General features: G+C 69.9%; 105 protein-coding genes (1 of these 105 only partly in view). 60 read left to right on the top strand and 45 right to left on the bottom strand.

All coding sequences use genetic code 11. The annotated features are described in order from the left end of the window. Nucleotides 1-824 carry the 5' portion of a methyltransferase domain-containing protein gene (locus AC1RN0_RS00525; protein WP_492785468.1) on the bottom strand. Its footprint begins 82 nt before the window's first position, so the window shows 824 of its 906 coding nt (coding positions 1-824); its start codon is at nucleotides 822-824; its stop codon lies off the left edge, out of view. Here AC1RN0_RS00525 and AC1RN0_RS00520 point away from each other — a divergent pair. The 5 genes from AC1RN0_RS00520 to AC1RN0_RS00500 are packed head-to-tail and all read left to right on the top strand — an operon-like array spanning nucleotide 823 to nucleotide 3,755. Further along, complete coding sequence (locus AC1RN0_RS00520) at nucleotides 823-1,605, top strand: ComF family protein (RefSeq protein ID WP_492785467.1); 783 nt, start codon at nucleotides 823-825, stop codon at nucleotides 1,603-1,605. The two genes, AC1RN0_RS00525 and AC1RN0_RS00520, sit on opposite strands and share 2 nt — an antisense overlap. Before the next feature lie 29 nt (nucleotides 1,606-1,634). Then, complete coding sequence (gene grxC, locus AC1RN0_RS00515; RefSeq protein WP_492785466.1) at nucleotides 1,635-1,892, top strand: glutaredoxin 3; 258 nt, start codon at nucleotides 1,635-1,637, stop codon at nucleotides 1,890-1,892. Further along, nucleotides 1,889-2,710: a carbon-nitrogen hydrolase family protein gene (locus AC1RN0_RS00510; RefSeq protein ID WP_492785465.1), complete on the top strand. Its 822-nt coding sequence runs from the start codon at nucleotides 1,889-1,891 to the stop codon at nucleotides 2,708-2,710. Before grxC ends, AC1RN0_RS00510 begins: the two co-directional genes overlap by 4 nt. After that, nucleotides 2,707-3,141: a DUF1178 family protein gene (locus tag AC1RN0_RS00505; RefSeq protein WP_492785464.1), complete on the top strand. Its 435-nt coding sequence runs from the start codon at nucleotides 2,707-2,709 to the stop codon at nucleotides 3,139-3,141. The genes AC1RN0_RS00510 and AC1RN0_RS00505 overlap by 4 nt, the downstream gene beginning before the upstream one ends. 17 nt (nucleotides 3,142-3,158) lie before the next feature. Continuing rightward, the gene (locus AC1RN0_RS00500; protein WP_492785463.1) at nucleotides 3,159-3,755 is read left to right on the top strand and encodes an SMI1/KNR4 family protein; all 597 of its coding nucleotides are present in this window, start codon (nucleotides 3,159-3,161) and stop codon (nucleotides 3,753-3,755) included. A gap of 115 nt (nucleotides 3,756-3,870) precedes the next feature. Here AC1RN0_RS00500 and AC1RN0_RS00495 read toward each other — a convergent pair whose 3' ends face one another. Further along, nucleotides 3,871-4,389, bottom strand: coding sequence for a GNAT family N-acetyltransferase (locus tag AC1RN0_RS00495; protein ID WP_492785462.1), 519 nt, complete (start codon nucleotides 4,387-4,389; stop codon nucleotides 3,871-3,873). Further along, entirely contained in the window at nucleotides 4,386-5,147 is a 762-nt protein-coding gene (ubiG, locus tag AC1RN0_RS00490; protein ID WP_492785461.1) for a bifunctional 2-polyprenyl-6-hydroxyphenol methylase/3-demethylubiquinol 3-O-methyltransferase UbiG, read from the bottom strand. The genes AC1RN0_RS00495 and ubiG overlap by 4 nt, the downstream gene beginning before the upstream one ends. A gap of 174 nt (nucleotides 5,148-5,321) precedes the next feature. Between ubiG and AC1RN0_RS00485 the strand changes: the two genes are divergently transcribed. The 6 genes from AC1RN0_RS00485 (at nucleotide 5,322) to AC1RN0_RS00460 (ending at nucleotide 12,806) form a co-directional block, all read left to right on the top strand. Next, the gene (locus AC1RN0_RS00485) at nucleotides 5,322-6,569 is read left to right on the top strand and encodes an aspartate kinase (RefSeq protein WP_492785460.1); all 1,248 of its coding nucleotides are present in this window, start codon (nucleotides 5,322-5,324) and stop codon (nucleotides 6,567-6,569) included. Between the two features lie 175 nt (nucleotides 6,570-6,744). After that, nucleotides 6,745-9,009 (top strand): phosphoenolpyruvate--protein phosphotransferase, encoded by a 2,265-nt coding sequence (ptsP, locus tag AC1RN0_RS00480; protein WP_492785459.1) that lies wholly within the window; start codon nucleotides 6,745-6,747, stop codon nucleotides 9,007-9,009. A gap of 193 nt (nucleotides 9,010-9,202) precedes the next feature. Beyond that, nucleotides 9,203-10,156, top strand: a complete 954-nt coding sequence (locus tag AC1RN0_RS00475) for a helix-turn-helix domain-containing protein (protein WP_492785458.1) — start codon at nucleotides 9,203-9,205, stop codon at nucleotides 10,154-10,156. 57 nt (nucleotides 10,157-10,213) lie between these two features. Continuing rightward, nucleotides 10,214-11,356 (top strand): flavodoxin-dependent (E)-4-hydroxy-3-methylbut-2-enyl-diphosphate synthase, encoded by a 1,143-nt coding sequence (gene ispG, locus AC1RN0_RS00470; RefSeq protein WP_492785457.1) that lies wholly within the window; start codon nucleotides 10,214-10,216, stop codon nucleotides 11,354-11,356. A 132-nt stretch (nucleotides 11,357-11,488) separates the two neighbouring features. Next, complete coding sequence (locus tag AC1RN0_RS00465) at nucleotides 11,489-11,950, top strand: hypothetical protein (RefSeq protein WP_492785456.1); 462 nt, start codon at nucleotides 11,489-11,491, stop codon at nucleotides 11,948-11,950. Between the two features lie 382 nt (nucleotides 11,951-12,332). Further along, on the top strand, nucleotides 12,333-12,806 hold the full coding sequence (locus AC1RN0_RS00460) for a hypothetical protein (RefSeq protein ID WP_492785455.1): 474 nt from the start codon (nucleotides 12,333-12,335) through the stop codon (nucleotides 12,804-12,806). On the opposite strand, the gene AC1RN0_RS00455 is transcribed toward AC1RN0_RS00460, so the two are convergent. Then, nucleotides 12,803-13,876: a Zn-dependent alcohol dehydrogenase gene (locus tag AC1RN0_RS00455; RefSeq protein ID WP_492785454.1), complete on the bottom strand. Its 1,074-nt coding sequence runs from the start codon at nucleotides 13,874-13,876 to the stop codon at nucleotides 12,803-12,805. The genes AC1RN0_RS00460 and AC1RN0_RS00455 overlap by 4 nt on opposite strands. Before the next feature lie 146 nt (nucleotides 13,877-14,022). Between AC1RN0_RS00455 and AC1RN0_RS00450 the strand changes: the two genes are divergently transcribed. Together AC1RN0_RS00450 and AC1RN0_RS00445 are read left to right on the top strand one after the other, a co-directional pair. After that, nucleotides 14,023-15,624, top strand: a complete 1,602-nt coding sequence (locus AC1RN0_RS00450; protein WP_492785453.1) for a carboxylesterase/lipase family protein — start codon at nucleotides 14,023-14,025, stop codon at nucleotides 15,622-15,624. A 141-nt stretch (nucleotides 15,625-15,765) separates the two neighbouring features. Further along, nucleotides 15,766-16,386, top strand: coding sequence for a TIGR02466 family protein (locus tag AC1RN0_RS00445; RefSeq protein ID WP_492785452.1), 621 nt, complete (start codon nucleotides 15,766-15,768; stop codon nucleotides 16,384-16,386). A gap of 17 nt (nucleotides 16,387-16,403) precedes the next feature. Here the strand turns inward: AC1RN0_RS00445 and AC1RN0_RS00440 are convergent, their stop codons facing one another. After that, on the bottom strand, nucleotides 16,404-17,033 hold the full coding sequence (locus AC1RN0_RS00440) for a DUF998 domain-containing protein (RefSeq protein ID WP_492785451.1): 630 nt from the start codon (nucleotides 17,031-17,033) through the stop codon (nucleotides 16,404-16,406). Between the two features lie 175 nt (nucleotides 17,034-17,208). Between AC1RN0_RS00440 and AC1RN0_RS00435 the strand changes: the two genes are divergently transcribed. Further along, nucleotides 17,209-17,904, top strand: a complete 696-nt coding sequence (locus AC1RN0_RS00435) for a hypothetical protein (RefSeq protein ID WP_492785450.1) — start codon at nucleotides 17,209-17,211, stop codon at nucleotides 17,902-17,904. Between the two features lie 43 nt (nucleotides 17,905-17,947). On the opposite strand, the gene AC1RN0_RS00430 is transcribed toward AC1RN0_RS00435, so the two are convergent. Genes AC1RN0_RS00430 through AC1RN0_RS00415 form a run of 4 tightly spaced genes read right to left on the bottom strand, consistent with a single transcriptional unit; the run spans nucleotide 17,948 to nucleotide 20,036 of the window. Continuing rightward, on the bottom strand, nucleotides 17,948-18,304 hold the full coding sequence (locus tag AC1RN0_RS00430; protein WP_492785449.1) for a hypothetical protein: 357 nt from the start codon (nucleotides 18,302-18,304) through the stop codon (nucleotides 17,948-17,950). Nucleotides 18,305-18,358: 54 nt separating this feature from the next. Continuing rightward, the gene (locus tag AC1RN0_RS00425; protein WP_492785448.1) at nucleotides 18,359-18,895 is read right to left on the bottom strand and encodes a hypothetical protein; all 537 of its coding nucleotides are present in this window, start codon (nucleotides 18,893-18,895) and stop codon (nucleotides 18,359-18,361) included. A gap of 9 nt (nucleotides 18,896-18,904) precedes the next feature. Beyond that, complete coding sequence (locus AC1RN0_RS00420; protein ID WP_492785447.1) at nucleotides 18,905-19,687, bottom strand: SDR family NAD(P)-dependent oxidoreductase; 783 nt, start codon at nucleotides 19,685-19,687, stop codon at nucleotides 18,905-18,907. Nucleotides 19,688-19,712: 25 nt separating this feature from the next. Next, nucleotides 19,713-20,036 carry an Mpo1-like protein gene (locus AC1RN0_RS00415; protein WP_492786405.1) on the bottom strand — a complete coding sequence of 108 codons (324 nt, stop codon included), beginning with the start codon at nucleotides 20,034-20,036 and terminating at the stop codon, nucleotides 19,713-19,715. A gap of 117 nt (nucleotides 20,037-20,153) precedes the next feature. Between AC1RN0_RS00415 and AC1RN0_RS00410 the strand changes: the two genes are divergently transcribed. Continuing rightward, nucleotides 20,154-20,363 carry a flagellar hook protein FlgE gene (locus tag AC1RN0_RS00410; protein ID WP_492785446.1) on the top strand — a complete coding sequence of 70 codons (210 nt, stop codon included), beginning with the start codon at nucleotides 20,154-20,156 and terminating at the stop codon, nucleotides 20,361-20,363. Nucleotides 20,364-20,475: 112 nt separating this feature from the next. Here AC1RN0_RS00410 and AC1RN0_RS00405 read toward each other — a convergent pair whose 3' ends face one another. Further along, complete coding sequence (locus AC1RN0_RS00405) at nucleotides 20,476-20,934, bottom strand: SRPBCC family protein (RefSeq protein WP_492785445.1); 459 nt, start codon at nucleotides 20,932-20,934, stop codon at nucleotides 20,476-20,478. A gap of 10 nt (nucleotides 20,935-20,944) precedes the next feature. Next, entirely contained in the window at nucleotides 20,945-21,298 is a 354-nt protein-coding gene (locus AC1RN0_RS00400) for an ArsR/SmtB family transcription factor (protein ID WP_492785444.1), read from the bottom strand. Between the two features lie 143 nt (nucleotides 21,299-21,441). On the opposite strand from AC1RN0_RS00400, the gene AC1RN0_RS00395 reads away from it, so the two are divergent. Further along, nucleotides 21,442-21,639 carry a hypothetical protein gene (locus tag AC1RN0_RS00395; protein ID WP_492785443.1) on the top strand — a complete coding sequence of 66 codons (198 nt, stop codon included), beginning with the start codon at nucleotides 21,442-21,444 and terminating at the stop codon, nucleotides 21,637-21,639. Between the two features lie 161 nt (nucleotides 21,640-21,800). On the opposite strand, the gene rpoD is transcribed toward AC1RN0_RS00395, so the two are convergent. Together rpoD and dnaG are read right to left on the bottom strand one after the other, a co-directional pair. After that, entirely contained in the window at nucleotides 21,801-23,753 is a 1,953-nt protein-coding gene (gene rpoD / locus AC1RN0_RS00390) for an RNA polymerase sigma factor RpoD (protein ID WP_492785442.1), read from the bottom strand. A 74-nt stretch (nucleotides 23,754-23,827) separates the two neighbouring features. Further along, on the bottom strand, nucleotides 23,828-25,729 hold the full coding sequence (gene dnaG, locus AC1RN0_RS00385; RefSeq protein ID WP_492785441.1) for a DNA primase: 1,902 nt from the start codon (nucleotides 25,727-25,729) through the stop codon (nucleotides 23,828-23,830). Between the two features lie 67 nt (nucleotides 25,730-25,796). Here dnaG and AC1RN0_RS00380 point away from each other — a divergent pair, with 67 nt between their 5' ends. Beyond that, nucleotides 25,797-26,699, top strand: coding sequence for a sulfotransferase (locus AC1RN0_RS00380; RefSeq protein ID WP_492785440.1), 903 nt, complete (start codon nucleotides 25,797-25,799; stop codon nucleotides 26,697-26,699). Here AC1RN0_RS00380 and AC1RN0_RS00375 read toward each other — a convergent pair whose 3' ends face one another. The 4 genes from AC1RN0_RS00375 to AC1RN0_RS00360 form a co-directional block, all read right to left on the bottom strand. Then, a complete protein-coding gene (locus tag AC1RN0_RS00375; RefSeq protein WP_492785439.1) occupies nucleotides 26,700-27,563 on the bottom strand; it encodes a sigma-70 family RNA polymerase sigma factor in 864 nt (287 codons plus the stop codon). It lies immediately after the preceding gene. Continuing rightward, complete coding sequence (locus AC1RN0_RS00370) at nucleotides 27,560-28,114, bottom strand: hypothetical protein (RefSeq protein WP_492785438.1); 555 nt, start codon at nucleotides 28,112-28,114, stop codon at nucleotides 27,560-27,562. The genes AC1RN0_RS00375 and AC1RN0_RS00370 overlap by 4 nt, the downstream gene beginning before the upstream one ends. Nucleotides 28,115-28,116: 2 nt before the next feature. Then, the gene (locus tag AC1RN0_RS00365) at nucleotides 28,117-28,506 is read right to left on the bottom strand and encodes a hypothetical protein (RefSeq protein ID WP_492785437.1); all 390 of its coding nucleotides are present in this window, start codon (nucleotides 28,504-28,506) and stop codon (nucleotides 28,117-28,119) included. A gap of 80 nt (nucleotides 28,507-28,586) precedes the next feature. Further along, a complete protein-coding gene (locus tag AC1RN0_RS00360; RefSeq protein WP_492785436.1) occupies nucleotides 28,587-29,507 on the bottom strand; it encodes a hypothetical protein in 921 nt (306 codons plus the stop codon). A gap of 122 nt (nucleotides 29,508-29,629) precedes the next feature. Here AC1RN0_RS00360 and AC1RN0_RS00355 point away from each other — a divergent pair, with 122 nt between their 5' ends. After that, nucleotides 29,630-30,949 (top strand): amino acid permease, encoded by a 1,320-nt coding sequence (locus AC1RN0_RS00355; RefSeq protein ID WP_492785435.1) that lies wholly within the window; start codon nucleotides 29,630-29,632, stop codon nucleotides 30,947-30,949. Between the two features lie 195 nt (nucleotides 30,950-31,144). On the opposite strand, the gene AC1RN0_RS00350 is transcribed toward AC1RN0_RS00355, so the two are convergent. From AC1RN0_RS00350 to AC1RN0_RS00335, 4 genes are all read right to left on the bottom strand, one after another. Further along, on the bottom strand, nucleotides 31,145-32,902 hold the full coding sequence (locus AC1RN0_RS00350) for an N-acyl-D-amino-acid deacylase family protein (protein WP_492785434.1): 1,758 nt from the start codon (nucleotides 32,900-32,902) through the stop codon (nucleotides 31,145-31,147). Nucleotides 32,903-33,046: 144 nt separating this feature from the next. Continuing rightward, nucleotides 33,047-33,742 carry an HAD family hydrolase gene (locus AC1RN0_RS00345; protein WP_492785433.1) on the bottom strand — a complete coding sequence of 232 codons (696 nt, stop codon included), beginning with the start codon at nucleotides 33,740-33,742 and terminating at the stop codon, nucleotides 33,047-33,049. 173 nt (nucleotides 33,743-33,915) lie between these two features. Then, a complete protein-coding gene (locus tag AC1RN0_RS00340; protein ID WP_492785432.1) occupies nucleotides 33,916-34,158 on the bottom strand; it encodes a DUF1272 domain-containing protein in 243 nt (80 codons plus the stop codon). Between the two features lie 5 nt (nucleotides 34,159-34,163). Then, nucleotides 34,164-35,273: a serine hydrolase domain-containing protein gene (locus AC1RN0_RS00335; RefSeq protein ID WP_492785431.1), complete on the bottom strand. Its 1,110-nt coding sequence runs from the start codon at nucleotides 35,271-35,273 to the stop codon at nucleotides 34,164-34,166. A gap of 177 nt (nucleotides 35,274-35,450) precedes the next feature. Here AC1RN0_RS00335 and carA point away from each other — a divergent pair, with 177 nt between their 5' ends. Then, nucleotides 35,451-36,632 (top strand): glutamine-hydrolyzing carbamoyl-phosphate synthase small subunit, encoded by a 1,182-nt coding sequence (carA, locus tag AC1RN0_RS00330; protein WP_492785430.1) that lies wholly within the window; start codon nucleotides 35,451-35,453, stop codon nucleotides 36,630-36,632. Between the two features lie 95 nt (nucleotides 36,633-36,727). Beyond that, a complete protein-coding gene (locus AC1RN0_RS00325; RefSeq protein ID WP_492785429.1) occupies nucleotides 36,728-37,849 on the top strand; it encodes a patatin-like phospholipase family protein in 1,122 nt (373 codons plus the stop codon). On the opposite strand, the gene AC1RN0_RS00320 is transcribed toward AC1RN0_RS00325, so the two are convergent. The 3 genes from AC1RN0_RS00320 to AC1RN0_RS00310 all read right to left on the bottom strand — a co-directional run bounded on the left by AC1RN0_RS00320 (nucleotide 37,843) and on the right by AC1RN0_RS00310 (nucleotide 38,935). Continuing rightward, nucleotides 37,843-38,193: a hypothetical protein gene (locus AC1RN0_RS00320; RefSeq protein ID WP_492785428.1), complete on the bottom strand. Its 351-nt coding sequence runs from the start codon at nucleotides 38,191-38,193 to the stop codon at nucleotides 37,843-37,845. The genes AC1RN0_RS00325 and AC1RN0_RS00320 overlap by 7 nt on opposite strands. Nucleotides 38,194-38,294: 101 nt before the next feature. Then, nucleotides 38,295-38,510, bottom strand: coding sequence for a helix-turn-helix transcriptional regulator (locus tag AC1RN0_RS00315; protein WP_492785427.1), 216 nt, complete (start codon nucleotides 38,508-38,510; stop codon nucleotides 38,295-38,297). After that, nucleotides 38,507-38,935 carry a hypothetical protein gene (locus AC1RN0_RS00310; RefSeq protein ID WP_492785426.1) on the bottom strand — a complete coding sequence of 143 codons (429 nt, stop codon included), beginning with the start codon at nucleotides 38,933-38,935 and terminating at the stop codon, nucleotides 38,507-38,509. The genes AC1RN0_RS00315 and AC1RN0_RS00310 overlap by 4 nt, the downstream gene beginning before the upstream one ends. A gap of 244 nt (nucleotides 38,936-39,179) precedes the next feature. Here AC1RN0_RS00310 and carB point away from each other — a divergent pair, with 244 nt between their 5' ends. From carB to AC1RN0_RS00290, 4 genes are all read left to right on the top strand, one after another. After that, on the top strand, nucleotides 39,180-42,467 hold the full coding sequence (gene carB / locus AC1RN0_RS00305) for a carbamoyl-phosphate synthase large subunit (protein ID WP_492785425.1): 3,288 nt from the start codon (nucleotides 39,180-39,182) through the stop codon (nucleotides 42,465-42,467). A 43-nt stretch (nucleotides 42,468-42,510) separates the two neighbouring features. Further along, nucleotides 42,511-42,810, top strand: a complete 300-nt coding sequence (locus AC1RN0_RS00300) for a DUF1294 domain-containing protein (protein ID WP_492785424.1) — start codon at nucleotides 42,511-42,513, stop codon at nucleotides 42,808-42,810. Nucleotides 42,811-42,917: 107 nt separating this feature from the next. Beyond that, on the top strand, nucleotides 42,918-43,382 hold the full coding sequence (locus tag AC1RN0_RS00295) for a hypothetical protein (RefSeq protein WP_492785423.1): 465 nt from the start codon (nucleotides 42,918-42,920) through the stop codon (nucleotides 43,380-43,382). Nucleotides 43,383-43,451: 69 nt separating this feature from the next. Continuing rightward, nucleotides 43,452-44,117 (top strand): glutathione S-transferase family protein, encoded by a 666-nt coding sequence (locus AC1RN0_RS00290; protein WP_492785422.1) that lies wholly within the window; start codon nucleotides 43,452-43,454, stop codon nucleotides 44,115-44,117. A gap of 6 nt (nucleotides 44,118-44,123) precedes the next feature. On the opposite strand, the gene AC1RN0_RS00285 is transcribed toward AC1RN0_RS00290, so the two are convergent. Beyond that, nucleotides 44,124-45,428 carry an ammonium transporter gene (locus AC1RN0_RS00285; protein ID WP_492785421.1) on the bottom strand — a complete coding sequence of 435 codons (1,305 nt, stop codon included), beginning with the start codon at nucleotides 45,426-45,428 and terminating at the stop codon, nucleotides 44,124-44,126. A gap of 266 nt (nucleotides 45,429-45,694) precedes the next feature. Between AC1RN0_RS00285 and AC1RN0_RS00280 the strand changes: the two genes are divergently transcribed. Both AC1RN0_RS00280 and AC1RN0_RS00275 read left to right on the top strand, forming a co-directional pair. Then, a complete protein-coding gene (locus tag AC1RN0_RS00280) occupies nucleotides 45,695-46,486 on the top strand; it encodes a glucose 1-dehydrogenase (protein ID WP_492785420.1) in 792 nt (263 codons plus the stop codon). Between the two features lie 30 nt (nucleotides 46,487-46,516). After that, nucleotides 46,517-48,370 carry an acyltransferase family protein gene (locus tag AC1RN0_RS00275; RefSeq protein ID WP_492785419.1) on the top strand — a complete coding sequence of 618 codons (1,854 nt, stop codon included), beginning with the start codon at nucleotides 46,517-46,519 and terminating at the stop codon, nucleotides 48,368-48,370. Here the strand turns inward: AC1RN0_RS00275 and AC1RN0_RS00270 are convergent. After that, on the bottom strand, nucleotides 48,367-48,888 hold the full coding sequence (locus tag AC1RN0_RS00270; protein WP_492785418.1) for a GNAT family N-acetyltransferase: 522 nt from the start codon (nucleotides 48,886-48,888) through the stop codon (nucleotides 48,367-48,369). The genes AC1RN0_RS00275 and AC1RN0_RS00270 overlap by 4 nt on opposite strands. 248 nt (nucleotides 48,889-49,136) lie before the next feature. Here AC1RN0_RS00270 and AC1RN0_RS00265 point away from each other — a divergent pair, with 248 nt between their 5' ends. From AC1RN0_RS00265 to pseH, 6 genes are all read left to right on the top strand, one after another. After that, on the top strand, nucleotides 49,137-49,676 hold the full coding sequence (locus AC1RN0_RS00265) for a hypothetical protein (RefSeq protein ID WP_492785417.1): 540 nt from the start codon (nucleotides 49,137-49,139) through the stop codon (nucleotides 49,674-49,676). Between the two features lie 326 nt (nucleotides 49,677-50,002). Next, nucleotides 50,003-50,479 carry a transcription elongation factor GreA gene (greA, locus tag AC1RN0_RS00260; protein ID WP_492785416.1) on the top strand — a complete coding sequence of 159 codons (477 nt, stop codon included), beginning with the start codon at nucleotides 50,003-50,005 and terminating at the stop codon, nucleotides 50,477-50,479. Nucleotides 50,480-50,649: 170 nt separating this feature from the next. After that, a complete protein-coding gene (locus tag AC1RN0_RS00255; protein WP_492785415.1) occupies nucleotides 50,650-51,606 on the top strand; it encodes a mitochondrial fission ELM1 family protein in 957 nt (318 codons plus the stop codon). A gap of 85 nt (nucleotides 51,607-51,691) precedes the next feature. After that, complete coding sequence (locus AC1RN0_RS00250; protein WP_492785414.1) at nucleotides 51,692-52,210, top strand: hypothetical protein; 519 nt, start codon at nucleotides 51,692-51,694, stop codon at nucleotides 52,208-52,210. 46 nt (nucleotides 52,211-52,256) lie between these two features. Beyond that, complete coding sequence (locus AC1RN0_RS00245; protein ID WP_492785413.1) at nucleotides 52,257-52,976, top strand: cytidylyltransferase domain-containing protein; 720 nt, start codon at nucleotides 52,257-52,259, stop codon at nucleotides 52,974-52,976. After that, a complete protein-coding gene (pseH, locus tag AC1RN0_RS00240; protein ID WP_492785412.1) occupies nucleotides 52,973-53,542 on the top strand; it encodes a UDP-4-amino-4,6-dideoxy-N-acetyl-beta-L-altrosamine N-acetyltransferase in 570 nt (189 codons plus the stop codon). The genes AC1RN0_RS00245 and pseH overlap by 4 nt, the downstream gene beginning before the upstream one ends. Before the next feature lie 117 nt (nucleotides 53,543-53,659). On the opposite strand, the gene pseG is transcribed toward pseH, so the two are convergent. After that, nucleotides 53,660-54,619: a UDP-2,4-diacetamido-2,4,6-trideoxy-beta-L-altropyranose hydrolase gene (gene pseG, locus AC1RN0_RS00235; protein WP_492785411.1), complete on the bottom strand. Its 960-nt coding sequence runs from the start codon at nucleotides 54,617-54,619 to the stop codon at nucleotides 53,660-53,662. Between the two features lie 112 nt (nucleotides 54,620-54,731). Here pseG and AC1RN0_RS00230 point away from each other — a divergent pair, with 112 nt between their 5' ends. After that, nucleotides 54,732-55,598 (top strand): SDR family NAD(P)-dependent oxidoreductase, encoded by an 867-nt coding sequence (locus AC1RN0_RS00230; RefSeq protein ID WP_492785410.1) that lies wholly within the window; start codon nucleotides 54,732-54,734, stop codon nucleotides 55,596-55,598. Here AC1RN0_RS00230 and pseI read toward each other — a convergent pair. Next, nucleotides 55,595-56,650, bottom strand: a complete 1,056-nt coding sequence (pseI, locus tag AC1RN0_RS00225; protein WP_492785409.1) for a pseudaminic acid synthase — start codon at nucleotides 56,648-56,650, stop codon at nucleotides 55,595-55,597. The two genes, AC1RN0_RS00230 and pseI, sit on opposite strands and share 4 nt — an antisense overlap. A gap of 52 nt (nucleotides 56,651-56,702) precedes the next feature. Next, nucleotides 56,703-57,026, bottom strand: coding sequence for a glycine zipper domain-containing protein (locus AC1RN0_RS00220; RefSeq protein WP_492785408.1), 324 nt, complete (start codon nucleotides 57,024-57,026; stop codon nucleotides 56,703-56,705). A gap of 61 nt (nucleotides 57,027-57,087) precedes the next feature. Here AC1RN0_RS00220 and trxB point away from each other — a divergent pair, with 61 nt between their 5' ends. Continuing rightward, entirely contained in the window at nucleotides 57,088-58,095 is a 1,008-nt protein-coding gene (gene trxB / locus AC1RN0_RS00215) for a thioredoxin-disulfide reductase (protein WP_492785407.1), read from the top strand. A 148-nt stretch (nucleotides 58,096-58,243) separates the two neighbouring features. Here trxB and AC1RN0_RS00210 read toward each other — a convergent pair whose 3' ends face one another. Next, nucleotides 58,244-59,446: a cell wall hydrolase gene (locus AC1RN0_RS00210; protein WP_492785406.1), complete on the bottom strand. Its 1,203-nt coding sequence runs from the start codon at nucleotides 59,444-59,446 to the stop codon at nucleotides 58,244-58,246. 131 nt (nucleotides 59,447-59,577) lie between these two features. Here AC1RN0_RS00210 and AC1RN0_RS00205 point away from each other — a divergent pair, with 131 nt between their 5' ends. The 7 genes from AC1RN0_RS00205 to AC1RN0_RS00175 all read left to right on the top strand — a co-directional run bounded on the left by AC1RN0_RS00205 (nucleotide 59,578) and on the right by AC1RN0_RS00175 (nucleotide 68,461). After that, nucleotides 59,578-61,962: a hybrid sensor histidine kinase/response regulator gene (locus tag AC1RN0_RS00205; RefSeq protein ID WP_492785405.1), complete on the top strand. Its 2,385-nt coding sequence runs from the start codon at nucleotides 59,578-59,580 to the stop codon at nucleotides 61,960-61,962. 160 nt (nucleotides 61,963-62,122) lie between these two features. Further along, nucleotides 62,123-63,208, top strand: a complete 1,086-nt coding sequence (gene nadA / locus AC1RN0_RS00200) for a quinolinate synthase NadA (RefSeq protein WP_492785404.1) — start codon at nucleotides 62,123-62,125, stop codon at nucleotides 63,206-63,208. Nucleotides 63,209-63,220: 12 nt separating this feature from the next. Continuing rightward, nucleotides 63,221-63,421 (top strand): hypothetical protein, encoded by a 201-nt coding sequence (locus AC1RN0_RS00195; protein WP_492785403.1) that lies wholly within the window; start codon nucleotides 63,221-63,223, stop codon nucleotides 63,419-63,421. Continuing rightward, nucleotides 63,418-64,938: an L-aspartate oxidase gene (locus AC1RN0_RS00190; protein ID WP_492785402.1), complete on the top strand. Its 1,521-nt coding sequence runs from the start codon at nucleotides 63,418-63,420 to the stop codon at nucleotides 64,936-64,938. Before AC1RN0_RS00195 ends, AC1RN0_RS00190 begins: the two co-directional genes overlap by 4 nt. After that, entirely contained in the window at nucleotides 64,935-65,780 is an 846-nt protein-coding gene (nadC, locus tag AC1RN0_RS00185) for a carboxylating nicotinate-nucleotide diphosphorylase (protein WP_492785401.1), read from the top strand. Before AC1RN0_RS00190 ends, nadC begins: the two co-directional genes overlap by 4 nt. Nucleotides 65,781-65,857: 77 nt before the next feature. Continuing rightward, nucleotides 65,858-67,684: a hypothetical protein gene (locus AC1RN0_RS00180; protein ID WP_492785400.1), complete on the top strand. Its 1,827-nt coding sequence runs from the start codon at nucleotides 65,858-65,860 to the stop codon at nucleotides 67,682-67,684. A 21-nt stretch (nucleotides 67,685-67,705) separates the two neighbouring features. Continuing rightward, on the top strand, nucleotides 67,706-68,461 hold the full coding sequence (locus AC1RN0_RS00175) for an SDR family NAD(P)-dependent oxidoreductase (protein ID WP_492785399.1): 756 nt from the start codon (nucleotides 67,706-67,708) through the stop codon (nucleotides 68,459-68,461). On the opposite strand, the gene AC1RN0_RS00170 is transcribed toward AC1RN0_RS00175, so the two are convergent. Then, nucleotides 68,458-69,579 (bottom strand): acyltransferase family protein, encoded by a 1,122-nt coding sequence (locus AC1RN0_RS00170; protein WP_492785398.1) that lies wholly within the window; start codon nucleotides 69,577-69,579, stop codon nucleotides 68,458-68,460. The two genes, AC1RN0_RS00175 and AC1RN0_RS00170, sit on opposite strands and share 4 nt — an antisense overlap. Before the next feature lie 89 nt (nucleotides 69,580-69,668). Between AC1RN0_RS00170 and ygiD the strand changes: the two genes are divergently transcribed. Next, nucleotides 69,669-70,442, top strand: a complete 774-nt coding sequence (gene ygiD, locus AC1RN0_RS00165) for a 4,5-DOPA-extradiol-dioxygenase (protein ID WP_492785397.1) — start codon at nucleotides 69,669-69,671, stop codon at nucleotides 70,440-70,442. Nucleotides 70,443-70,517: 75 nt separating this feature from the next. On the opposite strand, the gene AC1RN0_RS00160 is transcribed toward ygiD, so the two are convergent. Further along, nucleotides 70,518-71,201 carry a DJ-1/PfpI family protein gene (locus tag AC1RN0_RS00160; protein WP_492785396.1) on the bottom strand — a complete coding sequence of 228 codons (684 nt, stop codon included), beginning with the start codon at nucleotides 71,199-71,201 and terminating at the stop codon, nucleotides 70,518-70,520. Nucleotides 71,202-71,280: 79 nt separating this feature from the next. On the opposite strand from AC1RN0_RS00160, the gene AC1RN0_RS00155 reads away from it, so the two are divergent. After that, nucleotides 71,281-72,219 carry a GlxA family transcriptional regulator gene (locus tag AC1RN0_RS00155; protein ID WP_492785395.1) on the top strand — a complete coding sequence of 313 codons (939 nt, stop codon included), beginning with the start codon at nucleotides 71,281-71,283 and terminating at the stop codon, nucleotides 72,217-72,219. Between the two features lie 77 nt (nucleotides 72,220-72,296). Here the strand turns inward: AC1RN0_RS00155 and AC1RN0_RS00150 are convergent, their stop codons facing one another. Next, nucleotides 72,297-72,956, bottom strand: coding sequence for a glutathione S-transferase family protein (locus AC1RN0_RS00150; protein WP_492785394.1), 660 nt, complete (start codon nucleotides 72,954-72,956; stop codon nucleotides 72,297-72,299). Nucleotides 72,957-73,119: 163 nt separating this feature from the next. On the opposite strand from AC1RN0_RS00150, the gene AC1RN0_RS00145 reads away from it, so the two are divergent. Genes AC1RN0_RS00145 through AC1RN0_RS00135 form a run of 3 tightly spaced genes read left to right on the top strand, consistent with a single transcriptional unit; the run spans nucleotide 73,120 to nucleotide 75,739 of the window. Further along, a complete protein-coding gene (locus AC1RN0_RS00145; protein WP_492785393.1) occupies nucleotides 73,120-73,590 on the top strand; it encodes a MaoC family dehydratase in 471 nt (156 codons plus the stop codon). 26 nt (nucleotides 73,591-73,616) lie between these two features. Next, entirely contained in the window at nucleotides 73,617-74,888 is a 1,272-nt protein-coding gene (locus AC1RN0_RS00140; RefSeq protein WP_492785392.1) for an NRAMP family divalent metal transporter, read from the top strand. Nucleotides 74,889-74,941: 53 nt separating this feature from the next. Continuing rightward, nucleotides 74,942-75,739 carry an SDR family oxidoreductase gene (locus AC1RN0_RS00135; protein ID WP_492785391.1) on the top strand — a complete coding sequence of 266 codons (798 nt, stop codon included), beginning with the start codon at nucleotides 74,942-74,944 and terminating at the stop codon, nucleotides 75,737-75,739. On the opposite strand, the gene AC1RN0_RS00130 is transcribed toward AC1RN0_RS00135, so the two are convergent. Further along, on the bottom strand, nucleotides 75,705-76,793 hold the full coding sequence (locus AC1RN0_RS00130) for a cell wall hydrolase (protein WP_492785390.1): 1,089 nt from the start codon (nucleotides 76,791-76,793) through the stop codon (nucleotides 75,705-75,707). The two genes, AC1RN0_RS00135 and AC1RN0_RS00130, sit on opposite strands and share 35 nt — an antisense overlap. 407 nt (nucleotides 76,794-77,200) lie before the next feature. Here AC1RN0_RS00130 and AC1RN0_RS00125 point away from each other — a divergent pair, with 407 nt between their 5' ends. The 7 genes from AC1RN0_RS00125 (at nucleotide 77,201) to AC1RN0_RS00095 (ending at nucleotide 83,319) form a co-directional block, all read left to right on the top strand. Next, nucleotides 77,201-77,392: a hypothetical protein gene (locus tag AC1RN0_RS00125; protein WP_492785389.1), complete on the top strand. Its 192-nt coding sequence runs from the start codon at nucleotides 77,201-77,203 to the stop codon at nucleotides 77,390-77,392. A 73-nt stretch (nucleotides 77,393-77,465) separates the two neighbouring features. Further along, a complete protein-coding gene (locus AC1RN0_RS00120; RefSeq protein ID WP_492785388.1) occupies nucleotides 77,466-77,897 on the top strand; it encodes a hypothetical protein in 432 nt (143 codons plus the stop codon). Nucleotides 77,898-77,995: 98 nt separating this feature from the next. Beyond that, nucleotides 77,996-79,528: a tetratricopeptide repeat protein gene (locus tag AC1RN0_RS00115; RefSeq protein ID WP_492785387.1), complete on the top strand. Its 1,533-nt coding sequence runs from the start codon at nucleotides 77,996-77,998 to the stop codon at nucleotides 79,526-79,528. A gap of 210 nt (nucleotides 79,529-79,738) precedes the next feature. After that, on the top strand, nucleotides 79,739-80,428 hold the full coding sequence (locus tag AC1RN0_RS00110; protein ID WP_492785386.1) for a response regulator transcription factor: 690 nt from the start codon (nucleotides 79,739-79,741) through the stop codon (nucleotides 80,426-80,428). A 74-nt stretch (nucleotides 80,429-80,502) separates the two neighbouring features. Beyond that, nucleotides 80,503-81,732 carry a D-alanyl-D-alanine carboxypeptidase family protein gene (locus AC1RN0_RS00105; RefSeq protein WP_492785385.1) on the top strand — a complete coding sequence of 410 codons (1,230 nt, stop codon included), beginning with the start codon at nucleotides 80,503-80,505 and terminating at the stop codon, nucleotides 81,730-81,732. Nucleotides 81,733-81,863: 131 nt separating this feature from the next. After that, nucleotides 81,864-82,472, top strand: coding sequence for a response regulator transcription factor (locus tag AC1RN0_RS00100; RefSeq protein ID WP_492785384.1), 609 nt, complete (start codon nucleotides 81,864-81,866; stop codon nucleotides 82,470-82,472). 157 nt (nucleotides 82,473-82,629) lie between these two features. Beyond that, entirely contained in the window at nucleotides 82,630-83,319 is a 690-nt protein-coding gene (locus AC1RN0_RS00095) for a HAMP domain-containing protein (protein ID WP_492785383.1), read from the top strand. A 10-nt stretch (nucleotides 83,320-83,329) separates the two neighbouring features. On the opposite strand, the gene AC1RN0_RS00090 is transcribed toward AC1RN0_RS00095, so the two are convergent. Beyond that, complete coding sequence (locus AC1RN0_RS00090) at nucleotides 83,330-83,788, bottom strand: cupin domain-containing protein (protein ID WP_492785382.1); 459 nt, start codon at nucleotides 83,786-83,788, stop codon at nucleotides 83,330-83,332. A gap of 125 nt (nucleotides 83,789-83,913) precedes the next feature. On the opposite strand from AC1RN0_RS00090, the gene AC1RN0_RS00085 reads away from it, so the two are divergent. The 3 genes from AC1RN0_RS00085 (at nucleotide 83,914) to uvrB (ending at nucleotide 90,184) form a co-directional block, all read left to right on the top strand. Beyond that, complete coding sequence (locus AC1RN0_RS00085) at nucleotides 83,914-84,339, top strand: DUF5990 family protein (protein ID WP_492785381.1); 426 nt, start codon at nucleotides 83,914-83,916, stop codon at nucleotides 84,337-84,339. A gap of 103 nt (nucleotides 84,340-84,442) precedes the next feature. Further along, the gene (locus AC1RN0_RS00080; RefSeq protein WP_492785380.1) at nucleotides 84,443-87,718 is read left to right on the top strand and encodes a S41 family peptidase; all 3,276 of its coding nucleotides are present in this window, start codon (nucleotides 84,443-84,445) and stop codon (nucleotides 87,716-87,718) included. Between the two features lie 216 nt (nucleotides 87,719-87,934). Beyond that, nucleotides 87,935-90,184 (top strand): excinuclease ABC subunit UvrB, encoded by a 2,250-nt coding sequence (gene uvrB / locus AC1RN0_RS00075; RefSeq protein ID WP_492785379.1) that lies wholly within the window; start codon nucleotides 87,935-87,937, stop codon nucleotides 90,182-90,184. A 72-nt stretch (nucleotides 90,185-90,256) separates the two neighbouring features. Here the strand turns inward: uvrB and AC1RN0_RS00070 are convergent, their stop codons facing one another. The 4 genes from AC1RN0_RS00070 to AC1RN0_RS00055 all read right to left on the bottom strand — a co-directional run bounded on the left by AC1RN0_RS00070 (nucleotide 90,257) and on the right by AC1RN0_RS00055 (nucleotide 94,109). After that, entirely contained in the window at nucleotides 90,257-90,889 is a 633-nt protein-coding gene (locus AC1RN0_RS00070; RefSeq protein WP_492785378.1) for an HNH endonuclease, read from the bottom strand. Then, nucleotides 90,886-92,382 carry an AAA family ATPase gene (locus AC1RN0_RS00065; RefSeq protein WP_492785377.1) on the bottom strand — a complete coding sequence of 499 codons (1,497 nt, stop codon included), beginning with the start codon at nucleotides 92,380-92,382 and terminating at the stop codon, nucleotides 90,886-90,888. The genes AC1RN0_RS00070 and AC1RN0_RS00065 overlap by 4 nt, the downstream gene beginning before the upstream one ends. Before the next feature lie 883 nt (nucleotides 92,383-93,265). Further along, the gene (locus AC1RN0_RS00060; protein ID WP_492785376.1) at nucleotides 93,266-93,715 is read right to left on the bottom strand and encodes a tellurite resistance TerB family protein; all 450 of its coding nucleotides are present in this window, start codon (nucleotides 93,713-93,715) and stop codon (nucleotides 93,266-93,268) included. A 175-nt stretch (nucleotides 93,716-93,890) separates the two neighbouring features. Further along, complete coding sequence (locus AC1RN0_RS00055; protein ID WP_492785375.1) at nucleotides 93,891-94,109, bottom strand: DUF4287 domain-containing protein; 219 nt, start codon at nucleotides 94,107-94,109, stop codon at nucleotides 93,891-93,893. A gap of 344 nt (nucleotides 94,110-94,453) precedes the next feature. Between AC1RN0_RS00055 and AC1RN0_RS00050 the strand changes: the two genes are divergently transcribed. Further along, nucleotides 94,454-95,146, top strand: a complete 693-nt coding sequence (locus AC1RN0_RS00050) for a hypothetical protein (RefSeq protein ID WP_492785374.1) — start codon at nucleotides 94,454-94,456, stop codon at nucleotides 95,144-95,146. Between the two features lie 176 nt (nucleotides 95,147-95,322). Here the strand turns inward: AC1RN0_RS00050 and AC1RN0_RS00045 are convergent, their stop codons facing one another. Further along, nucleotides 95,323-95,637 carry a YbjQ family protein gene (locus AC1RN0_RS00045; protein WP_492785373.1) on the bottom strand — a complete coding sequence of 105 codons (315 nt, stop codon included), beginning with the start codon at nucleotides 95,635-95,637 and terminating at the stop codon, nucleotides 95,323-95,325. A gap of 231 nt (nucleotides 95,638-95,868) precedes the next feature. On the opposite strand from AC1RN0_RS00045, the gene AC1RN0_RS00040 reads away from it, so the two are divergent. Continuing rightward, on the top strand, nucleotides 95,869-97,392 hold the full coding sequence (locus tag AC1RN0_RS00040) for an MFS transporter (RefSeq protein ID WP_492785372.1): 1,524 nt from the start codon (nucleotides 95,869-95,871) through the stop codon (nucleotides 97,390-97,392). On the opposite strand, the gene AC1RN0_RS00035 is transcribed toward AC1RN0_RS00040, so the two are convergent. Continuing rightward, on the bottom strand, nucleotides 97,373-98,620 hold the full coding sequence (locus AC1RN0_RS00035) for a serine hydrolase domain-containing protein (RefSeq protein ID WP_492785371.1): 1,248 nt from the start codon (nucleotides 98,618-98,620) through the stop codon (nucleotides 97,373-97,375). The genes AC1RN0_RS00040 and AC1RN0_RS00035 overlap by 20 nt on opposite strands. A 106-nt stretch (nucleotides 98,621-98,726) precedes the next feature. Here AC1RN0_RS00035 and AC1RN0_RS00030 point away from each other — a divergent pair, with 106 nt between their 5' ends. Both AC1RN0_RS00030 and AC1RN0_RS00025 read left to right on the top strand, forming a co-directional pair. Continuing rightward, nucleotides 98,727-100,640 carry a hybrid sensor histidine kinase/response regulator gene (locus AC1RN0_RS00030; RefSeq protein WP_492785370.1) on the top strand — a complete coding sequence of 638 codons (1,914 nt, stop codon included), beginning with the start codon at nucleotides 98,727-98,729 and terminating at the stop codon, nucleotides 100,638-100,640. A 155-nt stretch (nucleotides 100,641-100,795) separates the two neighbouring features. Then, on the top strand, nucleotides 100,796-102,034 hold the full coding sequence (locus AC1RN0_RS00025) for a TetR/AcrR family transcriptional regulator (RefSeq protein WP_492785369.1): 1,239 nt from the start codon (nucleotides 100,796-100,798) through the stop codon (nucleotides 102,032-102,034). A 70-nt stretch (nucleotides 102,035-102,104) separates the two neighbouring features. Here AC1RN0_RS00025 and AC1RN0_RS00020 read toward each other — a convergent pair whose 3' ends face one another. From AC1RN0_RS00020 to zwf, 4 genes are all read right to left on the bottom strand, one after another. Then, on the bottom strand, nucleotides 102,105-105,137 hold the full coding sequence (locus AC1RN0_RS00020) for a TonB-dependent receptor (protein WP_492785368.1): 3,033 nt from the start codon (nucleotides 105,135-105,137) through the stop codon (nucleotides 102,105-102,107). A gap of 470 nt (nucleotides 105,138-105,607) precedes the next feature. Continuing rightward, nucleotides 105,608-107,401, bottom strand: coding sequence for a phosphogluconate dehydratase (gene edd / locus AC1RN0_RS00015; protein ID WP_492785367.1), 1,794 nt, complete (start codon nucleotides 107,399-107,401; stop codon nucleotides 105,608-105,610). A 17-nt stretch (nucleotides 107,402-107,418) separates the two neighbouring features. Further along, on the bottom strand, nucleotides 107,419-108,111 hold the full coding sequence (pgl, locus tag AC1RN0_RS00010) for a 6-phosphogluconolactonase (protein WP_492785366.1): 693 nt from the start codon (nucleotides 108,109-108,111) through the stop codon (nucleotides 107,419-107,421). Beyond that, nucleotides 108,104-109,558 (bottom strand): glucose-6-phosphate dehydrogenase, encoded by a 1,455-nt coding sequence (gene zwf / locus AC1RN0_RS00005; RefSeq protein ID WP_492785365.1) that lies wholly within the window; start codon nucleotides 109,556-109,558, stop codon nucleotides 108,104-108,106. The genes pgl and zwf overlap by 8 nt, the downstream gene beginning before the upstream one ends. Nucleotides 109,559-109,731: the final 173 nt, after the last annotated feature.

The raw sequence follows: 109,731 nt of genomic DNA, 5'->3' as shown, positions 1-109,731 counted from the left end.
TGGCTTTCGTGCGGGGCCCAGCCGGTCAGGGTGAGGATCTCGAACGTCGCCGTGACCTTTCCGTCCGGCCCGCTGAAGCGCTGGCCGTAGAGCTCCAGCGCCCGCAGCAGCACGCGGCGGGTCAGTGGCCGGCGCGGCCGCTCCCGCAGCACATTGGTCTCGCCCATGGCCCGCAGGTCGCGCAGCAGGGCCAGCGGATGGGCGTAGCGCACGGTGACGCTGTCGACGTCGGCCACCGGCAGGGCGAACCCCGCCCGCTGCAGCAGGGCGGCCGCGTCGAAGGCGTCGGCGAACGGCGAGACGCGCAGGCCGGCGCCGCCGCTGATCTCCGCCTCCGCCTCCAGCAGGCACTGGCGCAGCTCGGTCAGGGTCGCCCCGCCGAGCATCGCGCCGATGAACAGTCCGTCGGGCTTCAGCGAGCGGCGGATCTGGATCAGCGAACCGACGAGGTCGTTGGTCCAGTGCAGCGCCAGGGTAGAGACGGCCAGGTCGAGGCTCCCGGGCGCGAAGGCCGACAGCTCCTCGTCCATCACCAGTCGCAGGCCGGGGCGATCCCGCAGCATGGCCTCCGACAGGTCGGTCTCGATCAGCAGGTCGATCTTGGCCGCCGCATCGCTGGTCGCCAGCGCCGCGCGGAAGGCCCCGTGCCGGGCGCCCAGGTCGACGGCCAGCGGAAAGCGACGCATGATCACCTCCAGCCGCGCCACCGCGTCCTGCGCCGCCCGCTGCTTGAGGAAGTCGGCGGCGCCATAGCCGGGCGCGGCGCGTTCCAGGCGGCGCCGATGCAGGGCGCGGTCGAACAGGATGGGAGGGCTGGCGGTCATGCGCGCGGAAGATGGCCTGTCGCGGCCGCTTTTGAAACCGGGACCTCGCATCGTCGGCGCGGGACGGGCGCTGCTCGACCTCCTGCTGCCGCCGCTGGACGCCGCCGGCGTCCCGGCCCTGACCGGCGGCCTGCCCGCCGACCACTGGAGCCGCATCGCCTTTCTCGAGGACCCGGTGTGCGACGGCTGCGGCGCGCCCTGGGAGTACGACCCCGGCCCTGGCATCCGTTGCCCGGCCTGCACGGCCCGGCCGCGCGCCTTCGACCGGGCGCGGGCGGCCTGCCTGTACGACGAGCACAGCCGCGACCTGGTCCTCAAGCTCAAGCACGCCGACCGGACGGACCTCGCGCCGGTTCTGGCCCGCTGGCTGCTGCGGTCGGCCCGACCGCTGCTGGCGACGGCCGAGGTCATCGTGCCCGTGCCGCTCCATCGCTGGCGGCTGCTGTCGCGGCGCTACAACCAGGTGGCCGAGATGGCCCGGCCGCTAGGGGCGCTGGCGGGCGTGCCGGTGGCCCCGGACGCCCTCGCCCGCATCCGGCGCACCGAAAGCCAGGGCGGCAAGTCGGCCGGCGGACGACGGCGCAACGTCGCCGGCGCCTTCGCCGTGCCGCCCGGCCGGCGGGACCGCATCGCCGGGCGGCGCGTTCTGCTGGTCGACGACGTCCTGACCACCGGCGCCACCGCCCACGCCTGCGCGCGGGCGCTCAAGGCGGCCGGCGCGGCGGCCGTCGACCTCGCCGTCATCGCCAAGGTGCGCGCCGGCGCGGACACCACTATATGAACCCCGAACCCTGTGAGCGTTGAGAGACCATGGCCCACGTCACCATCTACACCCGCCCCTTCTGCGGCTACTGCGCCCGCGCCCTGAGCCTGCTCGGCGAAAAGGGCGCGGACTACACCGAAATCGAGGCCGGCATGGACCCGGCCCTGCGCAACGAGATGATCAGCAAGTCCGGCGGCCGCGCCACCTTCCCGCAGATCTTCATCGGCGATGCGCACATCGGCGGCTGCGACGACATGCTGGCCCTCGACCGGGACGGCAAGCTGGACGCCCTGCTGGCCGCATGACCCTGCGCGTCGGCCTGATCCAGACCCGCACGCCGGCCGGCCACGCGGCCGCGCTGGCGCACGTCCTCCCGCTGGTGCGCGAGGCGGCGGGCCAGGGCGCGACCTTCATCCTGACGCCGGAGGGGACCAACATCCTCGACCGGAACCGGGACAGGCTGCTGCCGCAGCTGACGCTGCTGGCCGACGACCCGGTGGTGAACGGCCTGCGGGCGCTGGCCGCCGAGCTCGGCGTGTGGATCGACGTCGGCTCGGCGCTGGTGAAGCGCGAGGACGGCAAGGCCGCCAACCGCCAGGTTCTGATCGATCCGAAGGGCGGGATCACCGCGACCTACGACAAGCTGCACATGTTCGACGTCGACCTGCCGACCGGCGAGACGGCGCGGGAATCGGCGACCTACGAGCCCGGCGACCGGGCGGTGACGGCCGACATCGACGGTGCGCGGCTGGGCCTGACCATCTGCTACGACATGCGCTTTCCGGCCGTGTACCGGGCCCTGGCCCTGGCCGGGGCGACGGTGATGACCGTACCCGCCGCCTTCACCCGTCCGACCGGCGAAGCTCACTGGGAGGTGCTGCTGCGCGCCAGGGCGATCGAGACCGGCAGTTTCGTGCTGGCCGCGGCCCAGGGCGGCTTCCACGAGGACGGCCGCGGCACCTGGGGCCACTCGACCGTGGTCGCCCCCTGGGGCGAGGTGATCGGCCGGCTGGACCACGATGAGCCCGGCGTGCTGATCGCCGATCTGGACCTGTCGCTGGCCGACAAGGCCCGCGGCGCGATCCCCGCCCTCGCCAACGCCCGCGCGTTTACCGGACCATGATCAAGTACGCCCTGACCTGCGAGCACGACCACGCGTTCGAGGGCTGGTTCGGCGCCTCGGCGGACTTCGACGACCAGGCCGCGCGCGGCCTGCTGGAATGCCCGGTCTGCGCCAGCAAGGCCGTGCGCAAGCAGATCATGGCCCCGGCCGTGGCCGGCACCAAGGCGCAGAAGAGCGGCGCCGACCTGCCGCCCCAGGCCCGCCAGATGATGATGGAGGCGCTCGGCAAGGTGCGCGCCCATGTCGAGGAGAACTTCGACTACGTCGGGGATGCGTTCGCCCGCGAGGCCCGCGCCATCCATGAGGGCAAGAGCGAGGAGCGCGGCATCTATGGCGAGGCCACGCCCACCGAGGTCAAGGCGCTGGTCGAGGACGGCGTGCCCGTCGCCGCCCTGCCGCCGGCCCCACCGAAAAAGTCGGAAGTGAATTAAATGCGGCGACGTACCCGATGAGCGAGATGATGCTGGTGTTCGAGCAGGTCGACGCCCTGACGGCCCAGCTGCGCCGGCTGAACCGTCCCGCCGTCGACATGCTGCAGCCGGGCATCGCCCCCTATGACGTCGAGGACGCCGTGGCCGTGGCCGGCCGCGCGCCGGAGGACCTGGTCGCCATGTATGGCCGCCACGACGGCGTCGACCTGCCGGTCGGCCGCACGCTCGGCGACGGCCATGTGATCCCCGGCCACTACTGGATGCCGATCGCCGAGGCGGCCGACCACTACAGGGGTTTCGCCGGTCTCGCCGACCTCTGGCCCGCCAGCTGGTTTCCGATCCTCGCCGACGGCGGCGGCGGCTACCTGGCGGTGATCTGCGACACGGAGTCCGACGACTACGGCTGCGTGGTCGAGTTCCTGCCCGGCGAGGACGAGCACGAGATCGTCTTCGACAGCGTCTCGATGATGCTGGCCACGGCGGCCCGCTGTTTCGAACAGGGCGCCTACCGGCTCAAGGGCGGCTTCCTCGACGAGGACTACGACCTGTCGGCCCAGATCGCCGACCAGCTGAACAGCGCGCGGCGGATGGTGTCGGCGACGGACTATCGGTGAAGCGGCGTGCGTGGTTCGAGACGCTCGGCTGATGCCTCGCTCCTCACCATGACGGGCATTTTTGTTCGTCATCCTGAGGAGCGGACCCTCAGGTCCGCGTCTCGAAGGACGCACCCTACCCCGCCCGATCCAGCCGCCACCGCCAGATCGGGCCGTCGTCCGGATCGACCAGCGCCTGGATGAACCGCAGGCCCAGCCGGCGGAGGATGGTCGTCGAGGCGCTTTCCTCGGGCAGGGTGTGGGCCAGGATATGGTCGACGCGCGGGTCAGCCAGGGCGTGGTCGACCATGCCGCGGGCCGCCTCGGTCGCCAGGCCGCGCAGGCGGTAGCCGGGCGCGATCTCGTAGCCGATCTCGACCTGGCCATGCTCGGGCGCGCCCTTGAAGCCGCCGAGGCCGATCAGGGTGTTGTCAGCCTCGTGGATGATGAAGTGCATCCACCACCGGGCCAGCTCGGGATCGTCGGCCAGCCGGTCGCGGGTGCGGGCGATGGCGTCCATGGCGTCCGCCCCGGCCCAGTCGGCGGCGATGGCCACGCCGAGGCCCTGGGCCAGCACATCCTCGCCCAGCCCGACCGCCAGCAGGTCGCCGTACAGCGCCGGGACCAGCCTGAGACGGGCCGTGCGGATGGTCATTTCGCCGGACGGGTCACGGTCATCATGTAGTTGACCTCGGCGTCCGACGAGCGGACCCACTTGCCCAGCAACGGGTTGTAGGAGACCCCGAACGGCCCGGCGATGTCGAACGGATGACCTTCGAGGAACGAACGCAGCTCGGCCGGCGTCAGGAACTGCTTCCAGTCATGCGTGCCCGCCGGCACCCAGCGCAGCACGTACTCGGCGCCGATCTTGGCCAGGGCCAGGGCCTTCAGCGTCCGGTTCAGGGTGGCGACGATCATGATGCCGCCCGGCGCCAGCAGCTTCGCCGTCGTGCGCAGGAACTCGCCCGGATCGGCCACATGCTCGATCACCTCCATGTTGAGGATCACGTCGAACGGCCCGGCCTTCTCGGCCAGCAGCTGTTCGGCCGTCGAGGCGCGGTAGGCGATGTCGAGGCCCTGCTCGGCCGCATGGGTCGAGGCCGTGCCGATGTTGCGCTCCGAGGCGTCGACGCCGGTGACCGCAAAGCCCAGCCGGCTCATCGGCTCGCTGAGCAGCCCGCCGCCGCAGCCGATGTCGAGCAGCTTCAGCCCTTCGAACGGCCGGCGCAGGCAGCCGTCCCGGCCGAACCGCGCAAGCGCCTGCTCGCGGATGAAGCCCAGCCGGATCGGGTTGAACTTGTGCAGCGGCGCGAACTTGCCGTGCGGATCCCACCATTCGGCGGCGATGCGGGAAAAGCGTTCGACGTCTGCCGGATCGACGCTGCTGCGGAGTTCTGCGGAGGCTGTGGCCATGACCTCTATCTAGTGCGCCGGGAGCTGGCCGTCGACGGGATGCGTGTCGGCGCAATCTGGCGCATTGCGGCGCCGCGAAAGCCTCGCTAGAAGGCGACCTCTTGCGCGGGTGCGGGGTTCGTAACGCCGCTTCGGCAAGAAAAAACCGCCAAACGAGGGGGCGAGCGGCCTGACGTGTCACGGCTGGTGATGAAATTCGGCGGCACTTCGGTGGCCGACCTGGAACGGATCCGTCGCGTTGGCCGGCTGGTGGCCGCTGAGGTCGCGACCGGCAAGCAGGTCGCCGTGGTGGTCTCGGCCATGGCCGGCAAAACCAACGAGCTGGTCGCCTGGACCGACGGCGCCGGCGCGGCCGCGCAAGGCCTGCCCGCCAGCGACGACGAATACGACATGGTGGTCGCCAGCGGCGAACAGGTGACCGCCGGCCTGCTGGCCATGACCCTGCGCAACATGGGCCTCAATGCCCGCTCCTGGCTGGGCTGGCAGATCCCGATCCTGACCGACGACGCCCACGGCCGGGCCCGCATCGACGAGATTCCGCCGGAAAAGCTGGCCGCCGCGATGGACGCGGGCGAGATCGCCGTGATCGCCGGCTTCCAGGGCGTGACCCGCGACGGCCGCATCGCGACCCTCGGCCGGGGCGGCTCGGACACCAGCGCCGTGGCCATCGCCGCGGCCCTGGGCGGCGCGTGCGACATCTACACCGACGTGGACGGCGTCTACACGACCGATCCGCGGATTGAGAGCAAGGCCCGCAAGCTGGCGCGCATCTCCTACGAGGAGATGCTCGAGATGGCGTCGCTGGGGGCCAAGGTATTGCAGACCCGGTCTGTCGAACTGGCCATGTCGCAGCACGTTCCGCTGCGCGTGTTGTCCAGCTTCGTCGAGCCGGGCGAAGCGCCCGGACAGGGCACCATCGTCTGCGACGAGGAGGAGATCGTGGAAAAGCGCATCGTGAGCGGCGTGGCCTACAGCCGCGACGAGGCCAAGATCAGCCTGTTCGGCCTGCCGGACACGCCCGGCGTGTCCTCGAAGATCTTCGGCCGGCTGGCCGACGCCAACGTCAACGTCGACATGATCGTCCAGAGCCACGCCCGCAGCGAGGGCGCGGCCAACATGGAGTTCACCGTCGGCAAGCGTGACGCCGCCCGGGCCGTCGAGATTCTCAACGCCGGCCGGGCCGAGATCGGCTTCGAGGATGTCCAGCTCAACGAGGACGTGGCCAAGGTCTCGGTCATCGGCGTCGGCATGCGCAGCCATGCCGGCGTGGCCAAGACGATGTTCACCGCCCTGGCCGAAAAGGGCGTCAACATCCAGGTGATCTCGACCAGCGAGATCAAGATCAGTGTGCTGATCGACGAGGCCTACACCGAACTGGCCGTGCGCGCCCTGCACGCGGCCTACGGACTCGACCAGCTCTAGCCCCGTCGGCGCGGTCCGGCGCCTTCGATCAGCCTGATTTCGCGGCAATTTACCCGGCGCTCATCGATCATCCGCTGAATGTGGATGGTTGACGGCTTTTGCACGGTCGGGGTCACTGTTCCGCTGCGGAAATCTGCTATAGGCGCCGCTCAGGACGGGAGAACACATAGGCCCCATGGTCGCGTCGAGCTTCGCCATTCGTGGTCCGCGCAGTCTGCTTCGGCAGATCCGCGAAGCCATGGCCGGCGACGCGCCCGCCCAGGTCAAGCTCGACATGGTCGTGCGGATCATCGCCGCGTCGATGGTCGCCGAGGTCTGCTCGATCTATCTGCGTCGCGCCGGCGGCGAGCTGGAACTGTTCGCCACCGAGGGCCTGTCGAGCGACGCCGTCCACGTCACCCGGCTGAAGTCGGGCGAGGGCCTGGTCGGCGAGATCGTCCGCCTGGGTCGCCCCCTGAACCTCAGCGACGCGCCCAACCATCCAGCCTTCGCCTATCGTCCGGAAACGGGCGAAGACCCCTATCACTCGTTCCTCGGCGTGCCGCTGCTGCGCGGCGGCCGGCCGATCGGCGTGCTCGTCGTGCAGAACCGCACCGAGCGCACCTACGGCGAGGAAGAGGTCGAGGACCTGCAGATCATCGCCATGGTGCTGGCCGAGATGGTCGGCGCGGGCGAGCTGCTGAGCAACGAGGCGCTCAAGGACGTCGAGATCGCGCCCCACAAGCCCGAGCGGCTCAAGGGTGCGAAGTTCGCTGACGGCCTGGCCTACGGCACCGTGGTGCTGCACGACCATCCGGTGGCGCCCGAACAGCTGCTGTCCGACGACGCGGCGGCCGAGGAACTGCGCCTGTCGGCGGCGATCGCCGCCCTGCAGACCCAGATCGACGGCATGCTCGAGGGCCACCACGGCCTGGTCGGCGCGCCCTACGAGGTGCTCGAGACCTACCGCATGTTCGCCCACGACCGGGGCTGGAACCGGTCGCTGCAGGAGGCCGTCCGGTCGGGCCTGACCGCCGAGGCGGCCGTGGAGCGCGTGCGCAGCGAGCATCGGGCCCGGCTGGGCCAGGCGCGCGACCCCTATCTGCGCGAGCGGCTGCACGACCTCGAGGACCTGAACGACCGCCTGCTGCGCCACCTGACCGGCGACGGCATCGTCTCGCGCGAGCTGCCCGACGACGCCATCCTGGTGGCGCGCAATCTCGGGCCCGCCGACCTGCTGGAATACGACCGCACGCGGCTCAAGGGCCTGCTGCTGGAAGAGGGCTCGACCGCCAGCCACGCCGCCATCGTCGCCCGCGCCCTGGACATCCCCTGCGTCGGCCGTCTGGCCGGCCTGCGCGACAAGGTCTCCCAGGGCGACGCGGTGATCGTCGACGCCGAGACCGGCGAGGCCTTCCTGCGGCCCCGTCCGGACGTGGTGAAGGCGCTCAACAGCCGCCTCGAGGTCCGCGCCCAGCGCAGGGCCCAGTTCGCCCGGCTGCGCGACACCCCGGCCTTCACCAAGGACGGCTCGAAGGTCACCCTGCTGATGAACGCGGGCCTGGCCGTCGACCTCGACATTCTCGGCGAGACCGGGGCCGAGGGCATCGGCCTGTTCCGCACCGAGTTCCAGTTCATGGTCGCCGAGGACATGCCGCGCCTCGACGCCCAGCGGGCGCTCTACGAGAAGGTGCTGGACGCCGCCAACGGCATGCCGGTGACCTTCCGCACCCTGGACCTCGGGGGCGACAAGCTGCTGCCCTACATGGAGCTGGAGCGCGAGGAGAACCCGGCCCTCGGCTGGCGCGCGGTGCGCATGGGCCTCGACCGCCCCGCCCTGCTGCGGCTGCAGCTGCGGGCGCTGATCTGGGCCGCCCACGGCCGGCCGCTGCGGATCATGTTCCCGCTGGTGGCCAGCGTCGACGAGTTCCGCGCCGCCCGGGCCTTCGTCGACGCCGAACTGGCCTGGGCGCAGCGCCGCGGCCGGGCCGCGCCCTCGCGGCTGGACGTCGGGGCGATGATCGAGGCGCCGTCGCTGCTGTGGCACCTGGACGCCCTGCTGCCGATGACCGACTTCGTCTCCGTCGGCACCAACGACCTGATGCAGTACCTGTTCGCCGCCGACCGCGGGAACCCGCGCGTGGCCGACCGCTACGACCCGCTGTCGCCCCCGGCGCTGCGGGCGCTGAAGCAGATCGGCGACGCCTGTGCCGAAACGGGAACGCCGGTCTCCGTCTGTGGCGAAATGGCCGGCCGGCCGCTGGAAGCCTTCGCCCTGGTGGCGCTCGGCTTCGATCGCCTGTCGATGCCGCCGGCCGGCATCGGGCCGGTCAAGCAGATGGTGCTTTCCCTTGACCGGGAAGCCGCTCGCCGGGGAGTCGAGACCCTGATCCGGGGCACCTCGGGTTCGGTGCGCAACGAGATCGAGACACTGGCCCGGAAATTGTACGTCGCCGTCTGACGGTTAACCACCAGCGACGGATTAGCACATTGAATTCCGGACGTTATTTTGATACCCAGAACGCTGCGTTAACAGTTCCCGTCGTAAGGGAACAACGGTGCGCCGCGCTCTCGCGTGGCGCGGGTATGTGGGGGCGTCGGTAGCCATGCCGCTCGATTCTGGCGGGGTTACGCAACTGTTTCGTTCGGGGGATATGGATCCGGCTGACCACTATGGTCCGACCGAGGAGCCTTCACTGTACTACGGACCCGACATCGGCGCGGCGCTGAAGGCGGCGCGCGAGTTCCGCGGCCTGTCGCTGCAGGACGTCTCCGACGCCACCCGCATCCGTCGCACCTATCTGGCCGCCGTCGAGGACATGCGGCTCGAGGAACTGCCCTCGCGGCCGTTCACCCTGGGCTACATCAAGGCCTACGCCAAACATCTCGACCTCGACCCCGAAGAGGCGGTGAACCGCTTCAAGGAGTCCTCGCCCGATCCCGACGAGCCGCTGCGCGCGCCGGTCGGCGTCCGCCGCGAGCGTGATCCCCGCATGGGCATGATCATCGCCGGCGGCGTTCTGATCGTCGCGGCCATCGTGCTGTGGAACATCGCCCAGCGCGCCATCAGCGAAGACGCCCCGCCGCCGCCGACAGCGCCCGAGAGCGTGGCCAGCGCCGCGCCGGCGGGTCCGTCCGGCACCGTGCCGCTCGGCGCGCCGCTGCCGGCGCCGGTCGAGGCCTCGACGCCCGAAGTCTACAAGACGCCCGGCCTTGAAGCCGCGGCCGCCGCCGACGGCTCGGCCGACGCCGCCGCCGCCGCCCAGAAGCTCCGCAAGGACGCCGAAGTCGCCGCCGCGGCCAACGCCGGCCCCGCCGTCTCGCCGGGCACGCCGTTCGTGCCCCGGGGCGCGATCCTGGGCGCCGACGCCAGCGCCTCGACGGTCACCTTCCAGGCCCGCAGGGCCACCACCCTGATCGTCCGCGGCGCGGATGGCTCGGTCTATTTCGCCCGCTCCCTGTCGCCGGGCGAAGCCTACCGGGCGCCGAACAACAAGGGCGTGTCGGTGGAGGTCGGCGATCCGGCGGCCATGGACGTCTATGTCGCCGGCAAGCTGCGCGGCGCCATGACCGGCACGACCGCCACGATCTCTTCCCTCATCGGGTGACGAAGATTTCGTGACGGGCTTGGGAAACGCGGCGCGCGGGCTTACCTTGGGCGTCTCATGAGCCACGACGATCACACGCACGTCCGCCCCTGGCGCCACATCGAGCGTCGCAAGTCCCGCCAGATCCATGTCGGGTCCGTGCCGGTGGGCGGCGATGCGCCGATCACCGTCCAGTCGATGACCAATACGCTGACCGCGGATGCGGCGGCGACCATCGACCAGGTCCGCCAGCTCGAGGAGGCCGGCGCCGACATCGTCCGCGTGTCCTGCCCCGACGTGGAGTCCACCGCGGCCCTGTCGACGATCGTCAAGGCGTCGAAGGTCCCGATCGTCGCCGACATCCACTTCCACTACAAACGCGGCATCGAGGCGGCCAAGGCGGGCGCGGCCTGCCTGCGCATCAATCCGGGCAACATCGGCAGCCCCGACCGGGTCCGTGACGTGATCCAGGCCGCGCGCGACCACGGCTGCTCGATGCGCATCGGCGTCAACGCCGGCTCGCTCGAGCGCGACCTGCTGGAGAAGTACGGCGAGCCCTGCCCCGACGCGATGGTCGAGAGCGCGCTCAGCCACGCCCGCATCCTGCAGGATCACGATTTCCACGAGTTCAAGATCAGCGTGAAGGCCTCGGACATCTTCATGACCGTGGCCGCCTACCAGCAGCTGGCCGACGCCATCGACTGCCCGCTGCACCTGGGCATCACCGAGGCCGGCGCCCTGCGCACCGGCACGGTCAAGTCGGCCATCGGCATGGGCAACCTGCTGTGGGCCGGCATCGGCGACACCATCCGGGTCAGCCTGGCCGCCGATCCGGTCGAGGAGATCAAGGTCGGCTTCGATCTGCTGAAATCCCTCGGCCTGCGCCATCGCGGCGTGAACATCATCGCCTGCCCGTCCTGCGCGCGTCAGGGCTTCAACGTGATCAAGACGGTCGAGGCGCTGGAGGCGCGGCTGGCGCACATCTCAACGCCGCTGTCGCTGTCGATCATCGGCTGCGTGGTCAACGGCCCCGGCGAGGCGCTGATGACCGACCTCGGCTTCACCGGCGGCGGCAAGGGCTCGGGCATGATCTACATGGCCGGCAAACCGGACCACAAAATGGACAACGACCGGATGGTCGACCACATTGTGGAGCTGGTCGAGGCCCGGGCCGCGCAGATCGACGCCGAGGCCGCGGCGGACCTGCAGGCCGCCGAATAACACTGCGCGACCGTTGGTCGCGGTCGAATTACCCCAAATCGGGTAGGAACGCCCTTTGCATATCAAGGGCTTGGCTTCAGAACTCGTTATCGCGGTTACCCGACGGTCACCGAAGACAAGCGAGGAACGTACATGCCAACCCGGACAGACAAGCGCCGCGACCGCCTGGCCCTTCGCGCCGCCACCAGCTTCATGCTGCACTCCGTCGACCTGATGTCGCGGGTGGTCGGGGGCGACATCCTGCGCGGGGTCATCTTCACGGCGATCGTCGACGCCAACGTCCGCCACATCCGCCCTGGCGACGTCATCGGCCAGTCCTACTCCGAGGCGTCCGACAATGTGCCGGATGAACTGCGCCGCCCGATCAGCGTCCACGCCCTGGCCCTTGAGCTGGACATTCCCTACGAAACGACGCGACGCCATGTGAACGCCCTCATCGCCGGGGGCTACTGCGTGCGCACGGAGACGGGAATCATCGTTCCGGCGGCGGTCATCGCCCGGGACCAGATGTCGATGGCCCTGCGCCGCAACTTCGAGAACCTGCGCCGCCTGGTCGCCGACCTGCGCGAGGGCGGAGTCGAGTTCGCGACCTAGGCCGGCAAACGCCTCCCGGCCTCGGAGGAGACCAGGAGGCGCCCGTAGGCGGCCCTATCGGGGGGGGGCAGGCGGCCGCCGACTCCGGATGGCGCCCCGTCGCGCGGGATCGCCCTATCTCTGGGCATCCAGGCCAGACGACGCACGATCGCTTGCCTTCAGCCCCGGTTGCTCCATGTTTTCGACCATGACGGTCGTCTCGCCAGTGCAGCTCGGGGAAAATCTGCTTGCCGGAAGCCCGCGCCGGCGTGGCGTCCGGTCGACGCCGGATGCCCCCGCGGCCCAGGCGCCATCGCCTCAAGCGTCCCCCTCGACCTGCCCGTTGCCGAGGATAGAATCCCGAGCGACCGAGATGAGGAAATAATTACCCAAAATGGGGACAGTGCAATCCACATTTGTTCCGGGCGAGACAGCGGCGGCGACGGCCGAGCTGGACAGGGCCGGCGTCGCCTCGGTCGATGACGTCGCCATCGCCGCGCGGCTGGCGGGGGAGTTCTTCGTGCGGGGCGTCGAAATCGTCGCGCGCGCGCACGGCGGCGACCTGCTGCGCGGCATCATCTTCACCGCCATCGCGGTGGCCAACAGTGAATCGGCGCCTGTCACCGGCGGGGGCGAACGCCGTCCGGTCAGCGTGATGGCGATCGCCCATTCGATCGGCGTGCCTTACGAAACCACCCGTCGGTACGTGAACCTGCTGGTCGGCGAAGGGCTTTGCGTGCGGGACGGACGGCGCGGCGTGCTGATCGCCGAACACGCCTTCGAGACCCCGGAAATGGTCGCCGCCTACCGCGAGACGTTCGCCAGCGTGAACCGGCTGGCGAACGCCCTGAAGCGGATCAACTACGCGCCGTCCTAGTCGAAGACGATGACCGAGCGGGCCAGTTCGCCCCGCTTGAGCTCTTCGAACGCCTGGTTGACGTCTTCCAGCTTGATCCGCTGACCGATCATCTCGTCCAGCTTCAGCTTGCCCGACATGTAGAAGTCGACCAGGCGGGGCATGTCGACCGGGAAGCGGTTGGAGCCCATCAGCGAGCCCTGGATGCGCTTCTCGCCGAGGAAGTCGGCGCCGTGCAGTTCGATCATCGTGCCGACCGGGATCATGCCGATGACGTTGGCCGTGCCGCCGCGGGCCAGCATCTTGAAGGCCTGCTCGGTGGTCTTCTTCAGGCCGATGGCCTCGAAGCTGTGCTGCACGCCGCCCTTGGTCAGCTCGATCACGGCCTTGACCGGATCTTCCTGGCTGGCGTCGATCAGGTCCGTGGCGCCGAAGGCCTTGGCCAGGGCGAGCTTGGACGGATGCATGTCGATGGCGATGATGCGGCCGGCGCCGGCGATGGCCGCGCCGTTGACCGCCGCCAGGCCCACGCCGCCGCAGCCGATGACCGCGACGGTCTCGCCCGCGCGTACGCTGGAGGTCTGCACCACCGCGCCGACGCCGGTCGTCACCGAGCAGCCGATCAGCGCGGCCCGGTCGAAGGGCATGTCCTTGCGGATCGCGACGCAGGCGTGCTCGTGGATCAGCATCTGCTCGGCGAAGGACGACAGGTTCAGGAACTGGTTCAGGCCGTTGCCGAGGCGCGGCTCGTCATCCTTGGCGCGGCGCACGTCGCCGCTGACGCAGCGGGCCATGTGGCCGGTCACGCAGTGATTGCAGTGCCCGCAGAAGGCCGACAGGCAGGTGATGACGTGGTCGCCCGGCTTGACCGTGCGCACTTCGCTGCCGACCGCCTCGACGATGCCGGCGCTCTCGTGGCCCAGCACGGCGGGGAGCGGGTGGGGATAGGACCCTTCGACGAAATGCAGGTCGGAGTGACAGACGCCGGCGGCCTTGGTGCGGATCAGCACCTCGTGCGGGCCCGGCTTGTTGATCGTCACGTTTTCGATCTGAAGCGGCTTGCCCACTTCGCGCAGCACGGCTGCCTTCATCGACGTCTCTCCCCTTGAACTGGTTGGCCTGACGTTATCGCCGTTCACCCTGTGAGCGAAAGGCCTGCCGCGCCCGAAGAGGGCAAGAATCTCGACGGACCGGGCCGCTTGGGATACCGATGTTTCGAGACAACCGGAGCCAGGCCATGCGCGAGACGATCGACATCTCCAGACGGGGCCTGCTCGGACTCGGGCTGTCGGCGGCGGCCCTGGCCGAGCCCGCGCTCGCCCAGGTGGCCAACGCCTCGCTGACGGCCGGCTTCAAGGGGGTCGACTGCGGCAAGGGCGTCACGGCCTACAAGGGCGTGCCCTACGCCAGGCCGCCGGTCGGGCCGCTGCGCTTCGCGCCGCCCCAGCGGCTGCCCACGCCGACCGGGCGTCAGAACTGGACGACGTTCGGCCCGCCGGCGATCCAGAACCCCTCGCCGTCGTCGGTTCGCCCGACCTCGGACCTCGGCAAGGCGCTGCAGACCATCTTCCCGACGGCGGCCGAAGTCGCGGTGCAGAGCGAGGACTGCCTCTACCTCAACATCTGGACCACGGCGAAGCAGCCGGAGACCGGCCGGCCGGTGATGGTCTGGCTGCACGGCGGCGGCTTCGCCTACGGATCGGGCGCCTGGCCGATCTACGACGGGACGAATCTCGCGACCCAGGACGTGGTCTTGGTGACCCTCAACCACCGCCTCAATGTGTTCGGCTATGCGGACCTCGACGGCGTCCACGGCTCGGGGAACGCCGGCATGCTCGACATCGTCGCCGCGCTCGAATGGGTGCGCGACAACATCTATCTGTTCGGTGGCGACCCCTGCAACGTGACCATCTTCGGCGAGTCCGGCGGCGGGGCGAAGGTCAGCTACCTGCTGGCCATGAAGAAGGCCCAGGGTCTGTTCCACCGGGCGATCATCGAGAGCGGTCCCGGCGTGAAGGCCGTGCCCAAGGATCGCGCGGCGGCCCTGACGACGGCGCTCTATGCCGAGCTCGGGCTCGACGCGGGCGACGTCGCCGCGCTGCGCGCCGTGCCGGCGGACCGGCTGGTGGCCGCCGCCGCAGCGGCCGAGGCGAAGCAGCCGGGCGCCGGCTTCGACCGCAGCGGCTTCTCGCCGGTGGCCGACGGCGACATCCTGCCGATCAATCCCTGGGACCCGGCGGCCCCGCCGACGGCGCACGACGTGCCGGTGATGATCGGCATCAACAAGGACGAGATGACCCTGTTCATGGCTTCGTCCCCCTGGTTCGGGCGGCTGGACGACGCGGGACTGGAGTCGATGGCGGCGGCGATCTACGGCCCGAAGGCGCCGACGATCCTGGCGGCGCTGCGCAAGGACTTTCCCAACGACTCGCCGACCTACCTGGCGTGCCATCTGACGACCTATGGCCGGATGTTCGCCGGCTCGCTGCAGGTCGCCGAGCGCAAGGCCGCCCAGGGCGGCGCCAAGGCCTACATGTACCTGCTGGAATGGCAGACGCCGGTCGGCCCATTCCGCAGCCCGCACACGCTGGAAATCCCGCTGGTCTTCGACAATGTCGACAAGGCCCGCGTGCTGGTCGGCGAGGGTCCCGCGCCGCAGGTGCTGGCCAAACAGATGAGCGCCGCCTGGATCGGCTTCGCCCGCACGGGCAATCCGAACACCCCGCTCCTGCCCTACTGGCCGGCCTACGACGCCGCCAAACGCCAGGTGATGATGTTCAACCTGGAGAGTCGCGTGGTCAGCGATCCCTATGCGGCCACGCGCAAGGCGGTGAGCTGATTGCGTGGTTCGACACGCGCCTTCGGCGCTGCTCACCATGACGTACACAAATCCACGTCATCCTGAGCAGGCCCGAAGGGCCGTGTCGAAGGACGCACGACGTCCTTTGACAGCACGCCACCCCCGGCCTAACGGCAGCCCATGACCAGCCGCACCCTCTTCGCCACCCGCCTGCATGAAGTCAGCCTCGCCGGCGACAGGGGCCACGCCGCCCTGAACGCCGACCTGGAAGACGCCTGCCGCATGCTGGCGGCCGAGGACGGGGCCGGCCGCGCCTGGTGCAAGGCCAACGCCTACCCCGGCTATACCTCGTACGCCTCGCTGGACGACCTGGCGACGCGGGTCACCGCCTTCGGCGATCTCAAGCGCAAGCTGGACAAGCAGGCGGCCGCCTTCGCCGCCGACGTGGCGTTCGACCTCAAGGGCCGGCGGCTGGTGATGGACAGCCTGTGGGTCAACATCCTCAAACCGGGCGGGACCCACACCAGCCACATCCATCCGCACAGCGTGATCAGCGGCACCTACTATGTCGCCACGCCGCCGGGGGCCTCGGCCCTCAAGCTCGAGGACCCGCGCCTGCCGATGATGATGGCCGCGCCCGGCCGCACGAAGGAAGCGCCGGAGGACCTGCAGACCTTCGTCTACGTCACCCCGGCGCCAGGAACCGTCCTGATGTGGGAGAGCTGGCTGCGGCACGAGGTGCCGGCCAACGGCGCGAAAAGCGACCGCATCTCCGTCAGTTTCAACTACGCCTGGAAGTAGCCTCCCAGGCGCGTTGGTCAGTAGCCTTCGCGCTTCTTGCGTTCGCGCGCGGCCAGCCGCTGGGCGATGCCCAGGAAGGCCAGGCCCATCCACGGGAAGACCGCCAGGGTCTGGCCCCGCTGGACCAGGCCGGCGTTGGCCGGCGTCATGACGTTGAAGCCGCCCCAGTTCAGCGACACGCCCAGCAGGGCGATGCCGGCGATGAAGCTGAGGATCAGGATGGTCTTCACGCCCGACATGTCGCTGCGGTCCGAGAGGCCAAGGAACACCAGCAGCGGCGCGGCGAGCACCGCCAGGCCGAGGTTGTGCGCGTTGTGCAGCGGGTCCGGCATCGGGTGCAGGCCGGCCATGACCAGGGCCGCGCCGCCGATCGCGATGGCGATGAAGGCCAGCGCCGGCAGGATCAGCCCCGAGCCGAGACGGCGCATGCCGAGCAGGGCGCCGAGTCCGCCGAGAACGGCCAGAGCCCCGGTGGCGATCAGGCCGTAGTTGAAGATCTGATGCTGCGGCGAGGCCGCCGTGCCCAGGTCGCTGATCTGTGAGGTCATGTGGTTGAACCCGGGCCAGGCCAGGCTCGCGGCGATCAGCACGCCGTAATAGACGATGGGGGTGAACGCCCCGATACGCAGCAGCAGTGAGGCGAGCATCTGGGCTTCCCCCTTCTTTTGTTTTTCCCGAGCGGACGCTCGCAGGCCCCCGCCCCGACGTCAACGCGATGCGCGCCGTGGGTGAACGGCGGCTGACCAACACAGGTCAATGCGGGTTCAGAAAGACCGGCGTTATCTGTCCTTATGAGGGATGGTCCCTCGTTGGGAGGTCATGATGGACAAGCTTTCGTATGGTATCGCCGGGGCGGGCGCCGCCCTCCTCGTGCTCGCCGCGCCGGCCGTGGCCGGCGCCGCGGAGATCAACTGTCCGGCGTCGCAGGTGCGCCGGGAAATCACCACGCCGCTGCCGGGCGGCTGGTGGAACACGCCGATCGTCAATTCCCTGACCAACACCGCGGTGGTCAACATCGGCGGCGCGCCGGCCCTGCAGTGCCAGTACGGCCCGGCCGGCAGCATCCAGCGCAACGCCCCTCCGGGCATGGTCTGCAGCGCCCGTCCGGGCGGCTTCAGCTGTCATCCGATGGGCCCGCCGCCCCCGCCGCCGATCCCGCCGACGTTCTCGACCGGGCCGGTCGAGCTGCCGCAGACCTATCTGGTCGACTTCGACAACGGTGCGGTCACCAGCGGAGGCGGCGCGGATCTGTGGTTCCAGGCGGCCACCCCGGCCCAGATGTTCCTGACCCCGCGCAACGGCGCGAAGATGGCCGTCGGCGACCGCAGCAACCGCGGCTACGCCGGCTGCGCCGCCGAAAGCTTCAGCACCGCCCGCGTGCCGCTGCTGGCCGTGCCGGTCGGCAGCTACGTCTGCATGAAAACCAGCGCCGGCCGCATCAGCCAGTTCCGGGTCAACGGCCTTGCGCCCGGTTACCCGAAGACGCTGCAGCTCGGCTACACCACCTGGGGCTACTGAGCCGGATGCGCTTCCTCCCCCAACCGGGGAGGGAGCGCACGACCTAGCGGTTGCGCGGCGCGACGCACATCGGCCGGCCGCGGAACAGGTCGCCGACCAGCGAGCCGTCCTGCGACGCCTCCCGTCGCGCGCGATCAAAGGCGCGGGACTCGGCGTTGGGCCGCTCACCCGGGCCGCAGACCGGCGCCTGGACGATGCGACCGACCGGGCACTGGCAGATGTCGTCGCGACCGTCGAGGCGGCTGGCCGTGGTCCGGCACACCGCCGCCCGGGCCTGGCCGCCGACATCGACGCAGATGGCCCGGGTGGTCGGGCTGAAGCCGCTGGCTCCGGGCGGGCCGGCCGCGGCGGACAGGATGCCGGCGGTGAGCACGGCGGCGGCGAAAATGAAGCGACGCATGGGCTGATCCTCCTTCTCTTCCTGCCTAACGAATGACCGGCCTTTCGGTTGTCGTCAGGCCTCCACCTCGCGCGCGCCGAGCAGCCGCAGCACGCGGGGCCAGACCTGGAAGAAGGACGACAGGAAGCCCACGACCGTCGCCACGGCCTGGAACACCGCCCACACCGTGTCGATCAGCGGATTGGCGAACATCAGGCTCGCGAGCCTGAACAGCGCCTGGCTGATCTGGATGCGGAACTGCGCATAGACCTCGGAGTATTCGATCGAGACATGGCCGATCCAAGCCGCCGCGATGGCGCCGAGCACCGGCCCCCACAGCAGCGGCAGAAAAAGCAGCAGCGCCAGCACGAAGATCACCAGCCGCGTGGCCACCGTCTCGCGCCCCGCCGTCAGGGTCAGGACCAGCACGGCCAGCACCGCCAGGGTCAGGCCGGCGAACAGCACCGGCAGGACCAGGTCGGCGACCTCAACCAGCCGCATGTGCGCCAGCTCGGCCCCCGCGAGGATCGCCAGCAGCGCCACGACGAAACTGATCAGCCAGGCCGCGCCGTACTGGCCGAGCCGCGTGCGAACGAGGGCGCTGTTGAACATGGCCGCCTCCTACATGGACGCGACGGCGTAGGAGACGCCGCCGTCGACCGCCAGGGTGATCCCGACGCAATAGTCGCCGGCCCGCGAGGCCAGGTAGATGGCCGCGCCCTGCATGTCCTCGTCCGTGCCGATCCGGCGGGACGGGATGCGGGCGGCCACGGCTTCCGACTGGTCGCGGGCGGTGATGTTCATCTCCGAGGCGAAGGCCCCCGGCGCGATGGCCGTAACGACGATGTTGTCCTCGATCAGCCGGCCGGCCATCCGGCGCGTCAGGTGGATCAGCCCCGACTTGCTGGCCTGGTAGCTGTAGGTCTCCTGCGGATTGGGCCGGATGCCGTCGATCGAGGCGATGTTGATCACCTTGGCCGGCCGCTCGTGGGACGCGGACGCCCGCAGCGCCGGGGCCAGGGCCTGGGTCAGGAAGAAGGGCGACTTGAGGTTCAGGTTCATCACCTTGTCCCAGCCGGCCTCGGGGAAGCTGTCGAACTCAGCGAGCCAGGCGGCGCCGGCGTTGTTGACCAGGATGTCAAGGCTGGTCTCGTACTTGCCGTAGGCCTGGGCCAGCAGGTTGCAGCCCTCGACCGTCGAGACGTCCTGCGGCAGGGCGATGCAGACCCCGCCGTTCGCCGACAGCTCGGCGGCCGTGGCCTCGCAGGCGGCGGCCTTGCGCGAGGAGATGTAGACCCGCGCGCCGGCGGCGATGAAGCCGGCGGCGATCATCTTGCCGATCCCGCGCGAGCCGCCGGTGATCAGGGCCGTGCGGCCCTTGAGGGAGAAGAGGTCGGTGCTCATGAAAATGTCCTGTGAATGGAGGGCGCTACCAGCGCCGCTTGCCGGTGACCGTCTCGAAGAACAGGCGGAAATCGCCCATCAGGCTCCAGAGCGGATATTTGAACGTCGCGGGGGTGTTCTTCTCGAACACGAAATGGCCGACCCAGGCGAAGCCGTAGCCGACCAGCGGCATGGCCGCGAACCACCAGGGGTTTCCGGTCAGGATCGCCGTGACGAAGGCCGCGATGACCAGGCCCGTGCCCACCACATGGATCCGCCGGCAGGTCCGGTTGGAATGCTCGTGGATGTAGAAGGGATAGAACGCCTCGAACGAGGCGTAACGTCCGGTCACGGGGTCGATCTGGCTCATGGCCGGGAAGGTGCGGCAGTGGCGCGGCTCTGGCAAGCGGGCCGTTTACCCTGCTTCCAGACGGGCCGTTAAGCGCGCCATGCGAAGACGGCGGGGCACCACGGGAGACGAAGGTCCATGCAGGCCCTGCCCATCGCCGCCGCCGGCCTGAACGATGCCGCCGCCCGCTTCGACGCCAGCGCGCGCCGCACGGCCGCCGCGCCGCTCGACGACCTGGTCAAGGAAACCGTCGAGCGCATCGAGGCCAGCACCGCGGTCGGCGCCAACCTCGCCGTCATCCGCACCGCCGACCAGATGACCGGCCGGCTGCTGGACATGCTGGCCTGACGATCTTCCCCTCCCACCCGGGAGAGGGGGGCCGAAGGGGACAGGACAAGCAGTCCCAAGGGACAGCTTGGCCAGTCCCCGACGACAGCGCGCCGTGGCCCCGCGTCGGCGCTCACCCCCGCGCGATCTCCTCGCCCAGCCGTTCCATCAGTCCCTCGGTGCCCTCGATCCGGCCGTCCACGTTGCCGTCGAGATAGACCCCCTGCTCGGTGAACAGCAGACGCGTGCCCTTGCCCTCGGGCCGGAACTCGACGGTCGACAGCGACGATGAGAGCGGCGCCCCGCCCAGGGTCATGGCGTAGGCGAAGATCACCCGCTCGTTGGGCGCCACGTCGAGATAGATGCTGTCGTTGGTGATCACCACATCGGCGCCCGGCGGCGAGAAACGGCTCGACTCCGTCTTGCCGACGCCCAGTTCGCCGCCGCTGTGTTCATGCAGCGTCCAGTCGTGGACCCGGAAAAACCAGCGCATCCGCGCGGCCGGATCGGTGAAGGCGTGGAACACGCGGGCCGGCGCGGCGTCGTAGACGCGCTCGACGCAGAAGGTGGCATGGGTCAGGGCGGAGGGCATGGTGGGTCCTTCAGGCTTCGTCGGCGGGTTTGGTCGCGGCCAGATATTCGCCCAGCCGGTCGAGCGACGCCTCGACAGCGACGCGGCGGGCGTTGATCCACTTTTCGGCCTGGGTCAGCACGGTGGTGTCGAGGGTGCAGGTGCGCACCCGCCCGATCTTCCGCGTCGTCACCAGGCCCGCCGCTTCCAGCACCGCGATATGCTGCCCGACGGCGGCCAGCGACATCGGCAGCGGTTCGGCCAGCTGGCTGACGGAGGCGGGGCCGACGGTCAGCCGCTCCAGCATGCCGCGACGCGCGGGATCGGCGAGCGCCTGGAACACGGCGTCGAGCGGCGGGGCGGAGCGTTGCTGATGCTGAAGCATATGCTTCAGTATTCCGTCGCCCGGCCGCAGGCAAGCGAAAACTGAAGCAGTCTCTTTAGCGTTTGGACGGCCGACGGAACAGCGGTCGGTCGCGGGCGTTGCTGTCGATCAGGCGCGACCCGCGTCGTTCCGGAAACACTCCCATGGCCAACCGTTCCAGATCCCTCGCGCTGACCGCGCCCTCGACCCCGCTGTTTGTGGTCTCGCTGGTGCTGGCCATCGTCGCGGCCGTCGCCCACTACGGCAATGTCGGCATCCCCTTCGTCAGCGCCCATGTCGTCGACACCCTGGTGCTGGCCTTCGGCATCCTGACGGCCGGCGTGGTGATGCGCGGGGTGTAGGGGCGCCCTCCCTCCCCCTCATGGGGAGGGACAGGCCGCGAAGCGGCCAGGGTGGGGCCATTGGATAACGTGCCGGATGCTTCCGGGTGGCGGCAATCTCCCCCACCCGTCCGGCCTTCGGCCGTCCACCCTCCCCATGAAGGGGAGGGTGTTACTCACCCCTAGCTGTCGAGGAAGCTCCGCAGCTTCCGCGACCGGCTCGGGTGCTTGAGCTTGCGCAGGGCCTTGGCCTCGATCTGGCGGATGCGTTCGCGGGTGACGCTGAACTGCTGGCCGACCTCTTCCAGGGTGTGGTCGGTGTTCATGCCGATGCCGAAGCGCATGCGCAGGACGCGCTCCTCGCGCGGCGTCAGCGACGCCAGAACGCGGGTGGTGGTCTCGCGCAGGTTCGACTGGATCGCCGCGTCGATCGGCAGGATGGCGTTCTTGTCCTCGATGAAGTCGCCCAGGTGGCTGTCTTCCTCGTCGCCGATCGGCGTTTCGAGCGAGATCGGCTCCTTGGCGATCTTCAGGACCTTGCGGACCTTTTCCAGCGGCATGGCCAGCTTCTCGGCCAGCTCTTCCGGGGTCGGCTCGCGGCCGATCTCGTGCAGCATCTGGCGGCTGGTGCGGACGATCTTGTTGATCGTCTCGATCATGTGCACCGGGATGCGGATGGTCCGCGCCTGGTCGGCGATCGAGCGGGTGATCGCCTGGCGGATCCACCAGGTGGCGTAGGTCGAGAACTTGTAGCCGCGGCGGTACTCGAACTTGTCCACCGCCTTCATCAGGCCGATGTTGCCTTCCTGGATCAGGTCGAGGAACTGCAGGCCGCGGTTGGTGTACTTCTTGGCGATAGAGATCACGAGGCGCAGGTTGGCCTCGACCATTTCCTTCTTGGCCTGACGGGCCTCGCGCTCGCCCTTCTGGACGGTCTGGACGATGCGGCGGTAGTCGTCGATCGGCACGCCGGTCTCGGTGGCCAGGGCGGCGACTTCCTGGCGGATGTCGCGGATCGAGCTGTCGTCGTTCTCGCTGAACTTGGTCCAGCGCACGCCCAGGGACTTGACCTTCTCCGACCAGTTTGGATCGAGCTCGGAGCCGAAATAGGCCTTGAGGAACTCGGCGCGGCTGATGCCGTAGCTGTCGGCAAGGCGCAGCAGGCGGCCTTCCAGCGCGATCAGGCGACGGTTGATCGCATAGAGCTGGTCGACCAGGGCCTCGATGCGGTTGTTGTTCAGCTTGAGGGTCTTCAGGCGGGTGACGATGGCGCTGGAGGCGGCCTCGTAGGCCTTGCGGTCCTCGTCCTTCAGGTCGCCGCCCTTGAGCCGGCGTTCGACCAGCTTTTCCTGCAGGCGGCGGAAGGCGTCGAACTCCGAGGCGATGGCGTCGAGCGTTTCCATGACGCTTTCGCGCAGCTCGCCTTCCATGGCGCTGACGGTCGGACCGGCGCCGTCATCGAAATCGTCGTCGTCGTCCTCGCCCTCGGGCTTCTCCTCGCCCTCGGCGACTTCCTTGGGCGCGGCGGGCTCGATGTCCTCGGTCGGCACGATCACCGGCGCGGCCGGGAACATCACGCCGTAGGTGCCTTCCAGGTCGATGACCTCGCGCAGCAGGATCCGGCCGGTGCCGAGCTCCTCGCGCCAGACCATGATGGCTTCGAACGTCAGGGCGCTTTCGCACAGGCCGCGGATCATCGTGTCGCGGCCGGCCTCGATGCGCTTGGCGATCGCGATTTCGCCCTCGCGCGACAGCAGTTCGACGCTGCCCATCTCGCGCAGGTACATGCGCACGGGGTCGTCGGTGCGGTCGTAGGTCGACTTGGTCTCGGCCTCGGTGACGATGGCCGTCTCTTCGCGGTTGGCGACCTCGCCGCCTTCGCCGTCGGCCGCGTCCTCTTCCGCCTCGACGACGTTGACGCCCATCTCCGACAGCATGGCCAGGGTGTCTTCAATGGCCTCGGAGGTGACTTCCTCGCTCGGCAGCACCTTGTTCAGCTCGTCCATCGTGACGTAGCCGCGGGCCTTGGCCTGCTTGATGAACTTCTTGACCCCGGCATCGGTGAGGTCGAGGAGCGGGCCGTCCTTCTCGGGGGCCTCGGGGGCGTCGGTCTGCTCGGTGGCGGTCGTGCTCATGGCGATCTCCGGCGGGCCGCCCCCGGTCTGGGCGGGACGCCAAGTGAAACAGGCGTGGGACGCGGCGACGCGTCTCAGGGGATAGGTTCACCGTCCGTCCACAAAGATCCCGAGCGCACGGATCGCTTCAGGGAGTCCCGCTCGGCTTTCAACCGCTCCAGCGCCGCCATGTCAGATCGACCCCCAAGGTTCCCCTTGGCGGACGCAATAGCAGCCTCGAGCGCAGCCAATCGGTTCAGAACCTCAAAAGCGTACGTCCACTGGGACCTGGCGGTGGCGAGGGTGACATCCTGTTTCAGGAAGGGCGCGCCTGCTTGAGCAGCGGCCCGGTCGATGTCAGTCAGCAGCCCGGCAAATCCACGATCCCGCAGATGGCGGTTGAGGGCCCCGGAGTCAAGGTGGTCAGCCTCCAGACGAAGACGAATGATTTCAGCGGCCAGCGCCGAAAGGGCCGGATCGCCGAAGCCGGCCTTCTCGAAGGTCTCCAGATGATCGTCGAGTCGGTGGGGGTCTTCGAGCACCGCCCTGGCCAGGGCCGCGGCCAGCGGATCGAGCGCGGTGGACAGCCGTTTGGCGGCCGCCTTGCCCTCCGGCGTCGGGAAGGCGGACTCGAAAACCATGCCCGGCTTGCCGCCCGGCTTCCACGGCCGGTTCGGGACGAACGGCGCCCGCGCCCCCTGCTGCGGCTTCTGGAACAGCAGGTCGAACCGGGCCAGCAGGTCGTCGCGATAGGCCTGGGCCAGGTCCTTGTCGGCGATGGCGTTGGCCCGCTCGCGCAGCCGCGCCTTGAGGCCGGCCTTGCGTTCGGGCGTGTCGAGCGGCTCCTGGTCGCGTTCGCGGGTGAACAGGGCCTCGGCGAACGGCGTGGTCTGGGCCAGCTGGGCACGCAGGGCGGCCGGCCCCTGTTCGCGCAGCACGTCGTCGGGGTCCTTGCCGCCGGTGACGATGGCGAACTTGAAACTCTTGCCCGGCTTGAGCAGCGGCAGGGCCCGGTCGATGGCCCGGCTGGCGGCGCGGCGGCCCGCCCCGTCGCCGTCGAAACAGAGGGTCGGCTCGGGATGCAGGCGCCACAGCACCTCCATCTGCTCCTCGGTCAGGGCCGTGCCCATCGGCGCCATGGCCGCGATCCCGGCGCGCTGGCAGGCGATGACGTCCATGTAGCCCTCGACCACCACCAGGGCCGCGTCGGCGCCGTCGGCCGAGGGCGGGCCGGCGTGCAGGATCTTGCGCGCCTCGGGCAGGCCGTAGAGCAGCCGGCCCTTGGAGAAGACGGCGGTCTCCGGGCCGTTGAGGTATTTCGCGCGCGCCTCGGGATCCATCGCCCGGCCGCCGAACGAGACGATACGCCCGCGCTGGTCGGCGATCGGGAAGATGATCCGGTCGCGGAACCGGTCATAGGGCGCGCCGCCGTCCTCGGGCGCGATCAGCAGGCCCGCCTCGACGAGTTCGGCCGGCCGGGCGCCCTTGGCGATCAGATAGTCCTTCAGCGCCGTGCGGCCGGACGGGGCGAAGCCCAGCCGGAAGCGGCCCCATTCCTGTTCCGGCAGGCCGCGGCGGATCAGGGTCTCGCGGGCGGCCTTGCCCGCCGGCCGGCGCAGCTCGCCCTCGAACCAGACGGTCGCCAGTTCCAGCCATTCGGTCAGGCCCTGGCGCTGCCTGTCCTGCTCGGCCGCGCGTGGATCGGGCGCCGGCATCTGCAGTCCCGCCTCCCCCGCGAGCCGTTCGACCGCCTCGACGAAGCTGAGCCGCTCGGTCTCCTGCAGGAAGGCGATCAGGTCGCCGTGCTTGCCGCTGGAGAAGTCGTGGAAGAAGCCCTTGTCGTCGTTGACGAAGAAGCTGGGCGACCGCTCCTTGGTGAACGGCGACAGGCCGACGTACTCGCGCCCCTGACGCTTCAGCTTCACGGTCTTGCCGATCACGTCCGACAGGCGGAGGCGCGACTTGATCTCTTCAAGGAAGCGGTCGTCGAAACGCATGGCGACAGCATATCGCGGAACCCGGCCCGTGGCGCTAGGCTTGGACGCGACGGGGCTGGGGATGACCGTGAAATACGCCGTACCGACCGCGCTGGGCTTCGACGGGAGCGGTCCGCTGGTGACCTGGCGCGCCGGCGACGGCGGGCGGTTCGGCGAGTCGTTCCACGAGGACACCCTGCGTCGCTTCCGCCGCGACGGCGGGGCGGAGGCCACGACGCCGCTGGACGCCCTGGCGGCGGAGCCGGCCGAGCCGACGGCGCTGATCTTCCACGTCTCGCGCTGCGGTTCGACGCTCGTGTCGCGCATGCTGGCGGCCCTGCCGGACGCCCTGGCGATCAGCGAGGCCCCGGTGCTGGACCAGATCCTGCGCTGGCCGGGGCTGGCGGACGACGACCAGCGGATCGCCCTGCTGCGGGGGCTGATGGGCGCCTGGCGCGCCTCGCAGGCAGACCCGCCCGCGCGGCTCTACGTCAAGCTGGACTGCTGGCACCTGTTTCACCTGCCGCTGTTGCGACGGGCGTTTCCGCGGACGCCGATGCTGTTCCTCCACCGCGATCCGGTCGAGGTGCTGGTCTCGTTGATGCGCCAGCCGAGCATGACGCTGATCCGCGGAACGGTGACGGCCGGGCAGCTGGGACTCGCCGACTCGGCGCGGGACGCGCTGTCCCGCGAAGAGCACGCCGCCGCCATCCTCGGCGCCCTGTTCCGGACCACCCGCGAACACCGCGACCAGCTGACCGGCCTGGACTACGCCGACCTGCCGGAGGCGGCGTTGACCGCGGCGCCGGGCGGGCCCTTCACGCCCGACGAGCAGACGCTGATGCGGGCCGCCGCCGGCCGTGACGCCAAGGCGCCGGAGCAGGCCTTCGTCTCCGATGTCGCCGACAAGCGCCGCGCGGCGAGCCCGGCCATTCTCGACGCCGTCGCCCGCTGGACCACGCCCCACTACCGCCGCTGGATCGACGGCTGATCAGACCGGCAGGTGGGCCAGCTTGTCGGGGTTGCGCATGACGTAGATGGCGGCGATCCGCTCGCCGGTCTCGTCCGGCTCGAAGGCGATCACGCTGGGCCCGTCCGCGTTGTAGAGGATCATGCCCGGCAGGCCGTTGATCCGCACCGGCCGCATCGGCCCGCGATGCGGGAAGGTCCCCCGGCTGGCCAGGCCCTGCAGCAGCCGCAGCACGTCCTCGCGACCGATCATCGGCCTAAGCGCCGCCGGCCGCTTGCCGCCGCCGTCGGAGATCAGCACCGCGTCCTCGGCCAGCAGGCTGAACAGGGCGGCGGTGTCGTTGTCGGCCGAGGCCTTGAGGAACGCCGCCGCCAGCCGGGTCGCCTGGTCGGCCGGCACCGCGAAGCGCGGCCGGGCGTCGCGCACATGGGTCCGCGCCCGGCTGGCCAGCTGGCGCACGGCGGCCTCGCCCTTGCCCAGCGTCGCGGCGATGGCGGCATAGTCCTGGTCGAACACGTCGCGCAGCAGGAACACCGCCCGCTCCAGCGGCGACAGCCGCTCCAGCGCCAGCAGGAAGGCCACGGACACGTCCTCGGCCCGCTCCAGCGGATCGTCGGCGACGCCCTCGACCAGCGGCTCGGGCAGCCAGGGGCCGACATAGGTCTCGCGGCGGGCCCGCGCCGACTTCAACCGGTCGAGGCACAGGCGGGTGACGATCTGCACCAGCCAGGCCTGCGGGTTGTCCGCCGAGGCTCCCGCCCGGTCCCACCGCAGCCAGGCGTCCTGCACAACGTCCTGCGCCTCGGTCACCTCGCCGAGCATGCGGTAGGCCAGCCGCTGGAGGCGGGGGCGCTCGGCTTCGAACAGGGCGACGGCGTCGGTCATACGGCGACGGGTTCCGCGAACGAGAAGGGCGATGAGACCCCGGCCACGATGACCTTGGTGCAGGACCGCCCGTGGCCGAGACCATACTTCAGATTGGGGTACATGCGCGCGGTCGTCAGCGTCAGGCTGAGCGCGACCACCGCCCTCTTGCCCCAGCGCCGCGTGATCTCCTCGCGGGCCGCGTCTGCGCCCTCGAGGTCGCGGTCGAGCACGGCGCGGGCGAAGCTGTAGCCAAGGGCGGCCGTCTCCCCCATGGCCAGCCGGTCGCCGACCAGGATGGCGCGGATCACGTCCGGCTTCACGCCCTGGGCCGCGGCCATGTCGACGCTGATCTGGGTGCAGGGGCCGCAGTCCTCCGACAGCGTGCCGACGATGCCGGCCGCCGCCATGGCCTCGCCCGGCGCGCCCTTCGTCCGGCCGAGCGCCGTGACGAAGCCGAAGCGGATGAAGGTCCAGGGCGAGGCGTCGAGCAGGTCGCGCATGTAGGCCGCGTCATAGCCCCACTGCTTTTCGAACGCGCGCAGTCGGCGGCGCAGGATGGCTTTCAGCATGGTCAGGCTCCTTGTCGGGCGGGTCGCGCCGTCCAGGCCATGGCCCCGACCAGCAGGGCCGGCAGGAAGACGCCGGGAAAATCGCGCAGGAAGTCCTTCAGCGCGCTGGACCCGCAGACGCCGTCGCCGACGTGGATCGCCGCGTGCAGGATCAGGAACGCCGCCGCGCAGACCAGCGCCGGCCAGCCTTCGCGCGGCCGCCAGGCAAACCAGGCCAGGCCCGTCACCACGACCAGATAGGCCATGGCGATGTCGCGCACGAAGTGGGGGTTATAGGCGCCGGTCAGGGCCACGCCCGGCACGGCGTCGTACCAGGCCAGCGGCGCGATCAGCTGGAAGACGCTGTTGGCGCCCAGCAGCAGGGCGAGCAGGGCGGCGATCCATCGGGACATGGGCAGGCTCCGTTTCTGTTGACCAGACGACGGAGCCGCTCACGCCGTGACATGCGCGGCCGGAAAAATGCAGACCGGTCTCAGACCGGCGCGGTCTCGCTGTAGCCGGCGTAGCTGTCCTTCAGCGTGGCGTGGTTGAGCAGCATCTCGGCCACCTGCTTCTGGCCCGAGGCGTCGAAGATGCGGCTGCGGACCCAGTAGGACTCTGTGCGGCGGCTGTCGGCCAGGGCGGCGATCTCGCGCCGGATCAGATAGGTCTCGCCGACGAACAGCGGCCCGTCGATCATGCGGATTTCCTGGTCGGCGAACAGGCCGACGGCCGGCCCCTTCACCGGGAACTTCGCGCTGTGGCTGGAGTATTCCGCCAGCACGCTGACCATCTCCAGCGGGATGATCGCCCGGCCCCAGGGCGAGGTCGCGCCGTCGCTGTACCACGGCGAGTTTTCGGTGATCCGGGCCAGCTTCTCGTTCAGCGAGAAGGGATAGAGGGCGCCCATGTGCTGGTCGGGGTCCATCCTGACCAGCTCGTCGACCGCGCCGGTCATGCCGACGCGCAGGTCCTCGAGGATCAGCAGCTTGCCGGTCGGACGCAGCGCGGCCATGCGCGCCTCGAGCAGGGTCTGGCCATGGTCGGGACCGAGGCTGGCGGAGGCTTCCAGCACCGGCGTGCCGTCGGCCTTCTCCGCCCGGACCAGGGTGCGGGTCGCGCCCTCGGGCGGGATCTCGACGATGGCCCGCACCTCTTCACCCTCGACGACCATGTTCTGGTAGTGGGCCGACAGGCAGCCGCGCTCGAACCAGGCATTGCCCCAGATCTTCGCCAGCAGCGGCGGGAACAGGCTGAAGTGGGTCGGCCCCTCGATCGGCCCGGCGCGGAAGCCGAGCTTCTCGGCCATGGCGTCGTCGTGGATCGAGCTGTGACCGCCGTATTCCTGATCCTGCAGCATCTGACGCGGCGCGCGCAGGGGACCCACGAGGGTCAGGGGCGTATCGAAGCTCATGGCGGTCTCTCCCGGCGGCCGTTGCCGGGCGACTTTGACCGCCGCTCGCCGGTCGCCGTCAAGCGCGCGCCGGCGAACAAGGGTCGTTGACGCGCCGGGCGAACTCGGGACCACTTCGGCCCATGACAGAGACAGCCTCGGCCGCCCGCCGCATCGGCCCCCTGCTCGCCACCGTGCTGGTGGCCGGCAACATGATCGGCTCGGGGGTGTTCCTGCTGCCCGCGACGCTCGCGGCGATCGGCTCCTCGACGATCATCGGCTGGATCATCGGCTCGGCGGGGGCGGCGCTGCTGGCGGGCGTCTTCGCCCTGCTGGCGATCCTCAGGCCGACGCCCGACGGACTGGTCGACTACCCCGCCCAGGGCCTGCACCCCTTCTTCGGCTTCGCCAACTGGCTGCTCTACTGGCTGGCCAATTGGGCCGGCGTTCCGGCCATCGCCCTGGCGATCACCGGCTACCTGTCGTTCTTCATCCCGGCGCTGAAGGAGCCCCTCGCCGGCGTCTGGGCGACGATCGGCTTCATCTGGCTGATGACCCTGGCCAACATCATCGGCGCGAAGACCGTCACACGCCTGGGCGGGATGACGCTGCTGATCGGCCTGGCGCCGATCGTGGTGGCGACCGTGCTCGGTCTGCTGGCCTTCGACGCCGACACCTTCGCGGCGGGCTGGAACGTGACCGGCAAGCCCCTGCCGCAGACCGTGGGCGCCTCGCTGGCCCCGATCTTCTGGGCCTTCCTCGGGCTGGAAAGCGCCAGCATGGCCGCCGCCGTGGTCCGGAACCCGGAGCGGAACATCCCGGTGGCCGCGCTCGGCGGCGTCGGCCTAGCGGCGGCCGTCTACATGGCCGCGTCCGTGGCCCTGATGGGCGCCATCCCCGCGGCGACGCTGGCCCGCTCGACGGCGCCGTTCGCCGACGCCATCGCCACCCTGGCTGGCCCGACCGCCGCCGCCATCATCGCCGTCTGCGCCATGCTCAAGGCGGCCGGCACGCTCGGCGGCTGGATCCTGGTGACCGCCGAGGCCACCCGCAGCGGCGCGGCGGCAGGATTCCTGCCCAGGGCCCTGTCCAGTCCTGACCCGGCCCGCGCGCCTGTCCGCGACCTGATCCTGACCGGCCTGCTGATGTCGGCGGTGATCGCGTCCAGCATGTCGCCGACGCTCGGCAGGCAGTTCGCGGTGCTGATCAACATCGCGGTCAATCTGTCGATGGCGATGTACGCCCTGTGCGCCCTGGCCCTCGTAACCTTCGCCGGCCGGATCGAGGCCCCCGGACGGCGGCTGGCCGCCCGCGCCCTGGCGATCGCCGGCGCGGCCTTCTCGGTCTGGGTGGTCGCCGCCTCGGACCCGTCGATGCTGGCCCCCAGCCTGTGGGCCTTCGCCGCGACCGTGCCGCTGTACGGGATGGTGCTGCTGATGAGGCGGGTGCGGGGGACTCGCTGAAGCGATGCTCCCCGCTCGCGGGGAGCTGTCAGGCGGAGCCTGACTGAGGGGCAGCGCCGTCGTCAGAGGCCACATTCCGAACGCCGTGCTTGGCCGGGGGTGGTCTTCAGAGCGGATGGCAAGGCGCCGGCGCCACCCCTCCACCATGCTCCGCATGGTCCCCCTCCCCGCAAGCGGGGAGGAACGTAAGGGGAGCTACCAGCTCCAGTCCTTCGCGCTCGCCCGACACCCGCCGTCGGGCCAGCCCTTCCAGCCGCGGCCGCGCACCACGCGGCCGGTGGCCAGGGCCGTCGGCTCGCCCTCCTTCAGCGCCACGCCGCCGTTGACCAGCACCCAGCGCACGCCGGTGGCGAACTGGCGCGGGGACTCGTAGGTGGCCGTGTCGGCGATGGTCGCCGGGTTGAAGATCACCACGTCGGCGAAGTTGCCGGCCTTCAGCATGCCGCGGTCATGCAGACCCAGATTGTGCGCCGGCAGGGCCGACAGCCGCCGCACGGCGTCCTGCAGCGTCAGGGCCCGCTCCTCGCGCACGTACTTGCCGAGCAGCCGCGCCACGTTGCCGTAGGCGCGCGGATGGGTGCTGGACTGCAGGAACACGCCCTCCGGCGCCTGGGCCGAGGCGTCCGAGCCGAAGCTCATCCACGGCAGGGCAGTCTGCTTGCGGACGTTGTCCTCGCTCATCAGGAAATAGACCACCTGCACCCGGCTGCCGTCCTCGATGACCAGGTCGATGGCCGCGTCCTCGGGACTGACGCCGCGCATCTTCGCCACCTCGGCCAGGGTCTTGCCGGTCAGGGGCTTGAGCTTCGGGTTGCGGAAGCCGACCAGCAGCGTCCCTTCGGCCCCGGCGAAGCGGTAGAGGTTCTCGAACGCCGGGCTGTCGACGCGCATCTCCGCGATGACCTCCCGGCGGGTCGCCGGATCCTTCAGCCGCTTGATCCAGGCCTCGCGCCCGCCGGCCTGGACCCAGGTCGGCATGGCCGCGTCGAGACCCGTCGATCCGGCGGTGTAGGTGTACATGTCGGCGGTGATGCGCAGGCCGGAGGCGCGCGCCGCCTCGATCCGGGCGATGGCCGCGTCGAGCTTGGACCAGTTCTGCCGGCCGGCCGCCTTCAGGTGATAGATTTCCGCCGGCGCGCCCGAGCGGCGCGAAATCTCGATCAGCTCGTCGATCGCCTCCAGCAGCCGGTTGCCCTCGCTGCGCATGTGGCTGATGTAGATGCCGCCGCAGCGGCCGGCCTCGGTCGCGAGCCCGACCAGTTCGTCGGTGTCGGCGTAGCTGCCCGGCGCGTAGATCAGCGACGAGCCGACGCCGAGCGCGCCCTCCTCCATCGCCTGGACCACCAGGGCCCGCATCTTCGCCAGCTCGGCGGGGTCGGGATCGACGTCCTCCTCGCCGAGGATGTTGGTGCGCACGGTCTCGGCCCCGACGAAGGAGGCGATGTTCTGGGCGACGCCGATCTTCTCCAGCTGGCTCAGATACTGGTCCAGCGTCGACCAGGTGATCGGGTATTTGATGTCGCCCTGCCGCGTCAGCTCCTGTTTGCGCATCCTTTCGGACCAGGGGCCCATCGAGCTGCCCTCGCCCATGACTTCCAGCGTCACGCCCTGCTTGAGGTCCGACAGGCCGCGGCCGTCGGCCATCAGACTCTCGTTGGCCCAGCTCAGCATGTTGATGAAGCCGGGCGAGACGGCCAGGCCCGCGGCGTTGATCTCGGTCAGGCGCGGACCCCTGAGCTTCTTCCCGACGGCGACGATCCGGTCGCCGCGAATGGCCACATCGCCGACGAACGGCGCGCCGCCCGAGCCGTCGTAGACGGTCCCGTTGCGGATCACGATGTCGAACGGCTGGCCCTTCTGCGCCCAGGGCATCGCCGGCAGGGCGGCGGTGGAGGCCGAGGACCAGGAGAGGAGGAAGGCACCCAGGCATAGAGCCAGACACGCTCGCAGCATTTCTTCCTCCGCTCATCCCGGCGAAGGCCGGGACCCGGGAGTTTTAGCGTTCAACGCGGCGTTGTCAGGAAAAAAGCCTGGGTCCCGGCCTTCGCCGGGATGAGCGGGTTATGGATTCGGGACGGACACCGTCAGTGTCTGTCCCTAGGAAAGCTGGTCCACCCAGGCCGGCAGGTCGCTGATCGAGGCCAGCTCCACATAGCGGGGATGGTCATGCGGCGCGCTGGCGGCCTCGTGGGCCCAGACCAGCGGATAGGGGATCAGGGCCCCCCAGCAGCCGGCGTCGAGGGCGGGGATGACGTCGGACCGCACGGAGTTGCCGGCCATGACGGCCTGCTCGGGGCCCGTGCCGTGACGGGCGAAGACCCGGCGATAGGTGTCGGCGTCCTTCTCGCTGACGATCTCGACGGCGGCGAACAGGTCGCCCAGGCCGCTGGCCGCCAGCTTTTGTTCCTGGTGCAGCAGGTCGCCCTTGGTGATCAGCACCAGCCGGTAGCGCTCCGACAGCTGCGCCAGCGCCGCGTCGACGCCCGGCAGCGGCTCGACCGGCTCGGTCAGCATCTCGCGCCCGGCGGCGAGGATCTCGCGGATCACCGACGTCTCGACGGCTCCGTCGGTCAGCTCCATGGCCGTCTCGATCATCGACAGGGTGAAGCCCTTCACGCCGTAGCCGTAGAGCCGCAGGTTGCGCTTCTCGGTCTCGGCCAGCCGCGCCTCGAGGGTCGCTTCGTCGCAGTGGGGCGCGAGCAGATCGGTGAACCGCTTGTGCGTCAGGCGGAACAGCGTCTCGTTGTGCCAGAGGGTGTCGTCGGCATCGAGGCCGACCGTGGTGATGGTCATTCAAGGCCTCTAGCGCCGGTGGCGGGGCAAGCCAACTCTGATCGTCATGGTGAGGAGCGAGCCCTCAGGCGAGCGTCTCGAACCTCGCAGGATCATCGTGCGTCCTTCGAGACGCCGGCTGCGCCGGCTCCTCAGGAGGACGATCATGTGCGGATTTCGGTACGACCGTCAGACTACGTCCCCGCCCCATGGTCCTTCAGCACCCGCTCGGTGCTGGCCGGATACTTGGCCAGCAGGGTCGCCGGGCGCGGCGGGCGGACGACCAGGTCGCCGCCGCAGTTGGGGCAGCGGCCCTCGAACCGCTCGCCCGCGCAGTCGGCGCAGAAGGTGCATTCGAAGGAGCAGATGCGCGCGTCGCCGGCGTTGGCCGCCAGGTCTCGGTCGCAGCATTCGCAGTTGGGGCGCATCTGCAGCATCGGGGTCACTCCTGGGGCGCGGGCGGGGCGAGGCCGGCGATGACGGCCTTGAACGCCGCCTTCGCCGCGGCGTCGCCGCCCATGCTCTCGGCCGCGTTGGCCACCACCAGAACACCGTTCTCGCTGCCCGGGAACAGGCAGATGAAGGCGAACCAGTTGCCGTCCGATCCGGCGTGGGTCAGGGCCGGACCCTGGCGGCCGGCGATGACCGGCGGCACGCCCCAGCCGAGGGCGTAGATGGTCTCGCCCTGCGGCCTGTGCAGCAGGCGGTAGGTTTCGGCCTTCAGCAGTTTTCCGCGGCCGTGCTCGCCTTCCATCTGATCGACGGCGAATTTGCCCCAGTCGGCCAGCGACAGGCGCAGCCCGCCGGCGGGGGTGATGATCTGCGGATTGGCCTCGGCCGTGGTCGCCACGCGGCCGTCGACGTGGCCGAACGGCTCGCCGGCGCCGGGGGCCTGGCTGTAGTTGGCCGACGTCATGCCCAGCGGCGTGAACACCTCGTCCTTCATCAGCTGCTCGAACGGCTTGCCCGTGACACGCTCGGCGATGACGCCGGCGAGGATCAGGCCGGTGTTGGAGTAGCTCGCCTCGCCGCGCGCGGGACCTACCGGCGCCTCGGTCAGCGCGCGCTTCACATAGGCCAGCCGCTGCGCCGGCATCGCCCGGCTGTCGCTGTAGAAGGTGTTGAAGAAAGTCATGTCGCCGGTGTTCTCGGGCAGGCCGGCGCGGTGCGACAGCAGCTCGAGCAGCGTCACGTCGCGGTATTCCGGCCGCATGTCGGCGGCGAGGTCGGGCAGCATCGTCGCCAGCGGCGTGTCCCAGCGCAGCCGGCCCTTGTCGACCAGCCGGCCGATCAGGGTCGCGGTCAGGGCCTTGGCGTCGGAGCCGATGTTCCAGCGGTCGGACAGCACGACCGGCGCCGGCTCGCCGATGCGGCGCACCCCGCGTACGGCCTGGCCGACGACCTTGCCGTCCCGGATCACGAGGATGCCCATGGCCGGCACAGCCTTGCCGTCCATCGCCTCGGCGAGGACCTCCGGAAGCGGCGTTTCCCGGGCCCGGGCGGGGGTCGCGGCGAGCGCGACGAGACACAACAGGGCGATCAGGCGGGACATCGAGCAGCCTCCGGTTCAGGTTCGCGGTCTATAGTCATGTCCCACTCATGGGACAAGTGAAGCATTTTTCATGGTGCGGGCCGGAGCGTGACGTGGGACAGGCGCGTTTGCGTTTGACCCGACCGGCCCGACTCACTACGAACGCGCCCGTTTGTCCCCCCGTCAGGAACCCCGCCCATGCCGCAGACCCTTCTCCCCGGCGTCACCGGCGTTCTGGCCCTGGCGGACGGCACAATCCTGCAGGGCGTCGGCGTCGGCGCGGTCGGCGACGCGGTCGGCGAGGTCTGCTTCAACACCGCCATGACCGGCTACCAGGAGATCCTCACGGACCCCTCCTACATGGCCCAGATCGTCGCCTTCACCTTCCCGCACATGGGCAATGTCGGGACCAACGTCGAAGACCTCGAACAGATCAGTGGCGGCAGCGAGACGGCCGCCCGCGGCGCCATCTTCCGCGACGTCCCGACCGACCCGGCCAACTGGCGCGCCGACAGCGACCTGGCCGGCTGGATGACCCGCCGCGGCGTCATCGGCCTGGCCGGGGTCGACACCCGCGCCCTGACCCGCACGATCCGCGAAAAGGGCATGCCGCATGCGGTGATCGCCCACAGCCCGGACGGGGCGTTCGACCTCGACGCCCTGGTCGCCAAGGCCCGCGCCTGGTCCGGCCTCGAAGGCCTCGACCTGGCCAAGGACGCCACCACCCGCCAGACCTTCGTCTGGGACGAGGGCCTGTGGGACTGGCCGGAAGGCTACGCCAAGCCCGACGCGCCGAAGTACGAGGTCGTGGTCCTGGACTACGGCGTGAAGCGCAACATCCTGCGGGCGCTGAGCTCGATCGGGGCCCGCGCCACCGTCGTGCCGGCGAACACCCCGGCCGAGGACATCCTGGCCCGCAAGCCGGACGGCGTGCTGCTGTCCAACGGCCCGGGCGACCCGGCCGCGACCGGCGAATACGCCGTGCCCGAGATCCGCAAGCTGGTCGACAGCGGCACGCCGGTGTTCGGCATCTGCCTCGGCCACCAGATGCTGGCCCTCGCGCTCGGCGCGAAGACGGTGAAGATGGAGCAGGGCCACCACGGGGCCAACCACCCGGTGAAGGACCTGACGACCGGCAAGGTCGAGATCGTCTCGATGAACCACGGCTTCACCGTCGACCGCGACAGCCTGCCGGCCCCGGTCACCGAGACCCATGTGTCGCTGTTCGACGGCACCAACGCCGGCCTGGCCCTGACGGACCGCCCGGTGTTCAGCGTCCAGCACCACCCCGAGGCCTCGCCCGGCCCGACCGACAGTCTCTACCTGTTCGAGCGGTTCGCCGGGCTGATGGACAGCGCCAGGAAGCAGGCCGGGGCCTGACCCTTCTCATCCTTGTTCGGCCGGGCTAGGTCGAGAGGAGAACAAAGGGATCTGGGGCCATGCTGCGCAGACGGCCGAGCCGGATAGCCGCCTTGATGACCCGTCTCCGGCTCGCGACGAGCCGGCTCTGGCGCGGCGCGGCGGGACCGCCGACGGTTTCGCCTCGGCCGACGGCCCACAGGCTGTCCGGCGTTCGCTTCGACTTTTCCGATCCCTCGATCCCGGTCACCGACATCGACGCGGTGCTCGCGCGCCTGAGGGCCGAAGGCGGCGACTTTTCAATGCTCGCCCTGTCGGGCGGCGGGGCCACCGGCGCCTACGGAGCCGGCGTGCTCACCGGCTGGAGCCGGACGGGACGCCGGCCGTGCTTCGACATCGTCACGGGCGTCAGCATCGGCGCCCTCACCGCCGCGTTCGCCTTTCTCGGACCGGACTGGGACGGGCGCATGGAGCGGGCCTTCACCGGCGGCGCGGTTGAACGGCTGATCAGCCTGCGCAGCCTCAGCGCCTTCGGCGGCTCCGCCTTCTTCAACGACGTCGCCCTGCGCCGGCTGGTCGAGCGGTACGTCGACTTCGGCATGCTCGACGCCATCGCGGCCGAGCACGCCCGGGGGCGGCGCCTGCTGGTGGCGACGACCAACCTCGACACCCAGGCGATGGCCATCTGGGACATGGGCGCCATCGCGAGCCGGGGCGACGCCGACGCCGTCGACCTGTTCCGCGACGTGCTGATCGCCTCGGCCAGCATCCCCGGCGTGTTCTCGCCCGTGCTGATCGGACAGGGCGGCGGCGCGGAGAGCGACTCGGAGATGCATGCGGACGGCGGCGTGATGGTTCCGTTCTTCACCCTCCCCGAGCCGGTCCTGCTCGGCATGGGCGGCGACAGCGGGCTCCACCGCGGGGCCATCTATGTCCTGGTCAACCGGCCGGTCGATCCGGTTGTCGCCCTCACGCCCGGCAACCTGATCGCTATCCTCGAACGATCCTACGACACGATGATCAAGGCCTCGACGTTGCTGCAGCTTGAGGCCACCGCCGCCTTCGCCGCGCGCAACGGCCTCTCGATGCGCGTCTGCAAAATCCACGACGAAGCCCGCCTGCGCGGCCTCGACTTCAAGGCCGCGAACATGCGCCGGCTGTTCGAGATGGGCCGCGACCGGACCGTCGCCGGGCAGGCCTGGCGTGATCCGGCGACGGACGCGGCCCAGCCCTACTGATGCCCCTCGACCAGCTGCACCGTGAACGGGCCGCTGGACCAGCTGTCGCCGACATTGTGCGCGGCGACCGGCGTGCAGATCGGGTTGGGGTATCCGGGAGGGGCGGCGCTGGTGAAGGTCAGGCAGACCTGGCTGCCCTTGACCGCCCAGGTCCCGGCCAGCTGCTGGTCGCCCTGCACGCCGGTGAAGCTGTGGTCGGCCTCATAGTAGATCTTGGTCGAGGCGCCGCTGGCGTCGCTGGTGATGGTGGTGTTGCCGAACCGCGAGGCCATGACCTCCTCGCCGGCGAAGGCGGCGGTGGCGGACAGGGCCAGCGCCGCGACGGCGCCCAGAAGAACACGCATGCAAACCTCCCGTTGTTTTCTTGTCTGGCGCGAGTCGTAGCGCCCGGGTGGAGAGATGGTCAATCGGCCCGCCAATCCTCCCCGCCTGCGGGGAGGATCATTCAGGTCTTCACCCACTGGAACACCTCGCTCAGCGGCTTGCCGAACACCTCGGCGATGCGGAAGGCGGCCTCCAGCGACGGCGAGTACTTCCCGGCTTCGATGGCGGCGATGGTCTGGCGGGTGACGCCGATCTTCTGACCGAGCTCGGCCTGGGACATCTCGCCGGCCATGAAGCGCAGCGTGCGGATCTGGTTGGTGATCGTTCCGCCGCTCATGCCGCGCTCCGGCGATAGCTCACGGCCGCCACGATGCAGCGGATGACTTCGGCCAGCACGATGGCGAACAGGCCGGCGTTGACGATCGACCATCCGGCATGGGTGAAGGGCATGATGCACGCCACCAGGATCATGCCGAAGATCAGCACGTAGTAGGCCACCGCCATCGACCGGCGCTCGATGTCGCGGTCGCGCTCGTCGGCCTTCTCGCGGACATCCTCCGGCGTCCGCACGCGGAACCACAGATACCCGCCCCCCAGCACGGCCACGCGCAGGATCGAGACCGCCGCGAACAGGCCCAGCAGCGGCAGGTTGGGCATCGGCGCCGTCTCGACCGGCGTCGCCGCCACGATGGCGAAATAGGGGACATAGGCGACCAGCATCGCCGCCAGCGCCAGCAGGTTGGATTTCTCACGATACGGCATGACCGCCCCCTTCAGGTTCGAAAAGTTCGACGCGATGTTATGTTTATTTAACATTGAGTCAAGAGAAACGAACGCGACGCCCAGCTCTGCGGCGAGGGGCGCCGGCCCGCGCCCCTTCCCGGCCACGACGTTTGATCAAGGGTTGCGCGGGTCCGACTCCGTCTCTAAACCGGCCCCTTAACCAGCAGTTTGAACGGGGCCGGGCGCGCAGATCTGCGCGACCGCCCTTGTGCGCGAGACGAGCATGCCGAAGCGGACCGACATTTCCTCGATTCTGATCATCGGCGCGGGCCCGATCGTCATCGGCCAGGCGTGCGAGTTCGACTATTCCGGCGTCCAGGCCTGCAAGGCGCTGCGGGCCGAGGGCTACCGCATCATCCTGGTCAATTCGAACCCGGCCACGATCATGACCGATCCGGACGTGGCGGACGCGACCTACATCGAGCCGATCACGCCGGCGATCGTCGCCAAGATCATCGCCAAGGAGCGGCCCGACGCCCTGCTGCCGACCATGGGCGGCCAGACGGCGCTGAACACGGCGCTGGCGCTGGAGGCCGACGGCACCCTGGCGAAGTACGGCGTTGAGATGATCGGGGCCAAGGCTGACGTCATCGACAAGGCCGAGGACCGCCAGAAATTCCGCGACGCGATGGACAAGCTGGGTCTCGAGAGCCCCAAATCCAAGGCCGCGCACAACATGGAAGAGGCCCGCGAGGGCCTGGCCTACGTCGGCCTGCCGGCGATCATCCGGCCCAGCTTCACCCTCGCCGGCACCGGCGGCGGCATCGCCTACAACCTCGAGGAATTCGAGGAGATCGTGCTGCGCGGGCTGGACCTGTCGCCGACCACCGAGGTGCTCATCGAGGAGAGTGTGCTCGGCTGGAAGGAGTACGAGATGGAGGTGGTCCGCGACACGGCGGACAACTGCATCATCGTCTGCTCGATCGAGAACATCGACCCGATGGGCGTGCACACCGGCGACTCGATCACCGTCGCCCCGGCCCTGACGCTGACCGACAAGGAATACCAGCGCATGCGCACCGGCTCGATCGCCGTGCTGCGCGAGATCGGCGTCGAGACCGGCGGCAGCAACGTGCAGTGGGCGATCAATCCGAAGGACGGCCGCATGGTCGTCATCGAGATGAACCCGCGCGTGTCGCGCTCCTCCGCCCTGGCCTCGAAGGCCACCGGCTTCCCGATCGCCAAGGTCGCCGCCCGCCTGGCCGTCGGCTACACCCTCGATGAACTGGCCAACGACATCACCGGCGGCGCCATGCCGGCCTCGTTCGAGCCGAGCATCGACTACGTCGTCACCAAGATCCCGCGCTTCGCCTTCGAGAAGTACCCCGGCGCCGAGCCCTATCTGACCACCTCAATGAAGTCGGTCGGCGAGGTCATGGCCATCGGCCGGACCTTCGCCGAGAGCCTGCAGAAGGCCCTTCGCGGCCTCGAGACCGGGCTGTCCGGCCTCGACGAGATCGACATCCCCGGCACGGCCGATCCCGACACCGCCCACGCGGCCGTGCTGCGCGCCCTGGGCACGCCGACGCCCGACCGCCTGCTGGTCATCGCCCAGGCCTTCCGCCACGGCCTGACGGTCGAGGAGATCCACGGCGCCTGTTCCTACGAGCCCTGGTTCCTGCGCCAGATCGCCGAGATCGTCCGCCAGGAAGGCGTCGTCCGCGCCTCGGGCCTGCCGGCCGCCGACGGCCTGCGCAAGCTGAAGGCCATGGGCTTCTCGGACGCCCGGCTGGCCAAGCTGACGGCGCTGACCGAGATGGAGGTCCGCGCCCGCCGTCACGCGATGAACATCCGCCCGGTGTTCAAGCGCATCGACACCTGCGCCGGCGAGTTCGCCGCGACCACGCCCTACATGTATTCGACCTACGAGACCGGCGCCCTGGGCCAGATCCCCGACTGCGAGTCCGAGCCCAGCGACCGCAAGAAGGCGATCATCCTCGGCGGCGGTCCCAACCGCATCGGCCAGGGCATCGAGTTCGACTACTGCTGCTGCCACGCGGCCTTCGCGCTCGACGCCATCGGCATCGAGTCGATCATGGTCAACTGCAACCCCGAGACCGTCTCGACCGACTACGACACCTCCGACCGACTGTACTTCGAGCCGCTTACGGCCGAGGACGTGCTGGAGCTGATCCATGTCGAGCAGAGCAAGGGCACGCTGGCCGGCGTGATCGTGCAGTTCGGCGGCCAGACGCCGCTGAAGCTGGCGCATCCGCTGGAACAGGCCGGGGTGCCGATCCTCGGCACCAGCCCCGACGCCATCGACCTCGCCGAGGACCGCGAGCGCTTCCAGCAGCTGCTGCACCAGCTGAACATCGCCCAGCCGGTCAACGCCCTGGCCCGCAGCGCCGAGGAATGCTTCACCGCCGCCCATGCGGTCGGCTATCCGATCGTCATCCGCCCCTCCTACGTGCTGGGCGGCCGGGGCATGGAGATCATCCGCGACGACGCCCAGCTGGAGCGCTACGTGCGCACCGCGGTGGAGGTCAGCGGCGACGCCCCGATCCTGATCGACCAGTATCTGAGCCGCGCCACCGAAGTGGACATCGACGCCCTGTGCGACGGCACGGACGTGTTCGTCGCCGGCGTGCTGGAGCACATCGAGGAGGCCGGCGTGCACTCGGGCGACAGCGCCTGTTCGATGCCGCCCTTCTCGCTGCGCGAGGACATCGTCGCCGAGCTCAAGCGCCAGACGGTCGAGATGGCCCTGGCGCTGAACGTCCGCGGTCTGATGAACGTGCAGTTCGCCATCGAGGAGCCGCACTCGGCCACGCCGCGCATCTTCGTGCTGGAGGTCAATCCGCGCGCCAGCCGCACCGTGCCGTTCGTGGCCAAGACCATCGGCGCCCCGGTCGCCGCCATCGCGGCGAAGATCATGGCCGACGAGACCCTCGCCAGCTTCGGCCTGGTCGACAAACCCTACGACCACATCGCGGTGAAGGAGGCGGTCTTCCCGTTCGCCCGCTTCCCCGGCGTGGACACGGTGCTGGGTCCGGAAATGCGCTCGACCGGCGAGGTCATGGGCCTCGACTGGAAGCGTGACGGCGAAGCCGACATGGCCCCGGCCTTCGCCCGCGCCTTCGCCAAGAGCCAGCTGGGCGGCGGCGTCGAACTGCCAACCGGCGGCGCGGCCTTCGTCTCGGTCAAGGACAGCGACAAGCCCTGGATCATAGAGCCGGTGAAGCTGTTGCAGGCGGCCGGCTTCAAGGTGCTGACCACGGCCGGCACAGGCGAGTGGCTGCGCTCGCAGGGCATCGAGACGACCCCGGTGCGCAAGGTGCTGGAAGGCCGCCCGCACATCGTCGACGCGATGAAGAACGGCGAGGTCCAGCTGGTGTTCAACACCACCGAGGGCAAGCAGTCGCTGTCCGACAGCTTCGAGCTGCGCCGCACCGCCCTGATGATGAAGATCCCCTACTACACCACCAGCGCCGGCGCCCTCGCCGCCGCCCAGGCCATCACCAGCGCCCCGCTGGCGGCCCTCGAGGTGCGGGCGCTGCAGAGCTACTGACCGGGTAACCCGCCCTTCAGCCGTCCCGGGGAGGGTGGGCGTCATGACCGCCTCCCCGCTCCTGACGGGCCTCGCCGCCCTGGCCGCGATCAACCTGATCGCCTGGACCGCCTTCTGGTGGGACAAGCGGGCGGCCGTGCGCGGCGACCGGCGCGTGCCGGAACGCACCCTGCTGCTGCTGGCCCTGATCGGCGGCGGCCCCGGCGCGGTGCTCGCCCAGCAGACCCTGCGCCACAAGACCCGCAAGGAGCCGTTCCGGACGCTGTTGTTCGGGATAGTCCTGGCGCAGGTCTTCGCCGTCCCGTTGATCGTCGGCTGGCTGACGGGATGGCTTGCGCGATGACCCCCGGGGCCTTGCCTCAAAAGGGGGGGCGCGTTTTTCCGGGGTCTTGAAAGCGGGAAGACCCTGCGGTTGGAAGGGTCATTGGTTTTCCACCGGAGTCGCTTCTCATGTTCCGCCGCATCGGCCTCGCCGCCGCCCTGGCCGCCGCCAGCCTTTCCGCCACGCCCGCCTGGGCCGCCATGCTGACCAAACAGGAAGCCGCCGACATCTGGATCGCCCGCAACCGGGCCTTCCTGGCCGTGGCGCAGACCGCCCGGCCCGGCGAAGCCAACATCCTCGTCCGCCAGCGGGCCGCCTGCCAGGGCCTGTTCGCAGAGCGGATGAAGATCGGCGGGCTGATCCCGACCTGGGCCGCCGAGGGCCAGGCCAGCTTCTGCCGCGCCTTCGACGGGTTCGCGGGGGGCTTCGGCTCGAAAAACCCCTGCGGCGATCTCAAGTCGGCCGCCGGCTATTTCGCAAAGGCCAAGCCGTTCGGCGACTCCGAGGAGGTGGTCGCCGTGTCCCGCGAGATGGTCGCGCTGATCGACATGGTGCGCAGCGCGGCGCGCGAGGGCGGCTTCCGCAAGTGCTGACGGCGGCCGCCGGCACTGGACAGCCGGCCGCCGCGCACTAGCCTCTCCCGCTCAATCGGGGTCCTGGCCATGCTCACCGTCCATCATCTGAACAACTCCCGCTCCCAGCGCGTGCTGTGGCTGCTGGAGGAACTGGGGCTGCCGTACGAGATCAAGCACTACCAGCGGGACGCGAAGACCATGCTCGCGCCGCCGGCGCTGAAGGCCGTGCATCCGCTGGGCAAGTCGCCGGTGATCACCGACGGGCCGGCGACCCTTGCCGAGACCGGAGCCATCGTCGAGACCATCGTCGACGCCTACGGCGGCGGCCGGCTGAAGCCGGCGCCCGGCACCGAAGATCGCCTGCGCTGGCTCTACTGGCTGCACTATGCCGAGGGCTCGGCCATGCCGCCGCTGCTGATGAAGCTGGTGTTCACCGCCCTGCCCGAACGCGCGCCGGGCCTCGTCCGCGGCCTGGTGAAGGGGATTTCCAGCCAGGCGCTGAAGAGCTTCGTCGATCCGCAGTTGAAGGATCACTTCGACTACTGGGAAGCCGAGCTGGGCAAGTCGGAATGGTTCGCCGGCAACGCCTTCAGCGCGGCCGACATCATGATGAGCTTCCCCATCGAGGCGGCGGCCGACCGGGGCGGCGCCCTCATCGGGCGGCCGCGCCTGAAGGCCTTCCTCGAGAAGATCCACGCCCGCCCGGCCTACAAGGCTGCGCTCGAGAAGGGCGGCCCCTACGCCTACGCCTGAGGCCGCTCAGCCCTGGGTCGCACGCTCGCCGTGCTCGGCGAGATCGAGGCCGTCCTCGATGTCGAAGTCGCTGGCGCGCAGGCCGACAAGCTTCTTCGTCAGGGCCAGCAGTCCCCAGGACGCCGCCGCCGACCAGGCGACGACCACCACGATGCCCAGCAGCTGCAGGCCGATCTGCGCCGCCATGCCGTGGGCCACAGGATAGCCCGCGCCGCCGAGCGCCGGGCTGGCCAGCACCGCCACCAGCAGCACGCCGAGAATGCCGCCCACACCGTGGACGGCGAACACGTCCAGCGAGTCGTCGATCAGCAGCCGCTCCTTCACCAGGCCGACGCAGAAGAAGCAGACCACGCTGCCCGCCGCGCCGAGCACCAGGGCGCTGGCCGGACTGACGAAGCCGGACGCCGGGGTGACCGTGGCCAGACCCGCGACCACGCCGGTCACCGCGCCGATCATGCTGGGCCGGCCGAAGCGGATCCATTCCAGCGCGCCCCAGACGAGGCCGGCCATGCAGGCCGACAGGTGGGTCGCGGCGATGGCCATGCCGGCGTCGGCATTGGCGGCCAGGGCGCTGCCGCCGTTGAAGCCGTACCAGCCGACCCACAGCAGGCCCGCGCCGGTCATCGTCATCCCCGGGTTGTGCGGGGGGATGGCGTGCTTCGGAAAGCCTTCGCGTGACCCGACCAGACGGGCGAACAGCAGGGCCGAGGCCCCGGCGGTGGCGTGCACCACCAGCCCGCCCGCGTAGTCCATCACCCCCAGCTTCGCCAGCCAGCCGCCGCCCCAGATCCAGTGGGTCACCGGCGCGTAGACGACCAGCAGCCACAGGGCGGAGAACAGCAGCACCGCCTGGAACCGCGCCCGCTCGACCACGGCGCCGATGATCAGGGCCGGGGTGATGACCGCGAAGGTCGTCTGGAAGATGAAGAACACCGGCTCGGGCAGGGCGCCGACCAGGCTGGTGCGCGGCGACGCGCCGAGGAAGCCCTTCGACAGGTCGCCGATCAACGCGCCGGTCCCGGAGAAGGCCAGGCTGTAGCCGACGGCGAACCACAGCACCGAGCCGAGGCAGGCGATCGCCACGCACTGCATCATCACCGACAGCACGTTCTTCTGGCGCACCAGGCCGCCGTAGAACAGCGCCAGCCCCGGCAGGGTCATCAGCAGCACCAGGGCCGAGGCCGAAAGCACCCAGGCCGTGGCGGCCGGGTCGGCCGCCGCGACGTCCCGCGCCTGGGCCAGCCCCGGCGCGGACAGCGCCAGGACGCCGAGCGTCAGCGCCGCGATCCGGCGCTTTCCTGTGATGGACATGATCGTCTCCCCCGCCCCGGGACCCTGTGGTCCTCTTGATCAGGCTTCCGTAGCAGAGGCCCCGGACCGCACAAGGCGGGCGACCCAAAACGCGCCACCCTCTCAAATCAGGGGACAGCTTACGCATTTCATCCAGCGGCCGTTCAGCGATCGGGAAATGCGGAAGCTGTCCCCTGAATTGCCCCTGAATTGCGCTTCCCCGCTGGACGACGGCCGGTCCGCCCGTCACCTTATCGCCGATAACAAAAAAGCCGTGGGAGGCAGGAATGACGGGTCGGGTCGCGAGCAAGGTCGTGCTGGTGACGGGCGGGGCGAGCGGCATCGGCCGCGGCTGCGCCGAACTTCTGGCGCGCGAGGGGGCCACCGTCGTGGTCACCGACGTGCAGGACGCGCTGGGCGCGGAGGTCGTCGCCGGCATCGGCGGCAAGGCCGTCTACCTGCACCACGACGTCACCGACGAGGACGCCTGGATCGGCGTGGTCGCCGAGGTCCGCAAGCGCCTCGGCCGGCTCGACGTGCTGGTCAACAACGCCGGCATCGGCATGGGCGGCCCGGTCACCGAGTTCAGCCTCGCCGACTGGCGCAAGCAGCAGGCGGTCAATGTCGAGGGCGTGTTCCTTGGCGTGAAGCACAGCCTGCCGCTGATGCGCGAGAGCGGCGGCGGCAGCATCATCAACATGTCCTCGGTCGCCGGCCTGAAGGGCTCGGCCAACATGTCCAGCTACTGCGCCACCAAGGGCGCGGTGCGGCTGTTCACCAAGGCGGTCGCCCTGGAATGCGCGGCCGCGCAGGACGGCGTGCGCGTCAACTCGGTGCATCCGGGGATCATCGACACGCCGATCTGGGGCGGCATCACCTCGACCATCGGCGGCGACGTCGGCAACGCCGGCCCGGCCCGCGCGGCCTCGGTCGACGACATCGCGGCCATGGCCGCCCCCATGGGCGTGAAGGGTTTCCCGGCCGATATCGCGGCGGGCGTGCTCTATCTGGCGTCAGACGAGTCCCGCTATGTGACGGGAACCGAGCTGGTCATCGACGGCGGCCTGATCACGCGCTAAAGCCCGCCCCCGATACGGGGCCGGGGGCGCATGAAGTACAGGGCGGATGTCGACGGGCTGCGGGCGATCGCGGTGCTGGCGGTGGTCGGATTCCACGCCGGCGTGCCGTGGCTGTCCGGCGGCTTCGCCGGCGTCGACGTGTTCTTCGTCATCTCCGGCTTCCTGATCGGCGGCGTCGTCGCCGAGCGCCAGAGCCAGGGCGATTTCTCGCTCGGCTGGTTCTGGGAGCGGCGCGTCCGGCGCATCTTCCCCTCGCTGATGGCCATGCTGGCGGTGACCACGGTGCTCGCCGCCTGGCTGCTGATGCCGCGCGACTTCCTCGCCTACGTCCGCTCGATGGCGGCGGCGCTGGTGTCGCTGTCGAACGTCTTCTTCTGGAGGACCAGCGACTATTTCGGCGGCGAGGACCTGATCCGGCCGCTGCTGCACACCTGGTCGCTCGGCGTCGAGGAGCAGTTCTACGTCGTCTTCCCGCTGTTCATGCTGCTGGGCGCCCGCTGGTTCGCCGGCCGCACGCGGACCGCGCTGGCGGCGCTGGGCCTCGCCTCGCTGGTCCTGTGTGTCTGGCTGACCCGGACCCACGCCGAAACGGCCTTCTACCTGCCGTTCACCCGGGCGTGGGAGCTGCTGGCCGGGGTGCTGCTGGCGATGTGGACGCCGAAAGTCCGCCCCGGCGCGATCCAGCACGCGATCGGCATCGCCGGCCTGGCCCTGATCCTCGCGGCCTGCACGGTGTTCACCCGGGACACCCGCTGGCCCGGCGCGGCGGCCATCGTGCCCGTGCTAGGCGCGGTGCTGGTGATCGGCGCGAACGGCGGCGTAGTCAGCCGGCTGCTGGCGCTCAAGCCGATGGTCTGGGTCGGGCTGCTGTCCTACTCGCTGTACCTCTGGCACTGGCCGCTGCTGACCTTCCAGCGCTACCTGCTGCCGGGCGCCTGGCCGGCGGCCGTCGCGGTGCCGCTGTCGCTCGGCCTGGCGGCCCTGTCGCTGCGCTTCGTCGAGCGGCCGTTCCGCAACAGCGCCTTCCTGACGCGACAGCAGGTGTTCATGGCCGGCGGCGGCGCGATCATGCTGCTGGGCGCCGTCTGCGGCCTGGTGATCCTCGGCAAGGGCCTGCCGCAGCGCTTCGACCAGCGCTCGCTGGCCATGGCCGAGTCGCGGCTGGAACGGTCGCGCGGCAGCTATCGCGACGGGACCTGCTTCATCTCCTACCACTACGACGCAAAGGACTACCGCAAGGACCTCTGCGACGCGGCCGATCCGAAGAAGCCGGACTGGCTGCTGGTCGGCGACAGCCACGCGGCCCACCTGTGGTCGGGCCTCAAGGCCGCCAACCCCGACATCAACGTCATGCAGGTGACGTCCTCGGGCTGCGAACTGACCCTGACCAAGGACCCGGTCGAGCGCGACGTCTGCGACCGCATGTCGAAGCTGGTCTACGGCGACCTGCTGATCCACAACCGGCCCGACGGCGTGCTGCTGGCCGGCCGCTGGTGGGCGAAGGACCTGCCGCGCCTGGCCGAGACGCTGGACTGGCTTAAGGCGCGCCACATCCCGGTGATCCTCGTCGGACCCATTCCTCAGTACTCGGACGATCTGACGCGGGTGCTGATCCTGTCCTGGCGCTTCCATGACCCGGACCTGCCCCGCAAGCGGATGCTGGACTGGCCGGAAGGCGTGGACCGCGACCTGCGCAAGCTCGCGGCGGACAAGGGCGTGCCCTACATCTCGCTGTTCGATCTGCTGTGCGACAGGGGAACCTGCGTGACCCTCGTCGATGCGGACACGCCGCTGCAGTGGGACTACGGCCACATGACGCCGGAGGGCTCGCGCTTCGTCGCCGGCCGCCTGCGCGACCAGGGCCTGTTCCCGCCGACGCGCTAGAGGTCGAGCGCCAGCACCCAGTCCTGGTAGTCGTTGGCGCCGACGTGGAACAGGCGCTCGCCGACCTTGCGGAAGCCGGCCTTGCGGTAAAAGGCGTTGGCCCGGTCGTTGCGGCTGTAGACCGCCAGCAGGAGGCGTCGCCGGCCGACCGCCCGCGCCGTGTCGATGGCCGTCTGCATCAGCCGGGGCCCCAGCCCCTGGCCGTGGAAACGGTGCAGGGCGTAGATGCGGGTCAGCTCCATGTCGCCCGGCCCGGTCTCGACCGGCAGGTCAGGCTCACCCATCAGCAGGAAGCCGACCGGGGCGTCGCCCGGATCCATGACCGCCAGGAACAGCCGCTTCGCCGGATCGGCCAGCAGCCGGTCATAGGCCTCCGGCGCGTGGGTGTTGCGGCAATGGAAGACGATGTCCGCGCCCTCGACGATTCCGGCGTAGGTCTCGACGAAGGTCGCGGCCGCCACCACCGACAGCCGGCCGGCGTCGTCGGGGCTGCAGGGCCGGATGATGATCTCGCTCATGACCGCCTTCTAGCGGCGGCGCTTCAAAGGGGACAGGTTAAGCTGTCCCTTGGGACTGCTTAACCCGTCCCCGCCAGCGAACGAGGGACAGGGCATCAAGTCCCAAGGGACATGATGACCTGTCCCAACCGCAAGGAATTCCCCCGCAACCCTCGCCTGAACGGTTAACCACGACGTCCATCCCGGCGGTTGAAGCCGGGTGCGGAGTCGGTGGAACGGCCCTAGCGTCCGACCGAGGGGAATTCGTCATGGTCTCAATGGTCATCTGGGCCGCGTCACTGTTCTCGGTGCTGCTGTTCCTTGGCTGCGTGTGGCTGACCCGCGCCGGCTACTGGCGCACGGCGGCGGCGCTGATGGGCGGCCTGGCCGCGGCCGCCCTGCGCTTCGGCGTCGACATGGTCGCCTTTAACTTCGACTGGTGGAGCTTCGGCGACACCCCCTACGCGCCGGTGGTGACCTATGCGCCGGTGATGTTCTGGTTCGGCGGAGGGCTCGGTCTGGTCGGCTGGCGGATGATCCGGAACTGGGGCGCCGGCGGCGAGCTGGGCTTCTTCGCCGGCTTCGTCGCCCTGGGCCTCGGCCGCGACCTGTTGCTGACCACGGGCGCGGGCGCCCTGACCTTCGGCGACGGTCCCTGGCCGCTGGCCATCGCCGCCGGCTCCTGGCTGGTCATGGCCGTGCTGGTGCAACTGGCCATGCAGCTGCTGGTCGGCCCCATCGACGCCGACCCCCTGGCGCCGGAACGTATCCCGCAGATCGAGGACGATCGGGACACGGTCTGGTCCTGATCTTCGCGGCGCCGCGGGGCCGGCCGCGCTGAATCCGGGGCGGACCGGCCCGCTTGCTTATCTGAAATCGCGCCGGTCGATGCCCCGGGGCGTCAAGCTCAGGTCACGGAAATTCCTGGCCGCGACCCGCGGGCCCGGCCGCGAATACCGCGCTCTACTCCGCCGGAAGTCCTGAAATCCTGCCGCCGATGAGCCGGCCCTTCCGCTGCATCGCAGCATCGGACTTGTATTTCCTGACCCGCCGGACTAATCTCCACGCCCCCGGACGTCTGCGCCCGCGGCCGGATATCAACACCTCCCCAGGGCGAACCCGAGCTAATCTCCGAATGGAAAAAGTGCCGATGACCGCCGGGGGGTACACATCCCTCGACGAAGAACTGAAGCGTTTGAAGACGCTGGAGCGGCCGAGCGTGATCGCGGCCATCTCCGAAGCGCGTGCGCACGGCGACCTCAGTGAAAACGCCGAGTACCACGCGGCCAAGGAACGTCAGGGCTGGATCGAAGGCCGCATCGCCGAGATCGAGGACAAGATCGCGCGCGCGCAGATCATCGACGTCTCCAAGCTTTCGGGCACCCAGGTGAAGTTCGGCGCCACGGTCACCGTGATCGACGAGGACACCGAGGACGAGGGCCGCTACCAGATCGTCGGCGAACACGAGGCCGACGTGAAGCAGGGCCGCATCTCGCTGTCCTCGCCGCTGTCGCGCGCGATGATCGGCAAGGAAGTGGGCGAAGTCGTCGAGGTGAACACCCCGGGCGGCGTCAAGGCCTACGAAATCCTCAAGGTCGAGTGGGTGGCCTAGCGCCCGACCCCGGACCTGCCAATTTTTGACCGTCATCCTCGCGCTTGTTGCGAGGACCCATGCACGCTCATGATCTGACGGTGCTCATGGGTGGTCGGGACAAGCCCGACCATGACGAGTATTAGGGCGCCGTGGCGAAACAACCCTCACCTCCCCTCGTGATCTGGGCCGTGTCCGACGGACGCGCGGGCATCGAGGCCCAGGCCGTCGGCCTGGCCGAGGCCATCGCCCGCCGACGCAAGGCGACCGTGGTCGTCAAACGGGTCACCTGGAAGGGCCGCCTCGGCCGCCTGCCCTGGTGGCTGATGCTCTTCCCGCGCCGCTGGCTGAGCCCCGAGAGCGAATTCGACGCCCCCTGGCCGGACCTGGTCGTGGCCGCCGGCCGCGCCACCCTGCCGCTGTCGATCCGGCTGCGGAAATGGACCGGCGGCAAGACCTTCGTCGTGCAGATCCAGGATCCGCGCGCGCCGGCCGGCCTGTTCGATCTGGTCATCCCGCCCAACCACGACCGGCTCAAGGGCGACAACATCGTCTCGATCATCGGCGCCCCGCACCGGGTGACGGCGCAGAAGCTGACCGATGAATACAAGCGGTTCGCCGCCGCCATCGATCCCCTGCCCCACCCCCGCGCGGCGGTGCTGATCGGCGGGCGGTCGAAGGCCTTCGACCTGACCCCGGAACGGGCGGCCCAGATCGCCCAGCAGATCCAGCTGCCGCTCGAGCAGGACGGCGGCTCGCTGCTGATGACCTTCTCCCGCCGCACCCCGCCCCAGGCGCGGGCCCTGCTGACGGCCCGGCTGAAGCACCTGCCGGGCTTCATCTGGGACAACGAGGGCGACAACCCCTACTTCGCCTTCCTCGCCGGGGCCGACTATGTGCTGGTCACCGAGGACTCGGCCAACATGGCCACCGAGGCGGCCAGCACCGGCAAGCCGGTGTTCATCCTCAAGATGGACGGCCAGAGCCTGAAGTTCCGCCTGTTCCACGAGGAGCTGGAGACCCACGGCGCGGCCCGTCCGTTCGGCGGGGCCTTCCACAGTTGGACCTACCAGCCGCTGACCGAGACCGACCGCGCGGCGGCCGAGATCCTTGCCCGCCTGGACGCCCGCACGCCCGCCGCGGGCTGATCGCCCGTCGCCGGGCTTGTGCCCCGGCCTCCGCCCGGCCATCGTCGGCGCGACAGACGCCGGAACCGGCGACACCGGAGGAACCATGGCCCGCTTCGTCGCCGCACTCGTCGCCCTTGTGGCGCTGGCCCTGCCGTTGCCGGCCTCGGCCGCCTGGGGTTGGACCAGCTGGGGCATGTCGGCGAAGGCCGTGATCCAGGGCTCCGGCGGCCGGGTGCAGGTCGCCCGCGCCGAGGAAGACCAGCGGGTCAATGACTGGTGGATGCTGGCCGCCGGCCCGGTGACGGACGACGGCTTCGTCTACGACGGCCAGTTCTATTTCGACCGGAAGGGCAAGCAGCTGCATCTGGTGCGGCTGACACTCCGGAACCCGGGCGACTGCGGCCGGCTGACCACGCGCCTGACCGAGCTGCACGGCGCGCCCGTCGACACCTCCGCGGTGGTGGCTGTGGGCGGCCGCAGCGTGAAGATCACGGCGCTGAAATGGGACGACGACGGCGCCGGCAACTTCCTGGCCCTGACCAGCCTCCCCGGCGTCGGCCAGATCATGCCGCTGTGCTTCATCCGCTACCGTCCGATCACCGAGCCGGACGCGCGCGACTGACGGCCGGGCGCACGGTAGTCTTCGAATCGCACCACAGAGCGCCCGCATGATCCTCGCCATCCTCCAGGCCCGCATGAGCTCCACCCGCCTTCCGGGCAAGGTGCTGATGCCGCTGGCCGGGGCGCCGATGATCGTGCGGCAGATCGAGCGGGTCAGCCGCGCCCGGCGCATCGACAAGCTGGTCGTCGCCACCAGTCTGAGCCCCGGCGACGACGCCATCGAGAAGGTCGTCCGCAAGGAAGGCATCGCCGTCCACCGCGGCTCGCTCGAAGACGTGCTGGCCCGCTTCCTCGGCGCGCTGGAGGAGCACGGGCCGGCCGATCACGTGGTGCGCCTGACGGCCGACTGCCCGCTGGCCGATCCCTTCGTCATCGACGAGACAATCGAGACTCTGCTCGAGACAGGGGCCGACTACGCCAGCAATACCCCGCCGCACCGCACCTTTCCCAAGGGCCTCGATGTCGAGGTGATGACGACCGACACCCTGCGACGGGCGGCGGTCGCCGCGACCACGCACGAGGAGCACGAGCACGTCACCTGGGGCATCTGGAACCATCCCGACCGCTATCGGCTGGCCTTCCACTCCCAGCCGGTCGACGAGGGCGAGGTGCGCTGGACCGTCGACCGGTCGGACGACTACGCCTTCATGGCCGCCGTCTATGACGCGCTCTACAAGGGCGACCGGGCCTTCACCTCGGACGCGGTGCGGGCCTTCGTGAAGCAGCGCCCCGACCTCGCCGACTACGGCGGAGACCGCCGGATATGACCGCCCCGACCGTCACCCTGCGCGACCTGACGCCCGACGACAGCGAGCGTCTGCTGGCCTGGCGCAACAGCGACGCGGTGCGGCCCTACATGTACACCGACCACCGGATCAGCCCGGAGGAGCATGCCCGCTGGTTCGCCGGCATCCCGGGCGACGACCGGCGGCGCTACTGGATCATCGAGGCCGACGGCCGGCCGGTGGGCCTGGCCAACCTCTATGACATCGACCGGCGCCATGGCCGCTGCGCCTGGGCCTACTACCTCGCCGACCCGTCGGTGCGCGGCCTGGGGCTCGGCAGCGTCGTCGAGTTCCGGATCATCGAGGAGGTTTTCGGCCCGCAGGGCCTGGGCAAGCTGTGGTGCGAGGTGCTGGCCGGCAACGAGGCGGTCTGGAAACTGCACGAGAAACACGGCTTCGTGCAGGAAGCCCGCTTCCGCCGCCACATCGTCAAGGACGGCGAGGCGGTCGACGTGCTGGGCCTGGGCCTGCTGGCGGAAGACTGGGCGCTGAAGCGCGGGGAGATGGCGGCGCGGCTGCGGGAGAAGGGGTTTGTGGTTCCCTCGTAGATCAATGCTCCCCACCCTTGTGGGGAGCTGTCAGGCGGAGCCTGACTGAGGGGTGACGGTGCACTGACTCCCCTCCACCGCCTCCGGCGGTCCCCCTCCCCATTGCATGGGGAGGATCTATGCGACGAGGTCCAGCAGCGCCTCCGCCGCCCGCTCGGCCCCCAGCCCGTCGCAGAGCGCCGCCGACGCCGCCGACAGCCCCGCCCGCAGCGCGTCGTCCCGCGCCAGCCGCGCCACCGCGTCCGACAGCCGCGCCTCCAGCCCCGGCCACCTTGCATCCAGCGCCAGCGTCACTCCCGCCGTGTCCAGCTTCATCGCCATGTCGCGCTGGTTGTCGGCGAGGATCAGGGTCACGGTCGGCAGGCCGAGGCAGGCGCGCTCCCAGACGCTCGATCCGCCCGCCCCGACACAGAGGTCGGCCCGCGTGATCAGCCCGGCCATGTCGTCGCTGTCGATGTGCAGGATCACCCGCCCGTCCGCGGCAAGCGCCTCAAGCGCCGGCAGGCTCGGCGCCCCGGCGCCGACGACCACGTCCAGCGACAGGCCACCGTCCGCCAGCGCGGCGGCGACCCGGCCGGTGATCCCGCCGACGTCGGTCAGGCCGAGCGACACCAGGCACCGCAGGGCAGGGTCGCCCCGCCGCGCCAGCGCCCCGGCCCGGGCCGCCGCGAACGCCGGACGCACCAGGGCATAGGCCGGTCCCGCCAGCACGACCGGCGCGCTGTAGTCGCGCGCCTCGCGGCCGAACGAGGGATCGAGCACCAGGTCGGCGTCATGCGGCCGCGCCAGATCGTCGATCACCGCCAGCCGCCCGGCCCGCGCCCGCCAGCTGGCTTCCGTCACCGGGGACATGCGGTAGGAATCCAGCACCACCAGATCGGCCGCCGCGTCCTCGTCGACCAGCGGCATGTCCGGCGCGTAGCGGGCGAGGATGTCGGCGGCCTCGGGCGTGCGCACGAAGGCGCAGGCCGCGCCGCGCGCCGCCAGCGCCCCGGCCAGGGTCAGGCAGCGCATGACATGTCCCCCGCCCACTCCGGGGCCGGCGTCACAGACGAACAGGATACGGGGCGAGGTCATGGGCGGCCGGATGCGTGAGTCGGCCCACCTTAAGCCAATTCGGCGCGGCACTGGCGAACGCCGGTCTTTGGCCCCATATGGTCCTCAAAGCGAACGCACTCGGGGGGCGATCATGAGCAGCCAGAAGAAATCCGTCGTCGTCACCGGCGTCTCCACCGGCATCGGCTGGGGCGCCACGAAGGTGCTGGTGAAGAAGGGCTTCCATGTCTTCGGCAGCGTCCGCAAGGCGGCCGACGGCGAGCGGCTCAAGGCCGAGTTCGGCGACGCCTTCACCCCCCTGCTGTTCGACGTCACTGACGAGGCTGCCGTACGCGCGGCCGCGCGCCAGGTCGAGGCGGCGCTCGGCGGCAAGACCCTGGCGGGCCTGGTCAACAACGCCGGCATCGCCGTCGCGGGGCCCCTGCTGCATCTGCCGGTCGAGGAGTTCCGCAAGCAGCTGGAGGTCAATGTCACCGGCATCGTCACCGTGACGCAGGCCTTCGCGCCGCTGCTCGGCGCCGAGAGCCCGGCGCGCCCGCACCCCGGCCGGATCGTCAACATCTCCTCGGTCGCCGGCCGCACCGGCAACCCGTTCATGGCGCCCTATTCGGCCTCGAAGTTCGCCGTCGAGGGCCTGTCCGAGGCCCTTCGCCGCGAGCTGCTGCCGTTCGGCGTCGACGTCATCGTGGTTGCGCCGGGCGCGGTGGCCACGCCGATCTGGAGCAAGGCCGAGGAGCAGGACATCACGCCCTACGCCAACACGGTCTACGCCGACGCCCTGAAGCGCCTGCAGAGCTACATGCTGGGCCTGGGCGCCAAGGGCCTCGCGCCGGAAAAGCTCGGCCAGGTGATCCACATGGCCCTCACGACCGCGAAGCCGAAGGTCCGCTACACCGTCTCGCCGGAGCCGTTCCAGGTGTTCATGTCCGAGCGGGTGCTGTCCAAGCGCGGCCTCGACCGGATCGTCGGCAAGCGGCTGGGGCTGCTGCCGGAAGGCTAAACCAGCATCGACCAGTCCAGCGGCTCGCCGAACGCCAGGTCGCGGCTGGCCGCGCGGCCCAGCACCCTGTCCAGATCGGCCGGCGGCAGGCCGTTGCCCGGCCGCACCGAGCGGACGTTGGCCTTCGTCAGCACCTCGCCCGCCTTCACCGGCGCGGTCACGTACAGCGACCGGCGGAACTGGCGGTTGGCCTTCTCCGAGCCCAGCACGTCGTAGTGGGCCTGGCCCAGCGCTGCCCAGGCGTCGCGGCAGTCGCGCACCAGCGCCGTGAATTCCGCCGGTTCAAGGCTGAACGCCGCGTCCGGGCCGCCGTCGGATCGGGCCAGGGTGAAGTGCTTCTCGATCACGCAGGCCCCCAGGGCCACGGCGGCCACCGCCGTCGCCGTGCCCGGCGTGTGGTCCGACAGCCCGACGGGCGCGCCCAGCCGCGCGGCCATGTCCGGGATGGTCCGGACATTGGCGTCCTCGAAGGTCGCCGGATAGCTGGACACGCAGTGGAGCATGATCACCCCGCCCGCCCCGCCGGCCAGCGCCGCGGCGCGGGCGGCCTCCATCTCGGCCAGGTTGGCCATGCCGGTGGAGATGATCAGCGGCTTGCCGTGCGCGGCGGCGTAGCGGATCAGCGGCAGGTCGACGGCCTCGAAGCTGGCGATCTTGTAGGCGGGGGCGTCCAGCCCGGCGAGCAGGTCGACCGCCGTCTCGTCGAACGGGCTGGAGAACAGCGTCACCCCCCGCTCGGCCGCCCGCGCGAACAGCGCCGCGTGCCACTCATAGGGCGTCTGCGCCTCCTGATAGAGGGCGTGCAGGGTCTGGCCGTCCCAGAGACCGCCGTGGATGACGAACTCCGGCCGGTCGACGTCGAGGGTGATGGTGTCGGCGGTGTAGGTCTGGATCTTGATCGCGTCGCAGCCGGTGGCGGCCGCCGCGTCGATCATGGTCAGCGCCCGCTCGAGGCTGCCGTTGTGGTTCCCCGACAGCTCGCAGATGACGTACGGCGGATGGCCGGGACCGATCCGGCGGCCGGCGATCTCGAGGGTGGGCGGCATGGTCATGGCACGGCTCGATACGCGTGAGTCGGGTGCATCCTAGACCTGTTCGACGGCATCAGTCCCCGCCGCCGCCGTCGCCGCCGCCGCCGCTATCACCGCCGGCGCCTCCATCGCCGCCGCCGTGATCGTGCCCACCGCTGTCGTGATGACCACGCCCGTGCCCTCCGCCGTCGCCGATCCAGCCTTCCGCGCCGCCACCGGAGTCGCTGCCGCCGGCCTTGCCCTTTGCGCCCTTCGCCGACATCGCCACGCCGAGCCCCAGGCCGATCGCCACGCCCGCGCCCATGCCCAGGGCGATGTTGTGCAGCGCCACGCCCAGGCCGGCGCCCATGGCCACGCCCACGGCGATGCCGACCCCGATCCCGCTGTTGTTTGCCATTTCAGCACCCTCGCGCCGTGGCCCATCGCGCCGGGGCGGAATCATCCCTAAATTAGCGCCCATGTCGAGCAACGCCCCCCGCACCACCCGCTGTCTGATCATCGGTTCCGGCCCCGCCGGCTGGACCGCCGCCATCTACGCCGCCCGCGCGCTGCTCAAGCCCGTGGTCATCCAGGGCATCCAGCCCGGCGGCCAGCTGACGATCACCACCGACGTCGAGAACTATCCCGGCTTCGCCGACGTCATCCAGGGCCCCTGGCTGATGGACCAGATGCAGGCCCAGGCCGAGCACGTCGGCGCCGAGATCATCAGCGACATCGTGCTGGAGGCCGACCTCTCGCAGCGCCCCTTCCGGATCAGGACCGACAGCGGCCAGGACTGGCTGGCCGAGACGGTGATCATCGCCACCGGCGCCCAGGCCAAGTGGCTGGGCCTCGACAGCGAGGCGAAGTTCCAGGGATTCGGCGTCAGCGCCTGCGCCACCTGCGACGGCTTCTTCTACCGCAACAAGGACGTCATCGTCGTCGGCGGCGGCAACACGGCCGTCGAGGAGGCGCTGTTCCTGACCAGCTTCGCCAGCAAGGTGACGGTGGTCCACCGCAAGGACGAGTTCCGCGCCGAGAAGATCCTGCAGGAGCGGCTGTTCGCCAATCCGAAGATCGAGGTCATCTGGGACCACGCCATCGACGAGATCCAGGGCGAGACCGATCCCATGGGCGTCACCGGGGCCAGGCTGAAGAACGTCAAGACCGGCGAGACCCGCCAGGTCAGCGCCGACGGGGTGTTCATCGCCATCGGCCACGCGCCGTCCTCCGAACTGTTCAAGGATCAGCTGGAGACCCACGCGGGCGGCTATCTGTCGGTCAAGCCGGGCACGGCGTCGACGGCGATTCCGGGCGTCTACGCGGCGGGCGACGTGACCGACGACATCTACCGCCAGGCGGTCACCGCCGCGGGCATGGGCTGCATGGCGGCGCTGGAGGCGGTGCGCTTCCTCGCCGAGCAGGACCACGCGGCGGCCCACCATCCGATCTCCCACGGCGAGGCCGCCAAGATCGGCGCTTGGTGATCCGTCCGGCCAGCGCCGGGACGTTCAGCTGAACTAGACCGCGTCCTTCGACACGCCGCTGCGCGGCTGCTCAGGATGACGTCGCTCCGTGCACGTCAGGGTGAGCAGCGCCGAAGGCGCGTGTCGAACCCGCGCCATGACGTCGCCGCTACTGCCCCCGCCGCGTCGCGATCGGCAGGTCGCCCGCGTTGGGGTCGGTCGGCGCGGGGGCCGGCGGCGGGGCGGTGCTGAGCGGCGCGTCCGGATCTTCCATCGCCTTGAGCCGGGCGTTGATGGTCGCGATTTCCTCTGAGGTCGGCGGACGCCGCGCGGGCTGCAGGGCGCCGGCCACGCGGATCTGCTCCTCGCCGGCGACGCCGGGCGTCTGCAGCGTGTAGGTGCGGCTCTCCCCCGCGACGTCCAGCGTAACGGTCTTGGCGGGCTCGCCCGGCACGGCGGCGTCGCCGAGCAGCTTGTCGCCCTCGGTGCGCTCGTCAAAGCCCTGCAGGATGTCGGCCGACAGGTTCGCCTCGCCGCCGGCGTAGCGTCCGTTGAAGGCCCGCGGCAGGCCGGACGGCCCGGTCCAGCGGTAGAAGATGTGCCGGCCGATCTGGGTGATCTTGTACAGCGTCGGGGCCCAGTAGGGCGCGACATAGTCGGCGTGATAGTGGGTCGCGGTGCCAACCTTGGGCATCACGTAACCGTTCAGGGCGCGCTGGGCGACGCCGCGGGCCCGCTCCCACAGCACGGGATTGGGTATCCGCGTCAGCGAGCCGTCGCAGGTGAAGCTGAACTGGCAGCCGGTGGTCCGCTGCGAGCCCTCGTAGACCACGCCGCAGACCGACTTGGGATAGCCCGGATGGCGCAGGCGGTTGAGCACGGTCTGGGCCACGGCCTGCATGCCCTCGACGGGCTCGACGGCGGCCTCGTAGTAGATCGCCTGGGTCAGGCATTCCTCGGCCCGCGCGCGGTCGTCGGCGGATGCCTTCAGCACGAAGGGCCGGGCCGGGAGGGTCGGCCCCGCGCCGAACGGCTTGAGCGCGTTGATCAGCATCGCGTCGGTGGCGCCGAGATTGAGGCTGCCGAGGGTCGGGATGCGGCTGAGGTCATAGCTGGTCCAGCCGACCACCCGGCCCCAGGGATCGGCGGCCCGCACCGGGTCGTGGCGCCGGGCCAGCGCCAGCATGGCCGGGTCCATGTCGGCCGTCAGCCGCGCCAGGGCGTCGTCGGACAGGCCCCGGGCGACCGCGACGACGCCGCCCATCCGGCCCGTGCCCGCGGCGACCCGGTAGTCGGTGACGCAGCCGGCCAGGCTGACCGCGACCAGCAGGGCCATGACCCGGCGGCCGATATGGCGCCCGGTCCCGATCAAGCGGTCCTCTGGTTGTTGCTCGGCCGGCGGGCCATCAGGCGTCTCCCGTGTTGCGCAGACTAGTGAAGGTCGTTCATCATCGTGGCAAGATGTCGCAGCGCGTCGGGGGCGCGGCGGCCAAGTGAGGTCGCATGCCCGCCACGAACGCCCGCCCCGCCGACGGCGATCACGAGCCGCTCTTCTGGCGCGCGATTCCCCTGCAACCGCCCCCCTGGCCCCAGGCCCTGGCCGTGACCGCCTCGGCGCTGGTCATCGCCACGGCCCTTCGGCTGGCGGTGCTGGGATTTCCGCAGGGCCTGGGCCCCTCCTCGACCTTCTTCCCGGCCTTTATCGCGGCGACCCTGTTCGCGGGCCAGAGGTGGGGCTGGTTCACCCTCGCGGTGGCCCTGGCCATCGGCGGCTTCTCTCCCTGGAACCCCGCCTACACCCTGCCCCAGCAAGGCACCCTGACGCTGTTCGGCCTGTCCGGCGCGGTGACGGTGATCGTCGCCACCGGCCTGCGCACGGCCCTGGTGAAACTGCGCCGCGAGGCAGCCGCCCGCAGTGAGGCCGAGGCCATGCTGCTGCTGGCCGAGGAAGCCGGCGGGCTGGGCCTGTGGGACTGGGACATCGCGGCCGGACGGGCCAACTGGTCGCGCGGCGTCTATCTCAATCTCGGCATGGCCCCGCGCGCGGAGCCGCCGCCCGCCGGCAGCCTCGTCGCATCGGTCCATCCGGACGACCTGCACCCGCTGCGGGCCGGGATCGTCGATGCGATCAAGGCCGGCTCCCAGCTGCAGGTCGACTACCGGTCGCCTGGCGAGGACGGCCGGGAGCGCTGGCTCCATGTGCGCGGCCAGGTCCACCGCAACGCCGCCGGCCGCGCCACCCGGATGGTCGGCTACATCCTCGACGTCACCGAGCGCTACCATGCGGCCGAGCAGCTGCGCGAAAGCGAAGCCCGCTTCCGCAATCTGGCGGACAGCGCGCCGGCGCTGCTGTGGATCTCGGCGCCCCGGGGCGCGCGGGAGTTCGTCAACTCCGCCTATGTCGCCTTCGTCGGCGCGAGCTACGACGAGGCGCGGGTGGTCGACTGGCGCACCCGTCTTCATCAGGACGACCTCCAGCGCATCCTGCGCGAACAGGTCGCCGGCGAGAGCAGCATGAAGCCGTTCACGCTCGAGGCCCGCTATCGCCGGGCGGACGGCGAATGGCGCTGGCTGCGCTCCTTTTCGCAGCCGCGGACCAACCCGGCGGGCGAGTTCGCCGGCTTTGGCGGCATCGCCTTCGACGTGACCGAGGCCAAACAGGTCGAGGCCGACCTGCAACGGATCAACGAACTGCTCGAGGAGCGCGTCCAGCTGGCCGTGGCCGAACGCGACCAGGCCCAGGCCGCCCTGATGCAGTCGCAGAAGCTGGAGGCGCTGGGCCAGCTGACCGGCGGCGTGGCGCACGACTTCAACAACCTGCTGACGGTGATCATCGGCGCGCTCGACATCGTCCAGCGCCATCCCGGGGACACCATCCGGACGGCGCGCCTCGGCAAGGCCGCGCTGGACGCGGCCCAGCGCGGCGAGCGCCTGACCCGCCAGCTGCTGGCCTTCTCCCGCCGCCAGCCGCTGCGGCCGGAAATCACCGACATCGACCACCTGCTGCGGGAGAGCGTGACCCTCTATCGCGGCGCGCTCGGCGAGCGGTTCATGCTCGATCTTGCGCTCGGCGCCGGCGAGGCCTCGGTCAGCGTCGACCCGGCCCAGTTCGACGCGGCGGTGATGAACCTGCTGGTCAACGCCCGCGACGCCATGCCGACCGGCGGGGTGGTCTCGCTCACCACGGCGGTGACCCCTTCGCCCGCCGGCCAGGACCTGGCGCCGGGCGACTACCTGGCCGTCAGCGTGCAGGACAGCGGCGAGGGCATGGACGAGGCCACCCGGGCCCGGGTGTTCGAGCCCTTCTTCAGCACCAAGCCGGTCGGCAAGGGCACCGGACTCGGCCTGTCCCAGGTCTACGGTTTCGTCCGCCAGAGCGGCGGCGGCGTGACCATCGACAGCGCCCCCGGCGTCGGCTCGACCATCACCCTGCTGCTGCCGCTGGCCCACGGCCGCGCCACGCCGGCCGTGGACAGCCCGTCCGAGCCCGTCGCGGCGCTGCGCGAGCTGGACATCCTGCTGGTCGAGGATGACCCGGAGGTCGCCGCCCTCGCGGAAGCCATGCTGCGGGAACTCGGGCACCGCGTCGTGTTCGCCGATACGCCTCGCACGGCGCTGGACTGGCTGCGCGGCGACGCGCCGGTCTCCCTGTTGCTGACCGACGTGGTCATGCCGGGCGACATGACCGGCGTCGACCTGGCCCGCGCGGCCGTCCAGGCCCGTCCGGATCTGCCGGTGCTGCTCAGCTCGGGCTATACCGGCCAGGCCCTGGCCTCGGCCGAGGACGCGCCCTGGCCGCTGCTGCGCAAACCCTACACGCTGGACGCCCTGGCGGCGGCCGTGCGCGACGCGGTCGAACCGCCCGGCCGATCCTCCGTTTCCGGCTGACCTGACCGATTGCGGTTGCGCGCGAGAGGCGCCGGGTCTATATCTCCCTTGCGGCTTTTGCTCAGATATAGCATAAGTCGCTGGCGCCGGAGTGGATTGGTCCGCTTCCGGCGTTTTACAGGCCCCTGAAATGCTCAAGTTGAGCATAAGGAGGATTGAGATGGCCGACGGGTTCGCTCCGCTTGATTTCACGCCCGAGGTCGAGGCCGCCACGGCGTCGCTGTGGCCCAAGGTCATGGGCCGGGTCACGCCGCTGGAGTGGCGCGTCCACGCCCCGCTGATCGCGCGGATCAACCGCCTCAAGCGCGAGAAGAACGCGGTCATCCTCGCCCACAACTACATGACGCCGGAGATCTTCCACGGGGTCGGCGACTATGTCGGCGACAGCCTGGGTCTGGCCCGCGAGGCGGCCCGCTCGGACGCGAAGATCATCGTCCAGGCCGGCGTGCACTTCATGGCCGAGACCAGCAAGGTGCTCTGCCCCGACAAGATGGTGCTGATCCCCGACCTGCGCGCGGGCTGCAGCCTGGCCAGCTCGATCACGGGCGCCGACGTGCGGCTGATCAAGCAGCGCTACCCGGGCCTGCCGGTGGTCACCTACGTCAACACCACCGCCGACGTGAAGGCCGAGACCGATATCTGCTGCACCAGCGCCAACGCCGTGCAGGTGGTCGAATGGGCCGCGAAGCAATGGGGCGTCGACCGGGTGATCCTGATCCCCGACGAGTTTCTCGCCCGCAATGTGGCCGCCCAGACCGACGTGAAGATCATCGCCTGGCAGGGCCGCTGCGAGGTGCACGAGCGCTTCAACGCCCAGGACGTGGCCGACATGCGCGAGGCCTATCCCGGCGCCGAGATCCTCGCCCACCCGGAATGCCCGGAGGAGGTCATCGCCGCCGCCGACTTCGCCGGCTCGACCGCCGCGATGAACGACTATGTCGTGGCGCGGAAGCCGAAGCAGGTGGTGCTGATCACCGAATGCTCGATGGCCAGCAACGTCCAGGCCCAGGCCCCCGACACCCAGTTCATCGGCCCCTGCAACATGTGTCCGCACATGAAGCAGATCAGCCTGCTGAACATTCTCGAGGCGCTGGAGAAGGAACAGTTCGAGGTCACGGTCGACCCGGCGCTGGCCGCCCGCGCGCGGCTGGCCGTGCAGCGGATGATCGACCTGCCCCCGCCGGCCGAGCCCGCGCGTTACGACCTGGTCAAGGCGCGCCACCATGTCGACGTCGAGCTGATCTGAGGGGACGCCGCGATGATCGCCATCCGCAAACTCGGCCTCGCCTACGGGGTCAGGGCGACCCCGCCGGAGGTCAGCAAACCCTGGAGCAGCCTGCTGCCCCTCAATGCCCGCAATGTGGTGGAAGAACTGATCCGCCACGGCTGCAGCCTGCAGGACGCCTTCGACGCCATGGTCGTGGCCGATCCCGCCCGAGCCGCACTGGAACTGAGATGACCGAGCGCATTCATCACGACGGGGTCCTGGTCATCGGGGCGGGCCTGGCCGGCCTGACCGCCGCCATGGCCGCGGCGCCGCGCAAGGCGCTGGTGCTGTCGCCGACGCCGCTGAACCAGGGCTGCTCCTCGGCCTGGGCCCAGGGCGGCATGGCCGCCGCGCTTGGCGACGACGACGCTCCGGCGCTGCACGCGGCCGACACCCTGGCCGCCGGCGCGGGTCTCTGCGACGCGGCGATGGTCGAGATCCTGACCCGCGAGGGTCCCGACGCCGTGCGCCATCTGGCCGACCTCGGCGCGCCGTTCGACCGCACGGCCGACGGCCACTTCGCCCAGAGCCTCGAGGCCGCCCACAGCCGCGCCCGCGTGGCCCGGGTCAAGGGCGACCAGGCCGGCCGCGAGATCATGCGCGCCATGACCGTGGCGGCCTTCGTCTCGCCGCTGATCAGCACCCGCGCCGGCGTCCGCGCCCGCCGCCTGCTGCAGGACGCGACGGGCCGGGTCCGCGGCGTGCTGGCCGAACAAAAGGGCCAGCTGATCGAGATCACCGCCGACGCCGTGATCCTGGCCACCGGCGGCATCGGCGGCCTCTACGCCGTCACCACCACCCCCGCCGAGCTGAAGGGCGAGGGCCTGGGCCTCGCCGCCCTGGCCGGCGCCGTCATCGCCGATCCCGAGTTCGTGCAATTCCACCCCACGGCCATCGACATCGGTCGCGACCCCGCCCCGCTGGCCACCGAAGCCCTGCGCGGCGAGGGGGCCCGGCTGCTCAACGCCCGGGGCGAGGCGTTCATGATCAACTACGATCCGGCCGCCGAACTGGCGCCGCGCGACGTGGTGGCCCGCGCCATCCACGCCGAGATCGTCGCCGGCCGCGGCGCCTTCCTCGACGCCCGCACGGCGGTCGGCGGGCACTTTCCCGATGAATTCCCGGCCGTGTTCGCCGCCTGCGTCAGCGCCGGCATCGACCCCCGCTACCAGGTCATCCCGGTCGCCCCGGCCTGCCACTACCACATGGGCGGCGTGGTCACCGACGCCACGGGCGCGACGACCCTGCCCGGCCTCTACGCCGCCGGGGAGTGCGCCTCGACGGGCGTCCACGGCGCCAACCGGCTGGCCTCCAACTCGCTGCTGGAAGCGGCCGTGTTCGGCGCCCGCGCCGGGGCGGCGGCCCGCGATCTGGCCGCGCCGACGGGCCGGATGATCCCCGGCCCGGCCCTGCCCGACCTGCCGGCGCCGGCCCTGGCCGAGCTGCGCCGGGCCATGACCCACGACGCCGGCGTGGTGCGCGACGCCGAGGGCCTGGTCCGGCTGGTCGAGACGGTCGAGACCATGAAGGCCCGCCACGGCGAGGGTCCGATCCTGACCACCGCCGGCCTGGTGGCCGAGGCGGCCCTGGCCCGCCGCGAGAGCCGCGGCGCCCACTACCGCACCGACTATCCCCTGTCGGCCGAGCCGCCGACCCGCACCTACCTGACCCATCCGGGCCAGACCGCCCTCAAGGTCGCCGCCGAATGATCGCCCCCCTGCCCGACCTGCTGATCGATCCCGTCGTCCGCGCCGCCCTCGCCGAGGATCTCGGCCGGGCCGGCGACATCACCGCGCTCGCCTGCATCGACGCCGACGCGCGGCTGGAGGCGACCTTCGGCGCCCGCAAGGCCGGGACGATCGCCGGCCTCGCCTGCGCGCGGCTGGCGATCATCGCCATGGACCCGCAGGCGAAGTTCAAGGCGAAGGTCAGCGACGGCGATCAGGTCGCGGCCGGCGCCGTGCTGGCCAAGGTCTCGGCCAACGCCCGCGCCCTGCTGTCGGCCGAGCGCACGGCGCTGAACCTGCTGGGCCGGCTCAGCGGCGTGGCGACCCTGACCCGCACCTATGTCGACGCCGTGGCCGGCACGACCGCCCGCATCACCGACACCCGCAAGACCACGCCGGGCCTGCGCGCGCTGGAGAAGTACGCCGTCCGTTGCGGCGGGGCGCTGAACCACCGCTTCGGCCTGGATGACGCCATCCTGATCAAGGACAACCACGTCGCGGCCTGCGGCGGGGTCGGCGAGGCCATCCGCCGCGCTCGCGCCTTCGCCGGCCATCTGGTCAAGGTCGAGTGCGAGGTCGACAGCCTGAACCAGCTGGCCGAGGCCCTCGACGCCGGCCCGGACGTCGTCATGCTGGACAATTTCAGCCTCAAGAACCTGCGCATCGCCGTCGGCATGACCGCCGGCCGCGTGGTGCTCGAGGCGTCGGGCGGGGTGACGCTGGAGACCGTCCGCGACATCGCCGAGACCGGCGTCGACGTGATCAGCGTCGGCGCCCTGACCCATTCGGCGTCCGTGCTGGACATTGGCCTGGACGCGGCCTGACCTCCGCAGGCGACGCCTGACGATTCACGGATCATTACCGCCGCGGCGGCTACACCCTTCGCGAGAGAGGGTGGGCGATGCGTCTGGCGAGACTGTTGATCTACCCGGTGCTTCTGCTGACCGCCTTCATCGGCATGCTGCCGGGTGCGGTGTTCCTCGGCATGCTGGCGCTGATCGTGCCGGGGCTGATCCTGGTCGCGGCGCCGACGGTGGCGCTCTACGCACCGTTCGTCGACCTGCTGGTCACCGGACTTTTCACCCGCCGCCCGCTGCTGTGGCTGCCGGGCCTGTTCGGCCTGGCGCTGATCGGCGCCGCCCTGCCGCTGGGCGCCAGCCAGGCCCTCGACAAACGCATCGCCGCCGAGACGGCCGGCGACTTTGAGCGCGATCCCGGCGGCGCGCCCCGCCGGCTGCTGCTCTACGACCATCGCCGCACGGCGGGCGCGGCCGGCAGCCTCTACGCCGGGCGCTGGCTCTACGACAGTTCCGACGGCTCGGCCTGTGACGACACCTGCGCCCGGCTGCTGTTGAACCGCAAGGTCGAGGCGATCATCCGGCCCTCCGGCCGGGACCTGCCCCAGCTGCTGGACCTCGCGGGCGGGTACGCCGGGCCGGCGAGGGTCTACACCTACGAGCCGGCCGCCACCTGCCCGGCCGGCAACCGGCTGGACCTCGACGTCAAGGCCGACACCCTGGCGGTGATCGGCGCCGGTCACTGCATCATCGGCCGCGAGGTCACGGCCCCCGCCTTCGACACCGCCGTCACCGGCCTCGTCGAGAGCGCCGGCGGCGCCCCGCGGCTCGACCCGATGGCCGACGGTCTGACCAGCGTCACCCGCCGCGCGATCTGGCGCTGCGGCCCCGCCGGCTGCGCCGCCACCGCCGTGCGCACGACGATCACCGCCCGCCGGCTCGCCGCCCCCCTTGTCGTGGGCATCGAGGACCACGCCGACATGAACCTGCGCCGGGCCTTCCGACGCCAGAGCGTGACGATCCATCCGGGCGGGCGGGACGCCTGGATCCTGTCCCTGTTCCGGATGACGCGCGCGCCCCTGCCCGCCGTCGATCCGGCCCGCCAGCGCCAGAGCGCGGCCGCGACGCTGGCCGCCGCCGCCGCGGAGCGCCGGCCCTTGAGCGCGGCCGAGGCCCAGACCATCGGCCAGGTCCTGAGGATCATGGCCGATCGGCCGGAGACGCCCACGGCCGACGACCTGGCGCTGCTACGGACCATCGCCCTGCACCCGACCGCCGACTTCCTGATCTATTTCTCGCAGGTCTTCTACGCCCACCCCGAGGCCCGGGCCGAGGTGGCCGACGCCGCCGTCGCCGGCTTCGCCCGGACCGCGTCGCGCGAGGACCCGCGCAGGCAGAGCGGTCTGCGCCGCTCCCTCGCCTCGGTCATCGCCGATCTGCCGGCGGACAGCTTCAGCGCCCGGGGCCCGGCCATCCTGCGGGCGGCGGCCATTCCCGGCGCACTGGACGGCGCCGGCGACCTGCTGACCCGGCTCGGCGACCTCGGTCCGGCGGCGGTTCCGCTGCTCAGCCGCGCGCTGGCGGAGCCCGGCGACGCGGAAGCGGCGGCCTACGGCCTCTGCCGGGTCGGCGCCCCGGCCGTGGGCGCGGCCCCGGCTCTCGTGTCGATGCAGGCCAACGGCTCCCCCTGGAGCCGCGACCGCGCCCGCGTCATCGCCGTCACCCTGGCGCGGATGGGACGGCCCGACCTGATCCGCCGGCCGCCGCCCGAGGCCTACGTGCGGGTCAACGCCGCGGGCAAACGCTACGATGACGCCTGGTTCGATGCCGTGCCGCCGACGATCACGCCCGCATCGCCGCCGGACGTCTGTTCGCAGGACACCGTCCGCAACCGCCGGGCCCGGCGGCCGCGACCACCTGAATCGCGCTAGGATCCTCGCCAGAGGTGACCCATGCACATCGACCTGACCGGCAAGACCATCCTGGTGACCGGCGCCAGCCGGGGCATCGGCGCGGCCATCGCCACCGCGCTCGCGGGCTCGGGCGCGACGGTCGCGGTGCACTGTTCGGCCTCGCCGGACGAGGCGGCCGCTGTCGCCGCCGCCTGCGGTCATGACGCCCGGGTGTTCATCGCTGACCTCGCCGACCCGACCGCCTGCCAGCGGCTGTGGCGTGAGGTCATCGACCACTACGGCCGCGTCGACGCTCTGGTGAACAACGCGGGGGTAGCCGCCGCCGCGGGCGACGCCTCGATCGACCGCTGGCTGGAAATCTGGAACCGGACCCTGGATGTGAACCTGCGCGCCGCGGCCCTGCTCTGCCGGCTGGCGACCGACCACTTCATCGCGCGCGGCGGCGGGCGGATCATCAACATCAGCTCGCGGGCGGCGTTCCGCGGCGACCAGCCGGACTACATCGCCTACGCCGCCTCAAAGGGTGGCATGGTCGCCCTGACGCGTTCGATCGCGCGCGGCTACGGCAAGCAGGGCATCGTCGCCTTCAACGTCGCGCCGGGCTTCACCCGCACGGCCATGGCCCAGGACTTCATCGACCGGTACGGCGAGGACTACGCCGTCAGCGACATCGCCCTGACCCGGCTGACCGAGCCGAAGGACATCGCCCCGACGGTGGTGTTCCTCGCCAGCGGCCTGGCCGATCACGCCACCGGCGCGACGATCGACATCAACGCCGCGTCCTACGTCCACTAGGCGGCGGACGGCGCCTCGGCGGGACCCGGCGCGCGGCGCTTCGCCAGCCAGGCCTGCACCGGCGCGTCGACATAGCGGTGGAACAGCGCGGCCACGACCAGGGCCAGCGGCAGCGACAGCGCCCACAGGCCCCAGTGCAGGGCCGGCGCCAGCGTCACCTTGCGCGCCAGGGTCTCCAGCGCCCCGAACCACAGCAGGCCCGTCAGGGCATGGGTCACGAACAGGGCGAACGACAGCTTGGCCCCCTGCTCGATCAGGGCCGATGGCCGGCGCACGGGCAGGCGGCCGAAGCCCCAGACGATGACCGCGATGCAGACCAGGCTCGGCAGGTCGACCCGGCCGGCGACCTGCAGCATGACGAAGGCGACGAACGCCAGGCCCGCCAGCACGCGCGCCATCGACACGGACGGCGCGCCCAGCTCGACCATCCGCGCGATGCAGACGCCGAGCAGGAACAGCGGCGCGGCCCGGACGACGCCCAGGCTGTAGTCGAGGTCATAGAGGGTGTGATGGAACACGGCCTTGCAGATCAGGTCCGCGCCCATCATGCCGGTCAGGCCCAGCGCCAGCAGGGCCGCCGGGCTGGTCAGGCGGCTGACCCAGCGCCAGAGCAGCGGGAAGGCGGCGTAGCAGACCAGCAGCGCCGACAGCGACCAGCTGGGGTGGTTCCAGCCGCCGCCGCCGGCGACGCCCCAGGCCTGGACCATGAAGGCCTGCATCAGCAGGGCCAGCGGCGTGAAATTGGCCGGATGCACGGGCCGGTCGCCGGCCATCTCGGCCGCCAGCACGATGACGCCCATCACCGCCAGCACGATCAGCTGCGCCGGCCACAGGCGGGTCAGGCGCTTCTTCACGAAGCCCACCAGGCTCACCCGGCCCGACAGGATCTGACCGCCATAGGCCCGGCCCAGCACGAAGCCCGACAGGATGAGAAAGAAGTCCGTCGCCAGATAACCGCGCCCGAACACCGGGTGCAGATCGGCCAGCACCAGCGGCGCTTCGGCGCCATAGTGGTACAGCACGATCAGCAGCGCCGCGGCCAGGCGCAGCGCATCGAGCGCGCCACCGCGGCCGGCCTCCCCGGAATGGGCTACTGAATGGGACAGATCTCGCGTCAAAAGAGAAAACTCCGGGCTCTGCCAAGGGATATTGCAATCGCCGGGCCGCCGCTTATCTGTATCTGATCCGGTTACTCAAGGAGGCATCCATGACCGCCCGCATGCCCGTGCTCTTCCTCGGCCATGGCTCGCCGATGAACGCGATCGAGGACAATGCCTGGCGGCGCGGCTGGGCCGAAGTCGCCGCCGGCCTGCCCCGCCCGAAGGCGGTGCTGTGCGTCTCGGCCCACTGGGAGACGCGCGGTGCCGCGGCCGTGTCGGCCGCCGAACACCCCGGCACCATCCATGACTTCGGCGGCTTTCCGCAGGCGCTGTTCGATGTGCAGTACCCCGCGCCCGGCGATCCGGCGCTGGCGGCGCGGGTCGGCGAGTTGCTGGCGCCCGATCCGGTCGTGCAGCACCCGGGCCGCGGCCTCGACCACGGCGCCTGGAGCGTGCTGCTGCCGATGTACCCGGCGGCCGACGTGCCGGTCGTCCAGCTGAGCCTCGACCGCGGCCGGACGGGCGCCTGGCACTACGCCGCCGGCCGCCGCCTGGCCGCCCTGCGCGACGAGGGGGTGCTGATCGTGGCCAGCGGCGACATCGTCCACAATCTGCGCGACGTCGACTGGCGCAGCGGCGCGACCCCGGCCTGGGCGCCGCGCTTCAACGAAGCGGCCAAGGCCCTGATCGAGACCGGCGACCACGGGCCGCTGATCGACTTCGAGCGCCTCGGCCCCGACGCGGCCTGGTCCATCAACAGCGCCGAACACTACCTGCCGCTGCTCTACGCACTCGGCGCGGCGGACGCGGGCGAGCCGGTCGGGTTCTTCAACGACGATGTCTTCGCGGGGATTTCGATGACGAGCGTGCAGTGGGGCTAGGGAGCAGGAAGCAGGAAGCAGTTCGACCTTGCGCGCCACCGGCGCCGCGCCAATCCCTCTGCTACGCCCTACGCCCTACAGCCGCGCCGCCGCCTCTTCCGCCGCCCCCGTCCTCACCGACATCGCCCGCTCGTTGAACGCCTTGATCGTCGCCAGCACATGGGCCGGCGCCGTCTCCGGCCGCCCGGCGTTGAACGGCGGGGCCGGGGCGTACTCCAGCGCCAGCTGCAGGCCCTGGGCGAAGTCGTCGCCGGCGATCTCGGCGGCCAGGGTCAGGGCGAAGTCGATGCCCGCCGTCACACCGCCGCCCGTGACGTAACGGCCGTCGCGCACCACCCGCGCCGGGTCGGGGATCGCCCCGAACAGCGCCAGCTGGTCGCGCCAGGCCCAGTGGCAGGCCGCCCTGCGCCCCTTCAGCAACCCGGCCGTCGCCAGGATCAGCGATCCGGTGCAGACCGAAGTGACCCAGGTCGCGCCCTCCGCCAGTCGCCGGATCTGGCCGATGAACACCGGGTCGAGCATCGCCTGGGTCGTCCCGAACCCGCCCGGAATGCACAGCAGGTCGCAGGCCTCGATGTCCGCGAACCGCGTCAGGCCGGCGAAGGTCAGGCCGTCGGCCTCCATCTCGCCGCCGTCGAGGCTGGCCACCGTCGTCACCGCGCCCGGCAGGCGCGAGAGGAACTGGTGCGGTCCGGTGAAGTCGAGGTGCGTGACTCCGGGATACAGGGCGAAGACAATGCGCAGGGAATCGGTGGTCATGAGGCGGGCTCCGGTTGACGTCGCCACCCTGCCGGACCTAGCGTCCGTCCGAAATGACAATATTCCCTCATTTTCCGCCATGCGCGCGATAGGCGTCCTCGTCTTCGAGGGATTCCAGCTGCTCGACGCGGCCGGGCCGATCGGCGCGTTCGAGATCGCCGGACGCTATGTGCCGGGGGCTTACGACATCAGAATTCTGTCGCGGAGCGGCGGCCGGGTGGCCAGCTCCTCGGGCGTGACGCTGGACAGCCTGTCGTTCGCCGACGCCGGCCCGCTCGACACCCTGCTGGTCTCCGGCGGCGAGGGCACGCGGGGGCCGTCGATCGACGCGGCGACGCTCGACTACGTGCGCCAGACCCACCGCACGGCCCGCCGCACGACCAGCGTCTGCTCGGGCGCCTATGTGCTGGCCCAGGCCGGCCTGCTCGACGGCAAACGCGCCACGACCCACTGGAACCGCAGCAAGGACTTCGCCCGCCGCTATCCGAAGGTGAGGCTGGAGCCGGACCGCATCTGGATCCGCGACGGGGCGATCTGGACCAGCGCCGGAATCACCGCCGGCATCGACCTGGCCCTGGCCCTGATCGCCGAGGACCTCGGCGAAGACGTCGCCCGCAAGACCGCCCAGCAGCTGGTCGTCTACCACCGCCGCCCCGGCGGCCAGTCGCAGTTCTCGGCCCTGCTGGAGCTGGAGGCCGGCGGCCGCTTCGACAGCCTGATGGCCTGGGCCCGCGTGAACCTGCGCAACCCGCTGACCGTCGAGGAACTGGCCGCCCGCGCCGGCATGAGCGAACGTAACTTCGCGCGCGCCTTCACCGCGGCCACCGGCTTCACCCCGGCCAAGGCCATCGAACGCCTGCGCGTCGAGGCCGCCCGCACCCTGCTCGACTCCCAGCCGCTGCAGGTCGAGGACGTGGCCCTGGAAACCGGCTTCGGCGACGCCGAGCGGATGCGCCGGGCCTTCATCCGCGCGTTCGGCCAACCGCCCCAGGCGCTGCGGCGGGCGAGAGCGGCATAGGGGACAGGCGCGTCAGTGCGTGTCCCCAGCACCCTGAAGCGGCGGGGGACACGTACCGAAGGCGGTACATGTCCCCGCTAGTACGCCGGCCCGCCGGGGAACATGTGCATGTAGGGCTGCGCCTCGGCGATCACGCGCTGGAACGACGGCCGCGTCTCCAGCCGGTCGTAGTAGGCCTGCAGCACCGGGCGGTCGCCCCAGGGGTGGCAGCGCTGGGCGTAGAACAGCGACGGGCTGGCGCTGACGTCGGCCAGCGAATAGGCCTCGCCGGCCGCCCAGGTCCGGCCGTCGGACAGGGTCGCCTCCAGCCAGCCGTAGGCCTTGTCGAGCAGGGCCCGCGCCTCGGCCACGCCGAACGGGTCCTTGGCGCCCTCGGGGCGGATGACCTCGAACACCAGCCGCCCCTGCGGCGTCATGACGTAGTTGTCGAAGAACCGGTCGAGGAAGCGCGCCGTAAGCGCCGCGTCGGGATCGGCCTGGATCAGGCCGGCCCCCGGATAGTGGCGGTCGAGGTACTCGATGATGATGCTGGACTCGACGACGGTCTGGCCGCGCGCCTCGTCGCGCAGCAGCGGCATCTTGCCGACCGGCCAGCGCTGCATGAACTCGACCACCGGCCCGTCCTCGGCCCCGAACTGGATCATCTCGAAGGTGAACGGCGTCCCGGCCTCATAGAGCGGGATCAGCGCCTTCCAGCAGTAGGACGACAGCGGATGGGCGAAGAGGCGCAGGGTCATGGGAGGCTCGACTGGATATCAGTAAAGCATTCTCTTTAGTGTTCCAGTGTGTGGCGGTCAAGCTGAAGGGGCTAGGGGCTAGGGGCTAGGGGCTAGCCGATCGCTCCAACATCGCGCCTACTCCACTAGCCCCTAACCCCTATTCCCTAGCCCCTCCGAGCCCATGCCCCTCCCCGCCGTCTACGCCGCCCACCGCCTCGTCCCCGCCAGGAGCTTCGACGATCTCAAGGTCGGCGACCGCTATCCCCTGCCCTCGCGCACCCTCGGCGACGGCAACTTCGCGGCCTTCCAGGCGGTCAGCCTCGACAACCATCCGATCCACTACGACGCCGAATACTGCCAGGCGCTCGGCCATCCGGGGCCGCTGGCGCACGGGCTGCAGGTGCTGTGCTTCACGGCGGCCGGCGCGGGCCTTTTCCCGCACGAGATCGGCGACGCCCTGCTGGGCATGATCGAGGTTCGCGCCAGGGTCTTGAAGAGCGCGTATCCGGGCGACACCCTCTACCCTGCGCTGGAGATCACGACCCTGAAGCGCCAGCGGACGACGGGCGTGGTGACCATGAAGGCCACCGTGACCAACCAGAAGGGCGAGGTCGTTCTGGACGGCGAACACGTCTATCTGCTGAAACTCTGAGACCCACCCCCGCGACCGGGACCGCCATGACCGATCCGCAGCCCCGCCCCCGCAAGCCCAGCCTGCTGGGCCGCCTCGGCCCCGGCCTGATCACCGGCGCGGCCGACGACGACCCCGGCGGCGTGGCGACCCACTCCCAGGCCGGCGCCGCCTTCGGCTTCAACATGCTGTGGAGCGTGGTGCTGGCCTATCCGCTGCTGGCCGGCATCCAGCAGATCGTCGCCCGTATCGGCCGGGTCACCGGGCACGGCCTGGCGGCCAATGTGAAGCGCGTCTTCCCGGCCTGGCTGCTGGTCATCCTGGTGCTGTCGCTGCTGGTGGCCAACACCATCAACATCGCCGCCGACATCGCCGCCATGGGCGAGGCCGCGGCCCTGGTCGTGCCGGGCGTCGACAAGTTCGTCTTCGCCCTGGCCTTCGGCGTCGGCTGCGTGCTGCTCGAGATCTTCATGAGCTACAAGCGCTACGTCCGGGTGCTCAAGTGGCTGACCCTGTCGCTGCTGGCCTACGCGGGCATCGTGTTCACGGTGAAGATCCCCTGGGGCGAGGTGGCGCTGCGCTCGTTCGTGCCGGAGATCAGCTTCACCCCGGCCTTCCTGACCATGGTCGTGGCCGTGTTCGGCACGACGATCAGCCCCTACATGTTCTTCTGGCAGAGTTCGCAGGAGGTCGAGGATCTCGGGACCGATCCGGAAAAGCGGTCCCTGCTGCACACGCCGCACCTCGCCCCGGCCGAGTTGAAGCGCATCCGCTTCGACACCTGGACCGGCATGGCGGTCTGCAGCCTGATCGCCTTCTTCATCGTCCTGACCACCTCGGTCACCCTGCACGTCAACGGCGTCACCGACATCCAGAGCGCCGCCCAGGCGGCCCAGGCCCTGCGACCGATCGCCGGGGATCTGGCCTTCCTGCTGTTCAGCCTCGGCATCATCGGCACGGGCCTTCTGGCGGTGCCGGTGCTGGCGGGTTCGGCGGCCTACGCCATCTCCGAGTCGTTCGGCTGGCCGATGGGGCTGGACCGCAAGCTCGGCCAGGCGCCGGGCTTCTACGCCATCATCGCGGCGGCGACCCTGGGCGGGGTGGCGCTGGGCCTGACGACGATCGACCCGATCAAGGCGCTGTTCTGGAGCGCGGTGCTCAACGGCCTGGTCGCCGTGCCGATCATGGTCACGGCCATGGTGCTGGCCTCGCGCCCGTCCGTCATGGGGCCGTTCACCATCGGCCGGACGCTGAAGATCCTCGGCTGGATCGCCACCGGCGTGATGGCGGTCGCGGGCGTCGGCATGTTCCTCGCTTGACCGCCCCGGCGGCAACCGGATTGTCTGACGCAAAACAAACGGGGAGACGAACCATGGGCGCCGACGGTCGCAAGAGCATCTTCATCACCGGCGCGGCCAGCGGCATCGGCCTGGCCACGGCCAAGCGCTTCGCCGCCGAGGGCTGGTTCGTCGGCCTGGCCGACATCGACACGACCGGCCTGAAGCTGGCCCAGGGCGCGCTCGGCGCCGGCAACTGCAGCACCCACAAGCTCGATGTCCGCGACCGCGCCGCCTGGAAGAAGGAAATCGCCGCCTTCGCCAAGGCCACCGGCGGGCGGCTCGACGTGCTGCTCAACAACGCCGGCATCGCCAACTACGGCTGGTTCGAGGATCAACCCGACGACGAGATCGACCGGCAGATCGACATCAACATCAAGGGCGTGTCCAACGGCGCCCGCGCGGGCCTGCCGCTGCTGATCGCCACCCCGGGCTCGACGCTGATCAACGTGGCCTCCTGCGCCGGCCTGTTCGGCGCCCCGAAGATGGCCATGTACTGCGCCACCAAGTTCGCCGTGCGCGGCCTGTCCGAGGCGCTCGACATCGAGTTCAGCCGTCACGGCGTGGCCGTGCGCTGCATCATGCCGTGGTTCGTCGACACGCCGATCCTGCAGGCCGGCTCCCAGGGCAGCAACGAGAAGATCGCCGACTCCATCCGCGCGGGCGGCTCGGAGGTCTACACCGTCGAGGAAGCCGCCGACGTGATCTGGCGCTCGTTGCAGAGCAAGGACGTGCATTCGATCGTCGGCAAGGCGGGCAAGCAGCTGCGCTTCGCCACCCGCTTCATGCCGGGATCGATCAGGAAGCGCTTGAAGGCGTCGGCGCTGCTTTAGCCGCCGTATCGGCCACCGGCTCGCGGTGCGGCGCGGAGGCCGGTTCGGCCGGCTTGCCGGCCGGGCCGCCGAGCGCCCGGTCGCTGCTCGAGACCTCCAGCGTCGTCTGGGCGGTGGCGGCGATGAACACCGCCTCCGTCGACGGCGCCGATCCGGCGTAGGGCACGGGCTCGCCCGGCATGCCGAGGCTGGCGTAGATCGGACGATCGCCGAGCTCCGGACCTGACCGCGCGGGGGCCCGGTCGAACGCGCCCGGCGCGCCGCCGCGACCGCCGAAGCGGTAGAAGATGTGCAGGCCGACCTGGCTCACGCGGACCAGATGCGGACCCCAGCCCGGCGAGACGTTGATGGTGTGGAAGTGGGTCGCGTTGCCGACCTCGTTCATCACGCCGCCCGACAGGGCGCGGGCCGCCACGCGCTCGGCGCGGGCCCAGGCGCCCGGCTCGCGACGCTTCCGCATCGAGCCGTCGCAGGCGAAGCTGAACTGGCAGACGCCGCCGGTCGAGGCGCCCTGGAACACCACGCCGCAGACCGTCTTGGGGAAGGCCGGGTGCCGCGCGCGGTTCAGGACCACCTGGGCCACGGCCGCCTGGCCGGCCGGGGTCTCGCCGCGAGCTTCGTAATAGACGGCCTGGGTCAGGCATTCGAGATCGCGCGAGTCCTCCAGCGCCCCGTTGAGGCGGAAGGGCTCGGCGGCGGGATTGAACGGCCCGCCGAAGCTGGCCCGCAGCAGCAGGCCCTCGGCCGACGGACGCTGGGTCGAGGCGCGGCGCTCGAGGCGGGCCGCGAACAGGGCCGCCTGACGGTCGCGCTGGGCGCCGCCGGCGCTGGTGAACGGGTCGTGACGCTCGGCGACGGCCAGGGCCGCGGGATCCATCCCGCCGACCATCCGTTCGAGGGAGGCGTCCGAATAGCTGCCCGATGCGACGTCGGCGATTTCCGAGACGCGGTGGTGCTGGTCGGCGGCCTGGGCCATGCCGCCGAGAAGGTACGCGGCGCCGACGATCGCGCCGCAGGCCGAGCCTACCAGCGTTCCGGTCAAAGCGACGCTCATCAGCGCGCGCACGGGTGCGCGCGTCTGCGATTGGAATGACAAGAGTTTCGTGTCCTGTGCGACGAGGGCGGATTTGCCCCCCGACAATCACCCCGAAAGACGCCAACGCGATCTGACAGGATGGGGATTCGACCGGTTCACGAAATGGCCGAAATCCGACTTGTGGCCGGCCTTATGACTCAATTGGCCACGATTCGCAATAGGATGTTGCGCTGCAACATAATTCCCGCGTCAGGTGATCGAGGAGCTCGGCGGGGTTCTCTTGAGATTCAACAGGTTGCGCAGAGTCTAGCGAAGCGGTGCGGCGCGGCGAATTCTCGCCGTGCGGGCAGGGCGGAACCACGACTGCTTGCGCTCGTTGAACGCGGGTCAGCCCGCGACTCGGGCCATCCCACAAGGCCACTCTCATGCGTATCCAGACGACTCTTTCCCTGACCCTGATCGCTCTGGCCGGCGCCGGCCTCGCCGGTTGCGGCCACAACATGCAGCAGCGCGCCGCCACCGGCGCCATCGCCGGCGCGGTTGTCGCCGGACCGCCCGGCGCGGTCGTCGGCGCGGCCGCCGGCGCCGTGGTCAACGAAGCCAAGAAGCCCAACTAGTCCGCCCGGCGTTGCCAGCGCCGCGAACTGGAGTCACCCTTCTCCCCAGGAGCGTTCTCTTGGGGAGAAGACGATGAAACTGGCGCTGTACCTCGTGACCGCCGCGACCCTGGTCGCCACGCCCGCCCTCGCGACGGATCTCCTCTACCCGGGCGGGACGGCGCTGACCGAAGGCGTCGCCGGCAAGCCCTACTGGGCCGTCCAGGCCAACTGCGCGGGCGTCTACGGCGCGGCCAGCGCCTGGCGCGCCGAGACGGGCGACACCGCCGGCGCCGCCGACGCGAAAGCCCAGGGCGTGGCCTTCTTCAAGGACGCCGTCGACCGCGTGATGAAGGATCGCGGCGTCAACCGCGCCGACGCCATCGCGGCCCTCGGCCCGGCGGTGGTCAAGGGACGCGGCGAGGCGCTGGACATGCTCCGCGCCGAGGGCGACGGCCCCGCCTCGAAGTGGAATTTCGCCCGCAGCGCCTGTCTCGACGTGCGCGACGCCTACCACGCGTCCTGACGGCCCGATCCCTGACGGGCGGTCAAACCTTCTGATCGCTTGACGCTGGACGCGCCCGGGGGCCTGACTGGCGCCCAAGGCCGCCCTCGGGGATTTGCATGCGTTTACGTTCAGTACTGGTCGCCCTGTCCGCCCTGACGGCCACGGGCGCCGCCTTCCCCGCCGCGCCGCAGTCGATCGGCCGACAGATGGACCTGTTGCGGCTCGAGGAGCAGGCCGCCACGGTGGTCGGCGTCCTGTCGGAAAGCGACTTCAAGGCCTGCGAGGCCAGACTGCCGACGCTGAGGGCGATCATGGCCGATCCCCGGTTCGACCGGATCCGCGAGGAGGTCCGCCGGCCGTTCCTGTTCTCGGTGATCCTCTGCAGCGAGATCAAGGACCGCCCGCTCGGCCTCGAGGCCGCCCGCAGGCTTGAACCGCTGGCCACCGAGCCGATGGAGATCGGGGCGGTGCAGACCATCCAGATTTCCGACGCCATCGCGCGCGACGCCATGGCCGACGCCACGCGCCGCTTCCTCAAGCTGATGGACGCCCAGCCCGCGGCGGTCGCCATCTGGCGCCCCGCCATGGTCGGCGTGTTCGCTGACTATCTCGACGACGATCCGGACCTGGCGCTGACGGCCCTGGGGCGGATCACCGCCTTCGCCTGGAAGAATCCGCAGAGCCAGCGCGCGGCGAAGAACGAATGGGCCCTCGCCTACGGCTGGCAGCTGGGCGACCGGGGCCGGACAGCCGACGCGGCGAAGGCGGTGGCCGCGGCCGATGATCCGCGCGTGCTGATGTATGTCGCCGCCGACCGCCGGTTCGAGAAGACCTGGAGCGACACGGCGCGCTTCGACTGGACCGCGCTGGAGGAAGCCGCCCTGGCCCGCGCCCGCTCCGAAATGGAGTCGGCGCCAGAGACCCTGGCCCCGGTTCATGACGCGCTGGCGTCCCTGCGCGCGCTCGGCCGCTATGACGAGGCGATCCTGATCGGTCAGGCCTACCGCGCCCGGCTGCAGGACGGCGAGGCCTTCGACGATCGCGAGGAGCAGGGCCACCAGGTGCTGATCCAGCTGGCCAACACCCTCGTCGACACCGGCGACGTCAGGGAGGCCGAGGCGGTGTTCATCGAGGCCATCGGCCCCGACGACGCGCGCGGCGACTCGACCGACGCGCGGATGAACTGGGGCGGCCGGCTGCTCGACCTGGCCCGCCCGCGGGACGTGCTGAAGGTGCTGGACGGCATCGACACCGACTATGTCACGCCCTACGGCAAGGCCTGGATCGACGCCCAGAAGACCTGCGCCTGGAGCGACATCGATCCGAAGACCGCCGAGCCGCTGCTGGAGTCCCTGCGCAAGCGCCGGGACGACAACCCCGGCGCCCTCAGCGAGGCGCTGATCTGCGCCAACCGTCTGGACGAGGCCGCGGCCCTGCTGATCTGGCGGCTGCAGGACCCCGAGCACCGCGCCGGCGCCCTCGACCCCTTCTGGTCGGCGAAGCCTCCGCCGGTGATCACGCCGTGGCTGGCCGAGTTCAACCGCCGCCGTCTGGCGATCCAGGCCCGTCCGGACGTCCAGGCGGCCCTGGCCAGGGTCGGCCGCCCGGTCACCACGCCGCTCGGCGGCGACTACTGGGGCGGATTCTAGGCGTTCCGCGACAATCGGTCATTCCGCACGACTACCTAGCCGGCTGATGCCGCCTGACCGCGGACTCCTTGGTTAACAAGGCCTTGCGGCGGCGGCGGGAACGACCGTTCCCGGCTCTAGGTAAAAATACGCGGCTGCGCGGACGGCGGCCCGCTGCCTTCCATAACCCGAACCGGGCCACCAGGGCGCCGGAGGAACGGGGAGGCCGGAATGCGTGTATTGCTGCTGGATCCGATCGACAACCGCCGGGACCTGACCGCCGATCTGCTGGCGAGGGACGGCCATGTGGTGGAGGGGGTCGACGATGCCGACGACGCGATCCAGCTGGCCCGCCTGTCGGATTTCGATCTTCTGATTATCGAATCCGGCCCGGTCGGCGACAGCGCGGCGGCGATGGTGCAGGCGGTCCGCCGGGCCGGCGCGACCACCCCGGTGATCATCCTGTCCGAGGCGGTCCACGCCGCGGTGCGCATCCGCGCCCTTGGCCTGGGGGCCGACGATTTTCTCTGCCGGCCGTTCGACGCCGAGGAACTGTTCATGCGCATGACGGCCGTCGTCCGGCGCACCTACGGCCTGGCGGAGTCGGCGGTGTCGGTCGGACCGATCCGGCTCGATCTCGTGGCCCGGACGGTGGAAGTCGGCGGACGGCCGCTCGCGCTCACGCCCAAGGAATACGCGGTTCTGGAAGTGCTGGGCCTGCGCCCGGGTCATGTCATGGGCCGCGACGCCCTGCTGGACCATCTCTACGGCGGCCTGGAAGACCGCTGCGACAAGGTCATCGACGTCTACATCTGCCGGCTGCGGCACAAGCTGCAGCGCGCCTGCGGCGGCCGCGACTACCTGCAGACCGAATGGGGGCGTGGCTTCGTGCTTCGCGAGCCCCGACCGCTGGCCGCCTGACGCGTGAGGGAGGGAGTCACGCCATGTTCACCCACCGCACATCGCGCGCCCGCCGCTTCCGCCTTGGAGGCTTGATGCCGCTCGCCCTGACCGGGGCGATCCTGGGCGCCGGGTTTCAGTTCGTCAACGAACCGGTTGGCGAGGACGCCGCCGTCAGTGCGGTCATGGTCGACGCCGCCGACGGCGGCGTTGTCTACGAGCAGGCCGCCGACGCGCCGCGGGCCCCGGGCGCCGCGACGCGGCTGATGGCCCTGTACCTCGCTTTCGAGGGGCTGGAAGCCGGCCGGGTGCGGCTGTCCGACCGCCTGCCGTCGGAAGCAGGCCACCCGCCGGCCACGGTTGCGGACGGCGTCCGGGCGATGGCGGACGGATCCGCCCCGGCCCTGGCCGCGGCGCTGGCCCGGCGGCTCTGGGGCAGCGAAGCCGCCTTCGTCGAGCAGATGTCGCAACGGGCCCGGGCGCTGGGCATGGCGCACAGCCGCTTCGTCAACCTCACCGGCGCCGACGATCCCCGCCAGGTCAGCAGCGCCCGCGACATGGCCAGTCTCGTCTGGTCCCTTTCCCGCGATTTTCCGCGCTACACCGCCGCGTTGGATCGCCCGGCGGGACTTCGCCAAACCGCCCTGTTGCAGGTCGTCGCGCCGGCCGCCTGCCTGGCGCCGGCCGTTCACCGCACCGCGTGCGGAACGCCGCCGCCGGTGAAGGCGCCCGATCAGCAGGTGATCGCGGTGATCCTCGGCCGCCCGGCCCCGCGCCTGTCCGACGCGCGCGCGCTCGCCCACGCCGCCGCGGTGGTCGTGCGCCAGGCGCTGCTGGGACGCCCGGTCACCCTGACCGGCGTGCCCGGGCCCGCTTCGCCCGATCCCCTGCGGAGCCCGGAGTCCTCGGTCCCCGGCGAGAGCCTCAAGATCGTCGTCGTGGATCCGCGGAGACAACCGGCCCCGGACCGACTGGTGGCGGAGAATGACATCGCCCCCCTGCCGCCGCCGCCAGTCCCGCGGCCGACGGCCGCGCCCGTGGCCCAGGTCGCCCGCGCGGCGCCGCCGTCCAGCGCCGGCTGGGTGATCCAGATCGGCGCCTTCAGGTCCGCCGACGAGGCCCGCGATCAGCTCAGTGGTCTGACGGATCGCCTGCCGGACGTGCTTCGCCCGCTGCCGCGACATGTGGAGCGTGCGCCGGGCGGACTCTACCGGGCCCGGTTCGAGGCGCCGGCCCCCGGCGTGGCCGAGGCCGCCTGCAAGGCGGTCCAGAGCGCGGGACGCCCCTGCCTGGCCCTGGCCATGGGACAAACCGCCACGGGATGAGAGGTTGACGCAAGGGAAGCCACGGCGCAATTTTCGGGTGAACCGCGCCTGTCATGCGCGTCATAAGGGGTCCCTTCCGTGGCGGCCCGGACTTCAGCCTCTGCTTCGCGAAGGCCCCCCCGGGGCATTCGTTGACTGTCCGCATTGTTCATGTCGTCGACGACGATGAGGCGATGCGCGATTCCCTCGCCTTCGTCCTTGAGGCGGCGGGCGCCTACCGCGCCGTCCTGCATGTCTCGGGCGTCGACTTCCTCGCGCGCTATGAGGATCAACCGTTCGGCTGCATCCTTCTGGACATCAACATGCCCGGCCTCAACGGTCTTGAGGTGCAGCAGCGTCTCAACAGTCTGGGATCGACCATGCCGCTGATCGTCCTGACCGGCTACGCCGAAGTCGGACAGGCGGTGCAGGCGATGAAGGCCGGCGCCCGCGACTTCATCGAAAAGCCGTTCGACCCGGCCCTGCTGTTCGCGGCCCTCGACGCGGCCCTGGGCGCGGCCTTGGGCCCTTCCGCGCAGGACGAGACCGCCCGCCGCGCCCGCGAGGCCGTCGACCGCCTCTCGCCTCGGGAACGGGATGTGCTTGCGGGTCTCCTGCAGGGCCATCCCAACAAGGTCATCGCCTTCCACCTCGGTCTGAGCCCGCGGACCGTCGAGATCCATCGCGCCAACATGATGCACCGTCTGGGCGTGCGCTCGCTGTCGGACGCCGTTCGTGTGGGTCTGGCGGCGGGACTCTAGGTCCCTGCGACAATCTGGATAGGTAATATTCCGCACTGGAGCGTCGAAACGGCGGGATTACGCTTTCGATACAGTCCACGTCGTGATGGGCCATGTAACAAACGGGGAGGTCGCCATGATCCGCTGGTTTCACGAAGTCGCACCGCTTGGTCAGAAAATGAATATCGCCCTGACGGCCGTCGTTACTCCCATGGCCATCACCTGGGCGGTCACGGGTCTGGAATATGTCCGACTGTCACAGTCCGCCGCCCATGAAGTGGCGTCCAACTATATGCAGATGCTGCGCTTCGGCATGGACACGACGCTGGGCGTCAGCACAGCCGCGATGCTGGCCAGTCTCGTCGCCTGCCTGTGGTTGCGCGGTCGGCTCGTCGCGCCGATCGTCGACGCCGTCGAGGCCCTCGACGATCTGGCGGCCGGCGACCTCACCGAGCGGGCGACCAACCCCCGCCGGACCGACGAGGCCGGCCGGATCATGACCGCGAGCGCCCTGTTGCGCCGGCGCGCGATCGCCGCGCGCCAGGCTGCTGAAGAGCATGCCGCGCGCGAGGCCGCCGCCGCCGCCGAACGGGAACGGGTCATGGCCGCGCTCGCGGAAGGACTCGGGGCCCTGGCCGCCAGCAATCGACAGCTGCGGGGCGGCGACCCGGCGCCGGCGCCGCGCCCTGCGGCGCGCTGCGCCCCGCCGACGCCGCCCGTCCCCGTGGCCGTCGCCGCCGCCGCCGTTCCGGCCGCCCGCGCGCCCTGGCGCGATGACGAACCGGCCGAGGACGGCCTGGTCGCCCTGCTGCGCCGGCTCGACCAGCGTCGCCCGCACGACAGCGGGCTGCGCCTGATCCCGGCCTGAGCACGGCCCGTCAGTACGGCGTCTCGTCCTTGTGCAGGTAGACGCCGCGCCCCGGACGCAGGCACAGGTCGATGTCCGGATAGTCGACCCACTCGGTCGCCTCGTTGCTGGGATTGCCGACCTGCAGCAACAGGGCGTCCTGGTCGGACCGGTTCTGCAGGTGATGGCCGTCGGCCACCCCGGCCTTCCAGGCCGCGCAATCACCGGCCCGCAGCACGGTCTCGCCGTCATTCTCGACCAGCACCACCTCGCCGGACACCACCCAGACGAACTCGTCCTCGTCGGCATGCCAGTGCCGCTGGCTCGACCACTGCCCGGCCGGCAGGGTCAGCAGGTTGACCCCGACCAGCGTCAGGCCGGCCGCCTGCGCCAGTTCGATCCACGACCGGTGCTTGCACGGTTCGTTCATCGGGGCGGGATAGCGCGATCCGCCCCGGCGGGGGGCGGTCGACAGGTCGATCTTGGGCATGAGGGTCTCCAGCTCGGGAGGCGATCCTAACCGAACCCGGCCCCGGGGAAACCGCGTCCGGGCGGCCTGCTGACAACAGGCTGTCACCATGGCGGCGGCCGGGGCTTCGGGTATAGTCTGTCGTCATGGCCGGTCAGCCCCTGCATCTGCGCATCATCCTCGTCGCTCCCCTCGCCGGCGTGATGTACGCGCTGCAGAAGGATGACGCGCCGATCGACCAGGCGATGTCCGACGGCGGCGACCTGTCGCTCGATGTCACGGTCAGCTTCGTCGAGGACGGCAAGGGCGTGCGCTATCTCGGCCCGTTCGTGAAGAACCAGGGCGGTCGCCGCTTCGTCTATTTCCGCGTCGGGACCAGCGCCGGCCAGCATGACTCGCCCTGGAGCCGCCGCGGCAAGGTCTGGTTCGAGGACCTGCCCGACGACCTGGCCCGCGAGGCCGCCGCCACCGGCCGACGGCTCGAGGCCCGCTTCCCCGGCATCGCCAGGGACGGCGGCCCCAGCTGCGCCACGGTCAGGCCGATCGGCGGCTGGCGGATGATCGAAGCATGAGCAAAATGTAATCCGCCGACCGGCCGGCCCCTCTTTCCTCGCGGCCCGTCCTGCGGGAGGGTCGCGGATTGCGGCGCCGGCGGCGCCTGGTGGGGACCGTTTCATGCACATCCGGATCAAGGCCGCCCTGGCCGTGCTCGTCGCCGTGGTCATCGGCGGAGGCTGGAGCCTGGCCGGCGCGCGGGAGCCCGTGCAGCCGCTGCCCTCGCTGGCCGAGCCCTCGCTGTCGCCCGACGGCCAGACGATCGCCTTCGCCTCGGGCGGCGACATCTGGACCGTCCCGGCCGCGGGCGGCGTCGCGCGGCTGCTGGTCACCGACCCGGCCACCGAGTCCCGCCCGCTCTGGTCGCCGGACGGGACGAAGCTGGCCTTCGTCTCGACGCGCAGCGGCGTGGCCAACCTCTACATCCTGTCGCTGGCCAGCGGCGTGGTCACCCGCCTGACCTTCGCCGACAGCAACGAGGCGCTCGACGGCTGGTCGCGCGACGGCCAGTGGATCTACTTCACCTCGGGCGTGAACGACGTGCAGCGCCAGGGCGACATCTTCCGCGTGCGGGCCACCGGCGGCGTGCCGCTGGAAGTCAGCAACGAGCGCTACCTCAACGAATTCCAGAGCGCCCCCTCGCCCGACGGCCAGGCCATCGCCCTGATGGCCAAGGGCATCAGCAACGGCCAGTGGTGGCGTCACGGCAGCAGCCACATCGACCAGACCGAGCTGTGGCTCAAGCCGATCGCGACCGGCGCGCCCTACCGCCAGCTGCTGCCGTCGGGCGCGCGGCACGCCTGGCCGATGTGGCGGCCCGATGGCGGCGCGCTCTACTACATGAGCGACGAGGGCGGGAACGAGAACCTCTGGCGCCTGCCGCTTGGCGGCAAGCCGGAGCAGATCACCCGGTTCAGCGACGGCCGCGTGCTGTGGCCGACCATCGGCTACGACGGCAAGACCATCGTCTTCGAGCGCGGCTTCGCCATCTGGTCGCTCGATACGGCCACCGGCAAGGCGCGGCAGGTGCCGATCACCCTGCAGGGCGCGCCCGCCGCGGCCGGCGAGAGCCGCCTCAGCGTCTCCGACTTCGACGATCTGGCCCTGTCGCCCGACGGCAAGAAGGTCGCGGTCATCGCCCATGGCGAGCTGTTCGCCACCACGGCCAAGGACGGCGGCCCGGCCCAGCGCGTGACCCGCACGGCCGGCCTGGAGCGCGACCCGGTCTGGTCGCCCGACTCCAAACAGCTGCTCTACGCCTCCGAGCGCGGCCTGAGCGCCAACGTCTACGCCTGGGACTTCGCCACGGCGACGGAACGGGCCCTGACCACCGGCAACGACCGCAGCACGGTCCCGGTCTGGTCGCCGGACGGCAAGATGGTCGCCTATGTCCGCAACGGCCACGAGCTGCACGTCATCACCCTGAGCGACAGCGGCGCGGTGGCGAAGGACGCGACCATCTGGTCCGGCGCCCTGGACGGGTTCGAGGACGGCGCGCCGGTCTGGTCGCCGGACAGCCGCTGGATCGTCTTCGTGGTCACCGACCGCAAGGCCTTCGGCAACCTGCATGTGATCCCCGCCGCCGGCGGCGAGGCGCGCCAGATCAGCTTCCTCGCCAACGGCCAGACCGGCGGCAAGATCGTCTGGTCGCCGGACGGCAAGTACATCGTCACCGACACCGGCCAGCGCAGCGAGGACGCCAAGCTGCTGCGCATCGACCTGCTGCCGAACACGCCGAAGTACCGCGAGGACGCCTTCCGCGAACTGTTCAAGCCCACGACCACGCCCGAGAGCCCCTCCCCCGCGCCCGATGCTCCGGGAGCGGACGATGCGGCGCCGCCGGCGACCCCGGCCGCCGCGGACGCGGCCAAACCGGGCAAGCCCGGCGCGCCCGCCAGGCCGGCGAAGAAGCCCGACCCGGTGAAGATCGTCTTTGAAGGCATCCGCGAACGCGCCTCCTTCATCCCGGTGGGCATGGACTCGGGCGATCCGACGATCAGCCCGGACGGCAAGACCCTGCTGTTCCAGGCCCGCGCCGCCGGGGTGGTCAACTACTACACCTGGAACCTCGACGAGCTGGCCAAGGAGCCGCCGGTCGCCGTGCAGCTGACCTCCAGCCGCAAGGGCAAGAGCTCGGGCGTGTTCACGCCGGACTCCAAGTCGGTCTTCTATCTGGAGGGCGGCACGATCTTCTCCAGCCCGGTGGAGTCGCCCAAGCCCAAGGCCCTCGCCGTCAACGCCGACCTCGACATCGACTTCGACGCCGAGAAGATGGTCGTGTTCGACCAGGCCTGGGGCACGCTCGACCGCGGCTTCTATGACCCGAAGTTCCACGGCAAGGACTGGAAGGCCCTGCGCGCCGCCTGGCTGCCCTACATCGCCGGGGCCCGCACGGGCGACGAGCTGCGCCGCGACATCAACCTGATGATCGGCGAGCTGGACGCCTCGCACAGCGGCATCCGCGGCCCGGACACCGGTCCGCCGCCCGGCCGCATCGGCGACCTCGGCCTGCGCTACGACCGCCAGGCCTACGAAGCGGGCAAGGGCCTGATCATCCGCGAGGTCATCACCCTGGGTCCCGCCGCCGTCGAGGGCACGATCAAGCCGGGAGAATCCCTCGTCGCCGTCAACGGCGAGAAACTCACCCCCGGCGTCAGCCTCGACCGGCTGCTGCGCGGCCAGGCCGGCAAGCGGGTGGTGCTGACCATCGGCGCGGCCGGCGATCCGGCGAAGACCCGCGAGGCGGTGGTGCGGCCGGTGTCCCCGGCCGTGGCCAGCGGCCTGCTCTATCGCCAGTGGGTCAGCGACCGCCGCGCCTATGTCGAGCGCGTCAGCGGCGGCAAGCTCGGCTACGTCCACATCGCCGACATGGGCGACGCCTCTCTGGCCCAGCTCTACATCGACCTCGACGCCCAGAACCAGGGCCGCGAGGGCGTGGTCATCGACGTGCGCAACAACAACGGCGGTTACGTCAACGGCTATGTGCTCGACGTCTTCACCCGGCGCAACTACCTGCTGATGACCGCCCGCGACCGCTTCCCGGTGCCGTCGCGCCAGAACCTCGGCCAGCGCGCGCTGGGCCTGCCGACCGTGCTGGTGACCAACGAGTCGTCGCTGTCCGACGCCGAGGACTTCACCGAGGGCTACCGGTCGCTGGGCCTCGGCAAGGTGGTCGGCAAGCCCACGGCCGGCTGGATCATCTTCACCGGCGGCCGCGAGCTGATCGACGGCTCCAGCGTGCGCCTGCCGTTCATCCGCGTGGAGGACCTGCGCGGCCAGAACATGGAGGGCAACCCCCGCCCGGTGGACATCGACGTCGACCGCCCGCTGGGCGAGACCGCCGCCGGCCGCGACGCGCAGCTCGATGCGGCGGTGAAGGCGCTGCTTGGGAAATAGGGCTCAATATCTCCGCTCATCCCGGCGAAGGCCGGGACCCAGGTTTTTTCGCGAACACGCCGACCGTTGCGGAAAAATCAAAAACGCCTGGGTCCCGGCCTTCGCCGGGATGAGCGGGTTTGTGCGCCTCCCGCCAACCCACCGCCACCCTGCTGCCACACCCCTGTCAGCAGCGGCCCCTAGCCATCCCGCCCCCGCCGCCCTACGTTCCTGTTCATGGCCCGTTCCCCCGAGATCCAGGCAGGCGTCGAGGACGTCTCCGCCGCCTTCGTGCATGACCTGGCCAACGCCGCCACCCCGCCGATGTGGGCCCCGCACCGGCCGCAGCGGCCGGCCAAGTCCGAGGGCGGCATCCCGTTCCGGCTGGTCAGCGAGTACAGCCCGGCCGGCGACCAGCCGACGGCGATCCGCGACCTCGTCGAGGGCATCAAGGCCCGCGAGCACGACCAGGTGCTGCTCGGCGTCACCGGCTCGGGCAAGACCTTCACCATGGCCAGCATCATCGCCGAGACCCAGCGGCCGGCCCTGATCCTGGCCCCGAACAAGACCCTCGCGGCCCAGCTCTACAGCGAGTTCAAGAGCTACTTCCCGGACAACGCGGTCGAGTATTTCGTCAGCTACTACGACTACTACCAGCCGGAGGCCTACGTTCCGCGCACGGACACCTTCATCGAGAAGGACTCCAGCCGCAACGAGCAGATCGACCGCATGCGCCACAGCGCCACCCGCGCGGTGCTGGAGCGCGACGACGTGATCATCGTCGCCTCGGTCAGCTGCATCTACGGGATCGGCTCGGTCGAGACCTACACGGCCATGACCTTCGAGCTGGCGGTCGGCCAGAAGATCGACGACCGCCAGCTGGTCGCCGACCTGGTCGCCCAGCAGTACAAGCGCAACGACGCGGCCTTCGAGCGCGGCACCTTCCGCAAGCGCGGCGACACGATCGAGATCTTCCCCGCCCACTACGAGGACCGCGCCTGGCGCGTCGGGCTGTTCGGCGACGAGATCGAGACGATCCAGGAGTTCGACCCGCTGACCGGCCGCAAGACCGCCGACCTGCCGTCGGTGAAGATCTACGCCAACAGCCACTACGTCACGCCGCGCCCGACGCTCAACCAGGCCATCACCCACATCAAGGCCGAGCTCAAGGAGCGCCTCGACTGGATGATCGCCAACGGCAAGCTGCTGGAGGCACAGCGCCTCGAACAGCGCACCCGCTTCGACATCGAGATGATCGAGACCACCGGCAGCTGCGCCGGCATCGAGAACTACAGCCGCTACCTGACCGGCCGCCGGCCGGGCGAGCCGCCGCCGACCTTCTTCGAATACATCCCCGACAACGCCCTTCTGTTCTGCGACGAGAGCCACCAGACGGTGCCGCAGATCGGGGCCATGTACCGCGGCGACTACCGCCGCAAATGGACGCTGGCCGAGTACGGCTTCCGCCTGCCCAGCGCCCTCGATAACCGCCCGCTCAAGTTCGAGGAGTGGGAGGCTATGCGGCCGCAGACGGTCCACGTCAGCGCCACCCCCGGCCCGTGGGAGATGGACAAGGCCGGCGGCGTGTTCGCCGAGCAGGTCATCCGCCCGACCGGCCTGATCGACCCGCCGGTCGAGGTCCGCCCGGTCACGAAGGACAACGCCAGCCAGGTCGACGACGTCATCGCCGAGGCCCGCGAGATGGCCGCCCGCGGCTATCGCACCCTGGTCACGGTCCTGACCAAGAAGATGGCCGAGGACCTCACCGAATACATGCACGAGCAGGGCCTGCGCGTGCGCTACATGCACAGCGACGTCGACACCCTCGAGCGCATCGAGATCATCCGCGACCTGCGCCTGGGCGCCTTCGACATCCTCATCGGCATCAACCTGCTGCGCGAGGGTCTCGACATCCCCGAGTGCGGCCTGGTGGCCATCCTCGACGCCGACAAGGAGGGCTTCCTCCGCTCGGAAACCAGCCTGATCCAGACCATCGGCCGCGCCGCCCGCAACGTCGACGGCAAGGTGATCCTCTACGCCGACCGCATCACCGGCAGCATGGAGCGCGCGATGGGCGAGACCCAGCGCCGCCGCGACAAGCAGCACGCCTGGAACCTCGAACAGGGCATCACGCCCGAGAGCGTCAAGAGCCGCATCAAGGAGATCCTCGCCAGCCCCTACGAGCGCGGCGACCGCGTCAACATCGACGTCGGCGTGGCCGAGGACGCCCGGCCGTTCCTCGGCTCCAACTTCCAGGCGACCCTACGCGACCTCGAAACAAAGATGCGCGAAGCCGCCGGCAACCTCGAGTTCGAGACCGCCGCGAGACTGCGCGACGAGATCAAGCGCCTGAAGATGATGGACCTGGAATTCGCCAACGACCTGATGACGGCCGAGGGCGAAACGGCCGACAAGGCCGCGCCGATGCGCGAGCGGAAGGCGGCCCGGGCGGAGGCGCAGGAGCGGTTCAGGAAGGGGAAGCTGTAGGGGGGCGGGCCCTAACCTCTGACCGAGGAAATCGGACCGGACCCCTATCGTGGTGCGCCGACTACGCCGCCATTAGTCGTCACCGATGCCAGCCACAATTACGGCAAGCTCTGCCAATGCTGTCTCTTTTACCGCCTTCTTTCCAAATATCAGACGATCCACAAGTTCTTCAAATCTCTCATCGTCCATCTCACGTCGCGCCCCAATAGCCATCTTTGCAAATCGATGAAGAGCACAGTCCAGAATCGTCTTGGATCCCTTTTTGCTTTTGGACCAGTATATATAACTCCCCACCTTCCCAAGGTGATCGTCCCATTGATCAAAATGGGGGTGAAATATATTGTACGCTCCGGATGTCGTTGGAAATCTCACGCGATCATCTCGATCCAGTGACTTTTTTTCACCCTTGTTGGTGTTACAGTCCGGGCAACAAATAGCGAGATTTCTCGGTTCAAATAGGAACTTCGGATACACACTCTTCGGTATTATATGATCACAACTCCACACCAGCATATTATCGCTTAATGTTATTGACTTACAGTAGCAACAACGATAATTCTGTTCCTTTATATAATGCCTCTTGATGGACTCTTTTATTCCAGCGGCACCGGGATCGGACCAATATCCCGATCCGAGATTCTCAACATTATCTATAAAATGCTTTACGACAGATTTTTCCGCTTTCGAATAAACGACTGGGTTCATTTTTCACCCGCTAAATTTCGCGCGTGTTCCAATTCCTTAATTACCGCGGCCACTTCTCCGCCGTCATCGACATTCGAATATATGCTCGAAAGCCCCTTAACTATATATCCGAACTCATTCGACAGTATCATTCCATCAGCCGCCAGCCGGACGGCTCGAACGATTTCCTCTCTGACGAATAAATTGCCATCTCCGGGTGAGCGAAAAACCTTTGCCAAGACATAGTCCGGAGATTGCCCCGACGCGATCGCCGCATTGGTAGTTTCACTACTATCTAGTGAAATTATGGCCGCCTTATCCGGTAAATCCGAAATGATGATTGGTGAATGCGTTGCTATTATGAAATGGCATCCATTGTATTCACTGAAAATAGAAGTCAATAAATCAACATATTTCGCCTGCCACTCCGGGTGAAGGCTGATTTCCGGCTCATCAATGAGAATGAGACTATTATCCTCCATAACAGACGCTAGGCCCGCGAATAAAGATACGATACTAAGCTCGCCTGAACTAGCCCGTGAAATATCGACCTCGCCGCCCCCCTTCCTAATCAATTTCATCGATCGCATGCTAATCAACCCAATCCTTCGTAGGTTGTTTAGACCAATCAGCAATCCAATATTCTCGCTCGGATCCTCCAAGTTCATATAGAGATTCAAACTTCCGGATGGGGTCAGATTTTCAATCTGGAAAAAGGCGTCGCTAATTGTCTTCTCTGATATTTTGTACCTAGCAGCTTGGCGTTTTAAGCGATCCAATTCTCGTTGGGCAGCAACACTTAAGTTGGAGATTGTCTCCCGCTCGCCAATCCGCTCAAGCCATCCCGATCTTCCACGAACATATTCGGCGATCTCGCGCGTTGCTCTCATAGAGTAAGTTACAAGAATTGCGGGATCATAATTTAGAAAACGAAATACTCTCGCTACACGGCGCTGCCGAACTACGGAGTCGTCGCCCTCGCTGACCAGATTCGATAGAGTTTCGAATAGGAAACGCGCCGTAGATGAGCGTCCGGTCCTATCCTTCAATCCCATGTATCGATATATGTCGTTGTCGTTCCGCTGAATTGGTTGAAGCGGAAATTTGTCGAAGGGCGTTGTCGTTAGCGCAATAACGCGCGCTGGAGCGGCAAGGTCGGAATTGCCGCCGAGCGATCCGTCAACTAATTCACTTTTTATTCTTCCAGTAGTATTGAGAATTTCACATCTATGGTCACAATTGGAATATGATATTGATCGAAACTCTCCCCTGTCCGTTTCAGATTGTGGGTAGTATTTTGATTTCAAGCTAAGGAAGTAATTTGCAATACCCTTTAGAAGGCTACTCTTTCCGGTTCCGTTATTTCCAATAATGACTGAAACGCGGGCCCCGCCTCGACCGATTGCTTCACTAGAGAAAGAGATGGTGCGACCGTACTCGTCTCCAGGGATTTTCTGGTATCGGGGGTCATGATCGTGAAGGCTGACCGTCCCCAACTCAAATCCACCTGCCATGGCCTTTAATCCTCCCTGCCCGTTCGCTTCGAGGTTGCAGGAATGCCGCGTGTAGTAAAGACCCCCTGCGTGGGTGGTCTTGATCGTTGAGCGCGCGCGCCCACCACCCCTTCATTTCATGCCGAGACGATCGCCGGGCGGGCCAGTTTCGTCGCGGCGTCGGCCGGTGGCCGCCGCATGCGGCGCGAAGATCGCGCCGCCGCTCCTTAACTCGAGGGCGCTGCGCGTCGCGCAGCGACAGGCCCGCAGGGTCTGCGTCGGCGGACCAACCTGGACCGTCCGGCACGCTGGCCCGCATGAGATCAAGGGCCATCCCCCTTCCCGGTCGATGGGGAAGGGGCGGGGATGGGGGGGGCCCCAACCCCGCGCGACGTGACGGCCGTCCTTCCGGATCGCGCCGGCTCCGCCGTCGAGGGACGGATCCGGATCGTCCGGCGCGTCATCCGTTCGGGATTTCGGGACCGCCTATCCGATCCTGCCGGCGGGACGCCCCGCCTGATCGCACCGCGGGCAGACATCCCCGAACCGGCTGCTTCCACACTTCTGGCAGTATCTCTTTCCACACCTGCCGCATTCGAAGACGGCGGCTCCGCGCGTCGTGTTCCCGCAGCCGCTCGGACATCTGGAATACTGTGACATGGGGGTCTCCGGGTGGTCTTGTTCGAGCGTGCGGCCTACCGTCCGGCGCCGCACCTGGGACAGGTTGCGAGCCTGTTGGGAACCGAAGCGCCACAGCTCCGGCACTTCCAGGATTCCGGCCGTCCCGGCGGCCCCTCCATTCCCGCTCCATGAATCGGAGACGCCAATAGCCTGGCGAGGTTCTTCATCGCGAAAACCCATTCTTTCGGGGTTGGCGGACTTGCAGGTCGAGCGACGCGGGCGCCTAGGCCCCTTCGGTGTGCTGCATGATGGAGACGGCTTCAACGAGCATTCGGGCCCTCTCGGGCGCGATCGCGAGCCAGCCGACCAGGTTCTCGACGGTCCGCTGTTCCTTCTGGCCCACGTGGCCATCGCTGAAGACGAGGCGGACCGCCGAAATGAACGCCGTTTCGCGCAGGCCCGGCGAGAGGAAGTCGCGCGCCTTCTCGCATGCGGATTGCGCCCCCAAGTCCTCCACCAGACGAATGGCCTTCAGGATGATTTCGGTGTCCCGATCCATGCTGTTCCGCGCGTAGATCGGGCTCCAGACACAGATCGACCGAATCTGACGGACCTCGTCATCGTCAATCGATCCGTCGGCCAACATGCCCGCGACCATGGGGATCATCACGGCGGTCCCCACATCGAGGCTCGTATCCGCCCCACGCCCCATAAGCCCAGAAAACAGACCCATCGCCCCCTCCGGTGACACAGCTTATGGAGTCATTAAGGCTGTTTTTCTCTCTTGAGTCGAGTCCCGGATAACATGGTTTTGCGGATATGCAGCGCGGCGGCGGCGCGTTCGGCGGCGCCAGGCGCCGGCCCGAATGTGATCAACGACGACCCACGTCTCCGCGATGGAGAAGGGTTCAGTCCGCCTTCCCCTTCAGCAGCGCCACGATGGCCATGGCGTGGCCGTGCCCCAGATCGAAGTCGTCCTTCAGCCACTGGACGATCTGGCCGGCCTTGACGCCGGGGCGCAGGCCGGCGGCGTCGGCGAAGCCCTTGTCGGCGGCCATGGCCCTGAAGTCGGCGGGGGTCTTGCCGGTCTTCGCCTGGATGTTGTCGAGGTAGGCCTGGAAACTCATGACGGCATCATCGCCCGGCGGGGCGGAGGGTCAAGTCCGCCGATCCTCCCCACGCAGTGGGGAGGGGGACCGCCGGGACGGCGGTGGAGGGGCGGCGCCGGGTTGGCCGGACAAGCCTGAATTCAGGATGGGGCCGTTCGCGTTCGCGCCGCCCCTCCACCCTCCTTAGCCGCTTCGCGGCGACGGAGGGTCCCCCTCTCCCTCCGGGAGAGGAATGAGCGCGGTGGTGAAGATGGACTCTGAAGACGCATAAACCCGCGACATCGCACGACATTCCCGGGACTCCCCGACCGGAAACACCGCCGCGAACCCCCGCCCCTCCGGCCGGCCGCATAATGCCCGGCATGAAAGCCCATCCGACCAGCACCTACGTCACCGCCTCCCGCCGGACCTGGGAGATGATCCGGGCGGCCTATCTGTCGGGGTTGTCGGCGCCGACGGTGGCGGCGCGGTTCGGGGTTTCGGTGTCGGGGCTGCGCAAGCGGGCGCAGCGCGAGGGCTGGACCAAGCGGGCCCAGGCCAACTGGCGCGGCGGGGTGCAGGTCGGGCCGCCGTCGCCCTGGCCGGACCCGGCGCCCGCCGCCGCCTCGCCGCCGCCCGTCCCGGCGCCGGGACCGGACGACCTGCCGTTCGACCACGCCAACCTCTACGCCCTCGCCGTGCCGCCCGCGTCGCTCGACGCCGGGGCCGTGGCGCGCAAGGCCCTGTCGCTGGCCATGACGGCCCTGACGCGCGGCCGCAGCGCCGACGCCCTGCGCCTGGCCCGCGCCGCCGGCCTGATCGCCAAACTGGACGAGGTGGTGCCGCAATCGTGGGAGGTCGACGACGCCGACGAGGTCCAGTCGAGACATTCGGCCCTGCAGGACCTGGCCTTCAACATCGCCGGCGAGCTGGCCGAGGCCCTGATGGCCGGCAAGGGCGAGATCCTGCCCGCCTACCTCGAACGCGCCCGCCAATGGCGGCGCAACCTCGGCCTGCCGGAGGACTATGTCAGCCCGGGCGGGGGGAGCGAGGCGGAGCGGGAGGCGGAGCCGTGACACCTACCCCTCCCGCGCTCATTCCTCCCCGCTTGCGGGGAGGGGGACCAGCCGGAGGCTGGTGGAGGGGTCAGCGCCGGCCGGGCCGGAAAGACCCGACTTCACGCTGGCGTTCGCGCCGGCCCCTCCACCACGCTCCGCGTGGTCCCCCTCCCCGCTTCGCGGAGAGGAATGTCCTACTCCACCACCACCGCGGTCCCGTAGGCCAGCACCTCGGTGATGCCGTCCATGATCTCGTTGGCGTCGTAGCGCATGCCGATGATGGCGTTGGCGCCCATCTCGCGGGCGTGTTCGACGAGGTGGTCGTAGGCCTCGGCGCGGGCCGTCTCGGCCAGGCTGACGTAGATCGACAGCTTGCCGCCGAAGATCGCCTGGATGCCGCCGCCGAGGTTGCCCAGCACGCTGCGCGAGCGGACGGTGATGCCGCGCACCAGGCCGATGTGGCGGACGATGATGTGGCCGGGGATGTCGTTGGTGGTCGAGACCATCATGGGGGTCGGGCTCCGGGGTTGATCGTGCGGGGTCGCCCCGCGCGCCGCGGCTCACCCCGACGGCCAGTCTATACGTCTTCCCGGGCCGGGCCGAAGGGGCGTGTCGAAGGCCGCGCGCGCCGCAAACCACGCCGCGCCGCCGTTCTTGCGATTGACTCGCACCGCAACCGTACTCCACCTTCGAAACCGACCCGCGACGTCAGAGCGTGGGCGATGCGGGAGGATACTTGCATGACGGACGACGCGCGCGCGACCGGCGGGACCGGAGGCCACGTCGCCGGGCCGGGGCCGCGGCCCCGGGTCGGGCTGGGCACGCGGATGCTCTACGGCTTCGGCTCGATCGCCTACGGCATCAAGGACAACGGTTTCCGCGTCTTCCTGCTGCTGTTCTACAACCAGGTCATCGGCCTGCCGGCGTCGAAGGTGGCGCTGGCGATCATGGTGGCCATGCTGGTCGACTGCCTGATCGATCCGGTCATCGGCCATGTGTCGGACCACTGGCGCGGCCGCTGGGGCCGCCGGCACCCGTTCATGTACGCCTCGGCCCTGCCGGTAGCGCTGTCGTTCCTGCTGCTGTGGAACCCGCCGGACTGGGACCATGACGCGCTGTTCTGGTACCTGGTGGTGGTGGCGGTGATCATCCGCACCTTCATCACCCTCTACGAGATCCCCTCCTCGGCCATGTCGGCCGAGCTGACCACCGACTACACCGAGCGCTCGGCGATCCTCGGCTGGCGGTTCTTCTTCGGCTGGTGGGGCGGGCTGGCGCTGACGGTGGTGATGTTCTTCGTCTTCCTGCAGCCGACGCCCGACTACCCGATCGGCCAGCTGAACCGCGACGGCTATTCCCACTACGGCTATCTGGCCGCGGCGCTGATGTTCATCTCGATCGTCGTCTCGGCGGCCGGCACCCACCGCTTCATCCCCTGGCTGCCGCAGCCGAAGCCGGACCGGGGCCTGAGCCTTGCCCAGACGGTTAAGGAAGTCGGCAAGACCCTCGCTATCCGGCCGTTCATCGCCATTACCGGGGTCGGCCTGCTGGCGGCCATCGCCCAGGGCGTCAGCTTCTCGCTGACCTTCTACTTCTCGACCTACTTCTGGGAGCTGAACTCGGCCTGGACCGGCCTGCTGGTGATGGACAGCTTCATCTCCTCCTCGATCGCCCTGGTCGCGGCGCCGATGCTGACGAAGCGCTCGGGCAAGAAGCTGGGCGGCGCGATCCTGCTGGCGGCCTCGGTGCTCGTCGGCTTCCTCCCGATGATGCTGCGGCTGCTCGGCCTGTTCCCCGACAACGGCGAGATGATCGCCGGCACGGCCATCCCGACCATCGTGCCCTGGCTGTTCCTCGACGGCGTGGTGCGCGGCATCCTCGGCATCACCGCCTCGATCCTGATCACCGCCATGCTGGCCGACGTGGTCGAGTACAGCGAGCAGCGCACCGGCCGCCGCAACGAGGGCCTGTTCTTCGCCTTCACCAGCCTGGTGCAGAAGGCGGTGTCGGGCGTGGGCGTGATGGTCGCGGGGGTGATCCTGACGCTGGTCAGCTTCCCCCAGGGGGTCAAGCCGGCCGACGTCGACCCCGAGGTGATCCGCAACCTGGCGCTGGTCTACATGCCGACGCTGGCGATCCTCTACGGCGGCGCCCTGGCGGCGATGACCGCCTACAACATCACCCGCGCGGGCCACGAGGCCACGGTGGCCGAGCTGGCGGCCCGCGTCGAAGCCGCGGAGGCCGCTAGCCCGCCACTTCCGTAAGCGCCGCGTAGACGAGCGTCCGCAGCTCGCGCCGCACCGGGTAGGCCGACGACGGCAGCAGCTGGGTCAGGAACACCACGGCCAGGTCCTCGAGCGGATCGACCCAGAAGAAGGTGCTGGCCGCGCCGCCCCAGAAGAAGTCGCCCTTGCTGCCGGCCAGCATGGTCGCCGCCGGGTCGATGGTCACCCCGAAGCCAAGGCCGAACCCGACCCCGGCGTAGGTCGCCTCGCTGAACAGCGACTTCGACATCTGGGTCAGGTCCTTGCCGCCGGGCAGGTGGTTGGAGGCCATCAGCTGCAGCGTCTTGGGGCCCAGCAGCCGGACGCCGTCCAGTTCCCCGCCGTTCAGCAGCATGCGGGCGAACCGCATGTAGTCGTCGGCGGTGCTGACCAGCCCGCCGCCGCCGGAGTGGAACTGGGTCTCGGTCAGGTAGGGGCTGACGGCCGGATCATCCTGCAGCTTGGGCGCGCCCTGGAGCACCGACTTGGACCCCAGCACGCCCGCCGCGTAGCAGGCCGTCAGCCGGTCAGCCTTGTCGGCCGGCACGGTGAAGCTGGTGTCGACCATCCCGAGCGGCCCGAAGATCCGCTCCTGCAGGAACCGCGCGAACGGCACGCCGCTGATCTTGCCGACGAGGTAGCCCAGCACGTCGGTGCTGACCGAGTAGTTCCAGGCGTCGCCCGGCGAGAACTGCAGCGGGATCGTCGCCAGCGTGGCGATGAACTCGTCGAGCGTGCCGTGGCGCAGGTCCTCGCCCACCTTCAACTTGCGATAGGCGGCGTCGATGTTGCCCTGCATCTGGAAGCCGTAGGTCAGGCCGCTGGTGTGGCGCAGCAGGTCGATGACCAGCATCGGCCGGGCCGGCGGCGTGGTCGCCCAGCCGGCGTCGGTCCCGGCGGCGAACACCCCGAGGTTCGCCCACTCCGGGATGTATTTCGCCACCGGATCGTCGAGCGCGACCAGCCCCTCCTCGACCAGCATCATGAAGGCCACCGAGGTGACCGGCTTGGTCATCGAGTAGATGCGGAACAGCGAGTCGGCCGCCAGCGGCTTGCCCCGCTCGCGGTCGGCCAGGCCCAGCGTCGTCTCGTAGGCCAGATGCCCGCGCCGCCAGACCTGCACCTGGGCGCAGGGCAGCTTGCCGCTGTCGATGTAGCGCTGCTTCAGGAACGGCGCGATCCGCGCCAGACGGTCGGACGAGAGGCCCAGATTTTCCGGTTTGGTCACGCGTTCATCTCCCTGGAGCATCCATTTCCAATATCGAAGCCCCGGTATGCCGCAACCCTAACTTTACCAAACCTGCCCTAGGGTGAGCCCACAAAGAGGAAACCCCATGCTCGGACAAACGAGGGCGAACGCCCCATCCGAACTCGACATCGAGGCCGCGCGCTGGTTTTTCCAGAACTCGGTCGACATTTTCGTCCTCATTCGGGGCGGGATGATCTCGCGGATCAATCCGGCCTGGACGGAGGTTTCCGGCTGGTCGGCCGAGGATACGGTCGGCCGCCCGATCGAGGATTTCATCCACCCCGGCGACGCGGCCATCGTCAAGGGTCTGGTCGGTGATCTGATCGCCGTCGGCGAGGCGCGCGCCGAACACCGGCTGCTGCGCAAGGACGGCGAGGTGCTGTGGGTCCGGGCGCGGGTCAAGCGCGGCGGCGGCGACGCCGCCATCGTCGTGCTGCAGGACGTGACCGCCGAACACCAGCGCGCGGCCGAAAGCGCCGACGCCGCCCGCACCAACGACCTGCTGCGTGAGGCGGCCGGCGTGTTCGTCTGGCGCTTCGACCCGGAGACGGGCCTCTACGACATCGACACCGACCTCTCGAAGGCCGGCGCGCCGGGCGCCTCGGGCAGCCGCACGATCACCGCCGACGAGATGACCTCGGAGATCCATCCCGACGACCAGGCGCGGGTCGGCGAGGCCTTCTTCCACACCCTGGCCACCGGCGAACCGCGGGTGGTCGAGTACCGCCATTTCCGCGCGGAAGACGGCGGCTGGGCGCGGCTGCGGGCGGCCTGGCGAGGCCTGCGCCGGCGGCCGTCCGGTCGCTGGGATGTTCTGGGCCTGACCCAGGACGTCAGCGAAGTCGCCGAGGCGCGCGACGCGGCCCTCGACGCGGCCGAGGCCAAGGCCCAGTTCCTGGCCAACATGAGCCACGAGATCCGCACGCCGATGAACGGCGTGCTCGGCGTGCTGCATCTGCTCAAGAGCGAGAAGCTGTCAGACGACGGCCGCCAGCTGCTCGACGAGGCGGTCGGCTGCGGCCAGATGCTGGCGGAACTGCTCAACGACGTGATCGACTTTTCCAAGATCGAGGCCGGACGGCTGGAGTTTACGCCCGAGCCGGTTGATCCGGCCGCCCTGCTCGACAGCGTCGCGGGCCTGCTCCGGCCGCAGGCGGCGAGTCGCGGCCTGTGGCTGACGACCCACGTGGAGCCGGGCCTCGGCTGGGCTTCCGTCGACCCCGTCCGGCTGCGCCAGATCCTGTTCAACCTGATCGGCAACGCGGTGAAGTTCACCCTGACCGGCGGCATCGACGCCCGGCTCAGCCGCGTCGAGGGCGCCGGCGACAACCGCCTGCGGATCGAGATCCGCGACACCGGCGTGGGCATCGCGCCCGGCGCGCAGAACGACCTGTTCCAGCGCTTCCACCAGGCCGACGGCTCGACCACGCGTCGGTTCGGCGGTTCGGGCCTGGGCCTGGCGATCAGCCGCCGGCTGGCCGAGCTGATGGGCGGCGAGATCGGCTTCGAGAGCCGGCTGGGCGAGGGCTCGACCTTCTGGATCGAGGTGGTCGCACCCGCCGTCGCCGTCCCGGCCGCGGAGGCCGCGGAGGCCGAAGGCCTGCTGGAGGGCCTGCGCGTGCTGGTGGTCGAGGACAATCCGACCAACCGCCTGATCGCCACCCGCATGCTGGAGCAGCTCGGGGCCCAGGTTGAAACCGCCGACGACGGCCTGCGCGGCGTCGAGGCGGCCGGCCGGTCCGCCTTCGACCTGATCTTCATGGATGTCCAGATGCCGGTGATGGACGGCGTCGAGGCGACGCGGCGGATTCGCGCCCTGCCCGAGCCGGTCCGCTCGACGCCGATCCTGGCGATGACCGCCAACGCCCTGTCACATCAGGCGGAAGCCTATCTGGCGGCGGGCATGAACGGCATCGTCGCCAAGCCCCTGTCGCCGACGGCGCTGATCGCCCAGATCATGGCCATCGTCGCCGATCCGGATCACGAACAGGCGGCTTGAGACGCTTCGACGCGGTTTGCGGCGGCGCCCGGCGCGGAACGGCCTTTCCTTAGCCACACCGAGCATTCTAGGCTGCGCCGCAACCGGAAAGCGAAGAGACCCGTCATGGCCTGGCCCGCCCCAACCCCTGTCGTCGCCATCGCGGAGCCGGCGGCTTGAGCGCGCAGCCCGAAATCCCCGGCACGGCCGCCACCGCCCGCTACGCCGCCAAGAAGGAAGCCATCCTCACCGCCGCCACCAACATCCTCAACCGCCAGGGGGTGAAGGGCATGACCCTGGCCGACGTGGCGGCCGAGGTCGGGCTGATCACCACCTCGGTGACCTACTACTACCGGCGCAAGGAAGACCTCGCCGCCGCCTGCTTCATCCGCGGCATCGCCATCTTCAACGGCCTGGCGGTCGAAGCCGCCGCCGCGCCGGGCGCCCGCGCCCGGCTGGCCCGGTTTCTAGAACTGTTCTTTGATCTGGTGCGCCGCATCCGCGCCCGGGAGGCCCCGCCGATCGTCGCCTTCAGCGAGATGCGCGCCCTGAAGGAGCCGCTGCGGACCCAGGTGGCGGACGCCTTCAATGATCTGTTCCGCAGCGTGCGCGGCGTCTTCGATGACCCGGAGTTCTCGGGCCTCGACCGGCGCGAGGCCACGGCGCGGACCCATCTGTTGCTGGAGCAGGCCTTCTGGACGGTCACCTGGCTGCCCCGCTACGACATCGAGGACTATCCGCGCCTGCGGGACCGGATGTTCGACATCCTGTCCGGCGGCCTGGCGGTCGGCGCCCGCGCCTGGGCCCCGCCCGCCCTGCCCGAGCCGGTGCGCGGCGAGCCGTCCGGACCGGACGTCAACCACGAGACCTTCCTGGTCGCCGCCACCCGGCTGATCAACCGCAAGGGCTATCGCGGAGCGTCGGTGGAGGACATCTCGGCCGAGCTGAACGTCACCAAGGGCAGTTTCTATCATCACCACGAAGCCAAAGATGACCTGGTCGCCGCCTGCTTCGAACGGACCTTCGGCGTCATGCGCGGCATCCAGGTCGCGGCGCGCGAGCTGAAGGTCGACCAGTGGACCCGGCTGGCCGCCGCCGCCTCCGCTCTGGTCGAATACCAGCTGTCGGACAGCGGACCGCTGCTGCGCGCCTCGGCGATGACGGCCCTGCCCGAGGACCTGAGATTCGAGACAGTCGAGCGCTACAACCGTGTCTCCGACCGCTTCGCCGGGATGATCTCGGACGGCATCGCGGAAGGCTCGATCCGGCCCGTCGATCCGCTGGTCGCTGCGCACATGCTGAGCTCGACGATCAACGCCGCCGCCTCGCTGGACCAGTGGGTTCCCGGGCTGGAGCGCGGGGAGGCCGCGGCCCTGTTCGCCCGCCCGCTGCTGCTGGGTGTCTTCACCCGCTAGCCGACGTTCCGGACAAAAAAAGGGGGCGGCCGAAGCCGCCCCTGAAGGTGAATCCCGGAACCGGGGGGGATTAGAACTTCTTGGTCAGGCTGAACTTCCAGGTGCGACCCAGGCCGCTGGCCGTGAACGGGTCGTAGTTCAGGTCCAGTCGGGCGAAGGGCGGATCCTTGTCGAACAGGTTGTCCACCGAGGCGGTGAGCGTCGTGTCCCAAGGCAGGAAGACCCGATAGGCGAGATCGGTCGTGACGAAGGCGTCGATGATCTTGCCGTTGGGCTGCCCCACCGCCACGCCGGCCGTCGTTTTGTAAGGGATGGAGGTGCAGGGCGCGACGACGGCGGTACAGAAGATGCTGATCCGCTGGTCGGTGTAGCTGTCGATGTAGCGCACCGTCAGACGCAGGTTGTGCGGTCCGTTGGTGTACTCCGCATAGACGCTGCCCTTCCACTGCGGCAGCGGGTAGGCCGTGGTCTGGTAGTTCAACAGGCCGACCGCGTCGAAGGCCGGAGCAACGGTGACGCCGGCGACGTCCGTGGCTTCGGTCTTGTACTCGATGACGTAGGTGGCCGTGCCGCCGATGCCGAGGCTGCCGCCCAGGAAATCATCGAAGGTATAGTCGGCGATCACGTCGATGCCGGAGGTCTTCACCCCGGCGCCGTTGACCGTCTCGGTCCGCAGACGCTGGATTTCACCCGACGCCGTGGCGGCCGGGCTGGCCAGCGCATTGAACTGGGCGCAGGTCTTGCCGCTCGAGAAGGTGAAGCGGTTGAAGATCGGGCCCGCTCCGGCGCAGTTGAGCTGGGCGCCGGCGCCGATGCCGTTGCTGAACAGCTTGCTGACCATGCCGGCGACAGGATCGGTGGTGATCGGGTCCTGGAAGTCGAAGTTCCAGTAGTCGACCGTCGCCTTGAAGTTGCCGACTTCGAAGATGCCGCCGACGCTGTAGGTCGTGGCGGTTTCCGGAGACAGGTTCGGGTTGCCGTAGATGTCGACCGCCCGGAACGTGCCGTTGATCGACTGCAGCGAGGTGATGAAGTCGCTGTTCAGCGAAACCGGCGGCGGCGCCCGGAAGGTGGTGCCGATCGAGCCGCGCAGGGCGAAGCCATCGACCACCTGCCAGCGGACCGACAGTTTCGGATCGAAGGTCGACCCGACGGCGCCGTCATAGCTCTCGTAACGCGCCGCGATGGTGGCGTTGAAGTTGTCGGTGAACGGCAGCACCACTTCGGTGAAGGCCGACTTCACCTCCTGCTTCAGGTCAGCATTGCTGCCCACGCCGAGGAAGGCGAACGGACCCTGGCCCTGGCCGGTGGCGCAGGTCAGCGTGCCGGTGATGGGCGTATCGAGGCAGGGATTCTTGGCCCGGTTGGAGATGTCGTTGTAGGTGGCCTCGAAGGTCGACCGGCGATACTGCATGCCGAACGCCCACTTGGACTCGCCGCCCGGGAGCTCCCAGCCCAGGTTGCCGCTGAACAGGCCCTCGACGACGAACAGACCGCTGGTCTGGGTCGTTTCGAGCTTCTGGAAGAACCAGCGGGTCAGCGCGGCGCTGTTGGCCAGCGCCGGGTTGAAGGTAGTGCCGCCCTGGCCGGTGATGGCGTTGCCCGGGATTGACGACGAGAAGGGGTTGGCCCACTCGCAGGTCGATCCGGCGTTGCCCGCGACGATGCCGTTACAATTGGCGCCGCCGAGACCCCGCAGGGCCAGCTCATAGCGGTTGACGACGGTGTCATAGCCCGTGCGATTGCCGCGCTCCTCGCCGTAGGAGATCGAGAAGTCCCAGTTGACCGCGTTGTTCCACTCGCCGCTCAGGTCCGCGGCGAGGCGGTAGGCCTTGAAGTTCCGCGAGCCTTCCGAGGGGCCGTAGCCGAACATCGGGTTGCCGCCCATTGCGTACGGCCGGTTGGCGACCATCAGCACGCCCGCCGCGAGGGACGCCGAAGGCAGGCTGGAAGCGGCGCCGGTGGCCAGCGAGCTGGTGGCGATGTTCCCCGGATGCGCGGCGATGTAGGCCTGCAGGCCGGGGTTCGTTCCGGGCACATAGTAGCGACCGGGGACCGGCGAGACCGTCGACGTCGGGGCGGCGAGGAGCGCGTACGACGGCGATGTCTTCCACTCCGGCACGTCGGTGCTGGCGTACAGACCTTCGATATGCAGCTTGGTCGTATCGCTCAGGTTCGCGTTGAACTCGCCGTAGAGCTGGTAGCGATCTTCCAGTTCGACGAGGTTGTCATACTGGTTGTACTGCCAGTAGCAGACAGGGGTCAGGCCGCTGAAGCCTGCGTAGCCGCCGAGCGGCGTGCACTGATCGTCGCGGAAAGCCGTCGTAGACGCCGCGAGCGGGATGATCGTCGACGGGTTGCCCGCCGCCGACCATCCGCCTTCAGGGTTGGTCAGATAGGGCAGGCTGGCCCAGTCGCGATCCTTGATGCCCAGCTCGGACCGGTGTTGCCAGCCGGCGCTGAGCAGAAGGTTCGAGTTATCCCCCTGCCAGCCGTAGATCATGCTGGCGGTGTAGTCGCCGTCCGAGGCGTCGATCGCCTTGTAGCTGGCGCTCAGCTCCATGCCCTCGAAGTCAGTGCGGGTGATGAAGTTGACCACGCCGGCGATGGCGTCGGAGCCGTAGGTGGCCGCGGCGCCGTCCTTGAGCACCTCGACCCGGCCAATGGCGGCGGACGGGATGATGTTAGTGTCCACCGCGCCCGCGCCGGCGAGGGCGAACGGGTTGATCGGCAGGCGCCGGCCGTTCATCAGCACCAGGGTCCGCGTGGGACCGAGACCCCGCAGGTTGACCGAGCCCGAACCTTCCGAGCCCTGGGCGCGGGAGTCGAACTGGTTGGTGTCGCCGAGGACGCCGTTGGAGACCGACAGGCCCTTCAGCAGTTCAACGGTGGTGGGGGAACCCTGTTTCGCCAATTCCTCGGCGCCGATGACATCCACCGGCAGCGCGGCGTCCTCGGGCGTGCCCGCGATCAGCGAGCCGGTGACGACGATCGCTTCGACTTCCGTCGGTTGTGCGGCCTGCGCGGAGGCGGATGAAACCGCTCCCAGCGACAAGGCCATGGCGAGGACGGAGCCCCCGGCCAGGTAGCCTATTTTTCGCATGATAACCCTCCCTGTTTTCTCCCATGCCGGCCCGTCTTGTTTGTTTCGAATGACGGTTACGGCGTTATCGCTCGCGCTACGGTCCTCCTGAGGATCGCGTAGACGCACGCGGCTTTGCCTCCGGCGACAACGCCGCCGGGGGATTCATGTGAAGAGGTTTGGAGAGTGAGTCGCTCCGGCGGGCGGAAAACGCCCGTTTTGCAGACCCGATCCTGGTGCGCGACAGAAGCGTCAACCAGCCCCCTCAAGGCTTGTGGCGCTGTCCGGACGCTCCGGCGCGTCATTACGACGCGAGCCGAATGGTCCGTCAGCCAACATGTTTCGATGATGCGGTATGATCTGCCCGAACGTCAACCGGACTCGCATACCAGCGTCCAACAATTGCAGCGCAGCAATTCGGGCCGTTTTCCCGCCACAATAGGGCCGCGCCGCCGCCACGCGACCGTTCGCCGCAGGTCGATGCCGGACGTCTAGAACAGCGACGACGCGCCGGCGTCGGACGCCCCGACCGATCGCCGGAACACGTCGAACAGCTCGCGGCCATAGCCCTCGCCGCCCGCCGGCGTGGGGGCCGGGTCGCGTCCCGTGAGATCGGCCTCGATCTCCAGGACCCCGGCCGCGCAATCCAGCCGGATCATGTCGCCGTCCCGCACCAGGGCCAGCGGACCGCCGGCGGCGGCCTCGGGCGTCAGGTGGATGGCCGCCGGCACCTTGCCCGAGGCGCCTGACATGCGGCCGTCGGTGACCAGCGCCACGCTGTACCCGCGGTCCTGCAGCACCGACAACACGGGCGACAGGCCGTGCAGTTCGGGCATGCCGTTGGCGCGCGGCCCCTGGAAGCGGACGACGGCGACCAGGTCCCTGTTCAGGTCCCCCGCGCGGAACGCCGCCTGCAGCGCTTCCTGGGTCTCGAAGACGACGGCCGGCGCGCGAACCGTCCGATGGGACGGGGCGACGGCGGAAACCTTGATCACCGCCCGGCCGAGCCCGCCGGCCAGCTGGCGGATGCCGCCCTCGGACTCGAACGGATCGGCGACGGGCCGCAGGATGGCGCGATCGAGGCTCTCGACGGCCCCGTCGCGCCAGACCAGCGCCTGGCCGTCCAGATGCGGCTCCTGCCGATAGCGATGAAGCCCCCGGCCGGCTACGGTCAGGACATCGTCATGGACCAGTCCGGCCCCGAGCAGTTCGCGCACGACGAAGGCCATGCCCCCGGCGGCGTGGAACTGGTTCACGTCGGCCGAGCCGTTGGGATAGACGCGGGCCAGCAGCGGCGTCGCCCGCGACAGGTCGTCGAAGTCCTCCAGCCGCAGCAGGATGCCCGCCGCCCGCGCCACGGCGACCAGATGCAGCACATGGTTGGTCGAGCCGCCCGTCGCCATCAGCCCGACCAGGCCGTTGACCACGGCCTTCTCGTCGACGACGTGGCCGGCCGGCGTCCATTGGGCCGAGCGCGGCCCGATCTCCGCGCAGCGCCGGGCCGCCGCGGCGACCAGGGCGTCGCGCAGCGGCGTGTCGGGATGGATGAAGGCCGACCCCGGCAGGTGCAGCCCCATCATCTCCATCAGCATCTGGTTGGAGTTGGCCGTGCCGTAGAAGGTGCAGGTGCCCGGCCCGTGGTAGCTGGCCTGTTCGGCGGCCAGCAGCTCGTCCCGGCCGACCTTGCCCTCGGCGAACAGGGCGCGGACCTTGGCCTTCTCGGAATTGGGCAGACCCGAGCTCATCGGCCCGGCGGGCACGAAGATCGCCGGCAGATGGCCGAACGACAGCGCCCCGATGGCCAGGCCCGGCACGATCTTGTCGCAGACCCCGAGGTAGAGGGCCCCGTCGAATGCGTCGTGGCTCAGGGCGATGCCGGTCGCCATGGCGATCACATCGCGGCTGAACAGGCTGAGCTCCATGCCCGGCCGCCCCTGGGTGACCCCGTCGCACATGGCCGGCACCCCGCCGGCGAACTGGGCCGTCGCCCCGACCTCGCGGGCCGCCGCCTTGATCAGGGCCGGATAGCGCTCCAGCGGCTGATGGGCGCTGAGCATGTCGTTGTAGGCCGAGACGATGCCGAGGTTCGGCGCGTTCGGATCCAGCGCCTTGAGCCGGTCGCCCGGGTCCGAGGCGGCGAAGGCGTGGGCCCAGTTGGCGCAGCTGAGCTTGGCGCGGCCGGGGTTGTCGCCCCGCGCGCCGTCGATCCGGGCCAGATAGGCGGCGCGGGTCTCCGCGCTGCGCGCGATGATGCGGTCGGTGACAGCCTGAACGACGGGATGCATCGGCGTCTCCTTGGACACTAGGGCGACCAGATCACGCGCACGGGCATGCCCTCGGCCGCCCTGAACAACGCATGGATCGGCAGGTCGTCCCGTTCCTCGATGATCCGGCGCTTGGCCTCGCCCCGGATCAGCACGAGGATCAGGAACGCCTGCCGCAGCGCGTAGAGAGTCAGGCTCAGCCGATCGATCGCCGGCGCGGGCTCGCCGGCCGGCACGGCGATGACGAGGCTGCCGCCCAGCGGGTCCAGCCCCTCCTCCAGCACGGGGCTGCCGGGGAACAGCGAGGCGATGTGGCCGTCCTCGCCCATGCCCAGCAGCACGACATCGGCCGGGAACAGGTCCTCCAGCGCCATCTCGGCCGCCTCGGCGGCGTCCTCGGCCGTGGCGGCGTCCGACCACAGGGGCACGAAGCGGGCGGCGGCCGCCTCCCCGACCATCAGCCGCTCGCGCAGCTGGCGTTCGTTGGACTCCGGAGAGGTGGGCGGGACCCAGCGCTCGTCGGACAGGGTCACGCTGACCTTCTCCCACGGAATGGGCAGGGTCGAGAGCAGGTCGTAGACGGGGCCGGGTGACGACCCGCCCGTGCCGACGAACACCGCGCGGTCGCTCTCTGCCAGACCCGCGGCCAGCCAGTCGGCGATCGCCTCGGCGGCGGCCAGGGCGGCCTCCTCGGCCGTCTCGCAGAGTTCGATGTCGGGGCGGCTATTCATTCCACGACCGGCCGGACCGCTCGATCAGGGCGAAGGCGCCGCCGGGGCCCCAGGAGCCGGCCGCATAGGGCTTGGGCGTCATGCCGGCCTCGACCCAGGCGTCGGCCACGCCGTCGACGAACCGCCAGGCCGCCTCGACCTCGTCGTTGCGCACGAACAGGGTCTGGTCGCCGCGCAGGGCGTCCAGCAGCAGCCGCTCATAGGCGATGCGCCGGCGGCCGCCCTCCTCGCCCAGCGCCTTGGCGAGGCTGAGCGACAACGGCAGCGGCTGCAGGCGCATGGAGTCCTGCGTCAGGCCCGGCCGCTTGTTCATGATGGTCAGGGAGATGTCCTCGTCAGGCTGCAGCTCGATGACCAGTCGGTTGGCCTCCAGGTCGCCGACCGCGGCCCCGCCGAAGATCGAATGGGGCACCGGCTTGAACTGGATGACGATCTGGGTGCAGCGCTCGGCCATCCGCTTGCCGGTGCGCAGGAAGAACGGCACCCCGGCCCAGCGCCAGTTGTCTATCCAGGCGGTCAGGGCGACGAAGGTCTCGGTCGAGGTCGGCCGGCCGACCTCGCTCTCGTAGCTCTTCACCGCCTGGCCATCGACCACCCCGTCGCCGTACTGGCCGCGCACGCTATCGCTGGTCGCCGAGGCGCGGGTGAACGGGCGCAGCGAGCGCAGCACCTTGACCTTCTCGTTGCGCACCGCGTCCGGCTCGAGATCCGACGGCGGCTCCATGGCCACCAGGCAGAGCAGCTGCAGCATGTGGTTCTGCAACATGTCGCGGATCGCGCCGTAGTCGTCGTAGTAGGGCCAGCGGTCGCCGACGCCGTGCGTCTCGGCCACGGTGATCTGCACATGGTCGATGCTGCGGCTGGTCCACAGCGGCTCGAACAGGGTGTTGGCGAAGCGCAGGGCGATCAGGTTCTGCACCGTCTCCTTGCCCAGGTAGTGGTCGATCCGGAAGACCCGGGTCTCGGGCACGGCGGCGGCGATCGCCGCGTTGATCCGCCGCGAGCTTTCCAGGTCCCGGCCGATCGGCTTTTCCAGCACCAGCCGGGTCCGCGCGCCGGTCAGACCCGCGCACCGCAGCGCCTCGGTCACCGGCGCGAACAGGCTGGGCGACAGGGCGTAGAAGAACACCAGGTCGCCGTGGGCGCCGATCCGCTCGGCCAGCGCCTTCGCCCCCTCCGGCTTGCCGGCGTCGGCGGCGCAGTAGTCGAGCCGCGCGCTCAGCCGGTCCCAGCCGGCGGCGTCGAACACGTCGCGCGTCTCGAGATCGGCCTTCACCTCGGCGCGATAGCTGTCGGCGTTCCCCTGCGCCCGGCCGACGGCGATGATCCGCAGCCCCTTGGGCAGCAGGTGGTCGAGCTCGAGATGGAACAGCGACGGCAGCAGCATGCGCATCGCCAGATCGCCCGCGCCGCCGAGGAGGACGAGTACGGGGGCGGATTCAGGCATGACAGCTCCTTCGCGGGCAGGTCCCTGTCTTAACCGGGGCGCGGCGTTCCGTCAGCGCTTGAAGGCCGGAAGGGTTCAAGTTTCGCCCCACCGCCCAAGAAAAAGCCCCCCGGTGTTTCCACCGGAGGGCCTGATCTTTCGTCAGCGATGTCGCTGATCGTGGAGTGACTACT

The sequence above is a fragment of the Caulobacter sp. GW821-FHT12F03 genome (assembly GCF_058806855.1).
The sequence above is the reverse complement of the archived record's forward strand: the minus strand, read 5'-3'. Positions and strand labels throughout refer to the sequence as shown.

Excerpts from the sequence above, each read along its gene's own strand:
- AC1RN0_RS00520 (WP_492785467.1), top strand. The coding sequence starts at position 823 with ATGCGCGCGGAAGATGGCCTGTCGCGGCCGCTTTTGAAACCGGGACCT.
- grxC (WP_492785466.1), top strand. The coding sequence starts at position 1,635 with ATGGCCCACGTCACCATCTACACCCGCCCCTTCTGCGGCTACTGCGCC.
- AC1RN0_RS00510 (WP_492785465.1), top strand. The coding sequence starts at position 1,889 with ATGACCCTGCGCGTCGGCCTGATCCAGACCCGCACGCCGGCCGGCCAC.
- AC1RN0_RS00505 (WP_492785464.1), top strand. The coding sequence starts at position 2,707 with ATGATCAAGTACGCCCTGACCTGCGAGCACGACCACGCGTTCGAGGGC.
- AC1RN0_RS00500 (WP_492785463.1), top strand. The coding sequence starts at position 3,159 with ATGAGCGAGATGATGCTGGTGTTCGAGCAGGTCGACGCCCTGACGGCC.
- AC1RN0_RS00495 (WP_492785462.1), bottom strand. The coding sequence starts at position 4,389 with ATGACCATCCGCACGGCCCGTCTCAGGCTGGTCCCGGCGCTGTACGGC.
- ubiG (WP_492785461.1), bottom strand. The coding sequence starts at position 5,147 with ATGGCCACAGCCTCCGCAGAACTCCGCAGCAGCGTCGATCCGGCAGAC.
- ptsP (WP_492785459.1), top strand. The coding sequence starts at position 6,745 with ATGGTCGCGTCGAGCTTCGCCATTCGTGGTCCGCGCAGTCTGCTTCGG.
- AC1RN0_RS00475 (WP_492785458.1), top strand. The coding sequence starts at position 9,203 with ATGGATCCGGCTGACCACTATGGTCCGACCGAGGAGCCTTCACTGTAC.
- ispG (WP_492785457.1), top strand. The coding sequence starts at position 10,214 with ATGAGCCACGACGATCACACGCACGTCCGCCCCTGGCGCCACATCGAG.
- AC1RN0_RS00465 (WP_492785456.1), top strand. The coding sequence starts at position 11,489 with ATGCCAACCCGGACAGACAAGCGCCGCGACCGCCTGGCCCTTCGCGCC.
- AC1RN0_RS00455 (WP_492785454.1), bottom strand. The coding sequence starts at position 13,876 with ATGAAGGCAGCCGTGCTGCGCGAAGTGGGCAAGCCGCTTCAGATCGAA.
- AC1RN0_RS00450 (WP_492785453.1), top strand. The coding sequence starts at position 14,023 with ATGCGCGAGACGATCGACATCTCCAGACGGGGCCTGCTCGGACTCGGG.
- AC1RN0_RS00445 (WP_492785452.1), top strand. The coding sequence starts at position 15,766 with ATGACCAGCCGCACCCTCTTCGCCACCCGCCTGCATGAAGTCAGCCTC.
- AC1RN0_RS00440 (WP_492785451.1), bottom strand. The coding sequence starts at position 17,033 with ATGCTCGCCTCACTGCTGCTGCGTATCGGGGCGTTCACCCCCATCGTC.
- AC1RN0_RS00435 (WP_492785450.1), top strand. The coding sequence starts at position 17,209 with ATGGACAAGCTTTCGTATGGTATCGCCGGGGCGGGCGCCGCCCTCCTC.
- AC1RN0_RS00430 (WP_492785449.1), bottom strand. The coding sequence starts at position 18,304 with ATGCGTCGCTTCATTTTCGCCGCCGCCGTGCTCACCGCCGGCATCCTG.
- AC1RN0_RS00425 (WP_492785448.1), bottom strand. The coding sequence starts at position 18,895 with ATGTTCAACAGCGCCCTCGTTCGCACGCGGCTCGGCCAGTACGGCGCG.
- AC1RN0_RS00420 (WP_492785447.1), bottom strand. The coding sequence starts at position 19,687 with ATGAGCACCGACCTCTTCTCCCTCAAGGGCCGCACGGCCCTGATCACC.
- AC1RN0_RS00415 (WP_492786405.1), bottom strand. The coding sequence starts at position 20,036 with ATGAGCCAGATCGACCCCGTGACCGGACGTTACGCCTCGTTCGAGGCG.
- AC1RN0_RS00410 (WP_492785446.1), top strand. The coding sequence starts at position 20,154 with ATGCAGGCCCTGCCCATCGCCGCCGCCGGCCTGAACGATGCCGCCGCC.
- AC1RN0_RS00405 (WP_492785445.1), bottom strand. The coding sequence starts at position 20,934 with ATGCCCTCCGCCCTGACCCATGCCACCTTCTGCGTCGAGCGCGTCTAC.
- AC1RN0_RS00400 (WP_492785444.1), bottom strand. The coding sequence starts at position 21,298 with ATGCTTCAGCATCAGCAACGCTCCGCCCCGCCGCTCGACGCCGTGTTC.
- AC1RN0_RS00395 (WP_492785443.1), top strand. The coding sequence starts at position 21,442 with ATGGCCAACCGTTCCAGATCCCTCGCGCTGACCGCGCCCTCGACCCCG.
- rpoD (WP_492785442.1), bottom strand. The coding sequence starts at position 23,753 with ATGAGCACGACCGCCACCGAGCAGACCGACGCCCCCGAGGCCCCCGAG.
- dnaG (WP_492785441.1), bottom strand. The coding sequence starts at position 25,729 with ATGCGTTTCGACGACCGCTTCCTTGAAGAGATCAAGTCGCGCCTCCGC.
- AC1RN0_RS00375 (WP_492785439.1), bottom strand. The coding sequence starts at position 27,563 with ATGACCGACGCCGTCGCCCTGTTCGAAGCCGAGCGCCCCCGCCTCCAG.
- AC1RN0_RS00370 (WP_492785438.1), bottom strand. The coding sequence starts at position 28,114 with ATGCTGAAAGCCATCCTGCGCCGCCGACTGCGCGCGTTCGAAAAGCAG.
- AC1RN0_RS00365 (WP_492785437.1), bottom strand. The coding sequence starts at position 28,506 with ATGTCCCGATGGATCGCCGCCCTGCTCGCCCTGCTGCTGGGCGCCAAC.
- AC1RN0_RS00360 (WP_492785436.1), bottom strand. The coding sequence starts at position 29,507 with ATGAGCTTCGATACGCCCCTGACCCTCGTGGGTCCCCTGCGCGCGCCG.
- AC1RN0_RS00355 (WP_492785435.1), top strand. The coding sequence starts at position 29,630 with ATGACAGAGACAGCCTCGGCCGCCCGCCGCATCGGCCCCCTGCTCGCC.
- AC1RN0_RS00350 (WP_492785434.1), bottom strand. The coding sequence starts at position 32,902 with ATGCTGCGAGCGTGTCTGGCTCTATGCCTGGGTGCCTTCCTCCTCTCC.
- AC1RN0_RS00345 (WP_492785433.1), bottom strand. The coding sequence starts at position 33,742 with ATGACCATCACCACGGTCGGCCTCGATGCCGACGACACCCTCTGGCAC.
- AC1RN0_RS00340 (WP_492785432.1), bottom strand. The coding sequence starts at position 34,158 with ATGCTGCAGATGCGCCCCAACTGCGAATGCTGCGACCGAGACCTGGCG.
- AC1RN0_RS00335 (WP_492785431.1), bottom strand. The coding sequence starts at position 35,273 with ATGTCCCGCCTGATCGCCCTGTTGTGTCTCGTCGCGCTCGCCGCGACC.
- carA (WP_492785430.1), top strand. The coding sequence starts at position 35,451 with ATGCCGCAGACCCTTCTCCCCGGCGTCACCGGCGTTCTGGCCCTGGCG.
- AC1RN0_RS00325 (WP_492785429.1), top strand. The coding sequence starts at position 36,728 with ATGACCCGTCTCCGGCTCGCGACGAGCCGGCTCTGGCGCGGCGCGGCG.
- AC1RN0_RS00320 (WP_492785428.1), bottom strand. The coding sequence starts at position 38,193 with ATGCGTGTTCTTCTGGGCGCCGTCGCGGCGCTGGCCCTGTCCGCCACC.
- AC1RN0_RS00315 (WP_492785427.1), bottom strand. The coding sequence starts at position 38,510 with ATGAGCGGCGGAACGATCACCAACCAGATCCGCACGCTGCGCTTCATG.
- AC1RN0_RS00310 (WP_492785426.1), bottom strand. The coding sequence starts at position 38,935 with ATGCCGTATCGTGAGAAATCCAACCTGCTGGCGCTGGCGGCGATGCTG.
- carB (WP_492785425.1), top strand. The coding sequence starts at position 39,180 with ATGCCGAAGCGGACCGACATTTCCTCGATTCTGATCATCGGCGCGGGC.
- AC1RN0_RS00300 (WP_492785424.1), top strand. The coding sequence starts at position 42,511 with ATGACCGCCTCCCCGCTCCTGACGGGCCTCGCCGCCCTGGCCGCGATC.
- AC1RN0_RS00295 (WP_492785423.1), top strand. The coding sequence starts at position 42,918 with ATGTTCCGCCGCATCGGCCTCGCCGCCGCCCTGGCCGCCGCCAGCCTT.
- AC1RN0_RS00290 (WP_492785422.1), top strand. The coding sequence starts at position 43,452 with ATGCTCACCGTCCATCATCTGAACAACTCCCGCTCCCAGCGCGTGCTG.
- AC1RN0_RS00285 (WP_492785421.1), bottom strand. The coding sequence starts at position 45,428 with ATGTCCATCACAGGAAAGCGCCGGATCGCGGCGCTGACGCTCGGCGTC.
- AC1RN0_RS00280 (WP_492785420.1), top strand. The coding sequence starts at position 45,695 with ATGACGGGTCGGGTCGCGAGCAAGGTCGTGCTGGTGACGGGCGGGGCG.
- AC1RN0_RS00275 (WP_492785419.1), top strand. The coding sequence starts at position 46,517 with ATGAAGTACAGGGCGGATGTCGACGGGCTGCGGGCGATCGCGGTGCTG.
- AC1RN0_RS00270 (WP_492785418.1), bottom strand. The coding sequence starts at position 48,888 with ATGAGCGAGATCATCATCCGGCCCTGCAGCCCCGACGACGCCGGCCGG.
- AC1RN0_RS00265 (WP_492785417.1), top strand. The coding sequence starts at position 49,137 with ATGGTCTCAATGGTCATCTGGGCCGCGTCACTGTTCTCGGTGCTGCTG.
- greA (WP_492785416.1), top strand. The coding sequence starts at position 50,003 with ATGGAAAAAGTGCCGATGACCGCCGGGGGGTACACATCCCTCGACGAA.
- AC1RN0_RS00250 (WP_492785414.1), top strand. The coding sequence starts at position 51,692 with ATGGCCCGCTTCGTCGCCGCACTCGTCGCCCTTGTGGCGCTGGCCCTG.
- AC1RN0_RS00245 (WP_492785413.1), top strand. The coding sequence starts at position 52,257 with ATGATCCTCGCCATCCTCCAGGCCCGCATGAGCTCCACCCGCCTTCCG.
- pseH (WP_492785412.1), top strand. The coding sequence starts at position 52,973 with ATGACCGCCCCGACCGTCACCCTGCGCGACCTGACGCCCGACGACAGC.
- pseG (WP_492785411.1), bottom strand. The coding sequence starts at position 54,619 with ATGACCTCGCCCCGTATCCTGTTCGTCTGTGACGCCGGCCCCGGAGTG.
- AC1RN0_RS00230 (WP_492785410.1), top strand. The coding sequence starts at position 54,732 with ATGAGCAGCCAGAAGAAATCCGTCGTCGTCACCGGCGTCTCCACCGGC.
- pseI (WP_492785409.1), bottom strand. The coding sequence starts at position 56,650 with ATGACCATGCCGCCCACCCTCGAGATCGCCGGCCGCCGGATCGGTCCC.
- AC1RN0_RS00220 (WP_492785408.1), bottom strand. The coding sequence starts at position 57,026 with ATGGCAAACAACAGCGGGATCGGGGTCGGCATCGCCGTGGGCGTGGCC.
- trxB (WP_492785407.1), top strand. The coding sequence starts at position 57,088 with ATGTCGAGCAACGCCCCCCGCACCACCCGCTGTCTGATCATCGGTTCC.
- AC1RN0_RS00205 (WP_492785405.1), top strand. The coding sequence starts at position 59,578 with ATGCCCGCCACGAACGCCCGCCCCGCCGACGGCGATCACGAGCCGCTC.
- nadA (WP_492785404.1), top strand. The coding sequence starts at position 62,123 with ATGGCCGACGGGTTCGCTCCGCTTGATTTCACGCCCGAGGTCGAGGCC.
- AC1RN0_RS00195 (WP_492785403.1), top strand. The coding sequence starts at position 63,221 with ATGATCGCCATCCGCAAACTCGGCCTCGCCTACGGGGTCAGGGCGACC.
- AC1RN0_RS00190 (WP_492785402.1), top strand. The coding sequence starts at position 63,418 with ATGACCGAGCGCATTCATCACGACGGGGTCCTGGTCATCGGGGCGGGC.
- nadC (WP_492785401.1), top strand. The coding sequence starts at position 64,935 with ATGATCGCCCCCCTGCCCGACCTGCTGATCGATCCCGTCGTCCGCGCC.
- AC1RN0_RS00180 (WP_492785400.1), top strand. The coding sequence starts at position 65,858 with ATGCGTCTGGCGAGACTGTTGATCTACCCGGTGCTTCTGCTGACCGCC.
- AC1RN0_RS00175 (WP_492785399.1), top strand. The coding sequence starts at position 67,706 with ATGCACATCGACCTGACCGGCAAGACCATCCTGGTGACCGGCGCCAGC.
- ygiD (WP_492785397.1), top strand. The coding sequence starts at position 69,669 with ATGACCGCCCGCATGCCCGTGCTCTTCCTCGGCCATGGCTCGCCGATG.
- AC1RN0_RS00160 (WP_492785396.1), bottom strand. The coding sequence starts at position 71,201 with ATGACCACCGATTCCCTGCGCATTGTCTTCGCCCTGTATCCCGGAGTC.
- AC1RN0_RS00155 (WP_492785395.1), top strand. The coding sequence starts at position 71,281 with ATGCGCGCGATAGGCGTCCTCGTCTTCGAGGGATTCCAGCTGCTCGAC.
- AC1RN0_RS00150 (WP_492785394.1), bottom strand. The coding sequence starts at position 72,956 with ATGACCCTGCGCCTCTTCGCCCATCCGCTGTCGTCCTACTGCTGGAAG.
- AC1RN0_RS00145 (WP_492785393.1), top strand. The coding sequence starts at position 73,120 with ATGCCCCTCCCCGCCGTCTACGCCGCCCACCGCCTCGTCCCCGCCAGG.
- AC1RN0_RS00140 (WP_492785392.1), top strand. The coding sequence starts at position 73,617 with ATGACCGATCCGCAGCCCCGCCCCCGCAAGCCCAGCCTGCTGGGCCGC.
- AC1RN0_RS00135 (WP_492785391.1), top strand. The coding sequence starts at position 74,942 with ATGGGCGCCGACGGTCGCAAGAGCATCTTCATCACCGGCGCGGCCAGC.
- AC1RN0_RS00130 (WP_492785390.1), bottom strand. The coding sequence starts at position 76,793 with ATGAGCGTCGCTTTGACCGGAACGCTGGTAGGCTCGGCCTGCGGCGCG.
- AC1RN0_RS00125 (WP_492785389.1), top strand. The coding sequence starts at position 77,201 with ATGCGTATCCAGACGACTCTTTCCCTGACCCTGATCGCTCTGGCCGGC.
- AC1RN0_RS00120 (WP_492785388.1), top strand. The coding sequence starts at position 77,466 with ATGAAACTGGCGCTGTACCTCGTGACCGCCGCGACCCTGGTCGCCACG.
- AC1RN0_RS00115 (WP_492785387.1), top strand. The coding sequence starts at position 77,996 with ATGCGTTTACGTTCAGTACTGGTCGCCCTGTCCGCCCTGACGGCCACG.
- AC1RN0_RS00110 (WP_492785386.1), top strand. The coding sequence starts at position 79,739 with ATGCGTGTATTGCTGCTGGATCCGATCGACAACCGCCGGGACCTGACC.
- AC1RN0_RS00105 (WP_492785385.1), top strand. The coding sequence starts at position 80,503 with ATGCCGCTCGCCCTGACCGGGGCGATCCTGGGCGCCGGGTTTCAGTTC.
- AC1RN0_RS00095 (WP_492785383.1), top strand. The coding sequence starts at position 82,630 with ATGAATATCGCCCTGACGGCCGTCGTTACTCCCATGGCCATCACCTGG.
- AC1RN0_RS00090 (WP_492785382.1), bottom strand. The coding sequence starts at position 83,788 with ATGCCCAAGATCGACCTGTCGACCGCCCCCCGCCGGGGCGGATCGCGC.
- AC1RN0_RS00085 (WP_492785381.1), top strand. The coding sequence starts at position 83,914 with ATGGCCGGTCAGCCCCTGCATCTGCGCATCATCCTCGTCGCTCCCCTC.
- AC1RN0_RS00080 (WP_492785380.1), top strand. The coding sequence starts at position 84,443 with ATGCACATCCGGATCAAGGCCGCCCTGGCCGTGCTCGTCGCCGTGGTC.
- uvrB (WP_492785379.1), top strand. The coding sequence starts at position 87,935 with ATGGCCCGTTCCCCCGAGATCCAGGCAGGCGTCGAGGACGTCTCCGCC.
- AC1RN0_RS00070 (WP_492785378.1), bottom strand. The coding sequence starts at position 90,889 with ATGAACCCAGTCGTTTATTCGAAAGCGGAAAAATCTGTCGTAAAGCAT.
- AC1RN0_RS00065 (WP_492785377.1), bottom strand. The coding sequence starts at position 92,382 with ATGGCAGGTGGATTTGAGTTGGGGACGGTCAGCCTTCACGATCATGAC.
- AC1RN0_RS00060 (WP_492785376.1), bottom strand. The coding sequence starts at position 93,715 with ATGGGTCTGTTTTCTGGGCTTATGGGGCGTGGGGCGGATACGAGCCTC.
- AC1RN0_RS00055 (WP_492785375.1), bottom strand. The coding sequence starts at position 94,109 with ATGAGTTTCCAGGCCTACCTCGACAACATCCAGGCGAAGACCGGCAAG.
- AC1RN0_RS00050 (WP_492785374.1), top strand. The coding sequence starts at position 94,454 with ATGAAAGCCCATCCGACCAGCACCTACGTCACCGCCTCCCGCCGGACC.
- AC1RN0_RS00045 (WP_492785373.1), bottom strand. The coding sequence starts at position 95,637 with ATGATGGTCTCGACCACCAACGACATCCCCGGCCACATCATCGTCCGC.
- AC1RN0_RS00040 (WP_492785372.1), top strand. The coding sequence starts at position 95,869 with ATGACGGACGACGCGCGCGCGACCGGCGGGACCGGAGGCCACGTCGCC.
- AC1RN0_RS00030 (WP_492785370.1), top strand. The coding sequence starts at position 98,727 with ATGCTCGGACAAACGAGGGCGAACGCCCCATCCGAACTCGACATCGAG.
- AC1RN0_RS00020 (WP_492785368.1), bottom strand. The coding sequence starts at position 105,137 with ATGCGAAAAATAGGCTACCTGGCCGGGGGCTCCGTCCTCGCCATGGCC.
- edd (WP_492785367.1), bottom strand. The coding sequence starts at position 107,401 with ATGCATCCCGTCGTTCAGGCTGTCACCGACCGCATCATCGCGCGCAGC.
- pgl (WP_492785366.1), bottom strand. The coding sequence starts at position 108,111 with ATGAATAGCCGCCCCGACATCGAACTCTGCGAGACGGCCGAGGAGGCC.
- zwf (WP_492785365.1), bottom strand. The coding sequence starts at position 109,558 with ATGCCTGAATCCGCCCCCGTACTCGTCCTCCTCGGCGGCGCGGGCGAT.